Source organism: Shewanella waksmanii, from assembly GCF_043643685.1.
GTDB lineage: Bacteria > Pseudomonadota > Gammaproteobacteria > Enterobacterales > Shewanellaceae > Shewanella > Shewanella waksmanii_A.
The window spans coordinates 163,168-278,510 of sequence record NZ_JBHZSN010000002.1; the positions used below are offsets into that span (position 1 = coordinate 163,168).

The window sequence follows — 115,343 nt, forward strand, 5'->3', positions numbered from 1 at the left end:
GAGATAGACAATCAAGCGGCGTTAGCATTAGCGCTTGAATATAAGTTTTAATATGGTCAAGCCAAATAAAAAGCCCCAGTTTTAATACTGGGGCTTTTTTGTTTTACCAATCGGCATAAGAAAGTGGTCTACTCAGAGCTATTTTTGGCAAACGAGTTCGAGACGAATAGCTTAAGTAATAGTGGTTCTATTGAGAAGTTACTCAACGAAGAAGTAGGCAGCCAAAAAAGCTCTCGAAGGGCGAATTTTAGCGCTTCTGATACTGTGTAAACGAACTTGAACGTAGAGTCACTATGCCCTTCATTCGTTGCAAGCCACATGGTCTTGACTGTTCCAGACAGTCATAAGACATTTCCTCCATCCCTGGAGGTCAGATGTGGTGAATGTCATTAATGCACGACTATAGGGATATAGGAGGTAGAGTAACGCAGGAGCAGTTACCGAGGAGCATTTAATGACCTTGTCTCAAAAGCGCTAAACGCTCGCTGAGCGATCACATCTTTAAGCCGATTGGTATTATTGATTCAGCATCGCTTTCTTTAAGCTTTTTTGAGCTGGTTGGTCACCTAACCAGATCTTAAGTAACGCTTGGCGAAATGCTTCCCCTTTAACTGTGTCCTGCAATTTGCCATTTTTATAAGCTGTGACGCCAAGATCCTTAGTTGCCACTAAAGTAAATTGGTCGCCTTGCTTAATTTCATCGGCAAATAGTGCCATGAAAGTGGTGATTTGTTGCTTTATCGCATCGGTGTTGCCATCAGTGGCATCATCAAATCCTTCATTGATCGCATCTTGCATTTTATCACTGGTGATCATGCCTGAAGTGATATTAAGCCTAACGGCGACTTCTGGTTGCGACAGTATTTCATCAAGTTGCTGGCTTGGTGAAGATACATATAAGCTACCTACGTATAAGTCGATGAAAAACTTGCTGCGCACACCCGCACCGTTTAGCACTAACTCGCTATGTTCTGGTTGGATTTTTTCAGCAAGTTCAATACCTGCGACATTGGCTGCATGGGTTTGGCTAGTTAACAAACCGGCTATCAATAATGCTGCTGTAGAGAGGGACTTCATAAAACCTCTTTTTATTTATTGGGGAAAGTTAACCGCGGGTGCCTATCTGATACTGGCCAGATTGATGGAACAGGGCGGCTTGTTTCTTTTTAGCTGAAATCAGCAACGGGCCATCATCAAAAAATAAGAAGCACTTCCAGTTGCGTGAAAATACAGCCCAAGTTGTTTCGATAACTTGATATTTTTCATAGCAAAAGTAGATGGCTGTATCATCTGGCCAATCGAAGTGAGAAGCTAGCATGTCCGGCATAGCCGGATCTTCACTATCCCAAGCACTTTGCCAATGATCTGTTTCGATCCATGCACTCGCTTTTGCAGCCCAATCCCCTTTGGTAAATTGCTCAGTACGACTACTACGGTTACTGATCCACTTATTCCAGACTTCCATGGAAGACTTTTGATCGAGTGGTTTTATTGCTGTTTTGTCTGGTTCAGATACAGGCAGGTCTTTATGGTTGAAAATCCATTTACGCTTGTATTGTTCAAGGGGAATATAGGTGTGTGCCACAACGCCTCAAAAGTTAGTAATGATTGACTGGCGCATTATAACCTCAGGCGCTTACAGATTGCGAGACTTGCCACCGTAGCGATAAAAGTGAAAGTGCTGCCACTTTCACCTTTAATTGGCTCAATGAGCTGCTATCTGTTGTAAATAGTTTTGTGCTGCGTGGTTGTCTGGGTCAATGTCGAGCACCTGTAAGAAACAAGACTTGGCGCCGTCTATTTGGCCGACTTCGGCTAAAAATATCCCCAGTTTTAAGGTAACCGGAATATCTTCGGGGTATTTATCCAAATAGTCTAAATAAACGTTTAGGGCCTCTTGGGGTTTATCTCTGAGTTGCAGTATGTGGGCAAACTGTGGGGCGTACTCATCATTTAGTTTAGAAATGTTAGCTAGTGTTAATTCGCTTAATTCAAGGTTATGAGTCCTTAGAGATAGACTCAAGATAATCTTGTATTCAGTTTCTGTTTTAAGATTATCATCAAGTTTTATTAATTCATCAATCGCCATATCATAATTTTCCTTTAGCATATGATAATGACATGTTGCTAATTTCATCATTCTTTTTGCATAATTATCTTTTAAGCTAAGTTCTTTCAGGTTTTCTGCCAAGTTCTTTAGACCAGTTGAATTTTGTTTTTTAAATAGTTCTAGGATTTTTATATGAGTCCGATGCAAAGACTTATGGTTGTTTTTAATTGAAAAATAAGAATGCTCTGTAGAAGTAAGTTGCTCTTGATATTTATTAACTAAAAGCCGCAGCTGTTGCCGTTCATCGTTCCCTAGTGATGCTAGCGTTTGCGTACTAGTATTTTGGCTAAACACAATTGCCCTTCCTGGTTCATTGTCTTTTTCCCAGTGTTTAGTGAGCTTCAGAATGTTGGGGTTAGGATTAAGCTCCTCTAATCTAATGGATATTTTATCTTGAGCTTGTTCAATTAAAGGTGCTAATTCTTTTGTTAACTTTTTAAATGCGTAATAGTAATCGTGCGTCATTTGGTTCATATGTTCTATTGACCAATTACTTTCATCACGTGTGGTTAAGAATTTTGAGAACTCGAAATATCCATAATATTTAATAACTTGCGCCATTTCTCGGTGTTTTGAATTTATCTTTTTTTCTATCCTTTCTATTTTTTCTACATATTTATGATGTTTGCTTAGGTTATTAAAGTTATCCTTAGCAGTTCTGTTTGTCTTCAATGCAGAGTCGGCAAAAGCTTCAATTTTTTTAATGTCTTTAAGTGCCTGACCAAGCGTTATTTTTTTTGATTTTAAAAAATCTAGAGCAGTGATACGTAGCTCTTTAACCATTAACATTAAATCTTTGGGGGTACACTCTGCCGGTACTATTGTTATGTCATGTTTCTTTCGGTATGCAATTCCGGGAATTTTTATAGCGTCTTTTGAAAGGTTAATTACATCAACGTTTGGATGGTTTTCTACTTCTTGTTCAAGCGATTTCGCTGCGAATAACAGTTGGGCTACTGTTTCTGCTGTCTCGCCGCAGTTCGTTTCAACCCATTCGCCTAATAAGCTAAGATTTGGCCCAGATTTAGACTCAACGCTGCCAGCTGCATGTGTCATTCCTGAACTTGTGTAGCAAAAATCCGCACCCGTTAGCAATATTTGTTTAAAGCCAAGTTCTATTGCTAACCTAACGGCTGAATTTGTGACAGTTGGACCAATAGTTTCTATATTGTCAAAATCCTCTTCAACCCAAGGAAGGTTTTGTCCGAGATAAAGGCTCTTTCCTTGCCATTGTGACAGTATGCGATGGTTCACATGAAAAGAATTGACGAATAAACTTTGCATATATAACCGCATCATAGAGCGGCTTACTTCAAAGCTATGTTCTTGAGGGTCGACAGATACAATTATATGAACCTTAATCCCTTCATCGGACAGTTTTGCAGCTACTCTAGAAACAGCGATGATAAATAATTGATCATAATTGCTTTTCATCCATTCTATATCATTATCTAGCGACGGTCCGCCTCCTGCAATGATGCAGGTTTTTCCATCGAACTTGTTACGTAACACTGAGGCTGGCTGTTGGTTCTCTGCGCAATTTTTTAATTGTTGCTTAAAGAATATTTTCTGATTGAATCCACTTTTTTGATCAAGAGTTCGATGTTCAAGCAACTTAGATACGTCAGTATTCAACTGAGTGTAACTTTCTAAGTACGGCGCTAGCGACGCGAATGAGTTGTGTATGCTTACCTGATTCTTAACTAAGTACAAGTCATCGATACCACTTTCTAAATGCAGAATAAATTCGTCAAGTGTCAATACATGAAATGAGTTTTTTACTTCATTAGGTATCTCTACTGTTAGGAGTTCCAGAATTGGGTCTAGCTCTATGAATAGATACTTGCTGCCGGCTCCTATTTGATTATCCAAAACGTAATTTGCTAATAACCCTGAATCCAACCCTATGATTATGTGTAAGGTATCTGTTTTGAATAGTTCCGAACCAAACTTTCCTTTATAAAGTGTTTTAGAATCAATTTTTTCAAATGTATTACGGTTAATACTAGGTAAGTAATATTCATTGTTTCTACTCACGCAGAAGTGATGTTGTATTGGTGATTTAACGTCTTCCATCGTGACTTCTTGCCTCTAAGGTTATTTCACAAAGTATTTTACATTTTTGATAAGCAAAAAGTGGGCCAGCATAGAATGCTTGTAGCTATTGACTAGTATCTGGTTTGCTACTTTTCATTGTACTGCAAGAGTAACTCTACCTAACTAGTTAATTGCCGTCAAAATTCAACCGTCAAAATAATGACTTTTAGTATCTATGGACTCATTTTTGAAACGTATAAGGCTTGTTTACCAATTTGTATCTGACTGTTTGAAATGAGCGAGTGTAGAGTTGTTAGCTCACTAATTAACTGAAAAATTGAAGTTAGTAGCTAGTTGTAGTGTTTTTGGTAATCATAGCTTTAAATTTTGTCTAAAGACTATTAAGGTTTGTAAGTTAAAGGGTATGATTCTTGCTGTGAATGAGAAGTGACTACTTTCGACGTCAGTAAAAGCTGACTTTGAGCACTTGGGAGAAATATGTTTGATAATCAATCTATTCTAATTACGGGCGGTACCGGCTCTTTTGGACAAAAGTACACAAAAACCATTTTAGAGCGATATAAGCCAAAACGATTGATCATTTTGTCACGTGATGAGCTAAAGCAGTATGAAATGCAACAGATTTATAATGCACCTTGCATGCGTTACTTTTTAGGGGATGTAAGAGATGCTGACAGGATGATGCAAGCCTTTAAAGATGTAGATTATGTTATTCATGCGGCGGCAATAAAACAAGTTCCAGCAGCAGAGTACAATCCAATGGAGTGTATAAAAACTAATATTCATGGAGCTGAAAATGTCATCAAGGCAGCAATCGCAAATAAAGTAAAAAAGGTTATCGCGCTGTCAACGGATAAGGCTGCTAATCCGATAAATCTATATGGTGCCACCAAGCTAGCTTCCGATAAACTTTTTGTCGCTGGCAATAATATTGTCGGGGAGGGTGAGACACGTTTTGCAGCGGTAAGATACGGTAACGTTGTTGGTTCAAGAGGGTCTGTTGTTCCGTTTTTCAAATCTATCATAGCTAGTGGGGCGGATTCGTTACCGATCACTCACCCCGATATGACTCGCTTCTGGATCACATTACAAGACGGTGTTGACTTTGTTCTAAAGAATTTTTCTAGAATGAAAGGAGGAGAAATTTTTGTTCCTAAGATCCCGTCTGTCAGAATTTCAGATTTAGCCAGGGCTTATGGCCCTAATCTAAAGCATGAAATCATTGGTATTCGTCCGGGAGAGAAACTTCATGAAATCATGTGTCCTGCAGATGATTCTCATCACACACTAGAGTTTAAAGATCATTTCGTTATCACGCCAAGTATAGCCTTTTTTGGAATCGAGAATGATTATTCTGAAAACTTACTTGGAGAGAAAGGTGTGTTGGTTCATCAAGGTTTCGAATATAACTCAGGTAATAACCCGAACTTTTTGAGTGAAGTACAAATAAAGTCTCTTGACCGTGATTAGTAAGTTTCGAGCACAAAGATAAATTCAATGTGAATTATATTAGATAGCTCATATTGAATCAGTATAAAGCTATACAATGAGCCAGTATAGGTAATGTCCAATTGGAAACCTTAAAGGGTACTATATTTTGATTAAAGATGTCACTATCGCAGGGCGTACTATTTCTCCTAGTTCTCCCCCATTTATCATTGCAGAACTTTCAGGGAATCATAATCAAGATTTTAAATTAGCAAAGGAAATGATTAAGCAAGCTAGTTTAGCAGGTGTTGACGCGATAAAGTTGCAGTCCTACACACCTGAAAGTATGACTTTGGATTGTGAAAAAGATGGTTTTGTCATCGAAGAAGAAGATAGCCTTTGGAAGGGGAAAAGTTTATTTGCTCTTTATGGGGAAGCTGCGACACCTTATGAGTGGCATAAGGAACTTTTTAACTATGCTAATTCCTTGGGACTAGTAGCATTTAGTTCTCCTTTTGACAAACTTGCTGTCGATATGTTGGAAGAGCTTAATGTACCTTGTTATAAAATTGCTTCATTCGAAAATAATGATTTACCGTTGATCGAGTATATTGCGAAGAAAGGCAAGCCAGTTATTTTATCTACGGGAATGGCTACATTAGCCGAAATTGACGAAGCAGTAAGATGCATTTTAGCTCAAGATAACGATCAGATAATTTTACTTAAATGTACTAGCACGTACCCTGCATCTGCATCTAATACAAACTTAATCACTATCCCACATATGAGGCAAAGCTTTGGTGTTCAGGTTGGGTTGTCCGATCATACATTAGGAATTGGCGCAAGCATTGCTAGTGTTGCTTTGGGTGCAAGTGTGATTGAAAAGCATTTTGTTTTAGATCGTTCAGCTGGTGGTGTTGATGCTTGTTTTTCACTTGAACCAGATGAATTTACTGCATTAGTTCGTGAATGTAGAACTGCTAAATCCGCTCTTGGCAATATTTGCTATGGTGGGACAGAGTCTGAAGTTGCTTCCAAAAGGTATAGGCGTTCTATTTATGTGAGTGCCAATATTAAGCAGGGTGAGTTATTTACTGTCGATAATATTAAGGTTGTAAGACCCGGATTAGGTATGAAACCAAAGTATTTGGAAAAAGTGTTAGGAAGAACAGCGAAATTTGATATTGAAAAAGGAACACCGTTGAGTTGGGAGTATTTGGCATAAATGAACTTATGGATAAGGACCGAGTGCAACAATACAGTTGGTTATGGTCACATAGTTCGAATGCTGTCTCTAGCGGAGGTTGCGATAGGTCGTGGATGGCAAGTGACTGTGTTTACCTCCTCGCTACCTTCAATAACATTCCCTGATGGTGTTATGCATGCCTGCGTTATCACTGACACAGATTTGATTCCACTAGCTGAAGAAGATAAACCCAGCTGGCTTTTAATTGACGGTTATCAATTTACAACAGCCCAATGTAAATTATTTGAAAAATTAAGTGTAAGGCTTGCTCATATTGACGATTTAGGCCTTCCCTATGAGTTTACTAGTAAATTACTTATAAGCCCTGTAGGCGAGAGCTTGAGAGCTAAATACTCTAAGTTGTTTCCAGAAGCCAAACTGTTGATTGGTTTGAAGTATGTCCTGCTACGGCCGGGGTTTCAGGTTCAACCTTCTTCCTATGAAAGTCGTAAAAGGGTTTTGGTTACTTATGGTGGAAGTGATATCGCAGCACTGAGCAGTAAAACTATTTCTGTTTTAAATCAGCATGGTTTTTGTAATATTGACTTAGTTTTGACTGCAATGATGAATTTAGAAGGTAATATTGACGCTGCTAAGGGGCTGAAAGTTCATTACGACCTCAGTGATAGTCAAATGGCTGATTTGATGTCCAATTGTTCATTTGCTATTACTGCCGCAGGCTCAACGATGTTCGAACTAGCCGCCATGGGTGTACCTTCTATATATGTAATAGTTGCAGATAATCAAATTAGCGGTGCTAAGAAAATGGTTGATTTAGGGTGCGGTACTAGTTTTATGCTATCTGGTGAAAGATTTGAGAGTCAATTAGGTTTTCACCTTTCACACTTTGTAAATAAAGACTTATTGTTAATGCATGAGGTATGCGTTAACTCGGTTGATTGTGTTGGTGTCAATCGAGTGCTTGATGCGATGGAGGCATTAAATGAAGCCTTTTGAGTCTGCTGGAATTAGTTTAAGAGAAGTTGAAAGTGGCGATCTTGAGTTACTTCGTCAATGGCGAAATGATCCCGCTATTAGGAATCATATGTGTGACACTACTCTAATTGATGAGTCGCAACAAGCTCGATGGTTTCAAAATATAAAGATGCAGAATGCAGATGTCCATTTTGTAGCAGAATATCGGAATAGCCCTATTGGCTACATTAACCTCAAAGCTAGGCCTGAAGGGGAGTATGAATCTGGTCTTTATGTTGGAAATGAAAAGTACAGAGGGAGCTTTTTGAGCTTCTTTATAGCAATTGCACAATTGGATTATGCTTTCAGCGTATTAAAAGCCAAAGGGGTTTTTGCCCAAGTGAAAAAAACTAATACTGCAGCTTTAAGGTTTAATTTTAAATTGGGATATCAGGAAAGTGATTCATATCAAGATTATATAAATATGAGATTAACACCAAGTAGCTATAAACAACAAAGAAAAATTCTTACAGGATTTATTAGGTAGAAAATGAATATAGAAGAAAGATTAGTTCAAGTTTATGTGAGTGCTTTGAATATTGACGCGAAAAGAGTGGTCGATGAATTAGAGTATAACTCGATAGCTGAGTGGGACTCTACCGCTCACATGATGTTGATCGCTGAGCTAGAGGCTGAATTTCAAGTGATGTTTGAAACCGATGAAATTATAGACATGAGTAATGTTGCAATTTGTAAAGCGCTATTGAGGAAACATGGGGTAAAGTTTGATTGATAAGCAGCGTCCTTGGGTTTTAATTACTGGTGCAAGTAGCGGCATTGGTAAAGCATGCGCCGAGGTCTTCGCTGGTCTTAACTATAATTTATTATTGGTATCTAGGGACTTATCAGCGCTTGAACAAGTCAAAAATAATGCTTTGAGTAAAGGCGCTGCGGACGTTTGTTGTTTTGTTGTAGATTTAGGTTCGCATAGCGAAGTAAAGCAATTGTTTGTAGACATAATTAAGTATACTAGAGTATTAGATATCGTTGTAAATTGTGCGGGAATAATGAGGCCTCAGCCGCTTTTAATGACACAAAGTCAATTAGTTGAAGAACAGTTTAATGTTAATAGTTTTGCTCCGCTATGGATTTGCCAACAGGCTAGTAAGTTGATGATACGGCAAAGGCGGGGAGCTATTGTTCAAGTAAGTTCAGCAGTGGCGCAGCAAGGCGCTAAAGGACAAGCAGCATATGCTGCAAGTAAGGCTGCGGTAGAGGGGCTAACTAAATCTTTGGCAAAAGAGTTAGCACCTTTAGGTATTCGCGTAAATTGTGTTAGGCCTGGAATAATTGACACTAACTTGTTATCTAATATTGATAGCGAGGAAAGGCAAGCTACTGTTAAAAAAGTAGGGTTGGGAAGAGTCGGTGAGGCAAAAGAAGTGGCCGAAGGTATTGTTTACTTAGCTCATGCGGAATACGTCACTGGCCATATTTTGAATATAGACGGTGGTTTACATCTATGATGTTGAAGCCTAGTCAACGTATTGCTTTGTATGGTTTGCATCGACAATTGAGTTATGCAGACTTACTTGATGAAGCTAGACGTTTATATACGGAGATTAAAACTCGCTCACCAATTAAAAGACCATTGATACTGTTGCAGTTAGATACAAGCGTGAATGCAGTTGTCGCCTATGTTACTTGTCGAATTTATCAGCTTCCCGTTATTTTATTGTCTCCGAAACAAAATCCTTCTCTAATCATTGAGAAATTTGGAGTTAACCTTCAGATATATGCAACAGAAAGAGAACTGATTGTCAGTTCTCTTTCGTTTGTTGAGTATTCTATAAGTTCAGAAGTCTCAGTCTTATTAGCGACCTCTGGTAGTACAGGTATGCCTAAATTAGTTATGCTTTCAGAGCATAACTTGGATAGCAATGCTAAATCTATTTGTGAATATTTATCTATAAATAAAGACGAACGAGCTTTATCTAGTTTACCTTTTTATTATTCATATGGACTATCTGTTTTAAATTCTCATTTGAGCATGAACGCATCAATTGTTCTGGCTCCTGCTGATGTATTATCAAAGCAAATGTGGAATCAAGCAGATAAGTATTCAGCAACCAGTTTTGCGGGGGTTCCTTTTAGCTATGAAATTCTCTTAAAGCTACGACTAGAACGAGTAATTCCTCATTCTATTCATACGTTGACACAAGCAGGCGGACGTTTAGCTAAAGAGATGATTTTAATTATTGGCAATTATGCATTGCAGAATAATAAAAAATTTTACGTAATGTACGGTCAAACTGAAGCTAGCGCCCGCATGGCCTATTTACCGGCAGATGAAGTAATGGATAATCCTAGTTCCATAGGTATGCCTATTCCTGAAGGCCAATTTTGTATAAAAGATGATTGCGGTCATGAAGTTTATGACGATGGTATAGAAGGGGAGCTTTGTTACCAAGGGCCTAATATAATGATTGGATATGCGTCAAAAATAGAAGATTTGTGTTTAATAAGTTCGGAAGGTATTGAAATATTGCATACAGGAGACCTTGCTTACCGTGTTAATGATCGTTATTACATAACAGGTCGATTAAAGCGAATTATTAAGCTACGAGGTACTCGCTATAATTTGGACGAGTTGCAAGAGCTAACCCAACAACACCTGTCAACTCAATGGTTGTTTTGTAGTGGTGAAGACGATGAACTTTATATCATTGCCCCTAAAGGCGTTTTGGAATGTGAGGTTAAAGAGTTTATATTGAGTCAGGGGATTCCACCTCAATTGACAAAGCTAATTTTTTTAGATGAGCCATTATATAATCAGAACGGCAAGCCTGATATATTGCGAATGATGGAGCAAGCAAGTGGATGAATTACTTAGAGCATCTATTTATGATTTAGATCAAAGGCACAAAGAGAAATTGTTGTTGCCGCGATTAAATCATTTAACGGACTTGCATATTGCACGTTGCAATTTATATAAAAACCTAACAGAGTTTCAGGGTGTTAAGTTAAATGCTATTTCTTATGAAGACTTTTTACCATTGAGTGTTCGTCTATTTAAACAATTGCGGCTTAGCAGTGTTTTACCGGAAGATGAGTTTAAAATTATGACCTCTTCGGGAACAACTGGTCAGTCAGTATCTAAGATAGTTTTAGACCGTAACGCTGCAAAAATCCAATCTAAGGTTCTAGTTAATATTATGAGAGAATGGCTAGGTCCTAAAAGGTTGCCAATGCTAATTATTGACCATATTGGCTTAACGAGAAATCGTTCTGGTTATTCTGCTAGGGGAGCTGGTGTACAAGGTTTATCTTTTTTGGGGTATGACCACTGCTATGCCTTAAATGAAGACATGCAAATAAACTGGTCTGAGGTCGATACCTTTTTTGAAAAATATAAATCAGGACCTGTATTGATTTTTGGTTTTACATTTATGATTTGGAAGTTCTTTCTTAAACAACTTAAGAAAACTAATAGGACGTTTCCATTTGATTCAGGTTTCTTGATTCATAGTGGCGGTTGGAAAAAACTGCAAGATGAAGCTGTATCACCTGAGGAGTTTTCTAGTGTTACGACTAGTGTTTTAGGGAGATTAAAATTACACAATTTTTACGGAATGGTTGAGCAAACAGGAACTATTTTTGTAGAGTGTGAAAAAGGACATTTGCATGCGCCTATATATGCTGACGTTATGTTCCGTAAACCAGAATGTTTAACTCCATGTGTAATGGGAGAGAAAGGGTTGATTCAAGTCTTTTCTAGTTTACCTACTAGCTATCCTGGTCATGTTCTGCTAACTGAAGACTTGGGCAGATTGCTTGGAGAAGACGATTGTGACTGCGGTAGGCGAGGTCGGTATTTTGAAGTTTTAGGGAGAATGCCGAGAGTGGAGGTGCGAGGATGCAGCGACACTTTCCAGTAAAAGATGTGAAGTTTATCGATGAGACATTGAGTTGGGATGAGTTTAAAGTTGAACCTTTTGAATCTTTTGATGAAGCTTCAATTTCGTTTGTTTCAGCTTTATCTTTAGTACTTCTTAATCTAGGGAAGGTTAGTCCAAACCTATCAAGTTTAGGCTTTTTCCTTCGTGAGTCATCTATTCGTTCATTAAAGGATAAATATAGCGGCCAAATACAAGGGAGAGGGCTATCTTTTCATCTTAGTCCATCAAATGTGCCAACCGTTGCTGTATTTTCGTGGTTAAGCAGCCTGTTAAGTGGTTGCAGTGCGATAGTCAGAGTCAATTCGAATCTCAGTAACGAACAGAAATTGTTGATGACGCTCACGAAAGGGCTTTTAAGTAGTCATCCGGTTATACAAAATAGAGTTAGATTTATTCAATATTCCCATTCTGATGAACTAAACCAGAACTTCAGTGCTATATCTGATGTTAGATTACTTTGGGGGGGAGATGAGACTATTACGCTATTTTCTAGTTATCAAATTTCCGACCGTTGTAAAGATTTGTGCTTTGGTGACCGACAGTCTTTTGCGATAGTTGATTTAGACTTTTTTTACAAACAAGGTTTGAAAGAACAGAAGCGATTAGCTTCGGCTCTTGCAAATGATATTATTACATACAATCAACAGGCTTGTTCGTCTCCCTCATTAATAGTTACTTATGGCTCAGGCGTGGGACTTGAAAACTTTCAATGTTTGATGAGTAAAGAGTTGGAGGAAACAGCAATAACTAAGCCTCACGCTTATGAACAGCTCGTCAATGCACAATATTTGGGGATGACGAATTCTGGTTTGCGAATGAAGACAGTTTCTACATGGAATTGGCTTAGGTTACCTACTGAACGTATTACGAAAAACTTGAAACCTCAAAGTGGCAATCTACTATATCGCCATACGGAATTATGCTTACTAGATAGATTTAGATTTGATAGCAAGCCTCAGACTTGCGTGCTGATTGGTGATGAGAAGATAAAACAGTTAGTTAGTAAAAGAATTTTAGCCGATCGTTATGTAAGAGCTGGTCACGCGTTAGCTCATGATTGGGTTTGGGATGGAATAGATCTTATTAAACAGCAATCGATTTCAGAGTGTGAAAGGTGTTAATAGCTCAACTAACGGATATCCATATCGGGGTTGGAGATAAATTAGGTCAACCGAAAGAGGAACTGAGACGTCTAGAGTTGTGCATTGATCACATAAACGGTTTTAAGCCAAATATTGATTTAGTTTTAATCACTGGTGACCTCACCGAAGATGGTCACTTAGCAGAATATAAGCTATTAAAAAGCTGCTTAGAACAATTATCTATGCCGTACTTTATCATTCCTGGTAATCATGACCGGCGACAGAATTTAATCAAAGAGTTTTCTGAACTTAGTTATTTACCTGAACTAGGTTGTGATCATGTTTTGTATACAATAGAGCAGTTTGATTTACGTCTAATTGGCTTAGATACCTCGTTGTTTGGAGAACCATACGGCCGCTTGTGTAGCCACAGGTTAGATTGGTTAAAACAGCAACTTCTGCTAGAACCCACTAAAGCAACTTTAATTTTTATGCATCATCCAAGTTTTAGAGTTGGTATTGATTGGATAGACTCTGCTGGTTTATATGGAGCAAAAGAGTTTAATGAAATACTTGCTCTAAATAAACAAATTGTAAGCGTTGTCAGCGGTCATGTTCATCGACCTGTTGTCGCCAATGTTGATGGTAGAATGGTAAGCTGTGCTCCAAGTGTACACCAAAGTATTGCTTTATCGTTGGCTGAAAGCAATTGTTATTCTTTTGATTACTCGTCGGACCCACTATCTATACATTTGCACTCTTGGTGTGAATCAGGGGAGTTTGTAACTCATTTGAGTTATATTAGCTCTGTGCTCAAACCTTCAAGGGCTATTCCTAAAGAAGTTAAGCAACGCTTTAAAGCTGAATATAAGGCACTTTATGGAGAACAACAAAAATGAGCGCTTTAGGATGCATGATATAGTGAAGAAACGTAAACCTAATGTATTTGTGTTTTTTTTAGACACTATTCGAGTTGACCAAATAAAGGGAATCGATAACCCTAATGAAGCTGAAAACTTTTTGGAAAAGATAATTCATTGCGGTTCCTTATTTAACCAGGTATGTGTCGGCGGAAATTCAACAAGAATAAGCGTAAATAGTGTTTTTCATGGGCTATATGGTCGCACTTCGGGATTTAATTTTCATTATGGAAATGAGTCTCAATATAGTAAATCTCAAGTCATTTCTTTTGCAGATGTTTTTCGTTGCAATGATTACTATACCATAGCGTTATCGCAAGGTGATGTTTATACACCCACACAAAGTTTTAATCACTTTGAAGTCTATTCTGATAGTTTTCATGATGGAGAATTGGCCAGTAGGATACTTAAAGAGCACTCTAATGTATTTGGTTATTTTCACTTTTTGGAGCTACATGATGAGGCATTTGGGCATCCGGAAAAGATGACTAAAGAATACTATCGTAGGTTGTGGAATAATTTATCTGAAGAAGTTGAATCCGTATGGAATAGATGGGTAACCGAAGATGATATTACAATATTTATAAGTGATCATGGTTGTCAACTTAGGGAGAGGCACGATTCCAACTGGCGTTACTACCATGAAGAAGAGCCAACAGGTGGAATATATTTAAGTCAGCCTACAATAAGAGGCTTTTGTTCTTTAGTAGGAGGAAAACACATTCCTGTTAATAATAGTAGTGAACTAATTCGAGGGATTGATATCTTTCCTACCTTACTAGATATTTTAGGTTTTAGTTATCCTGCTGTACAAGGTCTAAGCCTATATGATTATATTTATGATGGAAAATCATTAGCTATCAAACCTGGCTTTAGTGAGGCTGGTGGTGTTGTAATGGACAACGGTGAGTCAATATCACGATCCCTTACTTTTGACGGTTGGAAGTACTGTCGCTATGAGACTCGAGGCGAGTTTTTGTATCATATTGAAAGTGATCCGTATGAAGAAAGGAATTTGATTAATATAGAGTTAGGTAAGCTAAAACTACTTAAATCTATGTTCAAAAAACAAGTTTTAGAGAATCAAAAAGGATTTGTCGATTTCTATAAAGAGGACATGTCTCTTTATAAGGGATTATTATCAATGCGTGGTAATGCTCCTGATTTAATTCGTGGTCACCGCGGATCTTGCTTTAAAAATATGTTAAATAATGAGGCTAAAAAGTATTTGTTCGATGAGCTAAATCGTAAGCTAGAATGTTGGCTTAAAAATAAAGAAAGAGTAGCTATATACAGTGCGTCAGAACATGCGAAAGCTTTCCTAAATAACGGTGATTTACCGTTAGAGCATCCTTTAGTTGCAGTTATAGATGGAAATAAGAGCTTATCAGGTAAGAGCTTTTGCGGACTTCCTATTGTTAGTGTTGAAAGTGTTGAGGAGTTATTTAAACCGACAATAATAATTATTGCTCATTATTTTTATTCAAACGATATGGCTGTAAAGTTAAAGGAGAATTTAATTAAGCCAGTAAAGGTATTTAATTCTTATCGTTTGGAAGAGTCAATTGACCTATGGTGGGATTAATATTTTACCGTCTATAGTCATGTAATATGAGGCTAACTAACTCTATCGTAGTTTACTTTTATTTATTTGGGTCCATGTTATTTTTTCTATACCATTAAGATTAGATATAGCGTCTTTATACCCGTCAAAATTAGAAACCGCATCTAACCATAGATGTCGATGTTCCTTACCCATTCTTTTTAACAGAACTCCCATGTTATTTTTTCCAGATATAGAGTCTGGAAACTTTTCAAGGTGTCTAGAAAGTTCGAAGAAAGAGTCGGAGTACTCTCCAAAATTAAGGTGCAGGGTACCTTTATAAAATGCTAAATCAGAATTTTGCTCAGTCGGCCATGGAGATTTAGCATATAGTTTTGCAAGTGCATAATTTTTATTGAAAATATAATGTAAGCAAGCTAGTTTATTGCAGTATAGCTCCAAACCTCTTGATTTATATAGTTGGATTAGTTCTTCATTTTGATATTTACTCAAAATTATTTTAGTGGCTTGCTTGCTTTTCTCTGGGTCAGAGCTAAGAGAACCTTTAGTCACCCTATAATTTAAAAAACAACCTGCAATTTGTTTGAAACTATAACCAGCATAACTACATTTTAACCAGTAATCATAATCCTCTGATGTTCTTAAACTGATGTCATAGTCAATGTTTGTGTAGCACTTTTTACTAATTAGTGGATGCGCAGGCATGAAGTTCCTTTCAAAAAGGCGTGTAAAGTTTTTATCCTGAGTTTGATGGGCTGGGATATGAGAGTTAAGCAAGAATTTATTTTGCTCGTCTATAAATTTGTAGTGATCTATAACTATATCTACATTGTTCTCAATTGAAAAGCATAGAAGGCTTTCAACTCGGTTTAGTTCGAAAGTATCATCATCATCTAACCAGGTTAAATATTCTCCTTTGGCGCATTCTTTTATTTTCTGTCTAGCGAAAGATACACCTTTATTTTCGGTTCCTGTAATCACTTTTACTCGTTTATCAGTAAATTGATTAAGAATGATTTCGGTATTATCGTTGCTTGCATCGTTATAGATTATAATTTCCAGCTTGTTATGAGTTTGATTTAATGCACTATTTAATGCTTCAGCTAAAAACCTTTCTCCATTGTAAGTAGCTATGCCTATAGTTACTAAAATATTATCCATCAACATTTGTGCACCCACCTATTTATCCCAATTGAAATATTCCCAATCTGGATTTTTCTCACCTGAAACTATATATTTGATATTTTCTGTCAAGTAACTCTCACTATTTCCTAAATTAAAGCAAACACTTTCGCGATAAGTCCTTATTTTAGATTTCCAAAAATTTTGGTTTGTTAACATTTTCTTAATGCTGGCGACCATATCATCTGTGTTCTCTACAACTTTTCCGATATGTTCTCTATCTCGTATGAAAGCTGACTCAGATGCATATAGTTCCTTTACTAATTTGTCATTCGCAGAGAAAAACACAACAGGTCTTAATGTTGATAAGGCAAAAGTGTAAGCAGTAGAAGAGGTATCGCTGATCATTAATTCAGAGGCATTATAGCTGTCCATATAGAATGTATTCTTGCTATCAAGTCTAAGCCTAGGGTGTGCATTACATAGCTCAATCATGCTAATAAATGGTTGTGCTAGTTCATCAGAGCGTCCACTTGAAATCATTGCTAGATCGTTTGGGTGTGGTCTAAAAATAATTTTCTTGTCAGGAAAGTGATTTAATAATGTTTGAACAATACTAACACCTTGCCGTGTTGAGTATGTCAAATCGTGGTTTTTAACTGCATTGAGTGAGAGAGTTGGTGCATATATGATACTATCAATGGGACCTTCATAACTTGCATTATGAATCAAGTTGTCATCAAGACGAGTATATCCACCAGGGATTAAACATAATCGATTTTTGGGTTTATTGTTATTTATGAGTCCTTTGATCCAATCGAAAGTTGCCCTAGTTGAAGCGTAAATGTAGTGCGGATCAGCACTGTCAAATCTATCTGATATCCAAGTTGAATCTAAAATGAAGTCAAAGCTAGTATGGAGTACATTTATTTTCGGCTTACTATTCGGACTACATTCGATAAAATGTGCGGTAAGGCAAATATCCATTTTATCAAAATGTTTAGCAGTAACTGGGCCCATGTATAACTTTGGGAGCCCAAGATTGTCATCTTCTGGCTCTTCGTCCATTATGGTGATGATATTGTAATGTTTTCTCAAAGAGGGGATGCTACCAATCAGATGCCTTCTAAATCCACCTCCTCTTCCATAAAAGCAAAAAGCTAGTGTTTGTTTATTGGGATCTATTGAGTTTATCGCTTTCTTCCAGCTGTCACCAAAACAGTGTCGTTCGAGTCGGTATTGACTAGAGCAATCAATAGTGCGAAAAAATGGTAGTGCGATGTGTAAATAACGAGTAAGTATAAGATGTAAGATTGGAATGCTTGGATCATCATCAATAATAAATACCTTCTCTATTTTTACACCTTTAGATATGATTCGATCGATAGCTGCTGAACGGTGTGTTCGGTTAGATATAGCAACTATGTATTTGTCGATGGAATATAAATTTTTTTTAGAAAGCTCTGCCGCCTTAATAACGGGTGAGCCTAAATGAAATCCTTGTTTAAATTCATCAATAATGCATTCGAGTTTAAAGCAGTTGTTAGAAAAAACTTTTGCTACATTTCTTGAGAAAACGCCTGCACCTACAATTGCAATATTACACATTGGTTTATTACCAATACTCATTTTAATTTCCACTTTTCCAGTTTACATAATGCCAGTCAGGATGCTTTTTGTTTGATAATATATAGTTGATATTATCTTTAAAATACTTTTCGGCACTACCAATGTTGTAGATCGTTTCATTTTTGAACGAACTTGTCGACTTCTGATTATGATGATTGGAAAAAATCATGCTTATAATATCAGTAAGTTCTCCTATACTTTTTGCTATATATCCGACTTCAGTTCTGTCTTTAATGAATTTCATTTCTCTTGGCAAGTTTTTATTTAAATCATTTTCATTAGGAGAAAAAAATACAACAGGTCTATTAGTTGTAAAAGCATAAGTAAAAGCTGTTGAAGAGGTGTCGGTAATCAATAGTGCACTTTTATTATAGCTTTGCATATAATCAGAGGTGTTTTCATCAACAATGCAACTAGGATGTTGATAACAGAAATCTATAAGTTTACCCAGTAACATAGTATCTTTCCCATGACGACCTAGTTTCAATAATCTGATGTCACTAGGATGAGGCCGGAAAATGATATTTTTGTCTGGGAATGATTCAATGAGTTGTTTGATAATTTCTAACCCATATGAAAGGTTGCTTGCGAGCTCTTTGTGTGGATAGTCAGCAAGTGCTAATGTTGGTGCATATAAGATGTCTTTAACAGCCCCCTTATATGCTTTAGCAATTTCAATATTTTGGTCTAATTGAAGATACCCTCCAGGAATAATACAAAGTTTGTTTTTTAGTTCATATTGGTCAATTAAATTTTTGTACCACTCAAAGCAAGGTTTAGAAGATGCGAATAGATAGTGTGTCGAGGGCTCTCCGATCCTGGCTGCATGGTAGTCATCTGATAGATTAAAATCATAGATGATATGAGAAAATGTTACTCTCGGGATGTTTCTTGGTGCACAAGGGAATACATGTGCGGTAATAGCCAAGTCGATCCAATGCTGATTACATGCTGAAAATGTGCTCATATAGAGATGATTGGGAGCTTCATATTTTTTATCTAAGCTCTCATCTGATAGGCTCACTATATTGAAATCTGGAGATAAACTTTGTATAAGAGGGTATATGTGTCGCCGGAAGCCTCCACCTCTACCGTAGTAGCCTAAGACAATATTTTTTTTATTCGGTGATAAATTTTTTATACAAGATTGCCAATGGTTTTTTAAGAAAAATTTTTCTATTTCGTTAAGGGTTGAAAATTTATTAGAAAGTAATGCTTTTACGGCAACTTTATCGAATTTTTCAAAAAGTAAATTTAGGATTTGTAAACCAGGATCATCGCCAATAATCATTATTTTTGAACTGGGAACTCCGTGATTAATTAGTCTTTTTTTTGCAGCAGTTTGAAACTCATCGTTTGAGATAGCAATCAAGAATATTGACACACTTTCAATATAGAACTGGGTGAGCGAGCCTGCATTATGAATCGGTTTGCCTAGATATGTACCCTCGCGAAATTCATCTACAAAAAACTGAGTTTCTAACCCGTGTGTACGACAAATACCTTCTAAGTTTAAAGATAGGTTTCCCGTGCCAACGACGGCGATTTGATTGTTTGGTAAATTGTCGATTAATTCACTCATGCTGAATGATTCAACCATGAAAAAGAGGGGACATGATCTTCAGCGACTTTAAGGTCCTGTAATGTGTCGACTTCAAACCATTCATCACTGATTTCAACAGTATTAATCGTTATTCCTAGTGATACTAAATTTTGAAGCATTGTTGTCATATCTAATGCAGCTAGTTCTTGCGCAGATAGTTTGCCTAAATAGGTATTAACTTGAGACCAACCTAATTTACTGAACTTGAGCAGCCCCATATACTGCCCTTTGACTTCATTCAAAGAGTCAACCTTTCTTCCGATATCTGTCAATACGCCATTTACTTGGTTAAAGCTTTCAGCATCATCCAGTGGATTTTCATATCTAGCCTGCCATTGAGTTAGCCAGTTGGGGTCATATGCTATAGTTATGTCATTCTTGTCGTTAACCAACTGCTCTATTGTTTTTTTTGAATATATAATATCAGAGTAGCTTACAATGGTGTCTTGATTGGCTAAAAACGATTTCGCACATAGCATTGATGACACCATATTAGTTGTAGACCAATTATGGTTATAGAATTGGTTTTTAAATAAAGTGTTAAAGCAATCTTTAAAGTACCCCGTGGTAACTGCGATATCTTCAACACCAGCGCATTTTAAGGCAGATAGCTGCCAATCGATTAATTTTTTACCTGCAACCTTTGTAAAGCCCTTGGGCTGTTGTTCTGTTAGATTACCAAGACGAGACCCTCTGCCGGAAGCTAGAATAAGTGCGCGCATGGAAACTCCTTCATCATAAAAACTGTTTGCAAAAATTGGATATTTTTAGCAAGGAATGTATCACCTCTTTCTGGGTGCCACATGATTCCAATTAGCTTATTATTTTTGTGTTCAACCGCTTTAATCACTCCATCAGTAGTATGAGCCCAAGCCCTAAAGCTACTATTAACTTGAAAAACACCAAAATCGTGATAGCTATTGAGCGTAATTGGACTGCAATTGACGATTATAGATTGCTTGGGATGTATATGGCCTTTAACTGGTAATAGCTCATGTCCACTTTTTTGCAGAAGAACTTGCATGCCTCTGCAAATACCTAGGACGGGGAGGTTATGTTCTATACACAAGTCTAGGAGCTTATCTTCGGTTCTGCTCCTACAATCTGTGTCTAACTCAGTGTAACTACCGCCACCACTGAGAATAACTCCATGTGGCTTTATAGTTTGCCAATAATTCTCAATTAAATTAGGATTATTTGGCACTGGTACTGCTAGTATCCCGGCTTGGTTTAATAGCTGATGCCAGCGTTGATCTAAACTATCATGTTGTTCGCTATGTGACGATTCAATTCTGTGTTGAGTAATGAGAATAGGTATCATGATAGATGTGTTACTTTTTTATTAGCGCAATCGATTTGCAAGCGAGTAGCTTGTGACCAACAAGAATATAGCTTAGTACCTGCACCAATTATTGCTGGTAATCCCAATTCACTGGCTCTGATTGCCATATGCGAATTACAACCGCCAAACTCGGTGATTAAGCCTGCGATCCCTTTAGCAAATAGCCAGTCATATCCTGGATCCGCTTGAGGAATACAAATAATTTTTCCTCTAAGCTCAATGTTGCTGTCTGCCGTGCTTATATCACCTATTACTGATTGTTGCGTAATAAAGTTGGGCTCAGTGGGAAGTAAACTAAATCTGTATATGTCATTAGTGTTGCATATTAATGCAGGCAAATTAATTAGATTCGCTAGGATTTGTTTTTCTTTTCCCTGAGAGATTGAAAGCCTCAGCGCGGTGGCTGGATCGTCTGCATTGCCAGCAAAATTACGAATGACATTGATGTCAGCAAATGCCATATCCTCCCTAGTAAATCCAAGGCTTTGGCCTACAGAAGCGATATCTTCAATGGCATCACTTAATGATTTGGTAAATACAAACTTAGCAAACTCTCGGCCTTCAATTGCAGAAGCAATAAAATGAAGAAATGAATCAACACTATGATTTATGTTGTGCTTTTCTAAGACTAAGTGAAGCTTTTGATATTGTTCTTTAGATAGCTTAAAGCTATGAGTTGTCGGAAGCTCGTCTTTGGCGTCTTGCCAGTCAAAGTACTTATCAGGAGTGCTGTCATATCGAGCTGAAGTTATATCATAGGTTCCAGGTCTCAAGTGCCCATATTTTTTTAGGAACTCTTCTCGATTAAGTGTTTTAAAGTCTTTGTTTAATAGACCACTAACAGTATTGAGCGAAAGTAAGTATTCCTGATATTGGGCTGCAGATATAATTGACTCATTTACCAGAGACTGAAGTAACTGTACCGCAATAAAGCCAGCCCTTGCTAACCCGGCAAAAGGTAAGGTTCCATATCTTTTACAATCTTCTAAAAGCCAATATATTCTTTGTAATGGATTTTCGATCTCTTTTTTTACAGTTTTCTGGCGTTGTTTTAGTTTTTCAATCTTATGTAAATCTTGGATCCATAGGCCTGATCTGGGGTCGATGATTTTATTTGTTAAATTGCGTAAGCTTGCTGATATAAGCTGGCATTCAGTTTCAGAAAATCCAGCTTTTCGTAAAGTTTTTAAACGTTGCTTGATATCCAAACTGTAGCAAGAAAGTACAATGTCAAATTCAACTTTATCGTGGGAACATGGATTAGCTATTAGCTTATTTAGGTAAAAATCAACGAGTTTCTCAGCTATCAACGGAGGAAGGTCATTTGGGATGAAGGAATTAAAGCTAGTTCTCACGTCAATATATGGCAGCCCCTTTAAATCAATCATTAAAGGAAAACTTCTTAAATTTTTATATCCATAATTGTTTCTCTGATAGGCCCATGTACTGTCTGTGATAAGATCCTTGTAAAGACTTAATGCAAGCGGTTTGGGTCTAATACCTATTATCTCAGCAGGGTTCCAATCAGGCATGACTCCAAATACTGTTGTTTTACCATCTAGGTAGGGATGTGGTTTAAAAAAAACATCTAATCTAGCTTCAATGTTTTTAAGGGCGCTAATGAGCTCGACTCCTTGAGGCGGAGTTTTATGTATAAGGGGTCTAACTTGTAATAATATTGGTAACTGGTCATGTTCGCAGAACGCATACTCGATATCAATTTCTGCTGTGAGATACATGTGCTTTAATTCTTTAATTAACTTACCCAAAGAGCTATGTCTTTGATTATCAAATTTATTGTTGATTGCGTAGTAAGTTGTAAATTGGTCAGTCTCACCAGACGTTACTGTATTTGTTTTGCCATCGCTGGACTCACTAATAACAATGTAGGGGGCACCAGTGTCTGGGATACAGCTAAAGGCCACACCACAATGAGTGATTTTTGTTAACTGAGGTTGTATAAGTACATGTTCTGTTGGTGCAAGGTTTTCTTGATAACTTTTAAACACTGAGCTTATTGCATGTTTTAAGTCATCTATATTGGATATATTTCCAACACTTTCAAACTTTCCAGCATTGGATTGGTGGGCTGTGTCCTCTGATGAGCAACTACTTCTTACAATAAGTGTGTTTGAGCTCAGTTGAATAAATATATTTTGCAACTGTTCATTTGATATTGAGTTGAACTGTGAATAAGTCAACAGTTTGCCATCAAGAATTCTTGCGCTAATATCAGACTTTTTTAAAGAGAGTAAGGTCTCACCCTTTGTAGTGAAGGTGAGGCCTTTATGGCTCGATTTTTCAGTCATTAGTAATTATTCCTTTGGCGACGTTGTTAAGGTATGTTGCTAATTCTGTTGCCATTTTCGTAGGTGTTTTTGTGCCACTGTCGAATATAAAATCTGGTGAATATGGATATTGTATGTTGTTTGTTTTATTTGTAATGCTATTAGGTGAGAAGTCGCTTCCTGTACTGTACAGTCCTTTTTTATTTCTTTTTAGCAGGCATGCCTGATCAGGTTTTAGTAGAACTTCAGTGTAGTTAGCGTTGTTTTCTCTATTCCAACGGTGAATGTTATGGTACATGGCGACGACAGATACGATCACAGTGTGTCCATCATTAGCTAGCATATTGGCTAATTTAGCATATTGTAGTGAAAGTTTTTGTCGTGCCATTTGGCTATATTCATTGTTATCAAGAGCTTCGCGCAACCTATCTCCATCTAAATTAATCGGTTTTTGATGAGAGATTTGCTCGCGAAGTTCGTTAGCTAAAGTTGTTTTTCCAGATCCCGGTAATCCAGTGATCCAAATAACATGTCCTTTCATTTTTTTATCTTTTAGTTCTAGGGGCATTTCGCCCCTAGTCTTTTTATTTTAATTGAGCGCACCATACTCTGGTTGTGTACGGTACTTTAATCATTGTATCTGGGTATGCTTTAACTAAGCGTTCTATTTCTTCTATGATCAATGTGAAACTGTCTCCAGCTTGTCTTTCTAGAGTTGCGTGAGACTTCCAAGCTTCAATCAAGTCACTTTTGCTTTGTAGGTGTAAAACGTTTCCTTCGATATAATGTACTTGCTTAAATAACTGGCTTTTCTCTATAACTTCTGTTTGATCTTCTCTGCGGGAACCATATTCGTAGTTTCTTATGTGTTTTTTTATTACCGACTCGATTTTTTCTTGGAAAGGATCGCTTAAGTCTCTGTGATTCCACATACATGCAAACCAACCATTGTTTTTTAGTATTCTCTTGGTTTCTGTTAATGTAGTTAGTCGATCTGTAACGTTGAAAGATGAGCCGAATGTAACTAAGTCAAAAGCTCCAGCTTCTTGACCCGTTTCTTCACCAGTTCCTTCATACCAGGTTACCTTTGATTGATCTTTTGTTTCTATTTTCCCATACTTGCGCATTTCATCGTTGGGTTCAACAGCAACCACTTCTAACCCTCGTTGTAACAACTCTTTTGTTAAATGAGCGACACCTGCTCCAACGTCACATGCTTTAGCATCCTTGTCTATATTTGCTAATTTAAATAGTTGATCAATAGCATCTGGAGAGTATGTTGCTCGTTTAAGGTAAGCTTTGGCTAGATCAGTATAGTCCCATTCTGTTTTCATTTTTTCTATCCATTTTTGGGCGCAGCTGCGCGATAATCGTTTTTTGAAATTGAAATGTCTTTAGTCACTTTGTTGACAGAGCTTTTTAATGCTTGTACCTGATATAGATATTCAGCCATCTTCCAATCTTCTATAGTATCGATATCTTGAACTAAATGCCGAGGTAATAAAACTGGGGTTGATGTTTCACTAAACATGTCGGCATTGCTATCGAGTGATTGTCTGGTCCACCAGTAAAATTGTCCAGCATCATGGTAAGCTTCTTCTAAATCTTGTGAGCGGCAATTCATGTTTTCAGGAAAAAAAGCCTCAACGCCTTGGTTTTTTAATTTGACAGCTCTTTGAATAGGAAAGGCAAAGCTAGTTGCTGAGAAACTTGTAAGGCACCCTGGTAGCGAAAGTTTATTTGCTCCATCAGCTAAGCTGTTAGCGGTGACAAATGGTGCAGTTGCATATAGGCAACACACTCTACTGTACTTATTCTTGTCTGGATCTAAAAAGCTTAAAGCGTGCTTAACAACAGCAGTGGTTCCACTGTGGTCATCCGAAATGGAGTCGGGTCGAATGAAAGGGGTTGAAGCACCATACTCTTTAGCAATGGAAATAATATCTACACAATCACTTGATACTACTACATCGTCAAATAGTTGGCTAGCTAACGCCATTTCTATAGACCAGGCAATAATAGGTTTCCCACAGAAGTCTTTGATATTCTTGTGAGGGATTCTTTTGCTGCCACCACGAGCAGGAATAATGCAAATAACTTTACTCATATAGTACGCCTTTGATAGCTTCGATTACTTTTTTTTGTTCTGCTGGGCTTAGATCGGGGTATATGGGTAAAGATAGTGCTGAGGTAAAATACTTTTCCGAACCTTCAAAGAGCTTCCAATTCTGCTGGCCAATATCATGATAAGGCTGCCGATATATTGGCATGTAATGCAGTTGGCAATAAATGTTTAGGTGCTTAAGTTCTTCAAACACTCTATCTCTTTGTCTTCCTGGAATGAGGGCAACTGTTAGATGGTGAGCGCTCTCACTATTTGGCGTTTGTTGCAACAGTTTTACCTGTGTTGATTTGAAGGCAGATAAATATCGTTTGAAAATAGCTTTTCTTTTATTTATGAATGTGTCAATTTTAGTTAATTGGCTGATTCCTAAGGCGGCATGAATCTCTGATAGTCGATAATTAAACCCAAGCAGTTGTTGTTCGTAATACCAAGTTGGCTGCGTTTTCAATGACATTGAGTCTCTGTGTTTAGTTATGCCATGAGAAGAAAGAATCTTTAACCTTTCAGCAATATTATTTGCATTTGTTGTAATAGCTCCACCTTCACCACTTGTTATGCTTTTAACAGGGTGAAAGCTGAAAACACAACAGTCGCTGTATTGGCAGTTACCTATTTTTTTGTTTTCGTAAGCTCCCCCGAGAGCATGACATGCATCTTCAATTATTCTTATACCTAAAGGTGCGCATAGAGCATGTATTGATCGCATGTCACAGCTGTTACCAGCTAGATGAACGAGAATAATTACTTTTGGTAACTTTCCATCTATTTTAGCTTGTTCAATTTTATCTGTTAGTTTCTCAACAGATATGTTGCCTGTTGTTACATCAACATCTAGAAATTTAATCGAAGCACCACAATAGAGAGCACAATTAGCTGATGCTACAAAGCTAATCGCTGATGTCCATACTGTATCTCCTTGTTTAACCCCCAGTGCAAGGCAGGCTAAATGAAGTGCAGCGGTTCCATTGGAGCAAGCTACTGCGTATTTACTTCCTACATATGTTGCGATTTTTTTCTCAAGAAGAGGTACCAATGGTCCCTGAGTTAAATGGCTTGATTTTAGTACGTCTATAACAGCAGATATATCGTTGTCGTCAATTTTTTGTTTGCCATAATTGATAGGGTCACTCATAAGGATTTAGCCTTCCTGATCGCTAATTGAACGTCATGCTTCGACACACGGTTTACCTCAAATAAGCTTGGCTTTTTAATAAATTGATAATGTAAAAAACAATTTTCAACAGGTATTCTCTAATCGTTAATCAGAAATTGTGCGCCAGTTTTTTGTTTATATACAGCTAAAGCAAATAGTGTGCCAATCACGAAGGTTGTGATGTTAGTCACCTGGCTAATGAGGTTATATGGGCTAATTATTCAAACTTTAACATTGAACTTATAGTAGTGGTACAAGCTCATACTCCAATGTATCTGCTAAGCCAAGCCAGTCCTGCCTTTCTTGAGCTTCAAGCATTTTTGGTAATAACAGCTCTATATTCGAGATGTTATTATCTTCTTCAAAAATAGTTTCCAACATGTCTAAGCATTTAGAAAATGATTGAGATCCTAAAACTTCTTTGCTCAGCCGAAAGTGCTGGGACGTAATGAGTAATTGAGAAACAAGTAAATTTTTGGTTTGTATATTTTTCACGAATACTCCTGAAAAGTTGTTCCATGAATTTTGGCACTTAATAGGCTTGATTGATAAAAATTAATATTTGGCTTTGACATTATGTAAACTTCTAGGCTACGAAGGTAACCTCTCAAGTTTAGATATGTCTTTGCTCTTTGTCCTAGCCCATTAACAACCCAATGCTTGCTGTTTTCTAGCCCTGGACCTAGTGCACCGTCTTTCCATAAAGCATGTGTTTTATCGTTAGCAAAGCAAAAATCGCAGCCAAAAAGGTGAATCGATGTAGCCTTTAAGAACACAGCAAGGTCGACAGTAGGGTGTATTACACTGCCGCCGGTAAAAAGTCGTAGTTTTTCGACTTTATTATGTAATACATCATCATATGATGCGCTTGAATAGGCGCTATACTTAGGTCCAGGCCACTTACGGATGACTTCTTTGTCAAGTTGTGGGAAATGAACTAGCGCTATAGAGTCGGGTATTTGACTTGGAAGGTGTTCAGTGGTTATTTTTCTATCGATACTTACAACTATATCTGGCTTTATATTGTTTTCCAAAAGCGGAATTAGAGCTGTATCAACCGCAATAATTATTGCTCTTTTGGTCAGTGGAAGAGAGGATACGGATGATAAATATTCATAATGGTGTTCTAGGGTTGGCCCTGCACCGATGATAATTGCTTCATTATTCAGGTGACTGTGCCGCAATAAGCTAGCATCAGGGCTATTATTGAGTTCAACATTATTTAATATTTCAACTTGATTATCTTCACGGTTCTTCTCATGTATTGCATTGATAGCACTTAGTGTATTCTCGTGGACTAATATGTCACGTATCACTGAGTTGGTATTATCACTCAATTGTAAGTCTGGCATGATACATAAATAGTCATTAGCGAGTTGAAATTGTGGGAATTTGTATAAGAGCTCAACTCTATTGTCATTTAACCATTCGCGCTGATCAGTGTAGCTTAGTAACAAAGCTAGTAAACTCAAATTCAAAGTACAAACTGTAATCTTTTCAATTTTTTCATTATCAGTTAGATAGGTAGGTACATCACCCATTCCAATACCATATACCGTGACGTGTTTGCGATTTGTTGGTATCTGATTAATCAGTAGTTTAGCTTCGGCTGCTCGATCATGGCGGCTGCTTAGCTGGATCCCGTCAACACTGATAGTTTGATTTTTTCCTTGGACTAATGAGGCTTCAAATTGGTTAAAGCTGGTAAATTTTAAATTAGCCGCCAAATCTGGCCAACGTTGCTCAATGACGCTTAGGTTTGTCAAAAAGAGATCTGTCATTAGGGCACCTAATCCAACTGTTAATGAAATTCATTTTATTTAAATTCAATATACTAGAGTGTGCTATGAAAAATCTAGTTGGTATATGATGCGAACGTGGATTTTGAGCTAGCTAGAATAATTAATTCAGGCTTGATGCCCGCAGCCATGAGGTATGAACTGGCCTCCCCACAGGGACTCGAACCCCGATCGATCGCTTAGGAGGCGACTGCTCTATCCTGTTGAGCTATAGGGAGACGCCAGTGATTATACTGGTTTTACTCTAGATGAAAAGAGCTGAATAAACGCTTTAATTAGAGTTGCTTATTTCCTATGCGACTTTTTCCATTATTGTTTAATTGCTAAATCGTTTATCTGAATGTTTAACGACGCATTTTGACCTTGTAGTAATGCAGTTGCGCTTTCTTCAGTGACTTGATCTATGGTGATGACCGCGCGGCTTTGACCAGCAATGGCGCGCATTTTGTCGAGTCGGTCTGGCATGTTCTGCTGTAACACCAATTGAAAATCATCACCCACCCGAATGCCATGTCTGCGGCCCAAATTAATAATGACTCGATCGTGTTGTTTGGCGACGATTTGACCAAGTAGCGGTCGGCAATTTAATACGCTATCAATATCTTCACTGGCTTGAATAAGCATACTGTCGATATTTTTGCCATAGCTTGATGACCAAAAAACATTGCTGTTTGAAGGTACGGTGAGTTGCTTTTCAAACTCCCAGGGGGCAGGGGAGTTATATATTTCACTCCAAATCATTTCTCCACTGATGCCATGATACAAGGCGAGCTTGAGTTGAAATTGGCGCTGTGGGTCATCGCTTATCATGCCAAATAGGCTGGTTTCGGGTGGCGCTGTGGAGATATCAAGAATCTCAGGTAATAATAAATACTGGCTGTCGGTGATTTCGCTCAGCCATGTGGGTAGTCGGTAGCCGCGAATATCAATAAGGGCTTGTCTTATATCGAGACGTTCATTGGCGTGAACATGGGGGAAGCTGGATTTACCATGGCGTTCGATGATTGCCCCAAGGCGCTCTGACAGATGTTGTTCAAAGTGGCCTATGTTGCCATAGCGAAGTTGCTCGCGATGATGAATTTGTGCCTGTGGAACCAATATAGATGCTTTTAGGCCGCCACTACTGCATTGGCCGCTTGCGGCATCATTTACATCAGCCCGAATGTTGACCATTAGCCTATCGCCTGTCACTCGCTCACTGATGAGCTCAACCTGAGTAATGTTAACACTTTGGCTCATGGCAAATTTGTCTTCGACTAAGCGGCCATTTTCAATGCGTTGGCTACTGGAGAAGTTGCCACCAGAGCGTAAGCTGACATAGCTCAGTGCTTGGTGAATAGCTTCTTCACGGGCCTGGGTGACATTGTTGTTGATGATTTTGGCTTCGCCTTGGGCTTCAACCCATGCCGCAAAAGAGGGGGAAGAAATACAGTTTAATATCAACAGTATGCAACAGGTGATTCGATTCATTTTCTCGTCCAGTTAGCCCTATATGAACAATGCAAGTTTACTGATGCCACTTTTATGGCGGTTTTGCCAAGTGCTGAGCGGCTTAGGGTAATAAAAGCAATTATCGTGCCTGCTTTGAAAGAACAGGCTTTGGGTTAAAGTTTTCATTTGCGTGACCGATAAATAAAGCATAACAACAGCAGTAACCTGACTTGGCTCAATAATTGCTCATATCGAAATAATGTGTCAGATTTTTGGATTCAAACAACGGGTTGTTGTTTTATTTAACATTGAACTTTGTAGGTATTCTCATGCGATTAGCAGCGATGTTATCTGTAGCTCTTCTTATAGGGGGCTGTGCAAATCAAGGCGATGAGGCTCAAGGGCAACTTGCTAACGGCAATCATTTGCCGTCGACATCGGCAGTGAATCATTTGGCTTTGCAGATCAGTAATGAATTGGTAAGGCAAAATGATGCTCTGTTACCGACCCAACCTTTATTGGTCGCCACCCCCGTCATGCTTGATAACTTGCAAGATACTAATGCATTAGGGTTGCAGTTACAGCAGGGGTTAATTGCTGCGATGCACAGTCATCAATTTAACCTTGTTGATATTAATGTGGCGCAAAATATCCGAGTTACGCCTCAAGGGGATTTGCTTTTGAGCCGAGACTGGCAACAATTGCCGACTGATTTGCCGGTTGAGCATGTGTTAGTGTCGACCATGACTAAAACGACCCAAGGCGTCATTGTCAACAGCCGTATTGTTAACGTCACTAACAACCGTGTCGTATCAGCGTCTCAGGCAAGTTATGATTTAGCTGCACTCAACAGTGTGGCTAAGCCGTCAGAGAAAGTGTATTCAGAAAATGGTTTATTGTATCGCCATCGTCAACAAGGCATGGGTAAAGTTAATATTATAGGAGAGCAGTAATGAGGGCTTTTGTACTGATAACTGCATTACTTGTTGGTGGTTGTGCGCAAAATGATCGCTACATACAGTGGGAGACTGAAGCACCAAGTAGTTTTCCAAAAATTACCGCTGTTGGTTATGCACCGTTAGCAACTCAGCCTGCGACGGAGCAATCGCAACGGGTGTTGATGGCCATGCAAGCGTCAAAAATTGCCGCCTATCGTGAACTGGCAGAACAGGTTTACGGTCAGCAGTTGTCGGCATCAAGCAATGTCAATGATTGGATGCTCACCAGTGACGATATTCAAGCGTCGGTATCGGGTGTTATTCGCGGTGCAAGAGTAGTCAAAAGCTACCCAGCGGGAGAGCATTATGTTACTGAACTTGAGCTAGACTTTGAGCAGGTTTGGGCTTTGTATCAACAGCATAATCGGCCGCAGAAAGTGAAAGAAGTGACTTATTTTTAAGCCACTTGCCATTAAACAAAAAAGCCATCAATCTGATGGCTTTTTTGTTGCAAATTCGCTTTGTGCTTAGGCTTTTAAATCATTGCCTAATGTAGCAATAGTTGAGGTTTGGCCTTTACCATCATAAGTTAGGCTAGATGAGTTTCTTGAAGCATGCAAGGCTTGGGTAAAGCGGCTAACACTGGCCATGCAGTGGTCGATTAAGCTTGAATTTTCACTATTAAGTTGTTGACACTCATTTAAGCAAGCTTGAGCTTTAGCGACTTTTTCGACCAAGATGGCATCAGTTTTTAAATCTGCAACTTGGGGATGAGCCGATAACGATGCATCATTGGCAGTGATTTTAGTGAGAAAATCCGATTTTTGTTTCGCTAAATCAATAAGCTCGTCGGCACTTTGGTTAATAAGTGCTTGCTTCTCTTGAGCGATAACGGTTTTCAAGTTTGCCAATAAAAGTAACTGTTGATCAATTAGCTCGTTAATCGGAGTCATAGTATCCTAGCTTAATTCATTTAGTTCGTTTTCGAACTGTTCAATATTGCTGGCTAGTTTTTCAGCGTCGATTTTATAGCGGCCTTCAGCAATGGCAGCTTTAATCTCTTCAACTTTCTTACTATCCACTTCAGGTATATCGTTTAACTTAGACTGAACACTCTGCAATTGTTGTGCCTGAGAAGTGATAGACACAGAATCCGTTTTTGCTGCCGAGCTATTATTTGCAGCGTTAGATTGAGGCGCTGTTGTAGCCGCGTTTTTGCCGCCGGCAGGAGTGCTAATTCGGTTGTTAGTGCCTGTATTTACGTGCTTTATATCAATAGCCATTGTTTTTTCCAACTTGTATAAATGAGATCAACATACCTGTCTATCGGCCTGCATTTCTAAAGCTTTAGCTTATTATGCGCAATTATTATAAATATTTTTCCAATAGATTTCATCGTTTACATACGCACTTCGACCTCTCCCACACCAATGACTCGGGCATTGACTTTTTTGCTTGAATGGCTATTGCGAATTCGGATTCGGTCACCAAGGTTGCCGTCCCTTAATGCTTCACCTATGGTCTTAATTTCAAAGTTGGCGGTTCTGGCATAAATAGACACCGTATCGCCTTTACATACAAAGCAGAGATTATCAGCAAAAAGAGGCTGGTTCATGGTAATGCGACGTTTAACCCGCGTGCCAATAACCAGGGCTGTATCATCAAACTGCTGGCCTCTTAGCTGGCTTTGTTCTATGTACTCTATACTCACCGAGTTTGACGCGATGACATCGCCAGGCCCAAGCGTTTCGGTGGCGACAACAACCGGGTACAACACATCGACACGCACCGAGATAAATATCTGCCAAGGGTAGGCCATTTGTGGCGTGTCGCAGCTCACCTTGATGGTGTTATTACGTTTTATCGCGCGGTCTGTTGCCAGCTCAGCTTTTACTGGCCCACTGCATAACGGCGGACTTAGACGTGTATCTAAGTTTTGTGGGGTAATTGAAACCTTAGCATGGGGTGGAACGTCAATTTTTTCTTCAATTACACCTATAGCTAATTGAGAAATGGTCGATAGAGAAGGAGTCGACGGTTTCACCTCGGCACGAAGGTGCAAAGGAAGCATGAAGATGATGAAAAAGTACGCTAAATTTACTTTCATAATGAATAGACTAGCTTGATCCGCTAGATTACACCTATACTTTCGTTGTGACCTGATACTGACATCAATTTATAGAACAAAAATAGCGTCAGAAGTTTGACAAAGTCATGGTCAGGTTGTCATATAAAGTAGATAAAGCAATTAGTATGCCTATACTCAATATGAGTCATAGTTTTTAGGCAAGCATTCACCACGCCGAGAAGGCAACAGGGCAAGGCCATTATGTCGAATATTCTTGAATCGGTTAATAAACGTACTCAGTTAGTTGGTCAAAACCGTCTAGAGTTACTGCTGTTTAAACTAAACGGCCGTCAACGGTTTGGAATTAACGTATTTAAAGTTAAAGAAGTGCTGCAGTGTCCGCCGCTGACCGGACTCCCTAAACTGAATACGTTTGTGCGTGGGGTGGCTCATATTCGTGGAAAGACCATTTCGGTCATTGATTTAAGCGCAGCAACAGGTGGACGCCCAATCGAAAATACTGAAGGTTGTTTCATTATTATTTCTGAGTATAACCGCAGTGTTCAAGGCTTCTTAGTCAGCTCTGTTGAGCGCATTATTAATATGAATTGGGAAGCGATTATGCCGCCACCACAAGGTGCGGGGCGATATTCTTATTTAACAGCTGTTACCGAGATTGAGGGTGAGTTGGTTGAGATCCTCGATGTTGAAAAGATCCTTGATGAAATCTCTCCAGTTAAAACGCAGATCAGTAAAGAAGTTGATGAGCAGTTAACCATTGACCGTGAGCAGCATTACCACATTATGGTGATTGATGATTCTGCGGTGGCACGTAAACAGATTATTAGGGCCCTTGAGTCGCTTAGTTTGCAAATTGATACCGCCAAAGACGGCAAAGAGGCGTTAGATAAACTCACTGCTATTTCTGCAGAGATGGACAATGTTGCCACTGAAATCCCATTAATTATCTCTGATATTGAAATGCCGGAAATGGACGGGTATACCTTAACGGCTGAAATTAGAGATAACCCTAAGCTGAAAGACATTAAAGTCGTTCTACATACCTCGTTAAGTGGCGTGTTTAACCAAGCTATGGTTGAGAAAGTTGGCGCTAACGATTTTATCGCCAAGTTTAACCCTGATGAACTAGCAGCAGCCGTGAACAAACACCTGAGTCTGTAATGGAGGTTGAGCTGATTATATCAAATATAACTTGTATCAAATAGTTAGCTATTGTATAACGCTGCGCTGCAATTTACTTGCTATAGTGTATGTTGTAGCAGATTTTAATTTAATTTTGGGAAGCCACAGTGCCGAATAAATCACTTGCTGAAGCGGAATACAATCAGTTCAGATTATTTCTGGAGCAACACAGCGGTATTGTGCTGGGTGACAACAAGCAGTATCTAGTGCGGAGTCGATTGGCGCCGTTAATGGGGAAGTACAACTTACCTTCATTGTCTGAAGTGGTGAAGCATTCGATGAAGCCGACAGAGCGTCAACTTCGTGCTGAAGTGATCGATGCGATGACCACCAATGAGACCTTGTGGTTTCGCGACCGTTATCCTTTCGAGCTGTTAGGTAATACCTTATTGCCTGAATATGCTCGCTTAGGTCGGCCGCTCAAAATATGGTCTGCTGCCTGCTCATCAGGCCAAGAGCCGTACTCTTTGGCGATGACCATTTTGGAGTATCAGCAGAAAAAACCGGGCAGCTTAGCTGGTGGAGCATCAATTTTGGCGACCGATCTATCACCATCTATGCTGGAGAAGTGTAAAAGTGGTGAATACGATAGCTTAGCGTTAGGGCGTGGGTTATCGGAAGAGCGAAAGCGTCAGTTTTTTGATGCAACAGCAAATAGCACCATGACCATCAAGCCTAATGTCAAACGTTTGGTTAATTTTAGAGCGCACAACTTGCTTGAAAGTTATACGCTACTTGGTAAGTTCGACATTATATTTTGCCGCAATGTGCTTATTTATTTTGCCCCTGAGGCAAAGGCAAAAATCTTGCGGCAATTTGCTGCCGCTTTAAACCCTAAAGGTATCTTGTTCCTTGGTGCATCAGAATCTATAGCGGGTTTAACTGAAGAGTTCGACATGGTTCGCTGCAACCCAGGTATCTACTACCAAAAACGCAGCTAGGCTTTGATAGCACTATTTACCTTCGTTTAAATTTGCCAACGTTTACGTTGGCAAATTTCGTTATATCACCTGCTTTTTTATATCTATCATTTTTTGGCACGACTATTGCTTTGATATTTGCATCTGTTTGAGGAGGCAATTTTATGGCGATCAGTTTCGATAAAGCGCTCGGAGTTCATCAATACACGTTAGGCATTCGATCTCAACGTGCACAAGTGATCTCTTCAAACATTGCTAATGCGGATACACCTCACTACAAAGCCAAAGATATTGACTTTGATAGAGCCTTGCAGGCTGCACGCTCTTCCCAAAGTGGATTAGCGATGACTGAGACAAATAGCAAACACTTCGACTTAAAAGCATTAACCCAACAACACGTTGCATATCGTGTGCCCAATCAGCCAGATACAGGTGATGGAAATACGGTTGATGTACAGCAAGAAAAGTCAGAGTTCATGCAAAACGCATTAGAGTACCAAATGTCAATCGGGTTTCTTGACGGTAAGTTTTCCGGCCTCAAAAAAGCCTTGAAAGGAAATTAATTATGAGCCTATTCGATATTTTTAATGTAGCTGGTTCAGGGATGTCAGCCCAGTCGGTCAGATTAAACACCACGGCCAGTAATATCGCCAATGCTGATGCGGTATCAAGCAGTGTCGAAGGCACGTATCGTGCGAGACATCCGGTTTTTGAAGCAGAAATGGCTAAAGCAACGCATCAACAGCAGGCAACGACATCGGTCAAAGTTGCCGGCATCGTTGAAAGTGATAAACCGTTGCAGAAACAGTATTCACCTTCTCATCCTATGGCAGATGCTGACGGTTTTATCTATAAACCCAATGTCAATGTGATGGAAGAGATGGCAAACATGATTTCAGCTTCACGTTCATACCAAATGAATGTGCAAGTGGCCGATGCAGCTAAGTCGATGCTGCAACAAACTTTGCGAATTGGCAAACAGTAGGGGGTAAGTAGTGAGCCTCATTAATCCTTTAACGAATCAGCCGCTAGCGGGGCAATCGAGCAGTGATAAAACCATTGCTCCAGCTCAGCAGTCAGCCACGACGAGTGATATTGCCAGTGCCAGTGCTAGCGCGCAAACACAGACTGAAACTACCGGTAACCCGTTTCTTGACGGTTTACGTTTACCGCAAGAATCCTCTATTCCTGAGCCTAATAGCCAAGAGCTAACTCAGGAGGATTTTTTCTCGTTACTCAGTCAACAGTTATCGATGCAAGATCCGTTTAAACCCGTTGATAACGACCAAATGATTGCGCAAATGGCATCGTTTTCTACCGTTGACGGCATTAACAACCTTAATGAAGAGATCATTAACCTCAATACAGTGATGACCTCAAGCCAAGCGTTGCAGGCATCAGGGTTGGTTGGACAAAAGGTGCTGATCCCATCGGATACCGGCCATATTTCAGCGGAAGATCCCACCATGAAGGGGATTGTCAGTACACCAGAGCCAATTGAGTCTATCACTGTACGCATTGAAGATGAGAAAGGTCAGTTGGTGAAGACCTACACGGTTGATGGCAGTGCTGGCGGCAATATCGATGTTGCCTGGGATGGACTAGATAAAAACGGCGAGCCGGTGGCCAGTGGTAATTACTCCATTAAGGCGACTGGCCGTGTTGACGGTGAGAACCAAGATCTCCCCGTGTCAACCTACGCGCATGTGACCAGTGTGTCACTAGGAACAGCAAGCACAGGTGCCATCTTAAACTTAAGAGGCATTGGTGGCATTAAGCTCGGTGATGTTTTGGCAGTGTCTGAAACCTAACTAAATGAGCACAGTTGGATGTGAGTCCAAGAACTACAGAATTCTATGATAGAGGTGACCTATGTCGTTTAACATTGCATTGAGTGGAATAGCCGCAGCTCAAAAAGACTTAAATACCACGGCCAATAATATATCTAACGTTAATACGGTTGGTTTTAAGGAGTCACGCGCCGAGTTTGCCGACGTTTATGCAAATTCTATTTTTGCTAACAGTAAAACAGCCGTTGGTGGCGGGGCGACAACAACACAAGTGGCTCAGCAATTTCATCAAGGTAGTTTGCAGTTTACCAATAATGCCCTTGATATGGCGATTAATGGTGGCGGCTTCTTTGTTACTTCATCAGAGGTAGGTTCACAGGACCATAGTTTTACTCGTGCAGGTGCGTTTAAAGTCGACGCTGAAAGCTATTTGGTTGATTCTGCCGGTAACTATTTACAGACTTTCCCAGTAGATAAAGACGGTAATTCGACATCAGTGAGTTTGACTACCACACAACCTGTCAAAATCCCTGACACAGCTGGTAGCCCACAAATGTCAGAAAACGTAGGTTTGCAGATGAACTTAAACGCGGGCGAGGCAGCATTGGACCCAGCTAATTTTGATCCTAATGATCCCGATACCTATAACAACTCGACTTCTGTGACCATGTATGACTCGTTGGGTGAGCCACACATTATGACCACTTACTTTGTGCGTCCACCTGATGCAGCTTACACGGGGGAAAGTAACTGGGTGGCATTTTACGCAGTTGATGGTAAGCAAGTTGATTTGGCAGGCGCTGCAGGTACCTATCAGACTGATACCAATGGTGATGGTACACCTGACGGTACAGGTACTGCGACAAATGCTTCTGGATGGCGAGGTTCAGTATTAACCTTTAATGACACTGGTGCCTATGTAGGCAGTGATCCAGCGGTTATCGCCACCGAAGAGTTAGGTGTTAATGGTGCGGATGTGCTTGGCCCTGGCGCTGATGGCACGCAAACATTGACAGTAAATTTCAATAACCCGACTCAATACGCGTCACCGTTTGAAGTCACGGAATTGACACAAGATGGTACAACAGTTGGGCGTCTAACCAACGTTGAAGTTGGCGCTGATGGCCTTATTAATGCGAGTTACAGTAATGGTTCTACTGTGCCGCTAGCGCGAGTCGCTTTGGCTCGATTTTCAAATGAGCAAGGCTTAACTCAAGTAGGTAACACTTCTTGGAAAGCCAGCTTAGACTCAGGCCCTGCATTAGCGGGTGAAGCCAACAGTGGTACATTCGGTAGTATTCGCTCATCAGCACTTGAGCAATCTAACGTTGACTTAACCACTGAGCTTGTTGACTTGATTTCCGCTCAACGTAACTTCCAAGCTAACTCTCGTACCCTAGAGGTGAATAACACCCTTCAACAAACGGTACTGCAGATCCGCTAGGTTACGCATAAGGTGTTGCCGCTTGCGGCAACACCTTGCCTCTCTTTTTACTGCTATTTCCTCTCTCTTGTTCGATTTCATTTAACTACTTGTTTCGATAAAACCCAACAGCGCCAAATTTCTGAACACTTATTGGCATGATGTTTGCTTTTAACTTGTTAATAGAAGTTTAAGTTGAAAGATTGACGGAGCTGCAAGTGGATAAATTACTCTATGTCGCCATGAGTGGCGCTAAGCAGAATATGAATTCGCTGGCCGTGCGGGCCAATAACCTTGCCAATGCCAATACCGACGGTTTCAAAGCTGATTTAGAACAAGCACGGACTATGCAGGCCTTTGGTGAAGGCTTGCCGACTCGTGTTTTTGCCATGACCGAAAGCCCTTCAGCAAATTTTGCTAACGGGCCCATCAAAACCACAGGGCGGGATCTTGATATCGCTGTTGCAGGTGATGGGTGGATTGCTGTGCAAGGTGCTGACGGTGGTGAAGCCTACACTCGCTCGGGCAGTCTAAGTTTTGACTCAACCGGTTTATTGTCTAACAACCGTGGTAATCCCGTTATGGGCGCTGCCGGTCCCATAGTGCTGCCGTTACCGATCGAAAAGGTCGAGATTGCGCAAGATGGCACTATTTCAGTTAGGCCGCTTGGCTCTACCGCTGAGGTGATAGAAGAGGTCGGCCGTATCAAGCTTGTTAATCCTGGAAATGAGAATTTAATGCGAGGCGAAGATGGGCTGTTTAGGCAGATATCCGGAGAAATCGCGCCCGCTAACCCCTTTGTTTCGGTAGAAAGTGGCGCTATTGAAGGCAGCAATGTCAATGCTGTGGACGAGATGGTGTCGCTGATTGATATGCAAAGACAGTTTGAAATGCAGATCAAAATGATGAAAACCGCAGAAGAAACCGACCAGGCTTCTTCAACATTAATGCGCATTAGTTAGGAGAAAGAGTATGCATCCCGCGTTATGGATAAGTAAGACTGGTCTAGATGCCCAGCAAACCGATATCTCGGTGATTTCAAACAACGTCGCTAATGCCAGCACTGTTGGTTATAAAAAAAGCCGCGCTGTTTTCGAAGATTTGCTATACCAAACCGTTAACCAAGCGGGTGGCATTAGCGCATCCAACACCAAGTTACCCAACGGTTTGAATGTGGGGGCGGGGACCAAAGTGGTCGCTACCCAAAAAATGTTCACCCAAGGCAACATGTTAACCACCGACAACTCCCTTGATTTAATGGTGGAAGGGCCTGGCTTTTTCGAGGTGCAATTGCCTGATGGCACAACAGCCTATACCAGAAACGGCCAATTTACCTTAGATGATACCGGCCAGATTGTTACCCCTGGCTCAGGTTATGTGTTGCAACCACCGATCACCATTCCTGATGATGCTATCAGTATTACGGTGTCAGCAGAGGGTGAAGTGTCGGTGAAAACGCCAGGTACTGCGGATAACCAAGTGGTCGGTGAATTAACCATGTCTGATTTTATCAATCCAAGTGGTTTAGATCCGATGGGACAGAACCTGTACCTAGAAACTGGCGCCAGTGGTACGCCTATTCAAGGGACCGCATCTCTTGATGGAATGGGGGCTATTCGTCAGGGGGCGTTAGAAACATCCAATGTTAACGTCACCGAAGAGCTGGTTAATTTGATTGAAAGCCAACGCATCTATGAAATGAACTCTAAGGTTATTTCTGCGGTGGATCAAATGCTTGCTTACGTAAATCAAAACTTGTAGGGCGGAATTGATTATGACTAAGTTAATTGCATGTTTAGCAGCAGCCGCGGTACTCGTTGGTTGTAGCTCAGCCAATACTAAACCAATTCCAGATGACCCTTACTACGCGCCAGTGTACCCAGAAGCGCCACCAACCAAAATTGCGGCAACGGGCTCTGTGTACCAAGACAGTCAAGCATCAAGCCTTTATTCCGATATTAAAGCCTTAAAGGTCGGTGACATTATTACGGTCATCTTGATGGAGCAAACCCAGGCCAGTAAGAGTGCTAATAATGAAATTAAAAAGGGCACCGATTTAACCCTTGACCCCATCTATGCCGGCGGCGGAAATGTCACCATTGGTGGTAAGCCGATTGATTTGCGTTACAAAGACAGCATGAACACAAAACGTGAATCTGACGCTGACCAAAGTAACAGTTTATCAGGGAGTATTTCGGCCAACGTAATGCAAGTGCTCAATAATGGCAACTTGGTTATTCGCGGTGAGAAATGGATCAGTATTAATAACGGTGATGAATTTGTGCGCTTAACAGGAGTGGTGCGCTCACAAGACATTCGCCCTGACAACACCATTGATTCCCCTAGAGTTGCCAACGCACGTATTCAATACAGTGGTACTGGTACCTTTGCAGATGTGCAGAAAGTCGGCTGGTTAAGCTCATTCTTTATGGGCAGCTGGTGGCCTTTCTAAGGAGCCTTTATGAAAATCAAACTGCTTTTCGTCATTGCGTTATTAATGGTTTCAACGTTGAGCTATGCACAGCGTATCAAGGATATTGCTAATGTGCAGGGAGTTCGAAATAACCAACTAATTGGTTATGGCCTGGTTGTAGGTTTGCCTGGCACCGGCGAAAAAACCCGTTATACAGAGCAGACATTTAAAACCATGTTAAAAAACTTCGGCATTAACTTGCCGGATAATTTTCGCCCCAAGATCAAAAACATTGCCGTAGTTGCTGTCCATGCTGATATGCCGCCATTTATCAAGCCAGGTCAAACCCTTGATGTCACGGTATCGAGCCTAGGGGAAGCAAAGAGCTTACGTGGTGGTACTTTGCTGCAAACTTTCCTAAAAGGGGTTGATGGTAATGTGTACGCCATTGCTCAAGGCAGTTTGGTGGTCAGTGGTTTCAGTGCTGAAGGGCTTGATGGCTCTAAAGTGATTCAAAACACCCCAACTGTGGGCCGCGTTCCCAATGGCGCGATTGTTGAAAGAACTGTCGCGACGCCATTTTCTACCGGCGATCACTTAACCTTTAACTTACGCCGCGCTGATTTTTCAACTGCCAAACGTTTGGCTGATGCGATTAATGAGCTACTTGGTCCTGGTATGGCAAGGCCATTAGATGCGTCATCTGTGCAAGTCAGCGCGCCCAGAGATGTCTCGCAGCGCGTCTCGTTTTTAGCAACCTTAGAAAACATTCAAGTAGAGCCTGCTGCAGAGTCAGCCAAAGTGATTGTGAATTCACGTACTGGCACTATCGTGGTTGGCCAAGATGTTCGCTTATTACCTGCCGCGGTAACCCATGGTGGGTTAACTGTCACCATTGCTGAAGCTACACAAGTGTCGCAGCCCAATCCATTTGCCGGTGGAGATACGGTTGTTACCAGTGATACCACTATCGATGTGGCTGAAGAAGATAATCGTATGTTCCTATTTAATCCTGGCACCACATTAGATGAGTTGGTTAGGGCTGTGAATTTAGTTGGGGCTGCACCGTCTGATGTGTTAGCTATTCTTGAAGCGCTAAAAATGGCAGGCGCTTTGCATGGTGAGCTTATCATCATCTAAATTTTGTCGGTATTGATATGGATAAGCTATCAAATTCATCGCACTTTCTGGACATCGGCGGCCTTGACTCGTTGCGCTCGAAAGCCCAGAAAGACGATCAAGCTGCATTAAAAGAAGTTGCGCAGCAGTTTGAAGGTATTTTCGTGCAGATGCTAATGAAAAGCATGCGAGATGCCAATGCGGTATTTGAGTCTGATAGCCCAATGAACTCTCAATACACAAAGTTTTATGAACAGATGCACGATCAGCAAATGTCCGTCAATTTATCGGACAAAGGGATGCTTGGGTTGGCAGATTTAATGGTGCAGCAGTTGTCGCCTGGTACCAGTGATGTTACGCCAGCTTCGGTATTGCGCGGTGATATTGATTCACCCATGAGCCGGAATAAGCCGGTGCATCTGAGCCAGCAATTCCAGACCAGTGCAACGGCAAGCCAAACGATTGACGATATTGTTAGCGGCAAGAGTTTGCCATCTGAAGTAGCAAGAAAGGGCAACCACTTTAGCGACCAACAAGATTTTATTCGCCAGTTATACCCCCATGCGGAAAAAGCTGCGCAGCAATTAGGTACAACACCGGAGGTGTTAATCGCTCAATCGGCTTTGGAAACAGGCTGGGGACAAAAAGTGATTAAGGCAAAGGATGGTCAACCAAGTAATAACTTGTTCAACATCAAGGCCGATCACCGCTGGGAAGGTGATAAAGCCGCAGTTAATACTTTGGAATTTGAACAGGGTATCGCTGTACAGCAGCGAGCCGATTTTAGGGTTTACGATGATATAAAGCAGAGCTTTGATGACTTTGTATCGTTTATTTCAGATGGGCCCCGTTATCAAAAAGCCTTAGAAAAGGCCGCAGATCCTTCTCAGTTTATTCAAGGTCTGCAAGATGCTGGTTATGCAACTGACCCGCAATATGCTCAAAAGGTCATTCGAGTCATGCAATCCATTGGTCAAGATGTGTCAGCTAAATTAGGTGGAGGTCAGTGATGTTTACTCGTGTGTTCTTTGGCCTAGTTAAATTTGTTGTGAGGTTAAGCTGATGTCAATGGATCTTCTCAATATTGCCAGAACAGGTGTTTTGGCCTCGCAATCTCAACTTGCGGTAACCAGTAATAATATTACCAACGCCAATACCGAAGGCTATCACCGACAAGTCGCTCAGCAGTCGAGTTTAGATACCCAACGTATGGGTAATAGTTATTTTGGTGCTGGTACTTATATTTCTGATGTAAAGCGTATTTACAACGAATATGCTTCAAGAGAGCTACGTATTGGTCAAACGGCCATGAGCCAAGCCCAAACCACAGATATCAAAATGAGCGAGCTCGACCAGCTGTTTTCTCAAATCGGCAAATCTGTGCCGCAGGGACTTAGTGATCTTTTTGCCGGTTTAAATAGTTTGGCTGATCTACCGGATGATTTGGGGATTCGTGGTAGTGTGCTTGGCAATGCTGACCAGATAGCATCGGCCTTGAATCAAATGCAATCTCATCTTGATGGTCAGATGCAACAGACTAATGATCAAATCGCTGCCATTACCGATCGCATTAATGAAATTAGCACTGAGCTGGGTCATATCAACCAAGAGTTGATGAAGTCACAAGGTCAAGATATGGGCTTGCTAGATAAGCAAGATGCGTTGATCAAAGAGCTGAGTGAATACGGTCAGGTTAATGTTATTCCTCTTGAGTCAGGCGCGAAAAGCATCATGCTCGGTGGCTCTGTAATGTTAGTTTCCGGCCAAATATCCATGCAGATGAGCACCACTACAGGCGACCCATACCCTGGTGAACTTCGCATTCAAACTTCTTCAGGTTCGCAAAATCTCGTCGTCGACCCGTCTAAAATGGGCGGTACATTAGGTGCGCTATTTCAATTTAGAGATGACACTTTAATCCCTGCTCAGCTTGAAGTTAATCAACTGGCTTTAGGTGTCGCAGACGTGTTTAACCAAGCGCAGCAAGATGGTTTCGACCTTTACGGTGAAGTAGGTGAAAACATTTTTGTTGATATTAATGATCCCTCTATGGCCAATGGCCGTGTGGGGGCTTATGGCAATAACGCGGGTAACGCAGCACTTAGATTAAATATTGATGATGTTGGCGCATTAACGGGCTCAAGTTATGAGCTAAGTTTCACCGCGCCATCAACTTACGAGCTTAAAGATAACGCCACAGGTGCGGTTACACCACTAACCTTGGTAGGTAGTGAATTACAAGGCGCAGATGGTTTTACGTTGCATATTGATTCTGGGGCGTTAGCTTCTGGAGACCGTTTTGAAATTAGACCTACCGCAGGTGCAGCATCTGGTATTGCGGTCGAGATGACCGACCCTAAAAAGCTGGCTGCGGCAGGACCCAAGATCAGCGCAGATGCAGCAAACTCGGGAAATACTGACGTTAAGATGGTGAGTATTGATAATCGCAGCGCGGCTAACTTTCCTGTTACCGGCTCAGAGCTAACTTTTGAAATTAATACCGCGACCAACACCTTTGAAGTATTTGATGCAAACGGAACTTCATTGGGGGCACCGGCACCCTTTACACCGCCTAATATCAGCGCTTACGGCTTTACTTTTGAAGTGGAGTCAAGTGCCGCAGCAACCGATAGGTTTACTTTCGATTTGTCATTTGCGCCGGGTGATAACAGCAATGCAGTTGCTATGGCTGCGTTGAGCGAATCAAAAGTGATGAATAACGGTACTTCCACCCTTAGCGATGTGTACGAAAAAACCAAGTTAAGTGTGGGCGGCAAAGCTAAAGCAGCGCAGGTTGCACTAGGATCTGCAGAAGCTGTGTATACCCAAGCATATAACCGAGTTCAAAGTGAGTCAGGCGTAAACCTTGATGAGGAAGCGGCAAATTTAATGCGCTTTCAACAGGCATATCAAGCATCTGCGAGAATCATGACTACAGCTAGTGAAATTTTTAACACCTTATTTAGTTCGGTGCGTTAGGAGTAAATGGTATGAGAATTTCGACAGCGCAAATGTTTACTCAAAATATCAATGGCATTTTGGATAGACAAACGTCAACCAGTAAGATCATCGAGCAAATTTCTAGCGGTAAACGTGTCAATACCGCAGGTGATGATCCCGTTGCGGCCATTGGCATCGATAACCTCAATCAGCAAAATGCCTTGGTTGATCAGTATATGAAGAATATTGATTATGCCACTGGCCGTTTAAATATCACTGAAAGCAAGCTTGGTAGCGCAGAAACATTAGCGACTTCTGTGCGTGAACAAGTATTAAGGGCAGTTAATGGCGGTCTTTCTGATTCGGAGCGGCAAATGGTTGCCGATGAACTTAAAGGCACACTAGAAGAGTTGCTTGCGATTGCCAATAGTAAAGATGAGTCGGGTAACTATATGTTTGCCGGCTATGAAACAGGGCAACAGCCTTTTTCCTTTGATGCGGCCGGTAACATGGTTTATGCCGGAGACAGTGGTGTAAGGGATGCCATTATTGCATCGGGCGTGGTGGTGGGTACCAATGTACCTGGTGACCAAGCATTTATGAATGCTCCTGGTGGCTTAGGCGATTTTCGCGTCAACTATTTGGCATCTCAAGTTGGTGATTTTAGTGTAAAAAGCGCCGAAATTGTCGATCCACTGACATATGTTGCAGATGACTACACTTTTAACATGGTCGGTACCAGCCTAGAAGTACGAGATTCTAGCAATACCTTAGTGACTACGGTGCCGGCTTTCGACCCCGCAACACCTGTTAACTTTAATGGTATCGAAGTCAAACTCGACGGTATGCCCGCTGCTGGCGATAGTTTCAGCATTTCCCCTCAAGACTCTGTCAGTATTTTTGACTCCATCAATGAAGCGATCACTTTGCTTGAAGATCCTAATAAAGTGAATACTGCGCAAGGTAAGGCGGAGTTGGCACAGATATTGAATGATGTGGATAGCGGCATAAATCAGATCAGTATTGCCCGTGGCGTATCAGGAAATAGTTTAAAGAGTCTTGAAAGCCACAGTTCGACACACGTAGAAGAGAAGCTAGTTAATAGCTCAGCGTTATCAATGTTAGAAGACCTTGATTACGCCTCTGCTATTACAGAGTTAGAGAAGCAACAACTCGCACTCAATGCAGTATCAAGTGTGTTTACAAAAGTGGGTTCAACGACCCTGTTTGATTATATCTAACTGATACATATCGGTTAGCAACCTAACTGTTTATTTTAGCCAAGCTCGAAGTCTTGGCAGTGCAACCAAGAAGAGGAAAACACGATGGCTATTAATGTTAATACCAATGTCACGTCAATGAAGGCGCAGAAAAACTTAAACATATCGACACAGAACTTGGCGACATCGATGGAGCGTCTATCGAGTGGTTTAAGAATTAACAGCGCTAAGGATGATGCGGCAGGTCTGGCAATTTCTAACCGCTTGAATTCGCAAGTTCGCGGTCTAGAAGTGGGTATGCGTAACGCAAATGATGCTATTTCAATCGCGCAAATTTCAGAAGGTGCGATGCAAGAACAAACCAACATGCTGCAACGTATGCGTGATTTGGCGATTCAGTCTGAAAACGGCGCTAATAGCACAGCTGACTTACAAGCGCTTAAAGATGAAATGGATCAACTTGCACTGGAAATTACTGCAATTGGTAACAGTACGGCTTTTGGTGACACTAAGCTGCTTACTGGTGACTTCTCTGCAGGTAAGTTATTCCAAGTAGGTCACCAAGACGGTGAAGATGTTACGATTTCTGTTGGTACATTGAATGCACAAGTACTGTCAGTCGGCGCATTAACAGTATTGACCAGCGCGGGCCGTAACTCAGCCATTGGCAAGATTGATGATGCGATTAAAGTGATTGACACTCAGCGAGCTAAATTAGGTGCGGTTCAAAACCGTCTAGCACACAACATCAGCAACAGTGCTAATACCCAAGCAAACGTCGCTGATGCGAAGAGCCGAATTGTTGACGTGGATTTTGCGAAAGAGACTTCAACAATGACTAAAAACCAAGTACTACAACAAACCGGTTCGGCGATGTTAGCGCAAGCTAACCAATTACCACAGGTCGCGTTATCTTTGTTAGGTTAATGAGTCAAACACGTAAATAATACGTTGGTTCGTTACATTTTTTAAAAGAATAAAACCACCAAATTCAGTTGCTTAATTGAATTTGGTGTTTTTTTTGAAAAAAAAGCTAAAGATTAAAATTCCTCCGCCGTTAAAGTTACTGTAACCAGTAAGACCAGCCTGGCTTAAGCAGACAGGCAATGTTTTAAAGCCAGGTATTGAAGAGGAAAAGATTATGGCTATTACAGTTAACACTAACGTTACTTCTCTAAAAGCACAGAAGAATCTAAATCACTCAAGCAGTAATCTTGCGACCTCTATGGAGCGTCTATCGAGTGGTTTGCGTATTAACAGCGCAAAGGATGATGCTGCAGGTCTTGCGATTTCTAACCGCTTGAACTCACAGGTTCGTGGTTTAGAAGTCGGTATGCGTAACGCGAACGATGCTATTTCTATCGCACAAATCTCAGAAGGTGCGATGCAAGAGCAAACTAACATGCTACAACGTATGCGTGATTTGACCATCCAATCAGAAAACGGTGCAAACAGTACCGCTGATTTACAAGCACTGAAAGATGAAATGGATCAGCTAGCACTAGAGATCACAGCGATTGGTTCAAACACCGCATTTGGTGATACGAAACTTCTAAACGGTGATTTCTCTGCTGGTAAGACCTTCCAAGTAGGTCACCAAGACGGTGAAGACATTAAAGTTTCTGTTGGTAAGTCTGATGCAGCTTCGCTATCAGTTGGTTCATTAACTGTATTGACATCGGCTGGTCGTGCATCGGCACTCACTAAAATTGATGCGGCGATTAAAACCATCGATACTAGTCGTGCTAAGTTAGGTGCGGTACAAAACCGTCTAGCGCATAACATCAGTAACAGTGCTAATACCCAAGCTAACGTTGCTGATGCGAAGAGCCGAATTGTTGATGTGGATTTTGCTAAAGAGACATCTACGATGACTAAGAACCAAGTGCTGCAGCAAACCGGTTCTGCCATGTTAGCTCAGGCTAACCAGTTGCCTCAGATAGCGCTATCACTCTTGTAATATGAGTTTTAGCTAGTTAATTTGACGCAACAAGGGAGGTTCGGTAACGAGTCTCCCTTTTGTTGTCTTTTAAGGATAAAGAATTTCGTGGGGGTGTAGTATGGTAACGGACTTGAATTTAGTGAATCAATCCAATGCCGCAGCTGCTAAAATTGATATAGGTATTGCACCTATTAAGCCTACTGCTGCAAAGGATGCAGAGCTAGATAGAACGTCAGTCACTCAGGCTGTCGAACAGAGTGCTGAAACAGCTAAGGCTGAAGAGGAACCTAACAGCGAACAGATGCAACAGTTAGTGGATGAAATGTCGGCAATGATGGCTGTGATGCGTAAAGGTTTAGCATTTAAAATTGATGAAGATTCTGGCACAAATATTGTTAGTGTTATGGATATCGATTCGGGCGATGTGATTAGACAAATTCCGAATGAAGAAGCGTTAAAGTTAGCGCAAAAACTGTCTGAAGTGACAGGCTTATTAATGAAAACAGAAGCCTAACTAGTCTAATAAGCGACTAACCTAGGTGAATGAGTTGAGGTTTGTATGGCATTAACAGCAACGGGTATTGGTTCAGGGCTCGACATTAACACTATCGTGGGTGTGCTTGTTGATGCTGAGAAAGTGCCAAAAGAAGCCATCTTTGATAAAAAAGAAGCAACAATTGACGCCAAAGTCTCGGCAATTGGTACCCTAAAAAGCGCCTTGTCAACCTTCCAAGATGCATTGGAAAAGCTAAAAGATGGCGCAAGCCTTAACCAAAGAACGGTTTCAACCGGCGACAGTGCCTATTTGACCGCAACGGCTGACAAGAACGCCACAACAGGTTCTTATAACATCAAGGTTGAACAACTCGCGACAGCCCATAAAGTGGCCGGTGCGTTTACCTCTGATAAAACCGCGGCTGTTGGTGAAGGAAGCTTAGATTTCACCGTAAATGGTGAGTCGTTTAGCGTCGCTGTAGGAGCATCGGATTCATTAGAGGATATTGCCAAGAATATCAATGATGCATCGGACAATGTTGGTGTTACAGCCACCATTGTGACCACTAACTCGGGTAGCCGTTTAGTGTTGAGCTCAGATACTGAAGGCCCGGATAGCCAAATTGCTGTTACTGCTAACGACACAACAGGTACAGGCTTAAATGATATGTTTGGCGGGGCAAACTTGTCTGAAGTACAAGCGGCCCAAGAGTCCATTATTCATGTCGACGGACAACAACTTAACTCACAAACTAATGAGATTAGTAACGCGATTGCAGGTGTGACGCTTAACTTAACCGAAGCAGATGTCAATAAAACCACCACGTTAAAAATTGAGCAAGATGATGAAGCCGTAAAAGAGAATGTGCAAGGCTTTGTTGATGCTTACAACAGTTTGATGAGTTCGATCGATAAATTGTCGTCTTATGATTCCGAAAAAGAAAAAGCGGCGGCGTTGCAGGGAGACTCTATGATTCGCTCATTAGAGTCACAAATGCGCAATATGATCAGTACACGAGTGGATGTCGATGGCAAAACATTGGCGTTATATGACATTGGTATTGAGGCTGACAGATACGGTAAACTTAGTGTTGATTCATCAAAATTAGATGATGTTATCAAAAATGATATGGCCAGTATTGAAGGGCTATTTGCGACTGAAACTACCGGCCTTGCGAATCGATTAGATGAGTTAACAGAAGGCTATGTTAAAACCGGTGGTCTGATCGATTCTCGTAATAATGCCTATACCAGTGATAAAAAACGCTTAGATAGTGATAGAGAAGCTTTTGCTTTAAAAATGGAGCTATTAGAGGCCCGACTATTCAAGCAGTTTAATGCCATGGATTTGGTGGTTGGTCAACTGAATCAGCAAGCTGGTGGTATAGTTAGCGGGTTGAATTCATTACCTGGTGTTATCGGCAACTCTGGTTAAACAATAGTCGGTTAACCAATACTAGGTTTATAAAACTAATAGTGGAGTGGGAATTTGGCTTTGCAAACGTTAGATGAAGTAAATAGAGCGGTCTCAGAAACGTTAGCGAAATTAGACTCGTTACCTGCGGAAGATGAACATACAGACGAGTTGGTCTCAAACTTGCAAGAGTTGATTGGAAAGCGTCAACTTTTGCTCGATGTATTGTTGAAAGCGCCTAAAGATGAAGATCGTGAGTTATTGGAATCTCAGCTGAAACTAACACGCGAATTTGAAGTACTGGCTAAGTCAGTGCTTCAACATCGACAGGAACTGTTACACATCGGGCGTAAGAATAAACGCCAAGTTAACGTGTATAAGTCAATAGATTCTAATAGGTAGGTATGTATGAGAAGGTCACTACAGTCATATCGTAAGGTGTCGGTTGAAAGCGAAATTTCAGTTGCGTCACCCCATCGTATTATTCAAATGATGTTCGAAGGCGCACTGCAGCGTCTGGCTCAAAGTCGTTATGCTATCGAACAAAATGATGTTACCAATAAAGGGATATATATCGGTAAAGCGATTGGTATCATTACCGGTTTGAACAATAGCTTAAATATGGAAGCAGGTGGCGATATTGCCAGCAATTTAAGTGACTTGTATGACTTTATGTTACGCAGAATCTCAGAAGCTAACATGAACAATGATGTGCAAGCGATAGATGACGTAAGCGAAATATTACGTACGATTAAAGAAGGTTGGGATGCAATTCCTAGCGACCAACATCACATGGCCTCACAGCCCGAGGCGGTTTAAACAAGATCTGAACCCCTATGGAGTCTTGGCAGGTGTCAAACATTTGGCATCTGCTGCTGCATACGTTGAGATTTTGAGCTAAAATCATGAGAGTTCGGCATAAAATGCATCTGAGACTTGCTAATAGGCTGCTGATAATACACTATTCCTCATGGTAGTCTTTTATCGACGAGTTTACGCAAGGCTACTGTCAGCTTTTAGGCAACGAACACTAATAATTAATGCGAATAATACTGAGCGCTTTACGGCCTTCTTAAATGATGCAAATAGATCAACGAATTCTCATTGTAGGTAGTCAATCAGAGCGAATTAATCGCTTGTCATGTGTATTTGAGTTTCTTGGCGAACAAGTTGACTTGATCGCTGTTGATAAACTTGAGGCGCGAGTAAAAGATGCTCGTTACCGAGCATTAGTGATTACCTCCGATGCGCAAACCAAAACTTTGATTCAATCCATTGCAGCTTCTATTCCATGGCAGCCAGTGCTGGTGATGGGGCCTGCTGAGGATGTTGGTGCTTCTAACATTTTGGGTTTTATCGAAGAGCCGTTAAATTATCCTCAATTGACTGAGTTATTGCATTTTTGCCAAGTATTCGGTCAAGCCAAACGTCCTGATATTCCAACCAGTGGCAATCAAACTAAACTGTTTCGTAGCTTAGTTGGCCGCAGTGAAGGCATTGCTAACGTTCGTCATCTTATTAGCCAAGTATCGGCGTCCGATGCAACCGTGCTGATATTAGGGCAATCTGGCACAGGCAAAGAGGTGGTTGCTCGTAATATGCATTACCTCTCTGACCGCCGTGAAGGTCCCTTTATTCCAGTCAATTGCGGTGCTATTCCGCCTGAATTGTTAGAAAGTGAGCTGTTTGGACATGAGAAAGGCTCATTTACCGGTGCAATTAGTGCACGTAAGGGCCGTTTTGAATTAGCTGAAAAAGGCACGCTCTTTTTAGATGAAATTGGCGATATGCCGTTGCAAATGCAGGTGAAATTACTGCGAGTATTGCAAGAACGTACTTTTGAGCGTGTTGGCGGCAATCGTTCTATTAGTGCAGATGTTAGAGTAGTCGCGGCGACTCATCGTAATCTAGAAGAGATGATCACTAAAGGTGACTTTAGGGAAGATTTATATTACCGCTTGAATGTATTCCCAATTGAAATGCCAGCGCTTTGCGAACGTAAAGACGATATTCCCTTGTTGCTGCAAGAGCTGGTCAGCCGAGTCTATAACGAAGGCCGCGGCAAGGTTCGTTTTACCCAGCGGGCTATTGAGTCATTAAAAGAACATGAGTGGTCAGGTAATGTTCGCGAACTGTCTAACCTGGTAGAGCGCTTAACGATTTTGTATCCAGGCGGCTTAGTTGATGTTAATGATTTACCGATTAAGTATCGCCATATTGATGTGCCAGAGTATGAGGTTCAAGTTAGCGAAGAAGAGCTGGAGCGAGAGGCGTTAGCGTCGATATTTAATGATGAAGAGCCTGTTGAGATCCCTGAAACTCGATTCCCGAGTGAGTTACCACCAGAAGGTGTTAACCTTAAAGACTTACTCGCTGAGCTTGAAATCGATATGATTCGTCAGGCACTTGATCAACAAGATAACGTGGTGGCCCGTGCAGCAGAAATGCTAGGTATTAGGCGTACAACCTTAGTTGAAAAAATGCGTAAATACGGCATGAGTAAAGATTGATAGGCGAAGATTCTATCTAGCGAACTCTAACGGCTCTTGTGTAACTAACAAGGGCCGTTTTTGTTTGTGCATTGTCTAAAATTCTATTTTGGCCTAGTTTATGCATTCTCTCTGTCAATAGCAGAATTTTGACGGAGAGTTTATGTTGGCAGCACAGCGTGTATCTGAGCATCATGTCGTAAATCAACAGCCTAACATTAGTACCGTAGCCAATAATGATGTGGCCAATGCCAATACATCCAGTCGCATGGATCATATTTTACAAGCAATGCCTTCGGGGGTTGTGATCATCAATGGCGACGGTATGGTCACTCAAGCTAACCCAGTAGCAGTGCAGTTACTTGGACAGCCGTTAGAGGGGCTCCGCTGGATTCAGGTCATCAATCGTGCTTTCTCTCCTCAAGATGATGATGGTCATGAGGTTTCATTAAAAAATGGTCGCCGTGTCAAGCTGGCGATCACGCCATTAACGCCTGAGCCGGGTCAGCTTATTGTATTAACCGATTTAACAGAAACGCGTTTACTGCAAAAAAACGTGTCTCATATGCAACGTTTGTCAGCGCTTGGAAAAATGGTGGCGACCTTAGCACATCAAGTGCGAACACCACTATCCGCCGCCCTGTTGTATGCGTCTAACCTTGGCAGTAATAAACTCGATCAACGCGGCCGAGCGCGATTTCAGGGTAAATTGATCGATAGGCTGAATGAGTTAGAGCAGCAGGTCAATGATATGTTGTTGATGGCTAAAGGGCGTCAGCAAGAACATATGGTGCCTGTGTTAATGGACGATATCATCAATAGTGTGGTCGCTAACTGTGAACCTATTGCCCAGAAGAAGGCTTGCCAGTTAACCGTGCTAGGTGATGGGCAGCAACTTATCAATGCTAATGCATCAACTTTGAGCTCTGCAATAAATAACCTAGTGATTAATAGTATTGAGGCTGGTGCCACCCGTATTGCCTTACAGGTTGAACAAGAGCATCACCATGTGAGCTTACATGTTATTGATAACGGTAAAGGCTTAGATGCCACGATGCAAAAACAGGTGCTAGAACCTTTTTATACCACTAAGGCGCAAGGAACAGGGCTTGGCCTTGCTGTCGTGCAATCTGTGGTGACCAATCATGACGGTAAGTTTGATTTTCATTGCGTCAAGGGCAAAGGCTGTAAAGCCTCCTTATATTTGCCATTGATTGAGAACACTTGTTCTGAGGAGAGTAGCCATGTCTGAAGGTAAAATCTTATTGGTTGAAGATGATTGCGCATTAAGAGAAGCCTTAGTGGATACCTTATTGCTAGCTCAGTATGAGTGCGATGATGTCGGCTCTGCAGAAGAAGCCATCATCTACTTGAAAAATAACAGCTATGACTTAGTTGTTAGCGATGTTCAAATGGATGGCATTGGCGGTATTGGCTTGTTGCAATATATTGGCCAGCATCATAGTCAATTACCTTTATTGCTGATGACCGCCTATGCGACTATCGATAATGCCGTAAATGCGATTAAACAAGGGGCAGTGGATTATCTTGCCAAACCTTTTGCACCTGAAGTTCTGCTTAATCAGGTATCACGTTATATTCAACCAGCCGTTACCGAAGATAGCCCGGTTGTTGCAGATGATAAAAGCCTAAACTTACTCAATTTAGCGACCAAAGTCGCGGCCTCCGATGCGTCAGTGATGATCATGGGTCCAAGTGGTTCAGGTAAAGAGGTGTTAGCTAGATTTATTCATAGCAATAGCCCAAGAAAGCATGCGCCTTTTGTCGCCATTAACTGTGCAGCAATTCCCGAAAATATGCTTGAAGCGACTTTATTTGGTTATGAAAAGGGGGCTTTTACTGGTGCAGTACAAGCGTGTCCTGGTAAGTTTGAACAAGCCCAAGGCGGTACCCTACTGCTTGATGAAATATCTGAAATGGATTTGGGGTTACAGGCGAAATTACTGCGAGTGTTGCAAGAGCGAGAAGTAGAAAGGTTAGGCGGCAGGAAAACCATCAAACTTGATGTGCGCGTGCTAGCAACATCAAATCGTGACCTCAAAGCAGCAGCAACCAACGGTGAGTTTAGAGAGGATCTTTTTTATCGTATTAATGTATTTCCGTTGACGTGGCCGGCATTAAATCAACGTCCTGCGGATATATTACCCTTAGCGCGTCATCTGTTGCAGCGTCATGGACAAAGAAGTGGCTTGAATCATATGCCCGAGATAGATGAGGCAGCAACCAGAAGATTGTTGACCCACCGGTGGCCGGGCAATGTGCGAGAGCTTGATAACGTCATACAGCGCGCACTGATTTTACATAGCGGAGATACTATAGGTGCAGGTGACATTATTCTCGATACGCAAGATTGTGAATTGGAGCAGCATTTTGACGTGTCACCGAGCGCGCTTGAAGCTGAAGGCTTGGGTGATGAGCTCAAAGCCAAAGAGCACGTGATTATTTTAGAGACACTTAATCAGTGTAATGGCAGCCGTAAAGCCGTAGCAGAAAAGCTGGGGATTAGCGCAAGGACGTTACGATATAAAATGGCAAAAATGCGTGACCTAGGTATTCAAATTCCGGCATAGGTATTCAAATTCCAGTATAGGTAGCTAAATACCAGCATAGTCATAAAAAGGTTGTAATCAGGCAGCGTGCGAGCACGCACCTGATCCCCTATCTTAAATCAACAAATCCATAGTCCTGTCGGTCTCTACTTCACTCCATATAAAAGGTAGGGGCAGCAGGACTCTGCCCGTCTAAATAAAAGTTGGCAAGCTAATTGCTTCATTGATGGTAAGTAATCAATATTCGTCAAAATCACGACGAAAGGAGCTTCAAATGCAGATTGGTGCCAATTCATTATTACAAGAAATGCAATCTCTTAGCGGTGAGATCAAACCGTCTGGCATGTCTACCGGTATCACTCAGCAAGTGAATAACACCAGCGGCAGCGATTTTGGACAGCTGCTGTCACAAGCGGTGGGTAATGTAAACCAACTGCAAGCCAACTCGTCTTCTTTAGCAACACGCCTCGATATGGGTGATACCACAGTGACATTGTCAGAGACGGTGATTGCCAGAGAAAAAGCCAGCGTTGCTTTTGAGGCGACAGTGCAGGTGAGAAACAAGTTGGTTGAAGCTTACAAAGAGATAATGAGCATGCCTGTATAGGTGGCTTATAAAATTTACTCTCGGCGCAATGATTTAATTTTTAAGAGCAGGTATCTATTGTGAGTACGGATATGGTGGTAGGGAATAACGCTGGCACAGCAGACACAACTTTGGCTGGTGGCGTTCAAGAAGAGCATAAACCTGGTGGCATTGGCAGTTTTGGCAGTGTCGATATGCTCCGTCAAATCACGATGATTTTGGCATTAGCCATTTGTTTAGCGCTTGCTGTTTTTGTCATGCTTTGGGCCCAAGAGCCTGAGTATCGACCACTTGGGAAGATGGACACCCAAGAGATGGTTCAAGTACTCGACGTGTTAGATAAAAACAAAGTTAAATATCAAATCGATGTGGATGTCATTAAAGTCGCCGAAGATCGCTACCAAGATGTCAAAATGATGCTAAGTCGTGCAGGCCTTGATAATAACGAAGCCGCCAATGATTACCTTAACCAAAACAGTGGTTTTGGTGTTTCTCAACGTATGGAGCAAGCACGATTAAAGCATAGCCAAGAGCAGAATTTAGCCCGCACTATTGAAGAGTTGCGCAGTGTAACTCGTGCAAAAGTCATTCTCGCCATTCCTAAGGAAAATGTCTTTGCCAGAAACCGATCAAAACCCAGTGCAACAGTTGTGGTTAGCACTCGCCGAGTGGGATTAGGCCAAGAAGAAGTAGATTCTATTGTTGATATTGTTGCGTCAGCAGTTCATGGCTTAGAGCCTGCGAGAGTCACAGTGACAGATGCCAATGGCCGCTTACTTAATTCTGGTAGTCAAACAGAAGTGTCTGCGCGTGCAAGACGTGAACTAGAAATTGTGCAGCAAAAAGAAGCTGAGTATCGCAATAAAGTTGAGTCTATATTGATGCCGATTCTGGGGCCAGAAAACTTCACCTCTCAAGTTGATGTGAATATGGACTTCACCGCGGTTGAGCAAACAGCAAAACGTTATAACCCAGATTTGCCGGCCATTCGGAGTGAGATGACCGTCGAGAATAACGCCAGTGGCGGTACTATTGGTGGTATTCCTGGTGCTTTAACCAATCAACCTCCTATGGAGTCTAATATTCCTCAAGATGCGCTAAATCCAGAAGAGATGAGTGAGAGTACGGGGAGTAGTCATCGAGAAGCAACACGCAATTATGAGTTAGATACCACCATTAGCCATACACGTCAGCAAATTGGCGTTGTGCGTAGAGTGAGTGTTTCTGTTGCGGTTGATTTTAAAACCGGCGCCGCAGCTGAAGATGGACAAGTAAGCCGTGTTCCTCGCACTGAACAGGAACTAGCTAATATTCGTCGCTTGTTAGAAGGTGCGGTTGGTTTTAACGGTCAACGTGGTGACATGATTGAAGTGGTGACCGTGCCCTTTATGGATCAACTTGTTGAGGAGGTGCCAGCACCTGAACTTTGGGAGCAACCATGGTTTTGGCGTGCCGCACGTCTACTAATGGGTGGGTTGGTGATTTTAGCGCTGATTGTGTTCGTCGTAAGACCAATGTTGAAACGCTTAATTTATCCAGATACTGAAAAAATGCCTGATGAGCCCACATTGGGTGATGAGCTTGCGGAAATTGAAGATCAATATGCAGCAGATACATTAGGTATGCTTAATCGCCCTGAAGCTGAGTATAGCTATGCTGATGATGGCTCAATTTTAATACCTGATCTTCATAAAGATGATGATATGATTAAGGCAATACGGGCATTAGTGGCTAATGAGCCTGAACTATCGACACAAGTCGTGAAAGGTTGGTTACAAGACAATGAGTGAAGAAACCGGTGAACTAACAGTGGCAGCAGGCTTCAATACCGATGATTTAACCGGTATTGAAAAGACGGCGATTTTGTTACTCAGTTTAAGTGAAGCTGATGCTGCATCAATTTTGAAGCACTTGGAGCCTAAACAAGTGCAGAAAGTCGGTATGGCGATGGCCGCCATGCAAGACTTTGGGCAAGAGAAAGTCATTGGCGTGCACAAGCTGTTTCTTGATGAAGTACAAAAATACTCTTCTATTGGTTTCAACAGTGAAGAGTTTGTCCGTAAAGCCTTGACCGCCGCGTTGGGTGAAGATAAAGCCGGTAATTTGATTGAACAAATCATTATGGGTGGCGGTGCTAAAGGTCTTGAGTCACTGAAATGGATGGATGCAAGACAGGTTGCAACGATTATTCAAAATGAGCACCCGCAAATTCAAACGATCGTGCTTTCCTATCTTGAGCCAGACCAGGCGGCAGAAATTTTTGCCCAAGCACCTGAAAATACTCGTTTGGATTTGATGATGCGTATCGCTAACCTTGAAGAAGTTCAACCAGCGGCATTGCAAGAACTCAATGACATTATGGAGAAACAATTTGCGGGCCAAGGCGGCGCGCAAGCGGCGAAGATGGGCGGCTTAAAAGCGGCTGCTAACATCATGAACTACCTTGACACCGGTGTTGAAAGTCAGTTGATGGAAACAATGCGCGAATCTGATGAGGAGATGGCGCAGCAAATACAAGACCTGATGTTTGTATTTGAAAACTTGGCTGACGTAGACGATTTGGGTATTCAGGTGTTACTCCGTGAAGTACAGCAAGATGTGTTGATGAAAGCGCTTAAGGGCGCAGACGATCAACTTAAAGAGAAAATCTTGGGCAATATGTCCAAACGTGCAGCAGAGCTATTGAAAGACGATTTAGAAGCGATGGGGCCAATTCGTATCAGTGAAGTTGAAGTGGCACAAAAAGAGATCTTATCTATTGCACGTCGTCTCAGCGATGCGGGTGAAATTATGCTTGGCGGTGGCGGCGGAGAAGAGTTCTTATAACTATGGCTAATGATGGTGATAAAGCGCAAAAAGCTGCGACGGTAGTGCAAGATGACAGCGAATTTCATCATTGGCATATTCCCGACGTTACCCAGAAAGTCCCAGAAGATACGCTTAATGCTTTTGGGCGTAAACATGCTGTCCGTGAAGTGGTCGATGAACCTGAAGCCATCTTACCGCCAACATTAGCTGAAATTGAGCAGATCCGCGCCGAAGCCGAAGAAGAAGGCTTTGCCGATGGTCAACAAAAAGGTTATGTAGAAGGTGTCGAGAAAGGTCGACTGGCGGGCTTGGAGGAAGGCCATCAACAAGGGTTTGAGCAAGGTAAAGAGCAAGGGTTACAAGAGGGCTTAAACCAAGCTAAACAACTGATCGAACAATTTAACGCTTTGCTCAGTCAGTTTGAGGCGCCGTTAAGTCTGCTCGATACCGAAATAGAACAAGAGATGGTGAATTTAAGCCGAGCGCTAGCGCGGTCTGTTATTGGCCATGAGTTGCATACCCACCCAGAACACATTTTGTCAGCGTTAAGACAAGGTGTTGACTCCCTGCCGATTAAAGAGCAGAAAATAAATATTCGTTTGCACCCCGATGATCTAGCCATCGTACATTCCCTGTATGACCAAGCACAATTAGATAAGAATCAATGGCAATTAGAAGCTGACCCTAGCTTAACTGCAGGTGATTGCGTGATTGATAGCCAACGCAGTAGCGTCGATATGCGTCTTCAGACACGAATGGATGCAGTGTTGAGCGATATAGATGGTCATTATGAAAGACTTGAGTTAGAAAAGCAGTCAAAGCAGCAGGCGATAGAGCAGACAGTACCTTCTGCAGTGGAGGCTTCATCACAAACAACTGATGAGATACTTGCTGAATCAAGTCCTAAGGATGTGAGTGTTAATGACATGCAAGTTGATACGGACAATAGCAGCGAAACGCTTGGTGCACCAGACTTAGTCAAAAATGATACAAGCGAATTAAAAGGCAGTGATGATGAAGTCCCGCCAGCTTAAGTTGCTTAACCAGTTGAAGCAATATACCGAGAAAACACCTCGTTATGTTGCTGAAGCTAGTGGCCAGCTAGTACGAGTTGTAGGTTTAACGCTTGAAGCTTCAGGTTGCCGCGCATCGGTCGGGAGTCTATGTAGCATCGAAACCATCAGCGGTGACTTAATTGCTGAAGTGATTGGCTTTGATGACAAGCTGTTGTACCTGATGCCGATTGAAGAACTAAGCGGTGTGTTACCAGGCGCGAAAGTGACACCGCTAGGTGAGCAAGCGGGAATACCTGTAGGGCTATCACTGTTAGGGCGGGTATTAGATGGCAATGGTCAGCCATTAGATGGTGCTGGCCCTTTGCATACTGACCAACATGCTTCGCGCCAAGCTGCAGCTATCAACCCGTTGGCTCGACGAGCAATTACTGAGCCTTTAGATGTGGGTGTACGGGCAATTAACGCCATGTTAACCGTAGGCAAAGGCCAACGAATGGGGCTTTTTGCAGGCTCTGGTGTGGGTAAAAGTGTGCTATTGGGGATGATGACCCGGGGGACTACAGCAGATGTGATTGTTGTTGGTCTAGTGGGCGAACGTGGCCGTGAGGTTAAAGAGTTTATTGAAGAGATTCTAGGTGATGAAGGGCGCGCTCGTTCAGTTGTCGTTGCTGCGCCTGCAGACACATCACCATTAATGCGTTTGCGCGCCTGTGAAACTTCAACCAGAATCGCTGAGTATTTTCGTGATTTAGGTTACAACGTATTGTTACTCATGGATAGTTTAACGCGTTATGCCCAAGCACAACGTGAGATTGCATTAGCGGTTGGTGAGCCTCCGGCTACCAAAGGCTATCCACCTTCTGTATTTGCCAAATTGCCTAAGTTAGTTGAGCGTGCTGGTAATGGTGGCAGCGAGCAAGGATCGATAACTGCCTTTTATACCGTGCTAACGGAAGGCGATGACCTTCAAGATCCCATCGCAGATGCCGCAAGGGCGATTTTGGATGGACACATCGTATTATCACGTACTTTGGCCGATTCTGGCCATTATCCAGCAATTGATGTTGAAGCCTCTATTAGCCGGGTCGCGCCAATGGTGATTAGTGCTGAGCATTTAGAATCTATGCGACGGGTTAAGCAAGTTTATTCATTATATCAACAAAATAAGGATTTGATTTCTATTGGCGCTTACACGCAAGGTAGTGATCCAAGGATTGATAACGCTATTCGATTACAACCTGCCATGAACGCATTTTTGCGTCAAACGATGAAAGAGGCCATTACTTTTGATAGTAGTGAGCTGATGCTGACGCAATTGGGAGCGCAATGCCAAACTTAGGCTTGCTGAGCAATAATGGCTAAGACTGATCCGTTACAAACAGTACTTAAATTGGCAACCGAAGCTGAAGAGCAGGCGGCGTTGCAGTTAAGAAGTGCACGGCTTGATCTGCAAAAGTCTCAGTCCCAATTATCAGCGCTGCAAAATTATCGATTAGACTATATGAAGCAGATGGAAGGTCAACAAGGTCGGCAAATTAGCGCAAGTTATTATCATCAGTTTCATCAATTCGTGCGTCAAATAGATGATGCGATTGCTAAGCAACATCTGGGAGTAGCCGAAGCTGATAAGCAAGTGCAATATCGACAAAACCATTGGCAAGAAAAACAGCAAAAACGAAAAGCAGTAGAGCTGCTATTAGAAAAAAAAGCCCAGCAACAAGCACATAAAGCCCATAAAACTGAACAGAAAATGTTTGATGAATTTGCCTCTCAGCAATACTTTAGGCAAACACGTCGCTAGGGCGTGTTGAACATTCGAGCTGATTTTTGCTTAGCTTGCTAGGGGCATACCGCTCCTTCTGTTCATAAAGCTTTTGACTAGGTCCTGCCACTCGAACAAAAGTCAGCCGCGAAAGTACGACACGCCCTGCTTAATAGCATATCAATTTGTAATACCAATCGTCATAAAGATGTGATCGCTCAGCGAGAGTTTAGCGCTTCTGAGACAAGGTAACGAATGAAGGGCATAGTTATTCTAGGTTCAAGTTCGTTTACATAGTATCAGAAGCGCTAAAACTCGCCCTTTGGGCTTTTTTGGCTGCCTACTTCTTCGTTGAATAACTTCCCAATAGAGTCACTATTACTTAAGTTATTCGTCTCGAACTAGTTTGCCCAAAATAGCTCTGAGTAGATCACTTTCTTATGCCGATTGGTATAATCGCTCTCCCAATCGCCTCTATTTGGCATCATATTTGCTTTGTTCTTTAATATTGCCGCCCAGCATGTATGGGTTTTTGACACTGTTTGAAACACTGCAGCTCGTAATCACTGGTGTCTGCGGAGGAATTATGTCCCAAATGAACAATATTTTACTGTCGAATTCAGACTCAAACACCGAGAGCGGTGCAGAAAAGCTTGCGATTAAGTCTAATGACTTCAGTGGCACGGAGCGCAGTGAAACCAGCAGTAAACCGTCGAAAAATAGCGATTTTTCCTTTGCAATGGAGCAGGCCCGCAAAGGGGAAAGTAAAGTGGTGACTCGTCAAACTGTCGCTGATCCGAAAGAGAAAGTTGCTGTTGAAGATCTTGCGACGGCTGATGAAGCAGAGCAACAGGTTTTGGATAGTGAGTCTCAAGACGCTGCAGATATTGATTTAGTGTTATCGCAAATTACTTTGGCAAATTCAGTTGCAGCGGAAGAACAGATAAACCAAAGCGGCGAAGAATTGCCGCAAGCTGATGACGATGGTCAACTAGTGTCAATGCAATTACTTGAAAGTGGCAAGCTGCTGCAAAATGATGATGCTTTGTTGACGTTGATTTCCGCGCAAACCGGTATGCCGAAAGAAGAACTTATTGCACTGCCGCCTAAAGAGTTTTTACAGCTAGTCAGTCAGTTAAATGTCAGTCAGCTAAATGTCAGTCAGCCCAATATTGACAAGCAAGTTAATGATAAATCGATAATACTTGGTCAAGTTGTAGAGACTGATAACGACGCCAAAATAGCCTTAACGGAAAACGAGCGACAAACACTGGAAGCGGCAAAGAAAATTGCAGCTGAAAATATCGCTGTTATCGGGGCTTCAACACACAAACAACAATTAGACAGTGCAGCAACATTAAAAGCTGATGGGACTCAAGTATCGCAAGGTGGCAAAGACCACAAAACATTAATAGCTAACCAAGGCAATGCCATTAATGGTGGACAACAAAGTTCAACGATAGATAAGCCTGCTTCAACTTCTTTGGTTGCCAATATTTTAGGCGAAGATTCCACTAAAAATGTCATTTCTCAAAGCGCGTCTAATAGCAATATAGATGATGTTAGTATCAAGAAATTGGCAGGCCAAGGCGGCAATACCGTGGCAGAGCAAGTGGCTGCATCACAGCTAAAAGATGCTAAATTAGCGGTCACTATGGCGCCAAATGGCAGTTTAGATAACAGTGCCACAACGGAAGTTAAGGACACCACCAATACCACAATAGCGACGGATAACAAGCTTAATCCTTTATCAACGCCACTGCAGCAAGCTAATCGCAATGAAGTTGCTCAACTTCAGGTATCGATACGCAGTCAACATGAAGGCGCGCAGCAAATGCAGGACATGATCCAAAAATTTAGTCCGGTTATGCGTCAACAATTAGTCACCATGGTGAGCCAAGGAATTCAACACGCTGAAATTCGCCTTGATCCTCCTGAACTCGGTCACATGATGGTAAGGATTCAGGTTCAAGGTGATCAAACCCAAGTGCAATTCCAAGTCGCCCAACATCAAACTCGAGATATGGTTGAGCAAGCCATACCTAGATTAAGAGAGATGTTAGCTGAGCAGGGGATGCAGTTAACTGACAGCGATGTATCGCAACAGCAACAAGAGAGTGCTGAAGGCGACAATGAACAGGGGCAAAATGGTTATCTGAGCGGTGAAACGGATGAAAATACAGCAGAAGAAAGCATTTTGGCGCACAATCAAGCAACTACTTATCGTTCGGGTATAGATTATTACGCATAAGCAGGTAATCTATAGGTAATATTTTAGCGAAACTAGCTGAAAAAACAGAAGCGACTAGGGGATTTAAGATGGCAGAAGAAGAGTCATTGGAGCTTGAGGATAGCGAAGCGCCGAAAAGCAAAAAGAAGATTATTATTTTTGCCGTTATTGGTGTGGTTTTAGCCTTAGTCATCGCAGGTGCACTGTGGTTTTTCCTCAGTGGCGACGAGCCAACCGACACGCCAGCTGATGAAACAGCAACTGAACAAGTTGAAGAGGTTAACCAAGGTGAGGCATTTTATGTCGCAATGCCAAGACCTTTTGTGTTTAATTTGCCAGGACAAACTCGTTCACGCTTGGTCGAGATAAAAGTGCAAATGATGGTACGTGGTGCCGATGATGATGTATTGATTAAAAAGCACATTCCGCTAATTGAAGATGCATTATTAACGACCTTTAGTGGCTCGGACGAGCAAAAGCTAAGTTCGTTAGCTGGGAAAGATGAGCTACGTCAGCTGGCATTACTTAATGTGCAAAATACTTTGCAGCCTGTAACTGGCAGAAAGGTAGTTGAAAAAGTGCTTTTTACTGGTTTTGTGATGCAATGATTGATGATGTCAGTATGTGGATAATTAAGGCGTAAATGTGAGTGATCTACTAAGTCAAGACGAGATTGATGCGCTACTACACGGTGTTGATGACGTTGAAGAGGAAGATACTGGGGATAGTAGCTTAGATGCGCGCTCCTATGACTTTTCCTCACAAGATCGAATTGTTCGTGGTCGGATGCCGACACTCGAAATTGTTAATGAGCGCTTCGCAAGACATTTACGCATTAGCATGTTCAACATGATGCGTCGTGCAGCAGAAGTCTCGATTAACGGTGTGCAGATGCTCAAGTTTGGTGAGTATGTACATACGTTATTTGTACCAACTAGCCTCAACATGGTTAGGTTTAGCCCGCTTAAAGGTACGGCGTTAATTACCATGGAAGCTCGGTTAGTGTTCATTCTCGTCGATAACTTTTTCGGTGGTGATGGCCGTTTCCATGCCAAGATTGAAGGCCGAGAATTTACGCCAACGGAAAGGCGTATTGTTCAGTTACTATTGAAAATCATCTTTGAAGATTACAAAGATGCATGGGCACCGGTGATGGATGTCGAGTTCGATTATTTGGACTCTGAAGTCAACCCCGCCATGGCCAATATTGTCAGCCCAACCGAAGTCGTAGTAGTTAGTTCATTCCACATCGAAGTCGATGGTGGTGGTGGCGATTTCCATATCACTATGCCGTATTCAATGATTGAGCCTATCCGTGAGCTACTCGATGCGGGTGTGCAAAGCGATACGCAAGATACAGATATGCGCTGGTCACAAGCCCTTAAAGATGAAATCATGGACGTAGAAGTTGGCATTGATGCGACCATTGTCGAGCATGAAATGACGCTCAAAGAGGTGATGACACTTAAAGCGGGTGACGTTATTCCGGTAGAAATGCCAGAGCATATTGTTATGCGTGTTGAAGATCTGCCTACTTACCGTTGTAAATTGGGACGCAGTCGAGAAAACTTGGCATTGAGCATTAGCTCCAAAATCCCAAGACCGGAAACGGTTAAATCAGAATTGCAGTTGGTTACGCGCAAAGGTAAAGCGCGTGAGCGAAAAGAAATATAATTGATAGTGTAACGTTTATTTAAACGTGCCACAGCCAGAAGGTAATGAGAGATGAGTACAGAAGATACGGGTGATGATTGGGCAGCAGCGATGGCTGAGCAGGCTATTGAAGAAGCACAAGCTGTAGAGCTAGATGAACTAGCTAATGAGCCCGCGCCGTTGTCGGAAGATGATGCCGCAAAACTGGATGCAATCATGGATATTCCGGTGACCATTTCGATGGAAGTGGGTCGCAGTTTTATCAGTATTCGTAACTTACTACAATTGAATCAGGGCTCTGTAGTTGAACTGGATAGGGTAGCTGGTGAGCCATTAGATGTGATGGTAAATGGCACATTGATCGCACACGGTGAAGTGGTGGTTGTCAATGATAAGTTCGGTATTCGACTAACCGATGTTATTAGCCAAACTGAGCGAATTAAGAAGTTAAAGTGAGGCGATAAATGAGTATTTCTTCTTGGGCTTTTAGCACCGTAAGTGCTGCAGCTCCATCAACCGCCGCGCTAGAGAAAGAGTCCGCCATTACCACCCTGGCAAATATGTTGGGTGGATTGATCGTTGTTATTGCCATTATTTTTGTTCTCGCTTATATCGTTAAACGCCTTAAGTTAGTGCCGACAAGTCATGGACCATTGAAAACATTAGCGGTTACCCCACTAGGGCAACGAGAAAAAATGGTGCTTGTCGAAGTGGATGGCCAACAATATCTACTTGGGGTTACAGCTCAGCAAGTGAATTTAATCGATAAGCTTGAGCAACCTGTTACGATAGAGCAAGAATCCTTTGCCAGCCGATTAAGACAAGCGAAGTCATCACAATCATGAAATGGATATTAATCACTTTAGGTATTATTGCGGTTAGTTTGTCGGGAACCGTGAGTGCACAAGATGGTATTTTACCGGCGGTAACTGTGACCACCGGGCCTGATGGCTCTGCTCAATATTCGGTTACCATGCAAATATTGTTGCTGATGACGGCATTAAGCTTTTTACCGGCAATGGTCATCATGTTGACATCATTTACTCGAATCATAGTGGTGTTGTCGATTTTAAGGCAAGCCATTGGTTTACAACAAACTCCTTCAAACCAAGTGTTAATCGGCATGAGCTTATTCATGACGTTTTTTATTATGGCACCGGTTTTTGACAAGATTTACGACCAAGCTGTAAAGCCCTATATGAATGAGTCGATGAACATCGAACAAGCTTTTCATTCGGGTAAGGGGCCGCTGCGCGAATTTATGCATAGTCAAACACGTAATACTGATTTAGAAACTTTTATTGAAATTTCCGGCTACCAAGGTATTAACGAACCTGAAGATGTGCCGATGAGTGTGTTAATCCCCGCTTTTATTACCAGTGAATTGAAAACCGCTTTTCAAATTGGCTTTATGTTGTTTGTGCCGTTTTTGGTATTAGATTTAGTTGTGGCCAGTATTCTAATGGCTATGGGTATGATGATGCTCTCTCCCATGATTGTATCATTGCCGTTTAAAATAATGTTGTTTGTACTCGTTGATGGCTGGAGCTTGGTGATGGGAACCTTGGCGAACAGTTTTGGCTTGTAGAGAAGATTATGTCACCTGAAGCACTGATTGATATTTTCCGAGAAGCATTGTCAGTTATTGTGACAATTGTTTCTATGATCATTGTGCCGGGGCTAATTGTGGGTCTTGTGGTTGCGGTATTTCAAGCGGCAACCTCCATTAATGAACAGACGTTGAGTTTCCTACCTCGTTTGTTGACCACGCTGTTTGCCTTGATGATATTAGGGCATCTACTCGTACAAACCATGATGGAGTTCTTTATGGAAATGGTCAATATGATCCCCGTGGTTGTAGGTTAGTCAATGGCTTGTTGTCGATGTGTAGGCTAACCTGTCAGGCAAAGAGGTAGGCGATGGAAATTCTCATGTCTACCATCATGCAAACACTGGCCAGTTACATGTGGCCACTTTTTCGTGTTTCTAGCATGTTGATGGTGATGGCAGTTTTTGGCGCCAATACGACACCGGCTCGTGTTAGGTTGCTCCTTTCTGTGGCTATCACTTTCGCCATCGCTCCAGTGCTTCCTCCCGTAGAAAATACTGAGTTATTTGCATTAAGTGCGGTGTTTATTAGTTTGCAGCAAATACTCATTGGTGTTGCTATGGGCTTTGTCACCCTCTTAGTGATGCAAACGTTTGTATTGACAGGGCAAATTATTGGTATGCAAACCAGTTTGGGTTTTGCGTCAATGGTTGATCCTGGTTCTGGTCAGCAAACCCCTGTTATTGGTAACTTCTTCCTCCTGCTTACCACGATGATTTTTTTGGCCGTGGATGGTCATCTCACCTTGATTCGCATGTTAGTCGCCAGTTTTGAAACCATTCCGGTGTCAGATTCAGGTATTGCAGTGGCTAGCTATCGAACCTTGGCGGAATTTGGTGGCTACATGTTTGGTGCAGCGTTAACCATGTCGATTTCGGCTATTGTAGCGCTGTTATTGATTAACCTTTCATTTGGCGTCATGACGCGAGCTTCACCACAGCTGAATATTTTTGCCATCGGTTTCCCTGTGACTATGGTTAGTGGTTTGCTGATTTTATGGTTAACACTGACCCCGATTATGGCGCATTTTGATGAAGTGTGGACGGCAGCGCAAATCCTGCTTTGTAATCTTGTTGGGTTGCAGTGCCGTGTTGATGGAGGTTTCTAGTGGCAGAGAATGATAGCAGCCAAGAGAAAACCGAAGAGGCAACCCCCAGGCGAGTGCAACAGGCACGTGAAAAAGGCCAGGTTGCACGTTCAAAAGAGTTAGGCACTTCGGCGGTGTTAATGGCAGCAGCAGTGGGCTTTGCTATGTTAGGTCCGGGCCTAGCTTCTGCGCTTCATAGCATGATGGAAAATTTATTTATCATGGATCGTGCTGAAATCTATGACACTAATTCTATGTTTCTGGTTTGGGAAATTGTCGGCTCTGAACTTGCCATTCCAATGCTTACTTTAATCGTGTTTATGGCGTTAGTGGCTTTTATTGGAAATATAGTTTTAGGTGGAATTACCTTTTCTGTGCAAGCTTTTATGCCAAAGGCTAGTAAAATGAGCCCGATAGCAGGCTTTAAACGAATGTTCGGTGTGCAGGCTTTAGTTGAGCTGACAAAAGGGGTTGCGAAGTTCTCAGTTGTTGCATTAATGGCTTATTTTCTATTGAGCTATTATTTCAATGATATTTTGACACTGTCACAAGGGTATTTACCAGCAAATGTGTATGACGCATTAGATTTGTTGGTTTGGATGTTTATTGTGTTATGTTCATCCACAGTGCTTATTGTATTGATAGATGTGCCATTTCAAATTTGGAATCACAGTAAACAGCTGCGGATGACCAAACAAGAGGTCAAAGATGAGTACAAAGACACCGAAGGTAAACCTGAAGTAAAAGGAAGAGTTCGTCAGCTTCAACGAGAAATGGCGCAGCGACGGATGATGGCTGAAGTACCAAATGCTGACGTTATCGTGGTCAACCCAGAGCATTATGCGGTTGCGGTAAAGTATGATGCAGCGAAAGCGACTGCACCGTTCGTGGTAGCAAAAGGGGTAGATGATGTAGCCTTTAAAATTAGAGAAATTGCCCGTGAGCATGAAGTTGCGATTGTGTCTGCGCCGCCGTTAGCAAGGGCGATATACCATACCACTAAGATTGACCAAGAGATTCCGGAAGGGCTGTTTACTGCTGTTGCTCAGGTATTAGCCTATGTATTTCAATTGCGGCAGTTTCAAAAACATGGTGGTAAAAGGCCTACGCCTATTCCGCTTAACCAACCAATCCCTGATGACTTGAAACATTAATACACGTTGTTTCTGAGTAATTATTCCTCAAATATATCTTTATACCAATCGGCATAAGAAAGTGATCTATTCAGAGTTATTTTTGGCTAACTAATTCGAGACGAATAACTTAAGTAATAGTGGTTCTATTGGGAAGTTACTCAACGAAGAAGTAGACAGCCAAAAAAGCGCCCAAAGGGTGGGTTTTAGCACTTCTGATCCTGTGTGAACGAACTTGAACGTTGAGTAGCTATGCCTTTCATTCGTTGCAAGCCACATGGATGTGGTGAATGTCATTAATGCACGACTATAGGGATATAGAAGGTAGAGTAGCGCAGGAGCAGTTACCGAGGAGCATTTAATGACCTTGTCTCAGAAGCGCTAAACTCTCGCTGAGCGATCACATCTTTATGCTGATTGGTATCATATAAAAACAGCCACTTAATTGCGTTTTTAAATGTAATTTTGCTGAGTAAGCCGTTATAATTTACATCATTGTCCCTAGGTTGGCTTGAAAATTGCTGAATAAGGGCTAGTTGTCAAAGTTTGGACGCTTGGTGAATGGATCTTAAAGCTGGCTTAGGTCAAATAAAACAAATAAAACCTGCAACATTCAAAGGTGTTGGGACACCTCTGCTAGTTCTAGCTGCACTGGCGATGATTGTGCTTCCGATGCCAGCATTCCTGTTGGATATTCTGTTTTCTTTTAACATTGCACTGGCATTGGTCGTTTTATTGGTGGCCATTTATACCGATAGACCACTCGACTTTGCTGCGTTTCCGAGTGTGTTGCTAGTGGCAACCTTGCTGAGATTGGCGCTCAATGTTGCCTCTACACGGGTGGTGTTACTTGAAGGTCACAATGGTGGTGACGCCGCGGGTAAGGTGATTGAAGCCTTTGGTAGCGTGGTAATTGGCGGTAACTATGCTGTTGGTCTTGTTGTGTTTTTAATCCTAATTATCATTAACTTTGCGGTTGTGACTAAAGGTGCTGGCCGTATTTCTGAAGTTAGTGCTCGCTTTACACTTGATGCAATGCCAGGCAAGCAGATGGCGATTGATGCTGACTTAAATGCGGGGATATTAAATCAAGAACAGGCTCGGGTGAGACGCGCGGAAGTCACCAAAGAAGCGGACTTTTACGGGGCGATGGATGGTGCTTCTAAATTTGTGAAAGGTGATGCTATTGCCGGTATCTTAATTCTAGTCATCAACATTCTTGGTGGCTTTGTTATCGGTATGGTTCAGCATGATTTAGACTTCTCATCAGCGGTTGAGATATACACCTTATTGACCATTGGTGATGGCCTAGTGGCGCAAATACCTGGGCTATTGTTGTCAATTGCAGCTGCATTGATGGTAACAAGACAAAACGAATCTGGTGATATGGGCCAGATGATGATGAGCCAAATGTTTGACAATCCTAAGTCTCTTGCGATTGCTGCAAGTGTACTTTTGATTATGGGTATTGTACCGGGCATGCCACATTTTGCGTTCTTATCGTTTGGGTTAATCACGGCAGCGGTCGCTTATTATATTCATCGTAAGAAAGAAAAAGAGCGTGAAACCGCACTCGAACAGGCTAAGAATGCCCCTGCAACCCCTGCAGATGCTAAACCCAAAGAGCTCAGCTGGGACGATGTACAACATGTTGATACTATTGGCTTAGAAGTCGGCTATCGTTTGATACCTTTGGTTGATAAAGGTCAAGGTGGTGAATTGCTTGGCCGCATTAAAGGGGTGCGTAAAAAATTATCGCAGGAGTTGGGCTTCTTGGTGCCTGCAGTGCATATTCGCGATAATCTTGATTTAGCACCGAATATGTATCGAATCTCCTTAATGGGCGTTGCTTCAGGTGAGGCTGAAATTCGACATGATTGCGAACTCGCCATTAACCCAGGGCAAGTTTATGGAGCGTTAGATGGTGTTGCGACCACAGACCCCGCATTCGGATTGGAGGCTGTGTGGATTGCTCCTGAGTTGCGAGAACATGCACAAACCTTAGGTTACACGGTCGTTGATGCAGCAACGGTTGTTGCCACGCACTTAAGCCAGCTGCTTACCAATAATGCCTCGAAGCTATTGGGTTATGAAGAAGTGCAGCAATTAATGGATATGTTGGCTAAGCATTCACCGAAACTGGTTGATGGCTTTATCCCTGATGTGATGCCATTAGGTACGGTAGTGAAGGTAATGCAAAACTTGCTCAATGAGGGTGTCTCTATCCGAGACATGAAGACCATTGTCCAAACATTATTAGAATACGGTGCCAAGAGCACTGATACTGAGGTATTAACTGCAGCAGTGCGTATTGCACTCAAACGTATGATTGTGCAAGAAATCAGCGGCCCTGAGGCAGAAATCCCTGTCATTACTTTGGCGCCAGAGTTGGAACAGATGTTGCATCAGTCAATGCAAGCGACGGGCGGCGAAGGTCCTAACATAGAACCTAGCCTGGCAGAGCGGATGCAAAAGTCGTTATTAGACGCATCGCAACGCCAAGAAATGGTGGGTCAGCCTGCTATCTTGCTCACATCGGGTATGTTGCGTTCGACATTGTCACGCTTTGTTAAACATACCATTCCTAATCTCAGGGTGATCTCATATCAAGAGGTGCCTGATGAAAAGCAAATACGTATCGTATCTGCAGTTGGTCAGTAGAGGGTTTGTAAGTGAAAATTAAACGATTTCTTGCAAAAGACATGCGCGCAGCACTTGCTCAAGTGAAAGAGACACTAGGGTCAGATGCGGTGATTATGTCAAATAAAAAGGTCGCTGGTGGTATCGAGATTGTTGCCGCAGTTGACTACGATGAGCCAAAGCCTAAAGCTCAAGAAAAACCCGCTGCGCAACCTGCATTTATGAACCTTGCAGAGGAGCAGGTTTCTATAGGCTCCCAAGCGATTAAAGCGGAATCTCGCGCCAAATCAACTCCGCCAGCAGACTCTTTGCAGGCCTTGCTTGAAAGGCAGCAGAGCCGAGTTAACCAACATGTCGGTAATGTTGATCAAGAGCTTGACATGCCTGAGTGGGCCAAAGGATTAAGCGCTGCTGTTGAAGAGACTAAGCCTGTTCAACCTAAGCTTGATGAGACCCGATATGTCAGTAAGCCCCAAGCTAAAGATAATAGCCAAGAGTTTGAGCTGATGCGTGAGGAGCTTGCTTCACTAAGAGATTTATTAACTCATCAAGTCACTTCACTGATGTCGGAGCAAAAAAAGCGCACCGATCCTGTTGGGGCGATGCTTGAAAGTCGTCTGTTAGAAGCAGAGTTTTCTGCAGATGTTGCCAAGAAGCTGTCTGCGCTTAGCGAACATTATCAACCTGCAGAGCTGGTTAGAACCCTGCCACAGAGCCTAGCTAATATGCTCGATAATCAAGGTGATGACATCGTTAGACAAGGTGGCGTGGTGGCATTTGTTGGTCCAACAGGTGTGGGTAAGACTACGAGTGTGGCCAAATTAGCGGCGCGATTTGCTGCAAAACATGGCTCAGATCAAGTCGCATTAATTACAACGGATCATTATCGTATTGGAGCCTTTGAGCAATTGGCAACCTATGGCAAAATAATGGGGTGCCCAGTGAAACAGGCTCATGATCTTAATGAATTAGAACAGATACTTTATCAATATCGTAATCGCAAGCTAGTATTGATAGATACAGCTGGAATGGGTCAACGTGATGTGCGACTTTTTCAGCAGTTGGACAATTTAGCTGCAAATAGCAGATTACCAATTAGAAGTTATCTGGTACTGTCGTCTACAAGCCAGCGTAGAGTGTTGGAAGATGCAGTAAAACAGTTTACTAGAATACCCTTATCTGGTGCGGTGTTAACTAAACTAGATGAATCAGTGTCCTTGGCGCCGGCGTTAAGTGTTTTGATTCAAAGTGGGTTACCATTAAGTTATGTGACAGATGGCCAACGTGTACCAGAAGATATGCAAGTGGCTGATACGTTAGCGTTAGCCAACAAGGCGCTATCTGTCTTAGATAAAAAAGAACAACCTGTACAACACATTGAACGGGCTGAAAAAAGGGCCTATGCATTTGAGTAAAGCAATGACTCGGGATCAAGCAAGCGGTTTACGTATTATGAATCAACCATATAACGAAAAAGTAAAAGTAATAGCCGTAACTGGTGGTAAAGGTGGTGTTGGTAAAACCAGCGTTTCCATTAATACAGCGGTGTCGTTGGCTGAAAAGGGCAAGCGGGTTTTAGTGTTAGATGCTGACTTAGGCCTAGCAAATGTCGATGTGATGTTAGGTTTGCGCGCTGAGCGAAATTTATCACATGTGCTATCCGGTGATGCTGAATTAGATGACATTATTGTACGTGGCCCCAAAGGAATCGGCATTGTTCCAGCGACCTCAGGAACACAAGCCATGGTTGAGCTCACTCCAGCACAACATGCGGGGCTTATTCGCGCATTTAGTGAGATGCGTACGCAATTTGACGTATTGATTGTTGATACTGCAGCTGGGATTTCTGATATGGTCCTTAGCTTCTCAAGAGCATCACAAGATGTATTGGTCGTGGTGTGTGATGAACCTACATCGATTACCGATGCATACGCTTTGATCAAAATATTAAGCCGTGAGCACGGTGTCTTTAGATTCAAAATTGTTGCCAATATGGTCAGAAGTTTGCGCGAGGGCATGGAATTGTTCGCCAAACTTAGTAAAGTGACAGATCGTTTCTTAGATGTTGCGCTTGAGCTAGTAGCCACAATTCCATTTGATGAAAATTTACGTAAATCAGTGCGTAAACAAAAGTTGATTGTGGAAGCGTTTCCTAAATCACCTGCAGCTATTGCGTATCATGGTCTTGCTAATAAAATCATTAGTTGGCCTATTCCGCAGCAACCCGGTGGTCATTTAGAGTTTTTTGTCGAGCGCTTGGTGCAACGACCTGAGTATCAAGAGGACCGTGCGAGTGAGTAAAGCCGCAGCGTATACTTGTTTAGATAATAAGACGTCTATCGTAGAACAGTATGCACCGTTGGTTAAGAGAATTGCTCACCACTTAATGGCTCGCTTGCCAGCTTCGGTGCAACTAGATGACTTATTGCAAGCTGGCATGATGGGATTACTTGAAGCGTCGACAAAATTTGACGGTAGCAAAGGCGCTAAATTTGAGACCTTTGCAGGGATTCGCATTCGCGGCTCGATGCTCGATGAGATTCGCCGTGGTGATTGGGTACCGAGATCGGTACATCGCAATCAACGCCGAGTGGCTCAAGTTATCGATGAGCTTGAACAAGAGCTCGGGCGTGATGCTAAAGATAATGAAATTGCAGAAAGACTTGATATGTCATTGGATGAATACCATCATATTCTTAATGACGTATCAGTAGGAAAAGTTGTCGGTATTGAAGATCTTGGCGTATCGGTCGATGTAATATCACAGGAAGATAATTCTGAAGATGACACTTTTGACTCCTTAGCGAAACAAGAGTTTCACGAAGCCTTAGTTGAGGCAATTAAGTTATTACCCGAAAGAGATGGGCTTGTTTTGTCGCTATACTATGACGAAGCACTGAATTTGAAAGAAATTGGCGCCATTCTTGAAGTTAGTGAGTCTCGTGTTAGTCAGATATTAAGTCAGGCTATGTTGAGATTAAAAGCTAAACTAAAGCATTGGACAAACACATAATAATTACTTGAGCAATATAATTACAGTTCCGCGGAGGAAACCTTGGACAAGAATATGAAGATTCTTGTTGTTGACGACTTCTCAACAATGAGACGTATCATCAAGAACTTGTTAAGAGACTTGGGGTTCAATAATACCCAAGAGGCAGATGATGGTTCTACAGCATTACCAATGCTGCAAAAAGGCGATTTTGATTTTGTTGTAACAGATTGGAATATGCCCGGTATGCAAGGGATCGATCTTCTTAAAGCAATACGTGCCGACGAAGAACTAAAGCATATTCCTGTGTTGATGGTGACTGCTGAAGCAAAGCGAGAGCAAATCATTGCTGCTGCGCAAGCTGGTGTGAATGGCTATGTGGTTAAGCCATTTACTGCTGCAACATTAAAAGAGAAGTTAGACAAAATTTTCGAGCGACTTGGTTAAACAAGGTTGAGCTATGCAGGCAGAAACGTCGGGGTTAATTACCCTAGAACAAGCTCAAAAACTCGTTGAATTACTTGAGTCTAATGAGCAGGAACAAGCTGACGAAATAGTCAGAGAGTTAGCTGCACCAATTCAAAAAGAATTATTCGATGAGGTTGGCCGTCTGACACGACAACTTCATAGCGCCATTGTAGACTTTCAAGTCGACAGTCGTCTGGTCGAGCTGGCAAACAGTGAAATTCCTGATGCGAAAGAGCGCTTGAACTATGTCATTGATATGACGGAGCAAGCAGCTAACAAAACCATGGATGCGGTAGAAGAGTCTCTACCCTTGGCAGATGCATTGACCAGCAATGTTCAAGCCGTTAAACCAACATGGGACCGATTGATGAGGCGTGATTTGGAGCTTCATGAATTCAAGGCGCTTTGCCATGAAGTACAACAGTTTATTGAGCGTAGTGAAGCGGATTCCAATCGACTAAAAGAGCTGTTGAATAACATTTTATTGGCGCAGGACTTCCAAGACTTAACGGGTCAAATGATCCGTCGTGTGATAGAGCTCGTTCGCGAAGTAGAGAATAACCTCGTATCTATGCTCACGGTATTTGGTGAACAGCCTGATGCTAATGACGAAAAATTAAAAGATAAAAATGTAGAGGCCGAAGGCCCAATCATGAATGCTGAGCAGCGTGATGATGTTGTAACAGGACAAGATGAAGTTGATGACCTGTTGTCAAGCTTAGGGTTCTAATTAGGAGTCAAGTTAATGTCATTTGATGTTGATGAAGAGATACTGCAGGACTTTTTGATTGAAGCTGGAGAAATTCTTGAGCTTTTATCTGAGCAATTGGTAACACTTGAAAATAATCCTGATGACACTGAATTGCTGAATGCAATTTTCAGGGGATTTCATACCGTAAAAGGTGGTGCAGGCTTTCTAAGCCTTACACCTATGGTTGATGTATGCCATGAGGCAGAAAATACCTTTGACTTGCTGCGGACCGGCAAGCGTAGTGTATCGGCAGAACTCATGGATGTCATACTTCAAGCAGTAGACTCTATCAACTCGATGTTCGCTCAAACCCAAGCCGGTGAAGAGCAAGACCCCGCAGAACCTGAGCTGTTAGCCAATCTAAAGTTACTGAGCTCTGGTGGACTGTTACCTTCTGAAGGTGGCGCAGCAAGTGCTGATGTGGCACCAGAACCTGTTGAAGAGCTTGTTGAGGAACCCCAAGAACCTCAAGTAGTTGCGGAGCCTGAAACGCCGTCGACAGTTGACTCAATTGCCGGTGATGGCAGCATCGACGATATTGATGAATCAGAATTTGAAGCTTTATTAGATGCACTGCATGGCAGTGGCAAGGGGCCTTCTAATAATACCACTCAAAAAGTTGAACAGCCTGCAGAGACAGTGGCAAGTGATGATATCACTGATGATGAGTTTGAATCTTTACTTGATGAGTTGCATGGCTCAGGCCAGTTTAAAAGCGACTCAGCGCCGGCCCCAGTAGAGCAAACAGCTGAGCCCGCAGTGGACTCAGATGATATCTCTGAAGACGAATTTGAGCGTTTATTAGATGAATTGCATGGCTCTGGTGCTGGGCCTGGAGCGGCTTCGGCAAAAACATCCCCCACGCCTGAACCTGCAGTCGCTAAGCCCGCAGCGCCAAAAGCCGCGCCTGCCGCTGCTAAACCCGCCGCGCCAAAAGCCGCCGCAAAGCCTGCTGCTAAACCACCGGTAAAAGAGAAAGCCGCGGCGAAGGCACCTGCTGTCAATATGCCACAAGCCGAAACCACCGTTCGAGTCGATACAGCAAGACTGGATCAGATTATGAATATGGTTGGTGAATTAGTGTTAGTGCGGAATCGTTTGTTGAGCCTTGGGATATCTCGTGACGATGAAGATATGTCTAAAGCTTTGGCTAACCTTGATTTGGTGACTGCTGATTTGCAAGGTGCAGTCATGAAAACCCGTATGCAGCCGATCAAAAAAGTATTTGGTCGTTTTCCAAGGGTGGTACGTGACTTAGCCAGAAGCTTGAGCAAAGAGATTGATCTTCGCATGATTGGTGAAGATACCGATCTTGATAAAAACCTTGTTGAAGCATTAGCCGACCCCTTAGTTCACCTTGTGCGAAATTCGGTGGACCATGGTATTGAAATGCCCGATGAGCGTGAGGCAAATGGTAAAGAGCGTACGGGAACGATTACGCTATCGGCCAGTCAAGAAGGCGACCATATTCTTCTTAAAATTGAAGATGATGGTGCCGGTATGGATCCTGAGAAGTTAAAACAGATCGCCATCAGCCGTGGTGTATTAGACGAAGATGCCGCTGCTCGTATGTCTGATACCGATGCCTATAACCTTATTTTCGCACCTGGCTTTTCGACCAAAGTTGAGATTTCAGATATCTCCGGCCGCGGCGTAGGCATGGATGTGGTGAAAACCCGTATTGCACAGCTTAACGGTACGATTCATATTGATTCGTTAAAAGGTAAGGGGACGCGTTTAGAGATTAAAGTGCCGCTGACTCTTGCCATTATGCCGACGCTGATGGTGGAAGTTGCAGAGCAAGTGTTTGCACTACCGTTATCGAGTGTGAGCGAGATTTTCCATTTAGATTTAACCAAAACCAATATTGTCGATGGCCAGTTGACCGTTATTGTACGAGAAAAAGCTGTGCCACTGTTTTATTTAGAACATTGGTTGAGCCGCAATCCAGAGACCTTTGCCCATGGTGAAAAAGCCCATGGTCACGTGGTTATTGTTCAATTGGGCACAATGCAAATTGGCTTTGTGGTTGATTCCCTTATTGGTCAAGAAGAAGTGGTAATTAAACCGCTAGGTACATTATTACATGGTACGCCAGGTATGGCCGGTGCAACGATTACCTCTGATGGTGGTATTGCACTGATTTTAGATGTGCCAGGGCTTTTAAAGCATTACGCAAAAAACAAGAAGTAAACGTTCATGAATAGCGGGTATTAAACATTGATTAGATACCATTTTGCGTTGCTTGTTAAAGGATAATTGATGGGTGTAAAAGTATTAGTAGTAGATGACTCAAGCTTTTTCCGACGACGAGTCAGTGAAATAGTGAGTAAAGACCCAGACCTTGAAGTGATTGGTACGGCTGCTAATGGTGCAGAAGCAGTTAAGCTAGCAGCACAGTTAAAGCCGCAAGTGATCACTATGGACATTGAAATGCCGGTTATGGACGGCATTACAGCGGTTCGTGAGATTATGGCGCAAACACCAACGCCAATATTGATGTTTTCTTCTCTAACCCATGATGGTGCTAAAGCGACGCTTGATGCGCTAGAAGCAGGTGCCTTGGATTTTCTTCCAAAGCGCTTTGAAGATATCGCCACCAATAAAGATGACGCAATAAAGTTATTGCAGCAGCGTGTTAAAGCGCTTGGGCGCCGACGACTATTTAGACCCATTACCCCAAGACCTGCGGTAACTAAACCTGCAGTCGCGCCGACGCGTACTGCAATGTCAGTGGTTAAAGATAAGGCGCCAGTACAACCATCAAGAGCCAAAGCATCAATTCGGCCCAGTGGTAAAAAATATAAATTGTTGGCGATAGGCACCTCAACAGGTGGTCCAGTTGCATTGCAACGTATCCTGACTCAACTTCCTACTCATTACCCTCATCCGATTTTAATTGTTCAGCATATGCCAGCGGCATTTACGCCAGCGTTTGCTGCACGTTTAAATGGCCTGTGCAAGATAAATGTCAAAGAAGCGCAGTCCGGTGATACTTTGCAACCTGGCTGCGCTTATCTGGCTCCAGGTGGGATGCAGATGATGTTAGAGCGCGGTGGTAGTCATGGCAGAGTCAAAATTGTCGCTGGTAATGCAGAGATGAATTATAAGCCCTGTGTCGATATTACATTTGCCTCAGCATCTAAATTAGTTGGTGGAGATGTGCTTGCGGTGGTATTGACCGGAATGGGGGCTGATGGCCGTGAAGGCGCGCGTATGCTAAAAGGTGCTGGTGCAACTATCTGGGCTCAAGATGAAGCAAGCTGTGTTGTTTATGGTATGCCTCAAGCCGTCACCGCTGCAGGCTTATCATCGAAATCTATCGCACTAGACGATATGGCTGAAGCGATTATGCGAGAGTCTGGTGGCCAGTAAAAGCCAAAAAAATAACACTAAGCTACTGCTAGTGTTATTTTTGTTGGCTATTGGTTTGATGGCTGTGTCGGCTTTATATCTTGAGCAGCGTAACACAGTCGCATTGTTAGAAAACCAAATTGAGCAACTTGAAAAAAATCAAGTCTTGTTAATGGTACCCGAAGAGCATTCTCAAGCCCTTGCAAAGTGGATGCAGAATAATCCTAATGCGACAGAGTTATTGCTTGAGCAGGCTAAACCCGGTGCTGAGGCCCGTGTCGTTATTGAACCAGGTGGCAATAACATACAGTCAGATGCTGTGACGGATGTTGCTGAGCAAGATGCTCACTTGCCTTATCCTCAAAGAGGCATAACAGCAGATACGATGGCGAGTGCACAAAGTCACGTAACTGATAATCACCGCCAGCAAGAGAGTAATGCTGTAGAAGCGGCAAATGAGTCATTAGATCGCTCGGCCGGTATAAGTCAGCCAAAGACGATGTCTGAAAACGATGAGGGGGTAAAAGTCATTAGTTTACCCCACGGTGGAATTCGCGTTACGACACGTGAAGATAACTGACAATAAGAATATTTTAAGCTAGTTGCGGTGATTAGCTAAGGGAACATTTTTGAAGATCTGGACAATCGCTAACCAAAAAGGTGGTGTAGGTAAAACCACAACTGTTGCCAGTTTAGCTGGTGCGTTAGCCAAGCGTGGAAAACGCGTGCTGATGATCGACACTGATCCTCATGCTTCCTTGGGTTATTATCTGGGGATAGACTCTGAAGAAGTTCCTGGTTCGCTATACGATCTGTTCTTATCCCATAAAACGATGACGCGAGCTCAGGTTGAGCAGCATATCGTGTCCACCGAAGTGGAAGGCATTGATTTACTACCATCAACCATGGCGTTAGCTACGTTAGATCGCTCTTTAGGTCATCAAGAAGGCATGGGATTGATTCTAACTAAACTGCTAGCACTTGTTGAAGATAAATATGACGTGGCGATTATTGATTGCCCCCCTGTACTTGGCGTATTGATGGTCAATGCCCTCGCCGCTAGTCAGCACATTATTGTACCTGTTCAAACCGAGTTTTTAGCGATAAAAGGCTTAGATCGCATGGTGAAAACCATGACATTAATGGGGCGGTCTAAAAAAACGCAATATAGCTATACCATTATCCCAACTATGTATGATCGCCGAACCAAAGCTTCCTCCGCAGCCTTACAACAGTTAGGCAAGGATTATCCAAACGTATTATGGCAAGACGTGATTCCTGTAGACACAAAGTTTCGAGATGCGAGTTTGGCACATCTACCTGCTTCGCATTATGCACCGCATACGCGTGGGGTAAAGGCCTACAATAGGCTATTAGATTACTTGCTCAATAAGGAGTTTGCACATGTCAAACTCAGTTGATGACGCAGTTTTTGATTATTTTTCTATACTGTTAAATGAGAAAGATGATAAAGCTCAAGCCGCTGAAAAGGCGAGTGATGCAACAGGTGAGCAAGTGCTAACTGATTCCAATGGGGTGGTGTCGGCTCCACATATTGAACCAAAAGTTGACGTTGAAGCTGCACCGAAGCCACGAGCAGGCTTAGCCGAGGTGGGTCGCGATGCAGACACAAAGCCGGCTGTTAAAACTCAAGCTGTAGGCGATAGCAAGCCTAATCTTAAAAAGGCGTTTAAAGAGCCAGTTGACACCAAAGCACTAGAACAACTATTGGCTTCGGTGAGTATTGATGCAGAATCGGCTAAACAAACTCAAGTTGCGGCCGCTAAAGTTATTGATGCCAAAGCATCTTTGCAAAAAACTGCCGCAAAGACGGTTGTTCAAAATAAGCTTGAAAAGCGTGTTGTTGATTCAAATAAAACCCAACAGAATGATGAGGAACAGAGCGCTGCTTTAGAAACTCAATCAGGTAAAGTGCCACCGGCCATTACCGAGTCGTTAGTTGAGAAGCTGGATGATGAGTTTCAGGTGCTATTCTTTAAAGTAGCCGGGTTAACACTTGCGGTGCCATTAGTCAGTCTTGGCGGCATTGTTAAGCTACAAAGAGTCAATCATATTATGGGACGGCCTAGTTGGTACCATGGGGTACAAGCACATAGGGATGGCCAACTAAACGTTGTTGATACCTGTGCGTGGGTAATGCCAGAAAAATATGATGATAACTTGAAAAACAGCGTAGAATATCAGTATGTTGTAGTATTAGAAGATAGTAATTGGGGATTGACTTGTGAATCACTGGTCAATTCTGTACGAATTTTAAAATCTGAGGTTAACTGGCGCTCCAAACCAGGTAAACGGCCTTGGTTAGCTGGTGTAGTGAAAGAGCAAATGTGTGGCATACTTCATGTGCAAGCCCTCATTGAGCTATTAAATTTAGGTTTAGGTAGTCAGGACGCGATTGACTGAGGTAGATATGACAGAGGCAAGTAACGTTGCAGCAGTAGCTGCTGGCAAAGATGATGAAGTGTTACAGTGGGTCACTTTCAGGTTAGATAATGAAACCTATGGCATCAATGTAATGCAAGTTCAGGAAGTTCTGAGATACACTGAAATTGCGCCAGTACCCGGGGCTCCTCATTATGTGTTAGGTATTATCAATTTACGGGGTAACGTGGTTACCGTTATTGATACACGTTCACGATTTGGACTGATGTCATCTGAAGTGGATGATTCAACCAGAATTGTCATCATTGAAGCCGAAAAGCAGGTGATTGGTATCCTTGTTGATAGTGTGGCTGAAGTGGTCTATTTGCGCGGATCTGAAATCGATAATGCTCCCAATGTTGGCACAGAAGAGAGTGCGAAATTTATTCAAGGTGTTAGCAATCGTGATGATGAACTTCTGATCTTAGTTGATTTAGACAAGTTGTTGTCAGATGAAGAGTGGATGGAGCTGTCTCAGCTTTAAACCCTAATGCCTCTTATCAATTAAGAGGCATTATTCTTCAAAAACTAATACGCTGTATATTGATAACGGAATTGCGTTAAGTGAATGAGATTTTAATTGCTGCGTTACTTTATGTGGTTGCATGTCTTGGCTTGGTACTATACCAACAGAAGCAAACCAATAAACTGCGTGCAAAAATAGACGCTTTGACAACGCTCCTTAAAGAAAGTGACCGCCAACGTGAAGCTGTAAAACGTGAATTGCAGGAACTTCGTAGTGGTACTATTGGAGTTGGTAGGCGCATGCTAGAACTCGAGAAGCGCGTTATCAAGCAAGATGCGCGAATTGATGAGTCAACCCAACAAGATCCCCAGGCTAGGCTGTATTCAAGGGCGATGAAGATGGTGGATTTAGGAGCTGGAGTTGACGAGCTTGTTCGTGAGTGTGAATTGCCCAAAGCAGAAGCTGAATTGTTATTACGCCTACACGGTAAACACTAAATCATTGAGTTCGCTATTACGCTTGCTCAATGATTTTATTATGAAAGTTATTCCAATTCTCTGGATATTTTCCATCCAAACAGTAAGTAAAAGCAATTAACTCAGCAATTAATACGTACAATTCTTTAGGAATTTCCTCCCCTAATTCCAGCTTTTGTAAAAATGCACTGAGATTAGGATCTTTGTGGATAAAAACTCCAGCTTCTTCAGCTAAAGCGATAATTTCCTCTGCAAGTAATCCTTCACCTTGGGCCGTGACGGTTGGGGCCTTACTACCATCATAACTAAGGGCGGTGGCTTGGGTGCTTTTTTTATTTTGTGGCTCATTCATGTCACTTTCCTATTTATTAAGCTTTTATTTTCACTAAAAAATGCTCTCCAGGTAACAAAGTGATCGGTAGAGCAGATTGTTTGGTAATAATTTTCGTATCGGTAAAGCCTGCTTGGACTAGTTTTTTCTCAAGTGATCGAGTGTGTGAATTAATTTTGTTGAGAAGTGCCTCTGTATCGGTATTAATCGTCAGTATCAATTTTTCGGTATTAGTCTGTGCGCTAATTAACAGTCCTCCATTAGAAAGGTTAAACTTTAGCTGTAAACGCCAAGAAGGCTTTATAGAGCCATCTTCATTTTTCTGCTGTTCAAACTGTCCTTCTAATTCTTCGAATCGTTCATCTATTTTGTAGGGTAGGGTAAATAGCCAATTGGTCCCTTGAGCGTTATCAGAGCTTGATTGTTGAAATAGACTCATATTGGATAACAAACGCGAAATTAGCTCTACCGATTGGCTTTTATCTAAAAAAGACAACAAGCTATTAGATAGGTTGAGTTTTGTTGCGAAAAATTCAACTTGCCTTGCAACTTCTGTTGGCAACTTAGTTGATGTTGCCAATGATTTTTGTCCCATTAAAAGTCGAAACAGGATACTAAGGGAGCTATTTTGACTACTTAATGGTTCATTAGATGGCATATTTATGGACAAGGCTTTTACGCCATCTAACAGTTCCTTTTGCAGCGTATTGGGTTGAATTAACATCGAAACAGCACGAGGTGACAATAAAGGTAAAAATGTTAAAAGGCTTTGGCTTGTCTTAGAATTTGCGCTTGGTTGGGAATTAACTAACTCATTACGTTGTAAGGTTTCGATGCTCTGTTTTAAGCCTCTATGAAGATGTCTAGAGTCCTTAGCTGCTGGCTCAGGTATAGCTTGTTGATTTAGATTAAGGGCTTTTGTGCCTGAGACTTGGCTGGCAAGCTGTTGACGTTCTTTACCCTTACTATTTGGCTGAGGGCTTGTTGCAGCTAATATTGTTTCGGTTTGCTTACCATGAGACACGTTCGATATCACATTAGAGGACGTTGATGCTGTTTGTAGCTCTTTAGCCGTTCGAGCTGGTAGTTGGTTACTGTCAGTTTTATTAGTAGCTAGTGGCTCGCTATTTCTAGGTAAACCTGTTGGAGAAGCATTTTCACCGCTGGTTGGGCTTGCACTTGCTATTGAGCTTAGGGGCTGATTTAACAGCCTTATCAGTTGAGAAAACAGTACCCCCGAATCCGGCTTAGCAATGACTTGTGTTGGCATGCTATTAGAAGTTGGTGTTTTGCTTGTTGGTTGTGAGTATGGCTGCAATAACAATGGTTTACTATGCAGTATCGGTGTCAAAGACAGCATCATTTTTTCGTTTTTCAATGTAATTGCTACTCGATAATCTCCATCGCGAAGTGTTTGTATTGGTATAGTCTGCGCTTTGTCATTGCTAAACATTAGCTGATTGTTGACTGCTTTTGCGTCAGTAAGATAATACCCTCTAGGTTGGCGAGCCATGTGCAGTAGTTTTTCGACAGGTAAGTTTTTGTCGACAATCATTTGCTGTAATGATTGCGGTAGTTCTACTGTTGTAGTCTTGCCTAGTATGGTTAGGTTGGTCGGGATTAGGTTAGAACTTACAGGTTGACTCGACAGAGAGCTTGTCGATGACAATAAAAAACTTAATTGACTTAAGTTTAGTTTAGCTAGGGTTTGCGATAGGGTTTTATCTTGCATTTGATAACGGATGTCGTTGACCCAAATACTGCCGACGCTTTGTTTATCAAAGCGGATGTTAGTCGTCACTGTAGTTGCCGATAAAGTGGCTTCTTTATTGGTTGACTCCTTCGCTATCGCACTGGTTGCTGGTCGCTGTATATTTGTCATTAAGTCTTCAATTCGCAAAGTTAGTCAATAAAAGTTAAGCAATAAATGTTCTTTGTCTACGGTCTTATGATCTGATTGAGAAGTTTACGCGTAAAATACTCAGACCTTACGTCTAGTTATCGGCAATCAGCGATAAAAATAAACGCTAAAGCCATACATTGTGATTATTTTACAATTATATTATTGACCAGGTGATTTTGCTGAGTATCCTTAGCACTCTTAAAGGAAAATCAAACTATACAGTCTAGTATTAGTGTTAAGTTCACTTTGTACGCCAGTGTCACTGCTTCAGTACTAGATAGAAAAGGTTGTATACAATGAAATGGACTGTCGCTGTTTTCACAATGTTGAGCTCGCCGTTACTGTTAGCTAATGACACAACGGTAGACTCAGATGTGACTGACAAACCAGAACAAATCCTAGTGATCTATGATGACCCTAGAGACCCCTTAGAAGGCTTTAACCGTGCTATGTGGGACTTTAATTACCTCTTCATGGATAGATACTTTTATCGGCCAATAGCCCACGGTTACAACGATTATATCCCCAGCCCAGTAAAAACAGGCATCGATAACTTCGTTCATAATTTTGAAGAGCCTAGTGCACTGGTCAATAACACATTGCAGGGTAAATGGATGTGGGCGGCTAATGCCGGTGGCCGTTTTACCATTAATACAACGCTCGGGCTATTTGGTGTTATTGATGTTGCTAATATGATGGGGATGCCCCGCAAGCAAGATGATTTCAATGAAGTGCTTGGTTATTACGGCGTTCCTAATGGACCTTACTTTATGGCGCCTTTTTTAGGACCCTATGTTACCCGAGAGCTCGCGTCTGACTGGGTTGATGACCTTTACTTTCCACTGTCTGAGCTAACTTTTTGGCAGTCTGTGTTGAAGTGGGGCCTGAAAAACTTGCATAAACGGTCGACAGCGATAGATCAAGAACGACTGGTTGATAATGCACTTGACCCTTATACATTCGTTAAAGAGGCCTATTTCCAATACATGGATTACAAGGTTTACGACGGTGATGTGCCTATCATTGAAGAAGATGACGAATTATTGGACGAGTACCTAGATGAATTGGATTAATACCAATTAACCTTTTTCAGCTAAAATGGCTTGAGGTGGAAGGGGGAATCGTGACTATGTTTTTCTTTGGTTGTTTATGCTAAGTAAATATCATCCCTAATGGTCAACAGCTACTAATTAGCTGCTATGCTTTAAATAGACTGCACGTTTTGCAACAGGCCTCCTAGATCACAAACATAATAGCAATGGGGGCCCAGAGAGGGAGTTGCTATGGCGCTAGAAGGTGTTGATGTATTACTCGTTGAAGACGATCCGGTTTTCAGGCAACTTGTGGCTGCGTTCTTAACTAACCGTGGCGCAGATGTCACCGAAGCAGAAGATGGTCAAACTGGATTAGATAAGTTTAATCAAGCACGTTTTGATGTTGTATTAGCCGACTTAAGTATGCCGATACTTGGTGGTTTGGAAATGTTGCGTCAAATGATGAGCAACGGCGCTAAGGTACCGGCTATTGTCATTTCGGCAAACCATGTGATGGCTGATGTGGTAGAGGCGCTGAGGTTAGGTGCGGCAGATTATCTGGTAAAGCCTGTTGGTGATTTATATCAAATCGAAAATGCAATCGTACAATGCCTAAACTTTAACACTCAGCCAGACATTCAATTAGCTGATTTAGATGAATTATCTTATCAAGAGCTAGAGCATAATTTGTCGCTGTTAGAACAAAATGCTGAAGCTGCCAAAAGCGTTCAACAGCAACTTTTCCCGCCTTCAGAAATCAATTACCCCAAAGCAACTATCGATTATAGCTTGTTTAAAAATGACAATGTGAGTGCTTACTATATAGATAGTGCTAGTGTTGATGACACCCATATCGTGGTTTATATGGCGCAGTTTCACCCTCAAGACAACCGTTGTGCTTTTGCCAGTGTGCTTTTAAAAAGTTTTGTCGATCAAAAGCTACGTTTATATCGAGAAGGTAGCTCTCAATCAGTAATAGAGCCGTTCAACATGTTGAGCTATTTGAATGACAAAATGAGTAAGTCTAGGCTCGATATATACATCGACATCATTTATGTCGTTGTTGAATTAACCCAATATCGCGCTTCGATAGCAAAGGCAGGTAAGGGGTTAAGAACATATGTTCGTAATCAACAAGGGCTAATGCCATTGATTTTAGCTGACTCACTGCAGCTGGGTATTTTAGAGTGGGGACAACCAAGTATGCAGCATCGTAATTTGATGCCGGGTGAAAGCTTATGTATCTCCTCAAGTCATCAACAACATAAAGAGATGTTGCTAGGTGACCGTTTTAGGGGACTTGAGTACCAAACGCAAATTCCTCCGGGTGGGTTTGTACAGTTGTCATTTTAATACCAATCGGCATAAAAAAGTGATCTACTCAGAGCTATTTTGGGCAAACTAGTTCGAGGCGAATAACTTAAGTCATAGTGGTTCTATTGGGAAGTCATTCAACGAAGAAGTAGGCAGCCAAAAAAGCTCCCAAAGGGCGAGTTTTAGCGCTTCTGATACTGTGTAAACGAACTTGAACGTAGAGAAACTATGCCCTTCATTCGTTGCAAGCCACATGGTCTTGACTGTTCCAGACAGTCATAAGACATTTCCTCCATCCCTGGAGGTCAGATGTGGTGAATGTCATTAATGCGGGAGCATTTAATGACCTTGTCTCAAGCGCGCTAAACTCTCGCTGAGCTATCACACCTTTATGCCGATTGATATAATCACAGCATAGCCGTTATGGTACAAAAAAAGCCTCTCACGTTGAGAGGCTTTTTTGCGGATTAACAGGAGCGTTAATTAGCGTTTAATAGCTTCATGCTCAGCTGTTACTGCGATCTCTTCTTCTAGCGCTTGCTCTTCAGTATGAGTGCCATCTTCAGCACCGTGCATCCAGTCGACAAGCTTGTCAGCCATGAAGTAAAGAAGTACACCAGAAATACCAGCGGTAATTGCAATGCCTGCAAAGATAGACATTGCATTAGCAAGTTGCTCTTCTTTTGCTCCGCCGTGGCCGATGAACGAACCAACAATACCACCAATTTTGTTAGCTGCCGCAACAAATAGGAACCAGGCACCCATCATTAGTGATGCAATACGGAGTGGAGCTAGTTTCGTTACCATAGATAAACCAATAGGTGATAAGCAAAGTTCACCCATGGTATGGAAGAAATAAGCACCGACTAGCCACCACATGCTTGATTTAGCATTTGCGTCACCGCCCATTTCTAGAACAGCACCGATCATGAATAGGAAACCAATACCGAGTAGGATTAGACCTAATGCGAACTTCACTGGAGAGTTTGGTTCATTTTTACCAAGCCTAACCCAAATAGACGCGACCACAGGTGCAAAAATCACGATGAACATGGCGTTCAGAGATTGGAACCAGGTTGTTGGTACTTCCCAGCCACCGATCATACGGTCGGTAAAGTCATTGGTGAACAGGTTCATCAAGCCGCCTGCTTGCTCAAAACCAGCCCAGAAAATAATGGTAAATAGACCCATGATCATAATCACTTTAATACGATCACGTTCGATTTTAGTTAATGGCTCTTTACGAACTTCACCTTGTTCAGCTGCTTTGGCTTTTTCAAGTTGAGCTGCAGGTACTCGACCAATATCACCAAGTAGTTTTTGTGCAAATACAAATTGAATGACTAGTGAAAGCACCATACCGATACCTGCACAGATAAAGCCTGCTTGGAAGTTACCGTCGAAGTATGCGACGACAGAGCCAACGATAATACCAGATAAGAAAGCACCTACGTTGATACCCATGTAGAAGATAGTGAAAGCACCGTCACGGCGATGATCGCCTTCTTCATATAGGTCACCAACCATGGTAGAGATGTTTGGCTTAAATAAGCCGTTACCTAGAATCAACACGCCCAAGCCGACGTAGAAGACTTCGGTTTCCATACCTTGTACCCACGCATGTGGCGTACCTAGGATGAATTGACCTGCAGCCATTAATGCGCCACCAATAATAATCGATTTACGCTGACCTAAGTAATTATCTGCTAACCAACCACCAATAAGCGGCGTTAAGTAAACTAGACCGGTAAATGTACCGTAGAGAGAAAGTGCGTCGGCCTGAGTCCAGCCTAAACCGTGACCACCTTGTGATTGAACTGCGTCAACGAGATAAAGCACCAAAATGGCGCGCATCGCGTAATAACTGAATCGTTCCCATAATTCTGTAGTAAAAAGAAGGAACAATCCCTTCGGATGTCCGAGCATCGTCCCTTGGGGTTTTGCTGCGCTCATTAAGTCTTCCACCTTAAGCTTGTGATTGTCTGCGTGAGATCACGACAGATAAATGTTGTGCGAATATTTTAATGTTTCAATCAAATTTGCTTAAAACAAGTTATCTTTATGATTTTTAAAAGCTTACTTGGTATTTTTGGTTGCAAAAATGTTGATATATTTTGTTATATTTTAATATTTGACGCATAATTTGCGTCGAAACCCACCTTGTATACCTTTTTCACTGACTAAAAGTCAATTCTATAAACTTAAATGTTGACAAATTAGACAATGACAGACTGTCAACTTGGGCGGTGGATGGTAATTTTTCGATACCGATAATGTGATTTGGTGTTCTTTCTCGCGACTTCTGGTGATGCAACTGCTTTAGTTACCATCGATTAGCAGTTACATTTCACCGTTTTATTCGCTGACCAGAACGAAAAATTAAACTTGATTCATTGCAATATATATTCGGTGCAGAGATTAAGAATCTAGGTTTTGTCGTTAGCAAAATTTTGCTCATACTAATGGAAGCTGTTAACAGGCTGTGATAGCTGAACTCAAGGTGATCTTATACTGTACTGAATTTGATTATTGCGTATAATCTACGGCTTAACAGAAGGGATGCTGGTCTGACGTTGTTATATTCAATAAAGTTCATGAACGGGTTCATACTTCTCGCAGTGTTTTTCGTGGAAGGCATCAGCACTACTATCAGTATGTCTGCATGCTAAATTAGAAGTTCTATCTTGGAGAGTAATTGGTGTTAGTTAAAATCAAACAAGCTATCTACATCAGCTTAGTAATTTTATGTAGTTTTAGTGGCTTATCAACCGCCGCCACACCCTCTCCACAGATGATTGAACAATTCAAAAAACTACCCAAAGCAGAACAAGAAAGAGTCGCTAGACAATATGGGTTTGATCCGGCTCAGTTAAATGCAAACCAACCTTCTACTGCTGACACAGAACCGTTTGTAATGAACCCTAGAGAAGTTAGGGATGAAAAAGCCGAAGAGTTAAGACAGCAACAGATCATCGCCGAAGAAGTTTCACAGTTTCTAAAAGATCAAAAAGATAAAGATTCAAAGAAGCTTCAACCTTATGGGTATGATTTGTTTGCTGGTGAACCCATGACTTTTGCCCCCATAGCAGACATTCCAGTTCCAAGCGAGTACCTGGTAGGGCCAGGAGATAACATTAAAGTTCAGTTATACGGAAAGGAGAACCGAGAATACGATTTAGTTATTAGTCGTGATGGAAATATTCATTTTCCTGAGTTAGGGCCCATTTCTGTTTCTGGTCTTAAGTTTGACGACCTGCGTAAAACACTTTCTCAGCGTATAAGCCAACAAATGATTGGTGTTGAATCTAATATTACAATGGGAGAGTTAAGGTCTATTCGAGTTTTTGTCGCAGGCGACGCTTATAGACCAGGTTCATACACCGTTTCAAGTTTATCGACAATAACGCAAGCCCTATTTGTAGCTGGTGGTGTTGCGGAAATTGGTTCACTAAGAAATGTTCAGCTGAAGCGTAACGGAAAACTAATAGGGACATTAGACCTATATGACTTGCTAATGCGTGGTGATGCCTCTAAGGATTTACGTCTTAGATCTGGCGATGTCGTGTTTATTCCATCTGTAGGTGGTCTTGTATCAGTTGATGGAGAAGTAAGACGTCCTGCCATATATGAGTTAAAGGGGGGGGAAACTATTGGCGATGTCGTTGCTATGGCTGGTGGTGTGACTGGTGGTGCATATCCCCAAGGAAGTAGCGTAGAAAGGTTTACCCAACAGGGGTTGAAATCGATAAAAACTGTTGACCTGATGTCTAGCGAAGGTAAAGCTTTAAAAGCTAGAGCTGGCGATATTGTAAAAGTAAGGTCGTCATCTTCTCAGTTTGAAGAGGCTATCACTGTCTTAGGTCCTGTTGTACGCCCTGGTCGTTACCAGTGGCAAGAAGGCATGCGAATCAGTAGTATTCTGCCTTCAGTTTGGGGAGACCTAAAACCTTCAGTTGATCTTGACTACGGCATCGTTGTTCGAGAAATCAATCGACATGGTGATATAGAAGTTCACCAGTTCTCTCCAAAAATGGCTATTGTTAACAATGATTTGAACAATGACCTTCGTCTGCACTCTAGAGATAAAATCTTGTTTTTTAACTTTCGTGATGATGCACAAAACCGTTACGAGTTAAACGCTTTGGTTAGAGAACGAGTGGAAAAAGTTGTTCAGTTGGTTGGTGACAGTTCTTTATCCAAAGACCTGTTTAAAGCTGGTTTTTCTCAATTAGATAATCAAAGGTTACAAAATCGGAGCCAGCTTGGTGGCGTAGTTGTCGCTAAAGAGCAAGTACAAGATGACGAGTCTTTAGCGATTAAAGGTGAAGTCAATCGAATGATGGCTAATTTGTTTGATGACCCAGAGCTTATTCAGTTAAGTGGATTAATGAACAGAGCCGAATTACTTTATCCTATAATTATGCAACTTAATCATCAGAGCCGCTCAGGGAACGAAGTTAAAGTCGTTGCAATTAAGGGACAGGTGTACAATGAAGGTATGTACCCCTTAGCAGTCAATGCGAGAGTGAGTGAAATAGTTAGTGCCGCAGGTGGCCTTAAGGAAGGAGCGTATACTGCGAGGGCTGAGTTAACAAGAACGATAACAGTTTCTACCGGGTCAAGTATCAAGCATAAAAATATCGACTTGCAAGCGGCATTAGATAAGCAGGCTGACGCAAATTTGAAGCTGCAAGGACGAGATATATTAACAGTCATGACGACCCCTGAATGGCAAGAGAATAAGTCTGTCGAAATTCGAGGAGAAGTGCGCTTTCCTGGTATATACAATATTCGACGTGGTGAAACACTTAAGGACGTATTGGAGAGGGCTGGTGGATTTACAGAATACGCCTATTTGCCATCGTCAGTTTTTGTTCGAGAATCTGTTCGTTTGCAAGAACAACTAGAAATCAAGAAATTAGCTGATCAGCTTCGTAGAGATATTGCAACTCGTGGTGTATCCAAAGACGGTGATGTTATCAATTATTCCGACGCTCAAATGATGTTGACGGATTTGGAAAACATTGATGCGGTCGGTAGGCTTGTAGTTGATTTGTCCGCAATTTCTATCGGTATTAAGCAAGCTGATATACAATTAGAAGATTCTGATATTCTTTATGTGCCCTCAACCAAGCAAACAATTGCGGTTATGGGAGAAGTTCAATATGCAGCAACACATAGGTTTAAAGATGGCTTGACCATAGATCAATATCTAAATATGTCAGGTGGTGTTAGAGAGCGAGCTGATGAAGGCCGAACTTATGTAATCAAAGCAAATGGTTCAGTTATGATGCCTAACAGATCAATGTGGTTCAGTAGTGAAGATAAGTTGCAGCCTGGCGATACCATCATTGTTCCGCTAGATACAGAATATAAAGATAACCTAACGTTATGGACTCAGGTAACAAGCATCATCTATAACACGGCTGTAGCATTTGCTACGGTGGCAAATCTTTAAAATTACCAAGAGTGGAATAATTTTTAATTAGTGCTAGCACTAAAATGAAGACTGCTGAAGTGATAGTTTTAGCAGTCAATTGAACAAGCAAGGTAAAGTATGGCTACGCATTTAACTTTAAACTGTATGATTGTGGTGGCTTAAATGGACATTAAAATGGAAGATACTGTTCAAAGCAGCTCATTCAAGGTTAAGCCTGTTAATCGAATCAAGTCAAAAGGAAAAGCGCTAACAAAAAGCGAAATATATGTATATTGTCCCGAGGGGAAAGAAGCTGAAATAGCTGATATCGTTAAAGATTACGATTTTGATATTATTGTCAATGATTATGAATTGACTAATTATGACAAGAAAGTTATTTGTCATTATGAAAGTTCAAGTTTAAACAAACAGCAGCGGGGCTTTTTAGTTAAGGCTACTGAATTAGGTGCTTGGGTTGAACCTCTGGTAAGTTACTTAGATACACGCTTAGGGTATACAGAGGTTCACTTATTGCATAGTGGATATTTTTTACACCAAAAAGCATTCTCAATACTTTCAACTAAGCGAACTCAATTAGCAAAACGAGTTATTGATTTGTGTGCGGCTGCTGTATTGAGCATTGTAGCGCTACCTGTCTGTTTAATAACTGCAATAGCCATAAAGTTTGAAAGCAAAGGACCCGTTTTATATCGTCAAAAGCGAGTCGGTCAATACAACGATCAATTTGAAGTGATAAAGTTTCGTTCAATGAGAACGGATGCTGAAAAGTCTGGTGCGCAATGGGCTAGTAAAAATGATAGCCGAGTGACCAAAGTGGGCAAGTTTATTCGTAAAACACGTATAGATGAGTTGCCACAAATTATCAATATCCTTAAAGGTGAGATGTCAATTATTGGGCCTAGACCAGAACGTGAGGTTTTTATCTCTGATCTGGAAAAGTCTATCCCATATTATCGTTTTCGCCATGCTGTTAAACCAGGTGTCACAGGGCTGGCACAAGTAAGTTATCCCTATGGAGCCTCAATTGAAGATGCTGTGTGGAAGCATAAATATGATATTTATTATATTAAACATCATAGTACGTTATTAGATATTAAAATTCTCTTTAAAACAGTGAAAGTCGTTTTATTTGGCTCTGGCCAATAACAAATAAGTAATTGGTCGAATTAGTTTATGATTAATGATAGTTTTCAATTAGATATTAAAGATCTATTTGTAGAATTGTGGCAGAAAAAGCTTTTTATTATCGTCTTTTCCGGACTTTTTTCTGTCGCTGGCGTTTTGTTTTCACTCAGTTTACCAAACATATACAAAGCAGAAGTACTTCTTGCTCCAAATAGTGCTGACAGCCAAATGCAAAATTTGGCTGGTCAGCTTGGCGGTATTGCCGCCCTGACAGGTATTAGTATGGGAGGTGGTCAATCTGATAAGACGGCTTTTGGATTGGAAGTCTTAAGATCTAGAGCATTTGCGGATAGATTTATTCAGTCTAGAGATATTTTGGTTCCTTTAATGGCGATCGAAAGTTGGGATGCGAGTACCAATACTGTTGTTATAGATCCAACACTATTCGATTCTGAAGCAGAACAATGGGTACGCGAAGTAAAGGCGCCTAAAGAGGCTAAACCTAGTGCTTGGGAAGCTTTCAAAGTGTTTAGTGAAAATTTAACTTATGAAAGAAACAGTGATAGTGGATTTGTCCGCATATCCTATACTTCGCAATCCCCCTACTTAGCTCAACAGTGGCTTGCTTGGTTGGTTGACGATTTAAATTTGTGGATGAAAACCTATGACACAAGAGAAATAAAAAATAACATATTTTATTTAAATCAGCAGCTTAAAGAAACGAATATTGCTGAGATGCATAAGATTTTTTACCAGTTGATAGAAGAACAAACAAAAAAGTTAATGTTGGCTGAAGCACAGGCAGAGTATGCGTTTAAAATTGTCGATCCAGCTATTGTGCCCGAAGAAAAGTCATCGCCGCGTCGAGCATTAATCTGTATATTATTCAGTTTTTTTGGCGGAATTATGTCGGTGGTACTTGTTTTACTTAACGTGATAAGAAAGAAATAGTGTGCTTTTTTACGTTTTTTTAGGCGTCATAGCTGCATTATTTGCATTTACTGCTGCACAAGTTCAAAGATCGCAATTTATTATAGCTGCGCCGCTAATTATTCTTATAGCCTATTTTATTGGCTTTAGAGATTTGTCGATAGGAACCGATACATTACGTTATGCTGAAATCTACCATGATATTAAACCATTATTTACAGCATTAGCTCAGGAAAGTTTTGGCTTTGAAGCACAACGAATTGAAATAGGTTTTGTTACACTAGCATCACTATTTAGAGAGTTAGGTATCTCTTTTAGTGGTTTTTTGTTTGTATTAAATTTATTTACTCTTGCAATAATATATCGCTCATTTAGCTTGCTAGATGGTCGACTCGGACCGATCCTGTTTTTCCTTTATACTTGTACGTTTACCTTCATCACGCTTCAATATAACATCGTAAGACAAGGTATTGCTGTAGCAATTTGTACTTATGCCTTTATTAAGATGCTAAACGGCAAGCATATACAATTTTTGATGTTTACATTGCTTGCAACCACGTTTCATAGCATGTCGGTATTATTTCTTTGTGTTTGGCCATTTCGAAACTTTAAATGGCGACCACTTTACATTCTTGTTTTTACGTTTATTTTTGTAGTTATCGCAAATGTCGATTTTCTCTCAGAACTAGCTAATCTGCTTGCGCCTTATAGTTTGTCAATGTATAGAGTTGCCAACTATATGATCACTCAAGCAGGCTCTACCAACTTTCTGAGTATTGCGATCTTATTTGACTTCCTACTGATCTGTTACTGTATTATTGATAGTCGGTTTTTAAGGCAATATTCTAAAAGGTTTGATGTCATTCTTACTACCTTTGTTATTGGCTTTTTAGGCATGGCTGCGTTACATGAACTTAACCTTTTGTCACTTAGGTTTTTTTACCTATTTTGCCCTTATGAAGTGTATCTATTTGCGTTGTCTTTTAGTCGATTTAAGGCGGAGCTCTGGCTAAGAACCACGATGTTGTTAAGTTTCGGGATGCTGTGGTTGGTCAAAAATTTATTCATCACCGCTCAATTCATAACCACCTATTAAAGAGTACACACCATGTTGGTTACTGTTTATTTAATTACCCAGAATCGAAGTCAACTGCTAGAAAGAGCAATAAAGTCGGTAATCCAGCAAGATTACAAAGAGATTGAGCTAATAGTGGTAGATGACGCTTCTAATGACAATACCCCAGAGACCATAGCGGCTTTGCAAAAGGATTACGATTTTATTTATCTACGCAACGATGTCGTCCGTGGAGCTTGCTTTTCGCGTAATAGAGCGATTCAAAAGGCGACAGGATATTTTATTACGGGTTTAGATGATGATGATTATTTCTTGCCTGAAAGAGTTCGTCAGCTTGTCGATGCCTATGAAGAACAATATGCGTTTGTTTGTTCTAACGTTAAAGAGTTGATGAAAAATGGCACTATGATCCCCAGAAGTTATGGATTTCAGTCTGGAGAGTTTGGTTTGAATGAGATGCTACATCATAATCTTGCTGGGAACCAAGTATTCACAACGAAAAAGAAATTTGAACAGATAGGTGGGTTTGATGTCGAAATGCCTGCATTTCAAGATTATGATACCTGGGTTAGGTTACTAAAAAATAATCCTAAGGCACTAAAAATCGCCGCAACGAATTATATTTTGGAAACCGAGCATGGGGGGGTAAGAATCTCATCGAGTGTTAATCGCAAGTTTCAAGGCTTTGAAAAATTCAAATACAAACATAGGGACTTGCTTAAACCCTCCCATCTTAAGTCTTTAACCATTTTGGAGGCTAAAGTGTCAGGTTCTGGTTTTGGTTTTATTGACTTAATAAAATCAATAAGCCCTAGAAATTATAAAAGTGCGCTTAGTTTATATATCCAGCGAAACATGTCTTGGTTAAAAACGCGAGTCGACAATCTAAAGGGGTAACCCCTGTCAGTCATACGATATTTAAGGTAAATAATGATTCTAGATGTACTAATTTCAACATATGGAGACCGACTCGCTGAATCCATTAAGGTTTTAATGCCAGAGAGCGCTAACGTTCGCTACAAGATTATTCATCAGTGCACATCTTCCAAAGATTATACTGCTGAAATTGAATCATTGCTCGATCGTAAAGATGTTCAGTATCACAGGCTTTATAACCGGGGGTTATCGAAAAGTAGAAATAAAGCAATAACGGTTTCGGATGGCGACATTAGCTTGATCATGGACGATGATGTTGCGTTAGTTGAAGATTTCTACAGCATTGTTTGCGACGCATTTAGCCAAAATCCTAGTGCTGATATGATCAGCTTTCAGATTTCGGAGCAGGAATCTGGCGAGCTGATAAAAAATTATCCGAGTAATGCTAAAAAACACAATAAACAAAGTATTTTGCGTATTGGTTCAATTGAGATGGTAGTACGGACTCACGTATTAAAGCAGGCATGCTTTCCTGAGTATCTAGGGGCTGGAAGTGCTTTGCCGGCCTGTGAAGAGCCGGTTTACTTATCACGGCTTCTTGAGCGAGGTGCGAAATTATTCTATAGACCTTTAGTAATAGCTCATCACCCCAAACTTTCCTCAGGAAAGGTATTTGATAGTGAAGCAACCTTGGCTTGCCGTGGTGTCGCGTTTAGGGAAATTTATGGGCTGATACTAGGGTTCCTAGCTGTAAATTATTTTTATATTAAGAATCGTAATAAATTTTCATTACAAGGAACAAGTGCTTATCGAGCCATTTTGAAAGGGTTTTTAATGTCTAAAACACAATTGGAAGGTCGTATATGAATAGTCCAATAGTTAGCATCATTACACCCTCTTTCAATTGTAGTGAATCAATCACTAAAACAATCGAATCAGTGCTAGCGCAAACGTACAGTGACTGGGAAATGATAATTGCTGATGATTGCTCAAGTGATGCTTCAGTCGAAGTCATTCAGCAGTACGTCGACAAGGACACTCGTATTAGATTGATCCGGAGGCAATGGAACGGTGGGCCTGCAGTGACAAGAAATAGAGCAATTGATGCCGCTAAAGGTCGGTTTATTGCATTTCTAGATGCTGATGATGCCTGGCACCCAGAAAAACTGGCTAAACAAATCGCGTTTATGCTAACTACAGAGTCAGCGTTGACTTACACTGGGTATGGACGTATTCATCAAAATGGACATAAGCTAGGAACAATGAAAGTTCCAGCCTCGGTGAGTTATAACGACATTTTGAGAACTAATAGTATTGGGTGTTTGACCGCTTGTTATGATACCCAAAAGTTGGGCAAAGTTTTTATGCCTAATATCGCTAAAAGACAAGATTTAGCATTGTGGTTAAAGATCCTTAAAAAGACGGATCGTGCTTTTGGAATACAAGAAAGCTTAGCTGATTACTACGTTGGTGTGTCATCTGTTTCCGCTAATAAAATTACAGCAGCAAAATATCAGTGGCGAGTGTACCGAGAAGTAGAAAAACTATCGCTGATAAACTCTGTATTTTACTTTTCTTGCTACGCGCTTCAAGCCATCAAAAATCGGCTATAACTGTGTAGCATTTACTCAACACTTGCCATTGAAAAACAAGAAAGCTTTTACATAACTTATCATGCAACACATTAAATGTGCTCAAGTATTGCCGATGTACTAGCAAGATTGATAATATCCACAACACTTAAATTTTAGGTGACTAGAAAATGATGCAAAAAAACAAGCGCGGTTTTACTCTGATTGAACTGCTTATCGTGATCGTTATTATTGGATTGTTGGCTTCTTTGGTGGCACCAGCAATGTTCTCTAAAGTAAGCTCATCACAAAAGAAAACGGCAGCGGCTCAAATGCAGATGTTTGAGACTGCACTAGACACATATCGTCTTGATAATGGCGACTACCCTGACACATTAGAAGAGTTACGTAAGAGTGATAAACCAACTTGGGACGGCCCTTATTTGCCAAAAGACTTGCCGTTAGATCCATGGGGAAATCCTTATGCATACAAAAAGCCTGGCGAAGATGGTAAAGCTTACTTTTTAGCCTCTTATGGTAAAGATGGACAGCCTGGTGGTGAAGGTGATAACGAGGATATCGTACATAAATGATGACCTTGCCAGAACTACTGTCGACAGAGTTTCATATATCCGACAGCGATCTTGATAAGTCTTTAAAGTATCAAGCAAAATATGGCGGCTATCTGGAGCAGATATTGGTGAACTTAGGGAGTCTCCCCGAAGATAGTTTACCGGAAGTGTATAGCCGCTATTTTCAGTTGCCTCAACTCGATATTACCGAATGGTTGGAAGCTGAGATACCAAATATTGAAGCAGAAACCTTCCAGTTACTCGATGATGCTTGTTGGAGTTTATTGGCTGTTGACGGTAAAAACTGGACATTTGTTGCTAAATACCCATTAGATCTGTCTGTTAACGAATTTATTCGTCGCAACCAGATTGAAGCTAGGTTGTTTATCGGCACGGAAGCTGACATACAGACACTTAATCGAAAATTCAATATAAATGCTGCAGTTGATAGTGATGATGCAATAATTGGCGATGAAGAGGAACGCCTGCGAGAATTAGCATCTGAAGCACCAACAGTTAACTTGCTTAATTCTCTTATTTCCCGTGGCTTGCGACAGGGAGCATCAGATATGCACCTCGAGCCATTCCAGGGGAGATATCGAGTTAGATATCGAATCGATGGTGTTTTGCATGAAGTAGAACGGCTAGCGCCGCGTATGCAGCTACCTATTGTTACTAGACTAAAAATATTGTCGGGCATGGATATTGCCGAGCGGAGGCGTCCGCAGGATGGCAAAATCGCAATGAAAATCGCCAACCAAGAGCTTGATATACGTGTTTCAGCACTACCGTTGAATGAAGGTGAAAGTGTTGTAATGCGTTTTTTGCGCAAAGAGTCTGTTAGGTACGATATGGAAGTACTTGGACTTGCCGATGACGTACAACATTATGTTAATCAAGACTTAGCAAAAACGGCCGGCGTAATTCTGCTGACCGGCCCTACTGGTAGCGGTAAAACAACGACTCTGTATACTTTTTTGAATGAACTGAATGACGACGATGTAAAAATTATTACATTAGAAGATCCTGTAGAGTATCAGTTGGAAGGAATTAACCAAGTTCAAGTTAATAGTGATATCGGTTTTGATTTTTCTGCAGGTTTGAGAAGCATTGTACGTCAAGACCCAGATATTATTATGCTTGGTGAAATTCGAGACAAGGAAACGGCTCGAATAGCAATGCAGTCCGCGCTAACAGGACATCTAGTTTTTTCTACAGTCCACACTAATGATGCGGCCAGTGCATATACTCGATTACTTGATTTAGGTGTAGATGAATTTCTTCTCAACGCGGCACTAATCTCTATTGTGGCGCAGCGTTTAGCTAGAAGAACATGTGAGCAATGTGCATGTGAAGATCCAGAATCAGAGGAACTCATCGCTAAGTACGAACTGAATCAGTTGGCATCTAAATTTGGAATCGATAACGTCAAGTTAGTCAAGGGCGTTGGTTGTGAAGCATGTGGGAATACTGGGTATAAGGGGCGTATTGCTGTTAATGAATATTTGCGTTGTGATGAGCAAATCATGAAACTACCAAAAGATTCGGACTTTATTAGTAAAGCACGAGAGTATAATAGCGAAAGCGGCAAAAGAAATTTGTTGGAAGATGGTTTTTACAAGGCACTTTTGGGGCAGACGACCGTTGAAGAAGTTTTACGAGTAGCTGGTTAATGAAGGTTTTTACATACAAAGCCTATGATAAAGCAGGTGCTAAGGTTGATGGCCAGGTAGAGGCGATTGATAAGCAAGCAGCAGTTACTCAGATTAAATCCCTTGGCTTATTACCGTCGGAAGTGAGCGAGCACAAAGAGTCTGCAGCATCTATATTTGGCGCTTCAAAAAAAGTAACTTTAGCTGATTTAGAGTTTCTAACTGCTGAGTTAAGTCTACTACTATCTAGCGGAGTAAGGATCGACAAGGGGCTAGATATTATTAAGCGCTCTAAAGCGCAGCCAGCTTTGGTCAAGTTACTGAGTAACATCAGTGGCTCCATCTCTAAAGGTCAAAGCTTGTCTGAAGCGCTAAAAGCTCATGATGATGTATTTGACCCCCTGTATATTAATCTAGTCGAACTCGGCGAAGCATCAGGTAATCTGCCAGAAATCTTTGCTAAATTGGCTGAGGACTTAAAATTTAGGCGAGATTTACAGCGAAAGATCATTTCATCTTTGACATATCCGTTTGTCATTTTAGCTGTTTGTATTTTATGTATTGTATTCATATTCAACTTCATTGTGCCTAAATTATCAGTTCTATTTACTGACCCAGAAACGTTACCATGGTACACGCAGGCTCTTTTAGGGTTAAGTAATTGGATGCAGGAGTATCAAGTGTTTATGGCACTTGGTGTCGTAGCAGGTGGTTTCGCGTTAGTCCATTTATTTAAGCAACCAAATTTTTTGAAGTTATGGCAAGAAACCTTATTAAAGATTCCTGGGTTAGCAAACTCCGTACTGGTGACCGAACGTATTAGATTCAATAGTGCGCTAGCTATGATGTTGCAAGCAGGGTTGCCTATTGATAAAGCACTCTTTTTAGCAAAAGGCAATATTAAAAACCAAGTTTTGCAACGAGAAATGGAGATCGTCCGTAGTAAGGTTAAGCATGGACATAGTTTGTCACCAGCGTTAAAACAAACCTCGTTGTTCCCAGATTTTTATATCTCACTGTTAGAAGTTGGTGAAGAGTCAGGTAACTTAGCCAAAGTTTTTGATGAAATAGCTAATCGCAGCCGTCAGGAGTTTGAATCTTGGACAGAAAAAATGACAACGCTGATTGAGCCTTTGCTTATTTTATTTATGGGAGGCATTGTCGGTGGAGTTGTCGTGGTTATGTTGATGAGCATGGTTGCGGTTAACGATGTCGGCTTCTAGTAGCAGGAGCAAAGGCTTTACCCTTATAGAGCTAATAGTTGTATTGGTGATAATGGGGACTTTATTGAGTTTAGTTGGGCCTTTAGCGGTTAGAAACGTCGACAAAATGAATGTAAGAACGGAAGAGATGCAGTTCAGAAATTGGTTAGAAAAAGTTTCTTACACTGCGTTTAACCGTGGGCAACCATTAGTGGTTTCACTAGAAGGAAGATTGGCCTCAGCTAATATCAAAGGCGATCAAGGTAACATTGTTGACGAAATTCAGTTCTCATCACTTTTTTTTCAGCCTCAATTCATTGGCCTAAATAAAAATGGTTTTTATGGAAAGTCTCAAGCCATTTATCAAATAGGTGGAGAAAGCTACCCAATTGAACTCGTCAGTTCCGGGGAGTTTAAATGACAAACTTCCAGTTAATGTCTAAACAGAATGGCTTTACCGTAATGGAGGTATTAGTCGCAGGCTTTATCATGTTCTTAGTGATAGCGACAACCACCTTGATATATCGGGGTGCAACTCTATCTAGCCATAAAGCTGAAAGAAGTATTTATATTAATGGATTAGTACCAGTAATGACTGATGCGATTCAGCTTGAGATTCGTCAAAAGGGGCAAGCGAGTATCGACAAGCTGTCTGGTTCGGGAAAGATGGGTGAAGCTGCATATAGCTGGAAAGCTGAAATGATAGACTTTCAAGCCGCTCCGCCTCAAATGTTAGCAGAGGCAGGGCTGGCAGTTGAGCAAAATAATCGCTTTAAGCTATGGCAGGTGGAGCTCGATGCAAACTACAAAGATTACGATAGGCAGTATCGTTACGTTGAGTTTAGCTGGAATTTAGCACCATAATGAAGTCTGCAAATAAGTCTCATCAAGGCTTCACACTGATCGAGTTGCTAATATCAACGGCGCTGCTTAGCCTGATATTGTTTATTGCCAGTTATAGCTACAGCCTATTTAGCAACAACTGGCAAAAAGAGTTAGGTAACTATAAACAAACAGCCGCTTTTGTAAAAAATGTAGAGCTGACTAAAAGAACTTTGCAAAGTACCGTTCCCTTAGTTGTGACAAAACCAGACACAAAGAAGGGGTTGTATTTTGTTGGCGAGTCTAACTCCATAACCGCAGCGAGCGAGTATGGAGTGTTTAATAATCAAGGGGTTATTTATCGTATCTCTTTGGAAGATGCTTTGGAGAATAGCCAAATAAAACAATTGGTATACAGAGAAGTAAACGCAAATAACATTATATTGAGTACCCCAAGTCAAGGTTTTCAGTTTACTCATAGGCTGGTTGTTGTAGACAATGTTGTTAGCGTAGATTTCGAATATTATGGCTGGGCTACGTTGAACGATAAAAATGTACAAATGTCAGGTATTGGTAAAGCTGATAAATCGTGGCATAAGAAATATGACTCGATCGCTACGGGCTTGTTTCCTGAGATCGCTAGGTTAAAAGTTCGTTATAGAGCAGCTGATAATAGTGAAGTGTCGCTTACTTATCATGCTAATTTTGCCTCTCACCCCGAAAGAGGCCTTGAGGTTCCAGGGCTATAATATGCAATATAGGCAATCTTTTTTGGGGATGCAGGTTCGCGTTCCTATACGCAAACAAACAGGCATAGCGTTATTACAGGTTCTGTTGATCAGTGCGATTATTTCCGTACTGGCACTCTATTTTACTATTACGGCTAGGCAACAAGTATCGGTAGCCCAAGCAGCGAACGATAGGGTGTTAGCAGGTTTATTAATACGCTCTGCTGAATCGAAGGTACTATTTGAACTTCTGACAAAGGAAGCGACGGATAGCCATTTGTACCCCTTACCAGAAGGGTATAACTTTTACGCAACCCCAATTGAAATTGATCAGTATACCAAGGTAAAAATTCAAGATGTGGCTGGATTAATCAACACTGAGTTTCCTGATCAAACGTTACTAAGAAGAACAATTCAAAATTTAGGCGGAACAGCCGATATTGCCAGTACGATTACAGATAGTTTATTGGACTGGCAAGACAGTGATGATTTAAAAAGGTTAAATGGTGCTGAAAAAGGCGATTATGAAATTGGCCCCCGTAATGCGCCAATAACACTTAAGTCTGAAGTTAGATTAATTAAAGGTATGGATGACGAATTGTGGCGAAAATTAGAGCCATTGTTGTCAGTACCTAGAGCTAGCTATTTTAACCCCATGATGGCACCTGAGCCTGTTTTAAAAGCATACTTAAATAGCGATGCTAACGATATTCTTGATTTAAGGCGCAAAGGTTCTTTAACGCGAAGCGAATTTAGTCAGTTAACTGGAGTATATGATCAAGAAGGGATTATTTTGTCAAAAAGTGACTTATTTAGACTGAATATTCAGGTAAACTACGGTCAAGCAAAATTAGAGAAAGAGATGACGGTACAATTAGACCCGTATGCGAAGGCCGATGGGACTGTAGTGGATAGTGTAGCTTCGAATTGGTAATAATGAATAAATTTATAGCGCTTACTAGAAAATCTGTTGCCTACATGGGCATAGGCTATCTCGACACTAAACTTTATCGTTTGGTGGATTCGGTCGATGGTGAATTCACTTGGCAAGAAGCAGAGCAGGGCTTTAAACCCAATGTATTGATATTGTCTCGGCAACATTATCATGAATCATGTAAGCAATACCCCATTGAAAATACAGCAGAAGTAAAAAAGCTTATTCGTTTAGAATTATCGGCAAATGATGGCCTATCACAATTTGTTACTTATAAACAACAGGATGGCAAAACAGCGAGTAACCAATGGCAATTAAATGAGGTCTTAGGGGCAAAAATAGTCGTTCCTGAGTCTTTTTTAATCGGTTACAAGCGACCACATTTTGATGTGACAGAGTTCCAAAGTGAGGCAACTCAAGTCTATGTTGTCAACACACCGCAAGGAATAGTGTCGACGGTTAAAGGCGGCATGATACAAGATGTCAACGCATTCTCAATGGCCTCTGGTGTCCGGACGATTAATTCAGACGATAGCAGTTTAATGTCATTTCAGCAGTTTGCTGTTTTTACTGCTGCTCAGTTACCAAAACTGTTAGCTCAATACGGCGTAAGCCTTCTAGTTAAGCAAGAGAAAAAGCTTGATTTTCAGGAGTTAGTTAAACCATTATGCCTAACGCTTGGAGGAGCTATTAGCCTTTATCTTGTTGTCAGCAGTGCATACCTTGAGTTACAAGGTTATCGTATAGATGCGCAAATTGCAGACAACACTGAGCAAGTTAATCAAGCGCTAAGTATTCAAAATGAATACAACATGCTGACAGAAAAACTGTTGCGGCAACAGGCTTTTATTGAATCACAAGCCGTTAAAACTTCATTTTGGTTTGTTCTTGAACCATTAATGCAACAAGCCAAGTTTAGAACTATCCGATTTAGAAATGATAGATATGTTCTCAATGGCGAGACCAAACAAGCGACGAAGTTGTTAGATATGTTGATTCAAGACCCTTTAGTTACCGATGCAAAGTTCGATAGTCAAATTCGTAAAAGTCGCAATAACGAAGTTTTTACCATTAGTTTCCGTCTTAAAGAGGCTGGTTAATGGATATTTTTAAAGAAAAGCCTTACTTACTGTTTTTGTTGGCTGGTTTAGTGTTTGCTCGGTTTGTTTGTGTTCCCGTTATCGAGTGGCAAAATGAAAGAAAAGCAACGCTTGTATTAGAAAGCAAACGCGTGATGAAAGCTGAGCAAGCCATGGCAAATGAACAAAAAATTGAACCGTTATTGCCGAAGCTACGCGCGTTAGTTAAGGCTAATAGGGAGCGTTTGTATCCGTTTCAAGCAGAAAATCAGTTTAAATTGCAAAATCAACAAAATCTTGAAGCATTGATAGAAAAGTATGCACTCAATGTTACAGGAATAGGGTGGCTTGCCACCAAACAAGTTAACGAATTCAATTTGACACTTTTTCAACTGCAAGTCCGGTTTCAAGGAGATGGTGTAAAGTTTCCTGGTTTAATGGCCGAGATAGAATCACAAGCACAGTGGGTAGAAGTAGATGATTTTGTATTTGCATTTAGGCGTCAATCTACAACACGCATTGGCGATGCTAACGGTCAAATCACGTTAAATTATTATATGAACAACGAGGTCGGTGATGCTAACTAAAATAGTCGCACATGCACACTTTAAGTTCGTTGTAGCTGCTTTTTCTGTTGCAAGCGTCGGTGCGGTTTACGATTTCTCAGATAGGATTTGGGTTCCAATATCAACCTCTGATGAGATCGTAGAATATGGTTTTACTAATGACGCAGATCTTCTTCCCTCTTTTTCAGATGAAGAAAAAGCAATATTGATTGACGCTTATGAAAAATACGACTATCGCGCTAGAGCAAAAGCAGAAGAGCAGGCAAAAGCTGCAAGTAAAAATGTTAAGCAAGGTAGTAGTGCTGAAAAAGTAGAAATACCTGATATAGATTTACAGCAAGGCGACTTGTTGAGTCTATATACTAAAACGTCAAAGTTAAGCTTAAAAGCAGTCATTAATGAAAACACCAATTTTGCGTTGATAAAACAACAATCTCATGAAGGTAAAAACACTAAATGGCTAAAACTTGAGCAGGGGCAAAGCTTCGAAGGCTTCACCGTGTCTCAGCTAAATCATACATCAATTGAGTTAACCCGTGGTGAACAGGTTATTCAGCTAATGATGTACAAAAGAAATTCTTAATTATGGGTGTGTTTGCAATGCGTAAAAATTTCTGTTTATCAATCGTCGCAATGGCTGTTCTATCAGGCTGTAGCACACTCCCCACTGAACCCTTTGCTGTTGATAATTCATATTTGGAAGGTGAACCCTCAGAAAAACAACAAAATGTTGACTATCAACAAGGCTTAAATGAAGCTGATATCAATCAGCCCAGTATTAGTTACGAAAAGTTGCCATCGATGAAAAGTGATCGGATGGCAAGTCAAGACGCTCTCGATCTGACCAAACAGTTTAGTGATACAGAGAAAGTCACTATTTCAGCAGATGCGTTGCCACTTAATCAATTTTTACATTACGTATTGGGTGAAGTTTTAGAAGTTAGCTACATATTGGATAGTAACTCTAAAGCGGATAGTAAAGGGGTGACGTTAAATATTCGCAAACCGATCTCCAAACGTAAGCTTTTTACTTTAGTCGATGAGTTGCTGGTAGATGGTGGCTATCAACTATATTTTAAAGATGATCTCTATTATGTGAATAAGCAAGATCAACAAGGTTCCACAAACGCAGTATTTGGTTTTGGGCGTGATCTTGATGATGTCCCTAGAACGTCGGTTGATATCACTCAAATTGTACCATTGAACTTCCCATTAAAATCTGGGTTCCATTTAACCATTCAGCAGTTAGCCAATGTCCAAGTTGGTGTTGACTATGATCAGAACAGTGTGACGTTAACTGGTCGCCGCGCTGAAATTGTTAAAGCCATGGAGTTTATTCATTTAGTTGATGCGCCATTATTCCAAGATAGGCAGGTGACTTTATATCGCTCCACTTATGTAGCGGCTGATGAACTCGCTGAAAACCTATCGAACGTACTTAATAATGAAGGGATAACAGTTAAAGGCGATAAGCCTAGTGGTAACGCAGTAACTGTGTTACCTATCGAGCGAATTTCTTCAGTAGTGCTGTTTGCTAACGATTACGCGTTATTGCAGCGTGCTGGATTTTGGTTGAAAAAACTTGATCAGCCATCGCTGATTGAAGAGAATCAGTATTTTACTTATATACCACAGTTCGCTCGTGCGAGTGATATTTCTGAAAGCCTTGAACCGTTACTCTCTGGAACCTCGGCTAATAGACGAGAAGCTGCAAATAGTACGGTGGGGGAAACCTCTGCTCAAACTAAAGGTAAGCCGAACCAAAGCAGCGGGGCTATTGGTAATGATAAAGTTAAACTAGTGGTAGATGTGCGTTCTAATGCACTAATTGTGCAGACGACGGGCTTAGAATATCAGCGCTTATTACCTTTAATTAAACGCATGGATGTGATGCCAAAGCAAGTAATGTTGGAAGTTATGATTGCTGAGGTGACATTAACCGATGTATTCAAACAAGGGGTTGAGTTCGCTTTTAACAGTGGTGATTTGAGTATTAGTACCAAAGGTGCATTTGGAGTTGAAAAAATTGGCGGTATGTCATTTGGCCTAAAAGGCGCCGATGGCGAAATATTGGCTAACTTTTTAGAGACGAATAGTCACGTTAATGTATTGTCTCGTCCAAGTGTGGTGGTTCGAGATGGTGCCAGCGCAGCAATGAATGTGGGTACTGATATTCCTGTTGTGGGTGAGACTACATCGGATCCTGATGGCGATAGACAAACAACCTCTATTCAATACCGTAAAACTGGTGTGCAATTAACCGTAACCCCAACGGTAAATAGCCAAGGTGTGGTTATCATGGAGATTAACCAATCAATCAGTAACCAAGCAAATACTGAAACGGTGTCAGATTCTCCAGCTATTTTTGAGCGAATGATTAACACTGAGGTAGTGGCGAATAGTGGGCAAGCAGTCATTTTAGGTGGCTTGATAAGTGAAAACTCAAGTTATTCTGAGTCTAAAGTTCCTCTGTTGGGTGATATCCCTGTATTGGGTGGGTTGTTCAGAAGTAATAATGATGAAGTCGTTAAAACTGAGCTAATCGTTATGGTTACTCCGAGAATTATTGAAGCATCAAATGAATGGGATGACATTAAATCCTCATTTAGTGGCCAAATGCAGGCGCTTGACCCTCGCGCTATTACTATTGGTACTCCTTTACCAGCTTCTAAAAGTGATATGCCTGTGGCAGAACAAGCAATAACAACTGGCTCAAACGAGTAACATTTAGCCTATTGCATGTCATTTATCAGTTTTAAATGACATGCAATGTAAAGATTTGATACAGCTGACTCAAATATGTCATTGTCTGAGTAAATAGCTTGGTTATTTGTTGTCAAAATGTTGTTCGCCTTCGTTGGCGAGCAGTGTTTATCTAGCTTTATGAATTTTAAGCGATTTGTTATTATCCCCCTGAAAATTGCAAGGTTATGTCAAGTATTTGACCTGTTTGTATGTAAAAAACATGTAAATTAGTTAGCCTATTAATTGCACAATGTTGACTGTTGTCAATTTTTTCAATCTATTAGGCTTGACACAAATGATAGCCCCCCATAGAATCTTAACTGGTTAGGTCGCTTAGGATTTTAGGCGACGGCCTCTAAAGGCGACCATAATCGGAACACAAATGAAGAGTAAGAAGACTTACCTTCTGTTTCATGAAACTTCAAAGGACATAAAAATGTTGAAAAAAACGCTTATCGCACTAGCAGTAGCTTCTGTTGCAACCACTGCTTCTGCTGCTGACGTTACAGATACTGCTTCAGCTCTTCTTTCTAAGCAAGGTGCTGTTAACACTGCAAACGTTCAAATTGGTAACGCTGTTAGCGTTGGTGATGCAGCAGGTGATGTACTAGTAAGCTTGGAAGCAGAGTACAAGCCAGACGATCTACTATATTTTGATTTCGTTGGTGGTGATGTCGACCTAACAAACAGTGTAATCACAACTGACGTTCAGCTATACGCTGCTGACGAAGTAACTCTTGTTGGTACTATGGTTCTAGGTCTACTACCTAGCTCTACTAAAAACCAACTAGTTATGCGTGTGACTTCTTTGGATTACATCGATCCAAATGATGCTGCGAATACTACTAAATTTGGTAAGCTAATTGTTAATGGTCTTACTTTCAAGACTACCAGCATCCTTTCTTCTGGCAAGACTACTCTAGATTACCGTGCAGAAACTTCTACTGGTATCGAAATCGATGCAGGTAAGAACTCAGCAACAATCATCTTTGAAGCTAAGGATCAGTTTGCTGCAGCAGTAACTCACGACCTAGATGCTACTATCGATGTGAATGAGCAGCGCCTTAAGTTTGTTGGTACTGGTGCGACTACATACGAAGATGTAGTTACAGTTGAAACTACTGAAAATGCTGCTCCAACTGGTAAAGTTTGGGCGCTTCCAGCTACTGCGACTAAGTCTGACTATGTTATCCACGGTGACTTCTCTTTCCTAGGTGAAGCAAACGACAGTGGTATCATCACGACTAGCAACGTTACTTCTACTGCTGATGCTGCTCCAAAAGTATACGCAGACAAGATTGTAACTACTTATGCTGGTCTGACTGCTAACACTATCACTATCGATATCTCAGGTGAGACTGCTGGTGTTGCTGATAAGGCTCTTTCTCCACAAGAGTTCACTGCAACTACAACTGTTTCATACACTGACTTCTCAACTAAAGCTGGTTCTGTAATTTTACAAGACAAAGCTGATGCGGGTGCTTGGGGTCTAAATGGTGCAATCGTTCACGTACCATTCATGCCTTTCCGTGACGGTTTCTCTCCAATCGTTTCTGTATCTAACACTTCTAACCAAGACGGTGACATCGAAGTACTAGTATACGCTAAGAACGATGCTGATTGGGTTGAGCCACAGTCTTACATGCTAACTACTACAGCTATCGCTGATGCAATGACTAACATCACTCCTGAGCTTCAAGGCCTAGGTATCGAAGGCGACGTAGCGTTTGACGTAATCGTTAACGCTCCTAAGCAATCAATCGCTGTTAGCGCATTGTACTTCAACGGTGGTGACCGTGCAGTTATCGAGACTCACACTCGTAACTAATATCATTTTGATATAGCAGAAAAAGCAGGCCTAGTGCCTGCTTTTTTATTGCCTTTTTACGCGTGAGTTTTTATAGGCCGCGTTTCCAACATTGCGTTTCCAGCAGCATTCACACCATTAAGCATCGATACGCCCTCATAGAGTGCCTGAACTTTAAAATTCCAGTTTATGCTGAATTTATAGGATGTTCCAACTAAGCCTTTTTTGGAGCAACATTAGCTTAGTAAACTAACTAAATTAACCGATTCAGTATGGCGTTAATCCCTCCAAGGCAGACGTAGAAGTGATAGCCAAAACCATAAAAAAGTTAACGGTTTGACGCTATATCGCGAGAAAAGTTAACTTAATGTATTGTTCTAGCCCCCATTTTGAACGAATGAATTTTTGCTTAAAATATTGATTCTTTAGTTAGGCATAATTCTGATAGAATCAAAAGATTGCTTTCTATACTTTTTTATCATGGCCATAAAATTTCCGATTGTAAGACCTGTATTACCCGCTATAGATGTTTATCAAAAGTATGTCCAATCTGTATTTGACTCAAAGTGGTTAACAAATTCAGGCCCCTTGCATCAACAGTTGGAACAGCGTTTAGCTGAACATTTAGGAGTAGAGCATCTTATGTTAGTGGCAAACGGTACGTTTGCCTTGCAGGTGGCTTATCAAGCGCTAGGTCTAACCGACAGCAGCAGGCCTATTCTTACTACACCTTTTTCCTTTGCTGCCACTGCGTCTTCAGTTGCATGGCAAGGCCACCAATGTCAGTTTGTCGATATTGACTCAAGCTCGCTCAATATCGATCCTAAATTGATTACTCAAGAGCAGGTGCGGGCAGCCTCAGCGATTGTTGCGACGCATGTATTTGGGAACCCTTGTGATGTACACCATCTCGAAAAACTGACAAAGGGGCTAGATACAAAAGTGATATATGATGCGGCTCATGCCTTTAATTGTCGTCTTAATGGCGAGTCTGTGCTGAATTGGGGAGATGCAAGCACCTTAAGTCTACATGCGACAAAGATTTTCCACTGTGTTGAGGGTGGGGCTATCGTGTTTAAAAAAGCGCACGATTTGCAACGGGCCAAAGAAATGATTAACTTTGGTTTTAATCGTCACCAGTATCCCGAAAATGTCGGTATAAACGCCAAGATGAGCGAAATGCATGCCGCTATGGGACTTAGCTTGTTAGATGATGTGGATGCTATTCAAGAACAGCGAATAGAAGCTGTTGACACTTATAAATCACTGCTAAACGATGATTTTGAGTTTCAGCAATGGGTCGATGGCAGTTGTAATAATGGTGCCTATATGCCAATTCTTTGTAAAGATGAAAAGCAGTTGTTGAAGCTGATGCAACATCTAACAGAGGACGGCGTGCAAACAAGGCGTTACTTTTACCCAAGCCTTTCAGAAGTTGAATGCTATGGTAAGCGTGGGGAAACACCGATTGCTAATGAAATTAGTCGGCGAGTGTTGTGCTTACCTCTTTATGGCGACTTAACCGTATCAGAAGTAAAACAAATATGTGGCATGGTTAAAAGTGCCTTACGTTAGTCACAATTGCCTCTGTGAGTATAAGAGCTATGGTACATAAAGTGCGTAATTTGAAACTAGCGCTAGCTCAACATCAGCAAACCTGGCAGTTGTTCAGCTTATTTTTGATGACTGTCGTTTGCTATTTTATTACCCTGAAAGCGCCGTTTTATTTGGATGATGCATCATCGATATATGAGAATGTGCATCGCTTAGGTTTACCGTTACTTGAAGTCTTTAATCTTTATGGGCTTCGGGGCGTGGCTTATGCCTCCTTTGCTCTTAATTATCAGGTTAGTGGATTAGATATAGCGGGCTTTCATCTAACCAATAACGCTATTCACTTTTTCTGTGCAGCTTTTGTTTATTTATTAACGAAAGAATGCTGTCGTGCGAAGCAGGTCTCTACAGCTTGGTTGCCCTTTGTCGTCGCATTGGTTTTTGTTTGTCATCCGTTAAGCAGCCAAGCAGTGACTTATATTGTTCAACGGATTGCGTCACTTGCTGGGTTATTCTATTTCGCTTCTTTGTATTTTTACCTACTGACAAGGCAGGCACACAAAAGTAAAGAGGTGCTAATTTATGGCTTTATTACTGGACTTTTTATACTACTGGCTTTATTTACTAAGCAAAATACGGTAGCTATTTTTCTCTCTATCTTTTTATTAGAGTGGCTTGTTTTAGGGGCATTAGCGAATAAATTTAAGCTTGTGTTTGTCGGTTTTCTTGGATGTTTGATGCTCGCTGCTTTGCTTGTAGCGTTTAGTGAGAGCTTTCAACAGGGGGTGTTGTGGTTGGACGCCTATACACGAGAAACCACAGAGATAACCCGCCTAGCTTACTTTGAAACACAAATAAGGGTAGTAGGGGAATATATTCAGCGGCTCTTTGTCCCGAACTCGCTGCAACTAGAATATACAACTCCTATTGCTGACGGCCTGTTCACAAAGGTATCTGGTTACATTTGGCTGCACGTGGCTTTGCTGATAACGGCGATCTATTGTGTTAAAAAACAGCCATTAATTAGCTTCGGCATATTTTTCTATTATACCGCGCAAATTGTTGAGTCCAGCTTTATTCCTATCAGAGATGTTGCTTTCGATCATCGCACCTATATTCCAAATTTTGGTCTCATTTTAGCCGTAGTTGTTGCAATTTATCATGCAGTCAAACGTTTTGATATAAAACCTTTTATCGTAGTTCTTAGCGCTATGAGCATTATTGCTGTGTACTCATCAATAACAATAAAGCGTAACGCTTTGTGGTTAGACCCCGTAGCCTTTTATCAATATGAGTTGGCTATTTCGACGAATAAAGCTCGGGTCCATAACGCATTAGCCCAGCTATATATGGAAAGTGAACAATGGCGAAAAGCATCAGAACATTTCGAACAGGCAGTTGTACTTACTGATGAGCCAGGCATGCGAGCCCTTTATATAAGTAATTATATCGCAGCTGTTAAAAATAGCGGTGAGTTAGAACAGGCCATATCGCTGACTCAAACTTATTTGCCATTAGTTAACAGCAATGAGGCGAGAAAGCAGCTGTTAACGAACTTAGGCTTTATTTATATCCAGAAACGCGAAGCTTCCAATGCTTTTTCTGCTTTTAAAAATGTGATGACAATGGATAATCGTCCTCCACCAAATGAGGCAAACTTAGGGATGGCGCTGTCGCTGTGGGCATTAAAGCGTCAGTCGCAAGCAAAAATATACTTGCAGCGAACTATTTCCAATGACCCTGAAAACGACTATGCTAGGCAGCTCCTTGAAAAGCTTAAAGCACAAGGGTTTTAGATACATTTTTAACCAGTTTTACTAGTGAGATTTAACCCATGACTAAAATTTTTAGCTCTCTGTCTGCCATTGTATTGTTGACGTTTTCATGTTTCGCTCAGGCGTCAACAGAATATGAACAAGCAATTGCCGCTGCCAATCAAGGGAATTACAAAGCAGCTTATCAAGTCGCATCTATGTTAGATAACGGTAGGCATGTTGCCGAAGATAAAGTAGCGGCTATAGACTGGTACAAAAAGTCAGCGCGAATGGGGTATTCACAGGCACAAAGCATGCTTGGCTTTAAATATGCTATGGGAACAGGTGTAGAAAAAGACATGAAAACAGCTTACGCCTGGTTTACCGTTGCACTTGGTAATGGGCACGAGATTTCAGAACAATATCAGCAAAAAGCGGCAAAAGAGCTTTCAGCTAAGGAGTTGGAAGTTGCCAAGGATATGGCCAGTAAGTGGGCAGAAGCATATAAGTCAAAAAAGCCAGAGTAGCGTGGAATATTCGTTTAATTGGGGTTAATAGTTAGCCCTAATTTTGTGAAAAAATGTTATGTTATCCCCAATTTTGTGAAAAAATGTTATGTTAGCTGCATTGGTTTTTATGTAATGCTAACGAGCTTTAAATTGCTACTATGTGGTGTAGATTAATCATCCATTTTGAAGGTATTCAACATTAAACGCGCTATCGTTATACCTGCTTATAACGAGGAAAAGAGCATCGGAAAGGTGCTTGATTCCCTGTTAGATTTCGAACAATACCAAATTGTAGTTGTTGATGATGGTAGTACTGATCAAACTGCTGATATAGTGCGCCAATATCCTGATGTGGTGTTGTTATCATTAGCGACTAACCTGGGCGCTTGGAAAGCCATGCAAACCGGTATTCGTTATTGTTACTTAAACGATTTTGATCGCGTTATAACCTTTGACGCGGATGGGCAGCATATGCCCAGTTCAATCTCTATGATGCTGGCTGCTCAAGAACAAAGTGGCGCAGATATCGTGGTTGGGTCCTGTACAAAGCGGGGGAGCCTAGCACGACATATCGCATGGGCATTATTTCGAACTCTGTCTGGTATTAAAATATCGGATATTACTTCAGGTCTCAGGTTGTATAATAGAGCCGCAATCGCAGTACTAAGTACAAGAGAAGCATCGATGTTGGAGTATCAGGATGTCGGAGTGTTACTATTGCTAAAAGGGTTTGGACTAGATTTTGAAGAACTAGAAGTATCGATGAAACCGAGGGAAGATGGTATTTCACGAATTTTTTACTCCTGGTGGGCAGTTTCTTATTATATGGCTCACACCTCACTGTTGTGTATTAGCAAAGTTAGAAAAAGCAGTGAATTTAGATATCAAGCTTCATTGCTAAAAACTAAGTAGAGATAATTTTGCAAAACTATCAAATTTTCAGCGCGTTAATCGCTATATTGTTTTTTGTTGCTGCATTTATTTTGGTAAGAAGAGATAATATTCTTCCCGGCTCCGCAATTCGTTGGACTGTGCTGTCGGTTCTAATTCTCATACTGGGTATTTTTCCTAATTTGTCTGATTATGCAGCGAAATTGATGGGAATAGGTTACCCGCCGATTTTACCGGTGATTTTTGCATGTATGATTTTGCTGCTAAAAGCGTTATTAAACGATATTGAAAGAACTAAAGATCGAGTGAAGTTAGACCGGCTTATCCAACGTGTTGCCATTCTAGAGCAACAAGTGGAGCAACATGAAGCTAGCAAGAGTAGCAAAAAGTGAGCTTAGTGCAGTATTTCTCATTAATTCATGTTATGGCATGCATGAAACTTAAGTCTAAAGCTAATACCTTGATTTTAAGTTATATTTGGTGGGTTCTAGAACCACTGTTATTCGTTGCTCTCTTCTATTTTGTGTTTGAGGTTATGTTAGACAGGGGACGCGGCGACTTTTTGATTTTTCTCATTTTAGGTAAAATTCCTTTTTTGTGGTTTTCCAAAAGTATCACTACTGCGGCGAATTCATTAGTTGAAAACAAAGGTCTTATTGATCAACGACCCATTCCAAAATTCATTTTTCCATTAGTTAATATCCAAGAGGCGGCTTATCAGCAAGTAGTTACTTTCGC

At 41.4% G+C, this 115,343-nt stretch carries 114 protein-coding genes and 1 tRNA gene (2 of these 115 only partly in view); 92 read left to right on the forward strand and 23 right to left on the reverse strand.

Annotation, left to right across the window (positions count from 1 at the left end; all coding sequences use genetic code 11):
* On the forward strand, nucleotides 1-51 hold the final stretch of the coding sequence (locus ACHUFW_RS03550; protein WP_394200646.1) for a DUF6268 family outer membrane beta-barrel protein. 837 nt of this gene lie to the left of the window's left edge; only the last 51 of its 888 coding nucleotides appear in the window; its start codon lies off the left edge, out of view; it ends in the stop codon at nucleotides 49-51.
* A 465-nt stretch (nucleotides 52-516) separates the two neighbouring features.
* On the opposite strand, the gene ACHUFW_RS03555 is transcribed toward ACHUFW_RS03550, so the two are convergent.
* From ACHUFW_RS03555 to ACHUFW_RS03565, 3 genes are all read right to left on the reverse strand, one after another.
* Nucleotides 517-1,077 carry a chalcone isomerase family protein gene (locus ACHUFW_RS03555; protein WP_394200648.1) on the reverse strand — a complete coding sequence of 187 codons (561 nt, stop codon included), beginning with the start codon at nucleotides 1,075-1,077 and terminating at the stop codon, nucleotides 517-519.
* 28 nt (nucleotides 1,078-1,105) lie between these two features.
* On the reverse strand, nucleotides 1,106-1,585 hold the full coding sequence (locus ACHUFW_RS03560; protein WP_394200650.1) for a DUF2947 domain-containing protein: 480 nt from the start codon (nucleotides 1,583-1,585) through the stop codon (nucleotides 1,106-1,108).
* 120 nt (nucleotides 1,586-1,705) lie between these two features.
* Nucleotides 1,706-4,186, reverse strand: a complete 2,481-nt coding sequence (locus ACHUFW_RS03565; RefSeq protein WP_394200652.1) for a motility associated factor glycosyltransferase family protein — start codon at nucleotides 4,184-4,186, stop codon at nucleotides 1,706-1,708.
* 459 nt (nucleotides 4,187-4,645) lie between these two features.
* On the opposite strand from ACHUFW_RS03565, the gene pseB reads away from it, so the two are divergent.
* From pseB to ACHUFW_RS03620, 11 genes are all read left to right on the forward strand, one after another.
* On the forward strand, nucleotides 4,646-5,638 hold the full coding sequence (gene pseB, locus ACHUFW_RS03570; RefSeq protein ID WP_394200654.1) for a UDP-N-acetylglucosamine 4,6-dehydratase (inverting): 993 nt from the start codon (nucleotides 4,646-4,648) through the stop codon (nucleotides 5,636-5,638).
* 130 nt (nucleotides 5,639-5,768) lie between these two features.
* Nucleotides 5,769-6,821 carry a pseudaminic acid synthase gene (gene pseI / locus ACHUFW_RS03575; protein WP_394201124.1) on the forward strand — a complete coding sequence of 351 codons (1,053 nt, stop codon included), beginning with the start codon at nucleotides 5,769-5,771 and terminating at the stop codon, nucleotides 6,819-6,821.
* Between the two features lie 102 nt (nucleotides 6,822-6,923).
* Nucleotides 6,924-7,799 (forward strand): glycosyltransferase, encoded by an 876-nt coding sequence (locus ACHUFW_RS03580; RefSeq protein WP_394200655.1) that lies wholly within the window; start codon nucleotides 6,924-6,926, stop codon nucleotides 7,797-7,799.
* Entirely contained in the window at nucleotides 7,786-8,304 is a 519-nt protein-coding gene (locus tag ACHUFW_RS03585) for a GNAT family N-acetyltransferase (RefSeq protein ID WP_394200657.1), read from the forward strand. The genes ACHUFW_RS03580 and ACHUFW_RS03585 overlap by 14 nt, the downstream gene beginning before the upstream one ends.
* Before the next feature lie 3 nt (nucleotides 8,305-8,307).
* The gene (locus ACHUFW_RS03590; protein ID WP_394200659.1) at nucleotides 8,308-8,550 is read left to right on the forward strand and encodes an acyl carrier protein; all 243 of its coding nucleotides are present in this window, start codon (nucleotides 8,308-8,310) and stop codon (nucleotides 8,548-8,550) included.
* The gene (locus ACHUFW_RS03595; RefSeq protein ID WP_394200660.1) at nucleotides 8,543-9,283 is read left to right on the forward strand and encodes an SDR family NAD(P)-dependent oxidoreductase; all 741 of its coding nucleotides are present in this window, start codon (nucleotides 8,543-8,545) and stop codon (nucleotides 9,281-9,283) included. The genes ACHUFW_RS03590 and ACHUFW_RS03595 overlap by 8 nt, the downstream gene beginning before the upstream one ends.
* Entirely contained in the window at nucleotides 9,280-10,641 is a 1,362-nt protein-coding gene (locus tag ACHUFW_RS03600) for an AMP-binding protein (RefSeq protein WP_394200662.1), read from the forward strand. Before ACHUFW_RS03595 ends, ACHUFW_RS03600 begins: the two co-directional genes overlap by 4 nt.
* Nucleotides 10,634-11,695, forward strand: a complete 1,062-nt coding sequence (locus ACHUFW_RS03605; RefSeq protein ID WP_394200664.1) for a LuxE/PaaK family acyltransferase — start codon at nucleotides 10,634-10,636, stop codon at nucleotides 11,693-11,695. The genes ACHUFW_RS03600 and ACHUFW_RS03605 overlap by 8 nt, the downstream gene beginning before the upstream one ends.
* On the forward strand, nucleotides 11,674-12,837 hold the full coding sequence (locus ACHUFW_RS03610; protein ID WP_394200666.1) for an acyl-CoA reductase: 1,164 nt from the start codon (nucleotides 11,674-11,676) through the stop codon (nucleotides 12,835-12,837). Before ACHUFW_RS03605 ends, ACHUFW_RS03610 begins: the two co-directional genes overlap by 22 nt.
* Complete coding sequence (locus ACHUFW_RS03615; protein ID WP_394200668.1) at nucleotides 12,831-13,697, forward strand: phosphodiesterase; 867 nt, start codon at nucleotides 12,831-12,833, stop codon at nucleotides 13,695-13,697. Before ACHUFW_RS03610 ends, ACHUFW_RS03615 begins: the two co-directional genes overlap by 7 nt.
* Nucleotides 13,698-13,719: 22 nt before the next feature.
* On the forward strand, nucleotides 13,720-15,303 hold the full coding sequence (locus tag ACHUFW_RS03620; RefSeq protein WP_394200670.1) for a hypothetical protein: 1,584 nt from the start codon (nucleotides 13,720-13,722) through the stop codon (nucleotides 15,301-15,303).
* Nucleotides 15,304-15,345: 42 nt separating this feature from the next.
* Here ACHUFW_RS03620 and ACHUFW_RS03625 read toward each other — a convergent pair whose 3' ends face one another.
* The 14 genes from ACHUFW_RS03625 to ACHUFW_RS03690 form a co-directional block, all read right to left on the reverse strand.
* Nucleotides 15,346-16,461 carry a glycosyltransferase family 2 protein gene (locus ACHUFW_RS03625; RefSeq protein ID WP_394200672.1) on the reverse strand — a complete coding sequence of 372 codons (1,116 nt, stop codon included), beginning with the start codon at nucleotides 16,459-16,461 and terminating at the stop codon, nucleotides 15,346-15,348.
* Entirely contained in the window at nucleotides 16,462-18,033 is a 1,572-nt protein-coding gene (locus ACHUFW_RS03630; protein ID WP_394200673.1) for a PglD-related sugar-binding protein, read from the reverse strand.
* Nucleotide 18,034: 1 nt separating this feature from the next.
* On the reverse strand, nucleotides 18,035-19,615 hold the full coding sequence (locus ACHUFW_RS03635) for a CDP-glycerol glycerophosphotransferase family protein (protein WP_394200675.1): 1,581 nt from the start codon (nucleotides 19,613-19,615) through the stop codon (nucleotides 18,035-18,037).
* Nucleotides 19,612-20,358, reverse strand: coding sequence for a phosphocholine cytidylyltransferase family protein (locus tag ACHUFW_RS03640; RefSeq protein ID WP_394200677.1), 747 nt, complete (start codon nucleotides 20,356-20,358; stop codon nucleotides 19,612-19,614). Before ACHUFW_RS03640 ends, ACHUFW_RS03635 begins: the two co-directional genes overlap by 4 nt.
* Complete coding sequence (locus tag ACHUFW_RS03645) at nucleotides 20,340-20,957, reverse strand: gamma-glutamyl-gamma-aminobutyrate hydrolase family protein (RefSeq protein ID WP_394200678.1); 618 nt, start codon at nucleotides 20,955-20,957, stop codon at nucleotides 20,340-20,342. The genes ACHUFW_RS03640 and ACHUFW_RS03645 overlap by 19 nt, the downstream gene beginning before the upstream one ends.
* Nucleotides 20,954-23,287 carry a PEP-utilizing enzyme gene (locus ACHUFW_RS03650; RefSeq protein WP_394200680.1) on the reverse strand — a complete coding sequence of 778 codons (2,334 nt, stop codon included), beginning with the start codon at nucleotides 23,285-23,287 and terminating at the stop codon, nucleotides 20,954-20,956. The genes ACHUFW_RS03645 and ACHUFW_RS03650 overlap by 4 nt, the downstream gene beginning before the upstream one ends.
* A complete protein-coding gene (locus ACHUFW_RS03655; protein WP_394200681.1) occupies nucleotides 23,280-23,834 on the reverse strand; it encodes an adenylyl-sulfate kinase in 555 nt (184 codons plus the stop codon). Before ACHUFW_RS03655 ends, ACHUFW_RS03650 begins: the two co-directional genes overlap by 8 nt.
* A gap of 16 nt (nucleotides 23,835-23,850) precedes the next feature.
* Nucleotides 23,851-24,600, reverse strand: a complete 750-nt coding sequence (locus tag ACHUFW_RS03660; RefSeq protein ID WP_394200682.1) for a class I SAM-dependent methyltransferase — start codon at nucleotides 24,598-24,600, stop codon at nucleotides 23,851-23,853.
* A 5-nt stretch (nucleotides 24,601-24,605) separates the two neighbouring features.
* Nucleotides 24,606-25,373: a pseudaminic acid cytidylyltransferase gene (gene pseF, locus ACHUFW_RS03665; RefSeq protein WP_394200684.1), complete on the reverse strand. Its 768-nt coding sequence runs from the start codon at nucleotides 25,371-25,373 to the stop codon at nucleotides 24,606-24,608.
* Nucleotides 25,366-26,523 (reverse strand): UDP-4-amino-4,6-dideoxy-N-acetyl-beta-L-altrosamine transaminase, encoded by a 1,158-nt coding sequence (pseC, locus tag ACHUFW_RS03670; protein ID WP_394200685.1) that lies wholly within the window; start codon nucleotides 26,521-26,523, stop codon nucleotides 25,366-25,368. The genes pseF and pseC overlap by 8 nt, the downstream gene beginning before the upstream one ends.
* A 261-nt stretch (nucleotides 26,524-26,784) precedes the next feature.
* Nucleotides 26,785-27,039, reverse strand: coding sequence for a hypothetical protein (locus ACHUFW_RS03675; protein ID WP_394200687.1), 255 nt, complete (start codon nucleotides 27,037-27,039; stop codon nucleotides 26,785-26,787).
* Complete coding sequence (locus tag ACHUFW_RS03680; protein WP_394200688.1) at nucleotides 27,036-28,325, reverse strand: motility associated factor glycosyltransferase family protein; 1,290 nt, start codon at nucleotides 28,323-28,325, stop codon at nucleotides 27,036-27,038. The genes ACHUFW_RS03675 and ACHUFW_RS03680 overlap by 4 nt, the downstream gene beginning before the upstream one ends.
* 160 nt (nucleotides 28,326-28,485) lie before the next feature.
* A tRNA-Arg gene (locus tag ACHUFW_RS03685) sits at nucleotides 28,486-28,561 on the reverse strand.
* A gap of 91 nt (nucleotides 28,562-28,652) precedes the next feature.
* Nucleotides 28,653-29,813: a flagellar assembly protein FlgT gene (locus ACHUFW_RS03690; RefSeq protein WP_394200690.1), complete on the reverse strand. Its 1,161-nt coding sequence runs from the start codon at nucleotides 29,811-29,813 to the stop codon at nucleotides 28,653-28,655.
* Nucleotides 29,814-30,103: 290 nt separating this feature from the next.
* Here ACHUFW_RS03690 and ACHUFW_RS03695 point away from each other — a divergent pair, with 290 nt between their 5' ends.
* Together ACHUFW_RS03695 and ACHUFW_RS03700 are read left to right on the forward strand one after the other, a co-directional pair.
* Nucleotides 30,104-30,727 carry a FlgO family outer membrane protein gene (locus tag ACHUFW_RS03695; protein ID WP_394200692.1) on the forward strand — a complete coding sequence of 208 codons (624 nt, stop codon included), beginning with the start codon at nucleotides 30,104-30,106 and terminating at the stop codon, nucleotides 30,725-30,727.
* Entirely contained in the window at nucleotides 30,727-31,173 is a 447-nt protein-coding gene (locus ACHUFW_RS03700) for an LPP20 family lipoprotein (RefSeq protein WP_394200694.1), read from the forward strand. Before ACHUFW_RS03695 ends, ACHUFW_RS03700 begins: the two co-directional genes overlap by 1 nt.
* Nucleotides 31,174-31,239: 66 nt before the next feature.
* On the opposite strand, the gene ACHUFW_RS03705 is transcribed toward ACHUFW_RS03700, so the two are convergent.
* From ACHUFW_RS03705 to flgA, 3 genes are all read right to left on the reverse strand, one after another.
* Nucleotides 31,240-31,665, reverse strand: coding sequence for a flagella synthesis protein FlgN (locus ACHUFW_RS03705; protein WP_394200696.1), 426 nt, complete (start codon nucleotides 31,663-31,665; stop codon nucleotides 31,240-31,242).
* Between the two features lie 6 nt (nucleotides 31,666-31,671).
* Nucleotides 31,672-31,995: a flagellar biosynthesis anti-sigma factor FlgM gene (gene flgM, locus ACHUFW_RS03710; protein ID WP_394200698.1), complete on the reverse strand. Its 324-nt coding sequence runs from the start codon at nucleotides 31,993-31,995 to the stop codon at nucleotides 31,672-31,674.
* A gap of 116 nt (nucleotides 31,996-32,111) precedes the next feature.
* On the reverse strand, nucleotides 32,112-32,819 hold the full coding sequence (gene flgA, locus ACHUFW_RS03715; protein WP_394200700.1) for a flagellar basal body P-ring formation chaperone FlgA: 708 nt from the start codon (nucleotides 32,817-32,819) through the stop codon (nucleotides 32,112-32,114).
* A gap of 222 nt (nucleotides 32,820-33,041) precedes the next feature.
* Here flgA and ACHUFW_RS03720 point away from each other — a divergent pair, with 222 nt between their 5' ends.
* From ACHUFW_RS03720 to ACHUFW_RS03965, 50 genes are all read left to right on the forward strand, one after another.
* Nucleotides 33,042-33,962 (forward strand): chemotaxis protein CheV, encoded by a 921-nt coding sequence (locus tag ACHUFW_RS03720; protein WP_394200702.1) that lies wholly within the window; start codon nucleotides 33,042-33,044, stop codon nucleotides 33,960-33,962.
* Between the two features lie 128 nt (nucleotides 33,963-34,090).
* Entirely contained in the window at nucleotides 34,091-34,924 is an 834-nt protein-coding gene (locus ACHUFW_RS03725) for a CheR family methyltransferase (protein ID WP_394200703.1), read from the forward strand.
* A 143-nt stretch (nucleotides 34,925-35,067) separates the two neighbouring features.
* Entirely contained in the window at nucleotides 35,068-35,466 is a 399-nt protein-coding gene (gene flgB / locus ACHUFW_RS03730; RefSeq protein ID WP_394200704.1) for a flagellar basal body rod protein FlgB, read from the forward strand.
* Nucleotides 35,467-35,468: 2 nt separating this feature from the next.
* Nucleotides 35,469-35,888, forward strand: coding sequence for a flagellar basal body rod protein FlgC (gene flgC / locus ACHUFW_RS03735; RefSeq protein ID WP_394200706.1), 420 nt, complete (start codon nucleotides 35,469-35,471; stop codon nucleotides 35,886-35,888).
* A gap of 109 nt (nucleotides 35,889-35,997) precedes the next feature.
* The gene (gene flgD / locus ACHUFW_RS03740; protein WP_394201126.1) at nucleotides 35,998-36,714 is read left to right on the forward strand and encodes a flagellar hook assembly protein FlgD; all 717 of its coding nucleotides are present in this window, start codon (nucleotides 35,998-36,000) and stop codon (nucleotides 36,712-36,714) included.
* Between the two features lie 61 nt (nucleotides 36,715-36,775).
* Nucleotides 36,776-38,137 carry a flagellar hook protein FlgE gene (gene flgE / locus ACHUFW_RS03745; protein WP_394200707.1) on the forward strand — a complete coding sequence of 454 codons (1,362 nt, stop codon included), beginning with the start codon at nucleotides 36,776-36,778 and terminating at the stop codon, nucleotides 38,135-38,137.
* Between the two features lie 197 nt (nucleotides 38,138-38,334).
* Entirely contained in the window at nucleotides 38,335-39,078 is a 744-nt protein-coding gene (flgF, locus tag ACHUFW_RS03750; protein WP_394200708.1) for a flagellar basal-body rod protein FlgF, read from the forward strand.
* Nucleotides 39,079-39,088: 10 nt separating this feature from the next.
* A complete protein-coding gene (gene flgG / locus ACHUFW_RS03755; RefSeq protein WP_394200710.1) occupies nucleotides 39,089-39,877 on the forward strand; it encodes a flagellar basal-body rod protein FlgG in 789 nt (262 codons plus the stop codon).
* Between the two features lie 13 nt (nucleotides 39,878-39,890).
* Nucleotides 39,891-40,568 (forward strand): flagellar basal body L-ring protein FlgH, encoded by a 678-nt coding sequence (gene flgH / locus ACHUFW_RS03760; protein ID WP_394200712.1) that lies wholly within the window; start codon nucleotides 39,891-39,893, stop codon nucleotides 40,566-40,568.
* 9 nt (nucleotides 40,569-40,577) lie between these two features.
* Nucleotides 40,578-41,669: a flagellar basal body P-ring protein FlgI gene (locus ACHUFW_RS03765; protein ID WP_394200714.1), complete on the forward strand. Its 1,092-nt coding sequence runs from the start codon at nucleotides 40,578-40,580 to the stop codon at nucleotides 41,667-41,669.
* Nucleotides 41,670-41,686: 17 nt separating this feature from the next.
* A complete protein-coding gene (flgJ, locus tag ACHUFW_RS03770; RefSeq protein WP_394200716.1) occupies nucleotides 41,687-42,658 on the forward strand; it encodes a flagellar assembly peptidoglycan hydrolase FlgJ in 972 nt (323 codons plus the stop codon).
* Between the two features lie 52 nt (nucleotides 42,659-42,710).
* Nucleotides 42,711-44,627 (forward strand): flagellar hook-associated protein FlgK, encoded by a 1,917-nt coding sequence (gene flgK, locus ACHUFW_RS03775; RefSeq protein WP_394200718.1) that lies wholly within the window; start codon nucleotides 42,711-42,713, stop codon nucleotides 44,625-44,627.
* A gap of 11 nt (nucleotides 44,628-44,638) precedes the next feature.
* Nucleotides 44,639-45,829, forward strand: coding sequence for a flagellar hook-associated protein FlgL (flgL, locus tag ACHUFW_RS03780; protein ID WP_394200719.1), 1,191 nt, complete (start codon nucleotides 44,639-44,641; stop codon nucleotides 45,827-45,829).
* 84 nt (nucleotides 45,830-45,913) lie between these two features.
* A complete protein-coding gene (locus ACHUFW_RS03785; RefSeq protein WP_394200721.1) occupies nucleotides 45,914-46,735 on the forward strand; it encodes a flagellin N-terminal helical domain-containing protein in 822 nt (273 codons plus the stop codon).
* 214 nt (nucleotides 46,736-46,949) lie between these two features.
* Entirely contained in the window at nucleotides 46,950-47,768 is an 819-nt protein-coding gene (locus ACHUFW_RS03790) for a flagellin N-terminal helical domain-containing protein (RefSeq protein ID WP_394200722.1), read from the forward strand.
* Nucleotides 47,769-47,868: 100 nt separating this feature from the next.
* Nucleotides 47,869-48,264, forward strand: a complete 396-nt coding sequence (locus ACHUFW_RS03795) for a flagellar protein FlaG (RefSeq protein ID WP_394200724.1) — start codon at nucleotides 47,869-47,871, stop codon at nucleotides 48,262-48,264.
* 45 nt (nucleotides 48,265-48,309) lie between these two features.
* A complete protein-coding gene (gene fliD / locus ACHUFW_RS03800) occupies nucleotides 48,310-49,680 on the forward strand; it encodes a flagellar filament capping protein FliD (RefSeq protein ID WP_394200726.1) in 1,371 nt (456 codons plus the stop codon).
* Nucleotides 49,681-49,740: 60 nt separating this feature from the next.
* On the forward strand, nucleotides 49,741-50,061 hold the full coding sequence (locus ACHUFW_RS03805) for a hypothetical protein (RefSeq protein WP_394200728.1): 321 nt from the start codon (nucleotides 49,741-49,743) through the stop codon (nucleotides 50,059-50,061).
* A 6-nt stretch (nucleotides 50,062-50,067) separates the two neighbouring features.
* Complete coding sequence (gene fliS, locus ACHUFW_RS03810; RefSeq protein ID WP_394200730.1) at nucleotides 50,068-50,478, forward strand: flagellar export chaperone FliS; 411 nt, start codon at nucleotides 50,068-50,070, stop codon at nucleotides 50,476-50,478.
* A gap of 257 nt (nucleotides 50,479-50,735) precedes the next feature.
* Nucleotides 50,736-52,169: a sigma-54 dependent transcriptional regulator gene (locus tag ACHUFW_RS03815; protein WP_394200732.1), complete on the forward strand. Its 1,434-nt coding sequence runs from the start codon at nucleotides 50,736-50,738 to the stop codon at nucleotides 52,167-52,169.
* A gap of 142 nt (nucleotides 52,170-52,311) precedes the next feature.
* Nucleotides 52,312-53,400 (forward strand): sensor histidine kinase, encoded by a 1,089-nt coding sequence (locus tag ACHUFW_RS03820; protein WP_394200734.1) that lies wholly within the window; start codon nucleotides 52,312-52,314, stop codon nucleotides 53,398-53,400.
* Nucleotides 53,393-54,739: a sigma-54-dependent transcriptional regulator gene (locus tag ACHUFW_RS03825; RefSeq protein WP_394200736.1), complete on the forward strand. Its 1,347-nt coding sequence runs from the start codon at nucleotides 53,393-53,395 to the stop codon at nucleotides 54,737-54,739. The genes ACHUFW_RS03820 and ACHUFW_RS03825 overlap by 8 nt, the downstream gene beginning before the upstream one ends.
* 253 nt (nucleotides 54,740-54,992) lie before the next feature.
* Complete coding sequence (gene fliE / locus ACHUFW_RS03830; RefSeq protein WP_394200737.1) at nucleotides 54,993-55,325, forward strand: flagellar hook-basal body complex protein FliE; 333 nt, start codon at nucleotides 54,993-54,995, stop codon at nucleotides 55,323-55,325.
* A gap of 71 nt (nucleotides 55,326-55,396) precedes the next feature.
* On the forward strand, nucleotides 55,397-57,094 hold the full coding sequence (gene fliF, locus ACHUFW_RS03835; protein WP_394201128.1) for a flagellar basal-body MS-ring/collar protein FliF: 1,698 nt from the start codon (nucleotides 55,397-55,399) through the stop codon (nucleotides 57,092-57,094).
* Nucleotides 57,087-58,130, forward strand: a complete 1,044-nt coding sequence (fliG, locus tag ACHUFW_RS03840) for a flagellar motor switch protein FliG (protein ID WP_394200739.1) — start codon at nucleotides 57,087-57,089, stop codon at nucleotides 58,128-58,130. The genes fliF and fliG overlap by 8 nt, the downstream gene beginning before the upstream one ends.
* A 2-nt stretch (nucleotides 58,131-58,132) precedes the next feature.
* Nucleotides 58,133-59,146 (forward strand): flagellar assembly protein FliH, encoded by a 1,014-nt coding sequence (gene fliH / locus ACHUFW_RS03845; protein WP_394200740.1) that lies wholly within the window; start codon nucleotides 58,133-58,135, stop codon nucleotides 59,144-59,146.
* Nucleotides 59,127-60,467 (forward strand): flagellar protein export ATPase FliI, encoded by a 1,341-nt coding sequence (fliI, locus tag ACHUFW_RS03850; protein ID WP_394201130.1) that lies wholly within the window; start codon nucleotides 59,127-59,129, stop codon nucleotides 60,465-60,467. Before fliH ends, fliI begins: the two co-directional genes overlap by 20 nt.
* A gap of 15 nt (nucleotides 60,468-60,482) precedes the next feature.
* A complete protein-coding gene (gene fliJ, locus ACHUFW_RS03855) occupies nucleotides 60,483-60,929 on the forward strand; it encodes a flagellar export protein FliJ (protein ID WP_394200742.1) in 447 nt (148 codons plus the stop codon).
* Between the two features lie 556 nt (nucleotides 60,930-61,485).
* Nucleotides 61,486-63,141 carry a flagellar hook-length control protein FliK gene (locus ACHUFW_RS03860; protein ID WP_394200743.1) on the forward strand — a complete coding sequence of 552 codons (1,656 nt, stop codon included), beginning with the start codon at nucleotides 61,486-61,488 and terminating at the stop codon, nucleotides 63,139-63,141.
* 68 nt (nucleotides 63,142-63,209) lie between these two features.
* Complete coding sequence (gene fliL, locus ACHUFW_RS03865; protein ID WP_394200744.1) at nucleotides 63,210-63,728, forward strand: flagellar basal body-associated protein FliL; 519 nt, start codon at nucleotides 63,210-63,212, stop codon at nucleotides 63,726-63,728.
* Between the two features lie 37 nt (nucleotides 63,729-63,765).
* A complete protein-coding gene (gene fliM, locus ACHUFW_RS03870; protein WP_394200745.1) occupies nucleotides 63,766-64,794 on the forward strand; it encodes a flagellar motor switch protein FliM in 1,029 nt (342 codons plus the stop codon).
* Nucleotides 64,795-64,845: 51 nt separating this feature from the next.
* Entirely contained in the window at nucleotides 64,846-65,229 is a 384-nt protein-coding gene (gene fliN / locus ACHUFW_RS03875; RefSeq protein ID WP_394200746.1) for a flagellar motor switch protein FliN, read from the forward strand.
* An 8-nt stretch (nucleotides 65,230-65,237) separates the two neighbouring features.
* On the forward strand, nucleotides 65,238-65,618 hold the full coding sequence (fliO, locus tag ACHUFW_RS03880) for a flagellar biosynthetic protein FliO (protein ID WP_394200748.1): 381 nt from the start codon (nucleotides 65,238-65,240) through the stop codon (nucleotides 65,616-65,618).
* Complete coding sequence (fliP, locus tag ACHUFW_RS03885) at nucleotides 65,615-66,361, forward strand: flagellar type III secretion system pore protein FliP (RefSeq protein WP_394200749.1); 747 nt, start codon at nucleotides 65,615-65,617, stop codon at nucleotides 66,359-66,361. The genes fliO and fliP overlap by 4 nt, the downstream gene beginning before the upstream one ends.
* Nucleotides 66,362-66,369: 8 nt before the next feature.
* Entirely contained in the window at nucleotides 66,370-66,639 is a 270-nt protein-coding gene (locus tag ACHUFW_RS03890; protein WP_394200751.1) for a flagellar biosynthetic protein FliQ, read from the forward strand.
* Nucleotides 66,640-66,692: 53 nt separating this feature from the next.
* Nucleotides 66,693-67,490, forward strand: a complete 798-nt coding sequence (fliR, locus tag ACHUFW_RS03895) for a flagellar biosynthetic protein FliR (protein WP_394200752.1) — start codon at nucleotides 66,693-66,695, stop codon at nucleotides 67,488-67,490.
* On the forward strand, nucleotides 67,490-68,623 hold the full coding sequence (gene flhB, locus ACHUFW_RS03900) for a flagellar biosynthesis protein FlhB (RefSeq protein ID WP_394200753.1): 1,134 nt from the start codon (nucleotides 67,490-67,492) through the stop codon (nucleotides 68,621-68,623). Before fliR ends, flhB begins: the two co-directional genes overlap by 1 nt.
* A gap of 540 nt (nucleotides 68,624-69,163) precedes the next feature.
* Nucleotides 69,164-71,263, forward strand: a complete 2,100-nt coding sequence (gene flhA, locus ACHUFW_RS03905) for a flagellar biosynthesis protein FlhA (protein WP_394200755.1) — start codon at nucleotides 69,164-69,166, stop codon at nucleotides 71,261-71,263.
* A gap of 11 nt (nucleotides 71,264-71,274) precedes the next feature.
* Complete coding sequence (gene flhF, locus ACHUFW_RS03910) at nucleotides 71,275-72,657, forward strand: flagellar biosynthesis protein FlhF (RefSeq protein ID WP_394200756.1); 1,383 nt, start codon at nucleotides 71,275-71,277, stop codon at nucleotides 72,655-72,657.
* Between the two features lie 4 nt (nucleotides 72,658-72,661).
* On the forward strand, nucleotides 72,662-73,543 hold the full coding sequence (locus ACHUFW_RS03915) for a MinD/ParA family protein (RefSeq protein WP_028771718.1): 882 nt from the start codon (nucleotides 72,662-72,664) through the stop codon (nucleotides 73,541-73,543).
* Nucleotides 73,536-74,255: an RNA polymerase sigma factor FliA gene (locus ACHUFW_RS03920; RefSeq protein WP_394200758.1), complete on the forward strand. Its 720-nt coding sequence runs from the start codon at nucleotides 73,536-73,538 to the stop codon at nucleotides 74,253-74,255. The genes ACHUFW_RS03915 and ACHUFW_RS03920 overlap by 8 nt, the downstream gene beginning before the upstream one ends.
* A 42-nt stretch (nucleotides 74,256-74,297) precedes the next feature.
* Nucleotides 74,298-74,681: a chemotaxis response regulator CheY gene (gene cheY, locus ACHUFW_RS03925; protein WP_394200760.1), complete on the forward strand. Its 384-nt coding sequence runs from the start codon at nucleotides 74,298-74,300 to the stop codon at nucleotides 74,679-74,681.
* A 13-nt stretch (nucleotides 74,682-74,694) separates the two neighbouring features.
* Entirely contained in the window at nucleotides 74,695-75,432 is a 738-nt protein-coding gene (locus ACHUFW_RS03930) for a protein phosphatase CheZ (protein ID WP_394200761.1), read from the forward strand.
* Nucleotides 75,433-75,447: 15 nt separating this feature from the next.
* The gene (locus tag ACHUFW_RS03935; RefSeq protein ID WP_394200763.1) at nucleotides 75,448-77,646 is read left to right on the forward strand and encodes a chemotaxis protein CheA; all 2,199 of its coding nucleotides are present in this window, start codon (nucleotides 75,448-75,450) and stop codon (nucleotides 77,644-77,646) included.
* 69 nt (nucleotides 77,647-77,715) lie between these two features.
* Entirely contained in the window at nucleotides 77,716-78,828 is a 1,113-nt protein-coding gene (locus ACHUFW_RS03940; protein WP_394200764.1) for a protein-glutamate methylesterase/protein-glutamine glutaminase, read from the forward strand.
* Nucleotides 78,818-79,387, forward strand: a complete 570-nt coding sequence (locus ACHUFW_RS03945; protein ID WP_394200766.1) for a hypothetical protein — start codon at nucleotides 78,818-78,820, stop codon at nucleotides 79,385-79,387. The genes ACHUFW_RS03940 and ACHUFW_RS03945 overlap by 11 nt, the downstream gene beginning before the upstream one ends.
* 49 nt (nucleotides 79,388-79,436) lie before the next feature.
* Complete coding sequence (locus ACHUFW_RS03950; protein WP_394200767.1) at nucleotides 79,437-80,228, forward strand: ParA family protein; 792 nt, start codon at nucleotides 79,437-79,439, stop codon at nucleotides 80,226-80,228.
* Nucleotides 80,212-81,231 carry a chemotaxis protein CheW gene (locus tag ACHUFW_RS03955; RefSeq protein WP_394200769.1) on the forward strand — a complete coding sequence of 340 codons (1,020 nt, stop codon included), beginning with the start codon at nucleotides 80,212-80,214 and terminating at the stop codon, nucleotides 81,229-81,231. Before ACHUFW_RS03950 ends, ACHUFW_RS03955 begins: the two co-directional genes overlap by 17 nt.
* A gap of 7 nt (nucleotides 81,232-81,238) precedes the next feature.
* Nucleotides 81,239-81,733, forward strand: coding sequence for a chemotaxis protein CheW (locus tag ACHUFW_RS03960; RefSeq protein WP_394200771.1), 495 nt, complete (start codon nucleotides 81,239-81,241; stop codon nucleotides 81,731-81,733).
* Nucleotides 81,734-81,813: 80 nt separating this feature from the next.
* Nucleotides 81,814-82,212, forward strand: a complete 399-nt coding sequence (locus ACHUFW_RS03965) for a DUF2802 domain-containing protein (protein ID WP_394200773.1) — start codon at nucleotides 81,814-81,816, stop codon at nucleotides 82,210-82,212.
* A 16-nt stretch (nucleotides 82,213-82,228) separates the two neighbouring features.
* Here ACHUFW_RS03965 and ACHUFW_RS03970 read toward each other — a convergent pair whose 3' ends face one another.
* Nucleotides 82,229-82,543, reverse strand: coding sequence for an EscU/YscU/HrcU family type III secretion system export apparatus switch protein (locus ACHUFW_RS03970; protein ID WP_394200774.1), 315 nt, complete (start codon nucleotides 82,541-82,543; stop codon nucleotides 82,229-82,231).
* Nucleotides 82,544-82,559: 16 nt separating this feature from the next.
* A complete protein-coding gene (locus tag ACHUFW_RS03975) occupies nucleotides 82,560-84,254 on the reverse strand; it encodes a hypothetical protein (protein WP_394200776.1) in 1,695 nt (564 codons plus the stop codon).
* Between the two features lie 10 nt (nucleotides 84,255-84,264).
* On the opposite strand from ACHUFW_RS03975, the gene ACHUFW_RS03980 reads away from it, so the two are divergent.
* From ACHUFW_RS03980 to ACHUFW_RS03990, 3 genes are all read left to right on the forward strand, one after another.
* Entirely contained in the window at nucleotides 84,265-84,435 is a 171-nt protein-coding gene (locus ACHUFW_RS03980) for a hypothetical protein (RefSeq protein WP_394200778.1), read from the forward strand.
* Nucleotides 84,436-84,721: 286 nt separating this feature from the next.
* On the forward strand, nucleotides 84,722-85,498 hold the full coding sequence (locus ACHUFW_RS03985; RefSeq protein WP_394200780.1) for an MlaA family lipoprotein: 777 nt from the start codon (nucleotides 84,722-84,724) through the stop codon (nucleotides 85,496-85,498).
* A 210-nt stretch (nucleotides 85,499-85,708) separates the two neighbouring features.
* Complete coding sequence (locus ACHUFW_RS03990) at nucleotides 85,709-86,812, forward strand: response regulator (RefSeq protein ID WP_394200781.1); 1,104 nt, start codon at nucleotides 85,709-85,711, stop codon at nucleotides 86,810-86,812.
* Between the two features lie 444 nt (nucleotides 86,813-87,256).
* Here the strand turns inward: ACHUFW_RS03990 and ACHUFW_RS03995 are convergent, their stop codons facing one another.
* Nucleotides 87,257-88,726 (reverse strand): peptide MFS transporter, encoded by a 1,470-nt coding sequence (locus tag ACHUFW_RS03995; RefSeq protein WP_394200783.1) that lies wholly within the window; start codon nucleotides 88,724-88,726, stop codon nucleotides 87,257-87,259.
* A gap of 745 nt (nucleotides 88,727-89,471) precedes the next feature.
* On the opposite strand from ACHUFW_RS03995, the gene ACHUFW_RS04000 reads away from it, so the two are divergent.
* The 25 genes from ACHUFW_RS04000 to ACHUFW_RS04120 form a co-directional block, all read left to right on the forward strand.
* Nucleotides 89,472-92,231 (forward strand): SLBB domain-containing protein, encoded by a 2,760-nt coding sequence (locus ACHUFW_RS04000; RefSeq protein WP_394200785.1) that lies wholly within the window; start codon nucleotides 89,472-89,474, stop codon nucleotides 92,229-92,231.
* 156 nt (nucleotides 92,232-92,387) lie between these two features.
* Nucleotides 92,388-93,359 (forward strand): sugar transferase, encoded by a 972-nt coding sequence (locus tag ACHUFW_RS04005; RefSeq protein ID WP_394200787.1) that lies wholly within the window; start codon nucleotides 92,388-92,390, stop codon nucleotides 93,357-93,359.
* Nucleotides 93,360-93,386: 27 nt separating this feature from the next.
* Nucleotides 93,387-94,289, forward strand: coding sequence for a Wzz/FepE/Etk N-terminal domain-containing protein (locus tag ACHUFW_RS04010; protein ID WP_394200788.1), 903 nt, complete (start codon nucleotides 93,387-93,389; stop codon nucleotides 94,287-94,289).
* A gap of 1 nt (nucleotide 94,290) precedes the next feature.
* Nucleotides 94,291-95,364, forward strand: coding sequence for an EpsG family protein (locus tag ACHUFW_RS04015; protein WP_394200789.1), 1,074 nt, complete (start codon nucleotides 94,291-94,293; stop codon nucleotides 95,362-95,364).
* A gap of 12 nt (nucleotides 95,365-95,376) precedes the next feature.
* Nucleotides 95,377-96,240, forward strand: a complete 864-nt coding sequence (locus ACHUFW_RS04020) for a glycosyltransferase (RefSeq protein WP_394200791.1) — start codon at nucleotides 95,377-95,379, stop codon at nucleotides 96,238-96,240.
* A gap of 33 nt (nucleotides 96,241-96,273) precedes the next feature.
* Nucleotides 96,274-97,086: a glycosyltransferase family A protein gene (locus ACHUFW_RS04025; protein ID WP_394200793.1), complete on the forward strand. Its 813-nt coding sequence runs from the start codon at nucleotides 96,274-96,276 to the stop codon at nucleotides 97,084-97,086.
* Entirely contained in the window at nucleotides 97,083-97,832 is a 750-nt protein-coding gene (locus ACHUFW_RS04030; RefSeq protein ID WP_394200794.1) for a glycosyltransferase family 2 protein, read from the forward strand. The genes ACHUFW_RS04025 and ACHUFW_RS04030 overlap by 4 nt, the downstream gene beginning before the upstream one ends.
* Before the next feature lie 149 nt (nucleotides 97,833-97,981).
* Entirely contained in the window at nucleotides 97,982-98,383 is a 402-nt protein-coding gene (gene gspG, locus ACHUFW_RS04035) for a type II secretion system major pseudopilin GspG (protein WP_394200795.1), read from the forward strand.
* Nucleotides 98,383-100,035 carry a GspE/PulE family protein gene (locus ACHUFW_RS04040; RefSeq protein WP_394201131.1) on the forward strand — a complete coding sequence of 551 codons (1,653 nt, stop codon included), beginning with the start codon at nucleotides 98,383-98,385 and terminating at the stop codon, nucleotides 100,033-100,035. Before gspG ends, ACHUFW_RS04040 begins: the two co-directional genes overlap by 1 nt.
* Nucleotides 100,035-101,237 (forward strand): type II secretion system F family protein, encoded by a 1,203-nt coding sequence (locus ACHUFW_RS04045; RefSeq protein WP_394200796.1) that lies wholly within the window; start codon nucleotides 100,035-100,037, stop codon nucleotides 101,235-101,237. Before ACHUFW_RS04040 ends, ACHUFW_RS04045 begins: the two co-directional genes overlap by 1 nt.
* Entirely contained in the window at nucleotides 101,224-101,637 is a 414-nt protein-coding gene (locus ACHUFW_RS04050; RefSeq protein WP_394200798.1) for a pilus assembly FimT family protein, read from the forward strand. Before ACHUFW_RS04045 ends, ACHUFW_RS04050 begins: the two co-directional genes overlap by 14 nt.
* Entirely contained in the window at nucleotides 101,634-102,080 is a 447-nt protein-coding gene (locus ACHUFW_RS04055) for a type II secretion system protein (protein ID WP_394200800.1), read from the forward strand. Before ACHUFW_RS04050 ends, ACHUFW_RS04055 begins: the two co-directional genes overlap by 4 nt.
* The gene (locus ACHUFW_RS04060) at nucleotides 102,080-102,787 is read left to right on the forward strand and encodes a PulJ/GspJ family protein (RefSeq protein WP_394200801.1); all 708 of its coding nucleotides are present in this window, start codon (nucleotides 102,080-102,082) and stop codon (nucleotides 102,785-102,787) included. Before ACHUFW_RS04055 ends, ACHUFW_RS04060 begins: the two co-directional genes overlap by 1 nt.
* Nucleotide 102,788: 1 nt before the next feature.
* Entirely contained in the window at nucleotides 102,789-103,700 is a 912-nt protein-coding gene (locus tag ACHUFW_RS04065; RefSeq protein WP_394200803.1) for a type II secretion system minor pseudopilin, read from the forward strand.
* A gap of 2 nt (nucleotides 103,701-103,702) precedes the next feature.
* Nucleotides 103,703-104,800, forward strand: a complete 1,098-nt coding sequence (locus tag ACHUFW_RS04070; RefSeq protein WP_394200804.1) for a hypothetical protein — start codon at nucleotides 103,703-103,705, stop codon at nucleotides 104,798-104,800.
* The gene (locus tag ACHUFW_RS04075; protein ID WP_394200805.1) at nucleotides 104,800-105,366 is read left to right on the forward strand and encodes a hypothetical protein; all 567 of its coding nucleotides are present in this window, start codon (nucleotides 104,800-104,802) and stop codon (nucleotides 105,364-105,366) included. The genes ACHUFW_RS04070 and ACHUFW_RS04075 overlap by 1 nt, the downstream gene beginning before the upstream one ends.
* Nucleotides 105,356-105,928, forward strand: a complete 573-nt coding sequence (locus ACHUFW_RS04080) for a hypothetical protein (protein ID WP_394200807.1) — start codon at nucleotides 105,356-105,358, stop codon at nucleotides 105,926-105,928. Before ACHUFW_RS04075 ends, ACHUFW_RS04080 begins: the two co-directional genes overlap by 11 nt.
* Nucleotides 105,929-105,945: 17 nt before the next feature.
* On the forward strand, nucleotides 105,946-108,069 hold the full coding sequence (locus ACHUFW_RS04085) for a type II secretion system protein GspD (RefSeq protein ID WP_394200808.1): 2,124 nt from the start codon (nucleotides 105,946-105,948) through the stop codon (nucleotides 108,067-108,069).
* Between the two features lie 457 nt (nucleotides 108,070-108,526).
* Nucleotides 108,527-109,918, forward strand: a complete 1,392-nt coding sequence (locus ACHUFW_RS04090) for a hypothetical protein (RefSeq protein ID WP_394200810.1) — start codon at nucleotides 108,527-108,529, stop codon at nucleotides 109,916-109,918.
* A gap of 459 nt (nucleotides 109,919-110,377) precedes the next feature.
* The gene (locus tag ACHUFW_RS04095) at nucleotides 110,378-111,472 is read left to right on the forward strand and encodes a DegT/DnrJ/EryC1/StrS family aminotransferase (RefSeq protein WP_394200812.1); all 1,095 of its coding nucleotides are present in this window, start codon (nucleotides 110,378-110,380) and stop codon (nucleotides 111,470-111,472) included.
* A gap of 50 nt (nucleotides 111,473-111,522) precedes the next feature.
* A complete protein-coding gene (locus ACHUFW_RS04100; protein ID WP_394200813.1) occupies nucleotides 111,523-113,247 on the forward strand; it encodes a tetratricopeptide repeat protein in 1,725 nt (574 codons plus the stop codon).
* A 38-nt stretch (nucleotides 113,248-113,285) separates the two neighbouring features.
* On the forward strand, nucleotides 113,286-113,732 hold the full coding sequence (locus ACHUFW_RS04105; protein ID WP_394200815.1) for a tetratricopeptide repeat protein: 447 nt from the start codon (nucleotides 113,286-113,288) through the stop codon (nucleotides 113,730-113,732).
* A 165-nt stretch (nucleotides 113,733-113,897) separates the two neighbouring features.
* Nucleotides 113,898-114,626, forward strand: coding sequence for a glycosyltransferase family 2 protein (locus ACHUFW_RS04110; RefSeq protein WP_394200817.1), 729 nt, complete (start codon nucleotides 113,898-113,900; stop codon nucleotides 114,624-114,626).
* A gap of 8 nt (nucleotides 114,627-114,634) precedes the next feature.
* Nucleotides 114,635-114,997, forward strand: a complete 363-nt coding sequence (locus tag ACHUFW_RS04115; RefSeq protein ID WP_394200818.1) for a DUF2304 domain-containing protein — start codon at nucleotides 114,635-114,637, stop codon at nucleotides 114,995-114,997.
* A 68-nt stretch (nucleotides 114,998-115,065) separates the two neighbouring features.
* A protein-coding gene (locus ACHUFW_RS04120) for an ABC transporter permease (RefSeq protein WP_394200820.1) crosses the window boundary here: on the forward strand, nucleotides 115,066-115,343 show its start. 424 nt of this gene lie beyond the right edge of the window; only the first 278 of its 702 coding nucleotides appear in the window; it begins with the start codon at nucleotides 115,066-115,068; its stop codon lies off the right edge, out of view.

What these genes read in the sequence shown, in the direction of transcription:
- ACHUFW_RS04070 (WP_394200804.1), top strand. Translation starts at nt 103,703, where the DNA reads ATGAATAAATTTATAGCGCTTACTAGAAAATCTGTTGCCTACATGGGC.
- flgG (WP_394200710.1), top strand. Translation starts at nt 39,089, where the DNA reads ATGCATCCCGCGTTATGGATAAGTAAGACTGGTCTAGATGCCCAGCAA.
- gspG (WP_394200795.1), top strand. Translation starts at nt 97,982, where the DNA reads ATGATGCAAAAAAACAAGCGCGGTTTTACTCTGATTGAACTGCTTATC.
- ACHUFW_RS03630 (WP_394200673.1), bottom strand. Translation starts at nt 18,033, where the DNA reads ATGAGTATTGGTAATAAACCAATGTGTAATATTGCAATTGTAGGTGCA.
- ACHUFW_RS03815 (WP_394200732.1), top strand. Translation starts at nt 50,736, where the DNA reads ATGATGCAAATAGATCAACGAATTCTCATTGTAGGTAGTCAATCAGAG.
- flgE (WP_394200707.1), top strand. Translation starts at nt 36,776, where the DNA reads ATGTCGTTTAACATTGCATTGAGTGGAATAGCCGCAGCTCAAAAAGAC.
- ACHUFW_RS03980 (WP_394200778.1), top strand. Translation starts at nt 84,265, where the DNA reads ATGTCGTTGACCCAAATACTGCCGACGCTTTGTTTATCAAAGCGGATG.
- ACHUFW_RS03700 (WP_394200694.1), top strand. Translation starts at nt 30,727, where the DNA reads ATGAGGGCTTTTGTACTGATAACTGCATTACTTGTTGGTGGTTGTGCG.
- ACHUFW_RS03985 (WP_394200780.1), top strand. Translation starts at nt 84,722, where the DNA reads ATGAAATGGACTGTCGCTGTTTTCACAATGTTGAGCTCGCCGTTACTG.
- ACHUFW_RS04075 (WP_394200805.1), top strand. Translation starts at nt 104,800, where the DNA reads ATGGATATTTTTAAAGAAAAGCCTTACTTACTGTTTTTGTTGGCTGGT.
- ACHUFW_RS04080 (WP_394200807.1), top strand. Translation starts at nt 105,356, where the DNA reads ATGCTAACTAAAATAGTCGCACATGCACACTTTAAGTTCGTTGTAGCT.
- ACHUFW_RS03650 (WP_394200680.1), bottom strand. Translation starts at nt 23,287, where the DNA reads ATGACTGAAAAATCGAGCCATAAAGGCCTCACCTTCACTACAAAGGGT.
- flhA (WP_394200755.1), top strand. Translation starts at nt 69,164, where the DNA reads ATGGATCTTAAAGCTGGCTTAGGTCAAATAAAACAAATAAAACCTGCA.
- ACHUFW_RS04045 (WP_394200796.1), top strand. Translation starts at nt 100,035, where the DNA reads ATGAAGGTTTTTACATACAAAGCCTATGATAAAGCAGGTGCTAAGGTT.
- pseC (WP_394200685.1), bottom strand. Translation starts at nt 26,523, where the DNA reads ATGAGTGACCCTATCAATTATGGCAAACAAAAAATTGACGACAACGAT.
- ACHUFW_RS03785 (WP_394200721.1), top strand. Translation starts at nt 45,914, where the DNA reads ATGGCTATTAATGTTAATACCAATGTCACGTCAATGAAGGCGCAGAAA.
- ACHUFW_RS04060 (WP_394200801.1), top strand. Translation starts at nt 102,080, where the DNA reads ATGAAGTCTGCAAATAAGTCTCATCAAGGCTTCACACTGATCGAGTTG.
- flgK (WP_394200718.1), top strand. Translation starts at nt 42,711, where the DNA reads ATGTCAATGGATCTTCTCAATATTGCCAGAACAGGTGTTTTGGCCTCG.
- ACHUFW_RS03970 (WP_394200774.1), bottom strand. Translation starts at nt 82,543, where the DNA reads ATGAATGAGCCACAAAATAAAAAAAGCACCCAAGCCACCGCCCTTAGT.
- ACHUFW_RS03565 (WP_394200652.1), bottom strand. Translation starts at nt 4,186, where the DNA reads ATGGAAGACGTTAAATCACCAATACAACATCACTTCTGCGTGAGTAGA.
- ACHUFW_RS03690 (WP_394200690.1), bottom strand. Translation starts at nt 29,813, where the DNA reads ATGAATCGAATCACCTGTTGCATACTGTTGATATTAAACTGTATTTCT.
- ACHUFW_RS04095 (WP_394200812.1), top strand. Translation starts at nt 110,378, where the DNA reads ATGGCCATAAAATTTCCGATTGTAAGACCTGTATTACCCGCTATAGAT.
- flgC (WP_394200706.1), top strand. Translation starts at nt 35,469, where the DNA reads ATGAGCCTATTCGATATTTTTAATGTAGCTGGTTCAGGGATGTCAGCC.
- flgJ (WP_394200716.1), top strand. Translation starts at nt 41,687, where the DNA reads ATGGATAAGCTATCAAATTCATCGCACTTTCTGGACATCGGCGGCCTT.
- ACHUFW_RS03995 (WP_394200783.1), bottom strand. Translation starts at nt 88,726, where the DNA reads ATGAGCGCAGCAAAACCCCAAGGGACGATGCTCGGACATCCGAAGGGA.
- flgB (WP_394200704.1), top strand. Translation starts at nt 35,068, where the DNA reads ATGGCGATCAGTTTCGATAAAGCGCTCGGAGTTCATCAATACACGTTA.
- ACHUFW_RS04105 (WP_394200815.1), top strand. Translation starts at nt 113,286, where the DNA reads ATGACTAAAATTTTTAGCTCTCTGTCTGCCATTGTATTGTTGACGTTT.
- ACHUFW_RS04005 (WP_394200787.1), top strand. Translation starts at nt 92,388, where the DNA reads ATGGAAGATACTGTTCAAAGCAGCTCATTCAAGGTTAAGCCTGTTAAT.
- ACHUFW_RS03590 (WP_394200659.1), top strand. Translation starts at nt 8,308, where the DNA reads ATGAATATAGAAGAAAGATTAGTTCAAGTTTATGTGAGTGCTTTGAAT.
- fliF (WP_394201128.1), top strand. Translation starts at nt 55,397, where the DNA reads ATGGTGGTAGGGAATAACGCTGGCACAGCAGACACAACTTTGGCTGGT.
- ACHUFW_RS03940 (WP_394200764.1), top strand. Translation starts at nt 77,716, where the DNA reads ATGGGTGTAAAAGTATTAGTAGTAGATGACTCAAGCTTTTTCCGACGA.
- flgM (WP_394200698.1), bottom strand. Translation starts at nt 31,995, where the DNA reads ATGGCTATTGATATAAAGCACGTAAATACAGGCACTAACAACCGAATT.
- ACHUFW_RS03705 (WP_394200696.1), bottom strand. Translation starts at nt 31,665, where the DNA reads ATGACTCCGATTAACGAGCTAATTGATCAACAGTTACTTTTATTGGCA.
- ACHUFW_RS03660 (WP_394200682.1), bottom strand. Translation starts at nt 24,600, where the DNA reads ATGAAAACAGAATGGGACTATACTGATCTAGCCAAAGCTTACCTTAAA.
- ACHUFW_RS03635 (WP_394200675.1), bottom strand. Translation starts at nt 19,615, where the DNA reads ATGAGTGAATTAATCGACAATTTACCAAACAATCAAATCGCCGTCGTT.
- ACHUFW_RS03955 (WP_394200769.1), top strand. Translation starts at nt 80,212, where the DNA reads ATGTCAAACTCAGTTGATGACGCAGTTTTTGATTATTTTTCTATACTG.
- fliJ (WP_394200742.1), top strand. Translation starts at nt 60,483, where the DNA reads ATGGCTAAGACTGATCCGTTACAAACAGTACTTAAATTGGCAACCGAA.
- fliE (WP_394200737.1), top strand. Translation starts at nt 54,993, where the DNA reads ATGCAGATTGGTGCCAATTCATTATTACAAGAAATGCAATCTCTTAGC.
- ACHUFW_RS04090 (WP_394200810.1), top strand. Translation starts at nt 108,527, where the DNA reads ATGTTGAAAAAAACGCTTATCGCACTAGCAGTAGCTTCTGTTGCAACC.
- ACHUFW_RS03585 (WP_394200657.1), top strand. Translation starts at nt 7,786, where the DNA reads ATGAAGCCTTTTGAGTCTGCTGGAATTAGTTTAAGAGAAGTTGAAAGT.
- ACHUFW_RS04055 (WP_394200800.1), top strand. Translation starts at nt 101,634, where the DNA reads ATGACAAACTTCCAGTTAATGTCTAAACAGAATGGCTTTACCGTAATG.
- pseF (WP_394200684.1), bottom strand. Translation starts at nt 25,373, where the DNA reads ATGAGTAAAGTTATTTGCATTATTCCTGCTCGTGGTGGCAGCAAAAGA.
- ACHUFW_RS03975 (WP_394200776.1), bottom strand. Translation starts at nt 84,254, where the DNA reads ATGCAAGATAAAACCCTATCGCAAACCCTAGCTAAACTAAACTTAAGT.
- ACHUFW_RS04065 (WP_394200803.1), top strand. Translation starts at nt 102,789, where the DNA reads ATGCAATATAGGCAATCTTTTTTGGGGATGCAGGTTCGCGTTCCTATA.
- ACHUFW_RS03655 (WP_394200681.1), bottom strand. Translation starts at nt 23,834, where the DNA reads ATGCCCCTAGAACTAAAAGATAAAAAAATGAAAGGACATGTTATTTGG.
- ACHUFW_RS04050 (WP_394200798.1), top strand. Translation starts at nt 101,224, where the DNA reads ATGTCGGCTTCTAGTAGCAGGAGCAAAGGCTTTACCCTTATAGAGCTA.
- ACHUFW_RS03680 (WP_394200688.1), bottom strand. Translation starts at nt 28,325, where the DNA reads ATGACAGATCTCTTTTTGACAAACCTAAGCGTCATTGAGCAACGTTGG.
- fliP (WP_394200749.1), top strand. Translation starts at nt 65,615, where the DNA reads ATGAAATGGATATTAATCACTTTAGGTATTATTGCGGTTAGTTTGTCG.
- ACHUFW_RS03600 (WP_394200662.1), top strand. Translation starts at nt 9,280, where the DNA reads ATGATGTTGAAGCCTAGTCAACGTATTGCTTTGTATGGTTTGCATCGA.
- fliR (WP_394200752.1), top strand. Translation starts at nt 66,693, where the DNA reads ATGGAAATTCTCATGTCTACCATCATGCAAACACTGGCCAGTTACATG.
- ACHUFW_RS03890 (WP_394200751.1), top strand. Translation starts at nt 66,370, where the DNA reads ATGTCACCTGAAGCACTGATTGATATTTTCCGAGAAGCATTGTCAGTT.
- ACHUFW_RS03610 (WP_394200666.1), top strand. Translation starts at nt 11,674, where the DNA reads ATGCAGCGACACTTTCCAGTAAAAGATGTGAAGTTTATCGATGAGACA.
- ACHUFW_RS03790 (WP_394200722.1), top strand. Translation starts at nt 46,950, where the DNA reads ATGGCTATTACAGTTAACACTAACGTTACTTCTCTAAAAGCACAGAAG.
- ACHUFW_RS03795 (WP_394200724.1), top strand. Translation starts at nt 47,869, where the DNA reads ATGGTAACGGACTTGAATTTAGTGAATCAATCCAATGCCGCAGCTGCT.
- fliN (WP_394200746.1), top strand. Translation starts at nt 64,846, where the DNA reads ATGAGTACAGAAGATACGGGTGATGATTGGGCAGCAGCGATGGCTGAG.
- fliH (WP_394200740.1), top strand. Translation starts at nt 58,133, where the DNA reads ATGGCTAATGATGGTGATAAAGCGCAAAAAGCTGCGACGGTAGTGCAA.
- ACHUFW_RS03915 (WP_028771718.1), top strand. Translation starts at nt 72,662, where the DNA reads ATGACTCGGGATCAAGCAAGCGGTTTACGTATTATGAATCAACCATAT.
- pseB (WP_394200654.1), top strand. Translation starts at nt 4,646, where the DNA reads ATGTTTGATAATCAATCTATTCTAATTACGGGCGGTACCGGCTCTTTT.
- ACHUFW_RS03960 (WP_394200771.1), top strand. Translation starts at nt 81,239, where the DNA reads ATGACAGAGGCAAGTAACGTTGCAGCAGTAGCTGCTGGCAAAGATGAT.
- flgH (WP_394200712.1), top strand. Translation starts at nt 39,891, where the DNA reads ATGACTAAGTTAATTGCATGTTTAGCAGCAGCCGCGGTACTCGTTGGT.
- fliS (WP_394200730.1), top strand. Translation starts at nt 50,068, where the DNA reads ATGAGAAGGTCACTACAGTCATATCGTAAGGTGTCGGTTGAAAGCGAA.
- fliL (WP_394200744.1), top strand. Translation starts at nt 63,210, where the DNA reads ATGGCAGAAGAAGAGTCATTGGAGCTTGAGGATAGCGAAGCGCCGAAA.
- ACHUFW_RS03640 (WP_394200677.1), bottom strand. Translation starts at nt 20,358, where the DNA reads ATGCGCGCACTTATTCTAGCTTCCGGCAGAGGGTCTCGTCTTGGTAAT.
- fliO (WP_394200748.1), top strand. Translation starts at nt 65,238, where the DNA reads ATGAGTATTTCTTCTTGGGCTTTTAGCACCGTAAGTGCTGCAGCTCCA.
- ACHUFW_RS03990 (WP_394200781.1), top strand. Translation starts at nt 85,709, where the DNA reads ATGGCGCTAGAAGGTGTTGATGTATTACTCGTTGAAGACGATCCGGTT.
- ACHUFW_RS03695 (WP_394200692.1), top strand. Translation starts at nt 30,104, where the DNA reads ATGCGATTAGCAGCGATGTTATCTGTAGCTCTTCTTATAGGGGGCTGT.
- flgL (WP_394200719.1), top strand. Translation starts at nt 44,639, where the DNA reads ATGAGAATTTCGACAGCGCAAATGTTTACTCAAAATATCAATGGCATT.
- ACHUFW_RS03765 (WP_394200714.1), top strand. Translation starts at nt 40,578, where the DNA reads ATGAAAATCAAACTGCTTTTCGTCATTGCGTTATTAATGGTTTCAACG.
- ACHUFW_RS03820 (WP_394200734.1), top strand. Translation starts at nt 52,312, where the DNA reads ATGTTGGCAGCACAGCGTGTATCTGAGCATCATGTCGTAAATCAACAG.
- ACHUFW_RS04010 (WP_394200788.1), top strand. Translation starts at nt 93,387, where the DNA reads ATGATTAATGATAGTTTTCAATTAGATATTAAAGATCTATTTGTAGAA.
- ACHUFW_RS03720 (WP_394200702.1), top strand. Translation starts at nt 33,042, where the DNA reads ATGTCGAATATTCTTGAATCGGTTAATAAACGTACTCAGTTAGTTGGT.
- ACHUFW_RS04020 (WP_394200791.1), top strand. Translation starts at nt 95,377, where the DNA reads ATGTTGGTTACTGTTTATTTAATTACCCAGAATCGAAGTCAACTGCTA.
- fliI (WP_394201130.1), top strand. Translation starts at nt 59,127, where the DNA reads ATGAAGTCCCGCCAGCTTAAGTTGCTTAACCAGTTGAAGCAATATACC.
- ACHUFW_RS03645 (WP_394200678.1), bottom strand. Translation starts at nt 20,957, where the DNA reads ATGATACCTATTCTCATTACTCAACACAGAATTGAATCGTCACATAGC.
- ACHUFW_RS04030 (WP_394200794.1), top strand. Translation starts at nt 97,083, where the DNA reads ATGAATAGTCCAATAGTTAGCATCATTACACCCTCTTTCAATTGTAGT.
- fliG (WP_394200739.1), top strand. Translation starts at nt 57,087, where the DNA reads ATGAGTGAAGAAACCGGTGAACTAACAGTGGCAGCAGGCTTCAATACC.
- ACHUFW_RS03860 (WP_394200743.1), top strand. Translation starts at nt 61,486, where the DNA reads ATGAACAATATTTTACTGTCGAATTCAGACTCAAACACCGAGAGCGGT.
- ACHUFW_RS03930 (WP_394200761.1), top strand. Translation starts at nt 74,695, where the DNA reads ATGCAGGCAGAAACGTCGGGGTTAATTACCCTAGAACAAGCTCAAAAA.
- flgA (WP_394200700.1), bottom strand. Translation starts at nt 32,819, where the DNA reads ATGAAAGTAAATTTAGCGTACTTTTTCATCATCTTCATGCTTCCTTTG.
- ACHUFW_RS03825 (WP_394200736.1), top strand. Translation starts at nt 53,393, where the DNA reads ATGTCTGAAGGTAAAATCTTATTGGTTGAAGATGATTGCGCATTAAGA.
- fliD (WP_394200726.1), top strand. Translation starts at nt 48,310, where the DNA reads ATGGCATTAACAGCAACGGGTATTGGTTCAGGGCTCGACATTAACACT.
- ACHUFW_RS04025 (WP_394200793.1), top strand. Translation starts at nt 96,274, where the DNA reads ATGATTCTAGATGTACTAATTTCAACATATGGAGACCGACTCGCTGAA.
- ACHUFW_RS03935 (WP_394200763.1), top strand. Translation starts at nt 75,448, where the DNA reads ATGTCATTTGATGTTGATGAAGAGATACTGCAGGACTTTTTGATTGAA.
- ACHUFW_RS04085 (WP_394200808.1), top strand. Translation starts at nt 105,946, where the DNA reads ATGCGTAAAAATTTCTGTTTATCAATCGTCGCAATGGCTGTTCTATCA.
- ACHUFW_RS04040 (WP_394201131.1), top strand. Translation starts at nt 98,383, where the DNA reads ATGACCTTGCCAGAACTACTGTCGACAGAGTTTCATATATCCGACAGC.
- ACHUFW_RS03555 (WP_394200648.1), bottom strand. Translation starts at nt 1,077, where the DNA reads ATGAAGTCCCTCTCTACAGCAGCATTATTGATAGCCGGTTTGTTAACT.